General features: G+C 64.2%; 89 protein-coding genes and 2 tRNA genes. 55 read left to right on the top strand and 36 right to left on the bottom strand.

Annotated features, from left to right (window positions below; genetic code table 11):
• Positions 1 to 403: 403 nt before the first annotated feature.
• From JNM03_RS03230 to JNM03_RS03265, 8 genes are all read right to left on the bottom strand, one after another.
• Positions 404 to 478, bottom strand: a tRNA-Thr gene (locus JNM03_RS03230).
• Between the two features lie 407 nt (positions 479 to 885).
• The gene (locus tag JNM03_RS03235; protein WP_294034309.1) at positions 886 to 1,482 is read right to left on the bottom strand and encodes a PEPxxWA-CTERM sorting domain-containing protein; all 597 of its coding nucleotides are present in this window, start codon (positions 1,480 to 1,482) and stop codon (positions 886 to 888) included.
• Between the two features lie 168 nt (positions 1,483 to 1,650).
• Entirely contained in the window at positions 1,651 to 2,517 is an 867-nt protein-coding gene (locus JNM03_RS03240) for a MaoC family dehydratase N-terminal domain-containing protein (protein WP_294034311.1), read from the bottom strand.
• Positions 2,517 to 4,112, bottom strand: coding sequence for an acyl-CoA dehydrogenase family protein (locus JNM03_RS03245; RefSeq protein WP_294034312.1), 1,596 nt, complete (start codon positions 4,110 to 4,112; stop codon positions 2,517 to 2,519). Before JNM03_RS03245 ends, JNM03_RS03240 begins: the two co-directional genes overlap by 1 nt.
• Positions 4,113 to 4,221: 109 nt before the next feature.
• Entirely contained in the window at positions 4,222 to 5,436 is a 1,215-nt protein-coding gene (locus JNM03_RS03250) for an acetyl-CoA C-acetyltransferase (RefSeq protein ID WP_294034314.1), read from the bottom strand.
• 126 nt (positions 5,437 to 5,562) lie between these two features.
• Positions 5,563 to 6,759: a CoA transferase gene (locus tag JNM03_RS03255; protein WP_294034316.1), complete on the bottom strand. Its 1,197-nt coding sequence runs from the start codon at positions 6,757 to 6,759 to the stop codon at positions 5,563 to 5,565.
• A gap of 130 nt (positions 6,760 to 6,889) precedes the next feature.
• Positions 6,890 to 8,059: an acyl-CoA dehydrogenase family protein gene (locus tag JNM03_RS03260; RefSeq protein WP_294034318.1), complete on the bottom strand. Its 1,170-nt coding sequence runs from the start codon at positions 8,057 to 8,059 to the stop codon at positions 6,890 to 6,892.
• A gap of 10 nt (positions 8,060 to 8,069) precedes the next feature.
• Entirely contained in the window at positions 8,070 to 8,987 is a 918-nt protein-coding gene (locus JNM03_RS03265; RefSeq protein WP_294034320.1) for an SDR family NAD(P)-dependent oxidoreductase, read from the bottom strand.
• Positions 8,988 to 9,093: 106 nt separating this feature from the next.
• Between JNM03_RS03265 and JNM03_RS03270 the strand changes: the two genes are divergently transcribed.
• Together JNM03_RS03270 and JNM03_RS03275 are read left to right on the top strand one after the other, a co-directional pair.
• Positions 9,094 to 9,834: a helix-turn-helix domain-containing protein gene (locus tag JNM03_RS03270; protein ID WP_294034322.1), complete on the top strand. Its 741-nt coding sequence runs from the start codon at positions 9,094 to 9,096 to the stop codon at positions 9,832 to 9,834.
• Positions 9,835 to 9,909: 75 nt separating this feature from the next.
• Positions 9,910 to 11,133: an FAD-dependent oxidoreductase gene (locus JNM03_RS03275; protein ID WP_294034324.1), complete on the top strand. Its 1,224-nt coding sequence runs from the start codon at positions 9,910 to 9,912 to the stop codon at positions 11,131 to 11,133.
• Here the strand turns inward: JNM03_RS03275 and JNM03_RS03280 are convergent.
• Positions 11,130 to 11,765 carry a DUF4126 domain-containing protein gene (locus tag JNM03_RS03280; protein ID WP_294034326.1) on the bottom strand — a complete coding sequence of 212 codons (636 nt, stop codon included), beginning with the start codon at positions 11,763 to 11,765 and terminating at the stop codon, positions 11,130 to 11,132. The genes JNM03_RS03275 and JNM03_RS03280 overlap by 4 nt on opposite strands.
• Positions 11,766 to 11,887: 122 nt before the next feature.
• Between JNM03_RS03280 and JNM03_RS03285 the strand changes: the two genes are divergently transcribed.
• Both JNM03_RS03285 and JNM03_RS03290 read left to right on the top strand, forming a co-directional pair.
• A complete protein-coding gene (locus tag JNM03_RS03285) occupies positions 11,888 to 12,673 on the top strand; it encodes an NUDIX domain-containing protein (protein ID WP_294034327.1) in 786 nt (261 codons plus the stop codon).
• Between the two features lie 177 nt (positions 12,674 to 12,850).
• Entirely contained in the window at positions 12,851 to 13,075 is a 225-nt protein-coding gene (locus JNM03_RS03290; RefSeq protein ID WP_294034329.1) for a hypothetical protein, read from the top strand.
• 190 nt (positions 13,076 to 13,265) lie between these two features.
• Here the strand turns inward: JNM03_RS03290 and JNM03_RS03295 are convergent, their stop codons facing one another.
• On the bottom strand, positions 13,266 to 14,126 hold the full coding sequence (locus JNM03_RS03295) for a carbon-nitrogen hydrolase family protein (protein WP_294034331.1): 861 nt from the start codon (positions 14,124 to 14,126) through the stop codon (positions 13,266 to 13,268).
• An 89-nt stretch (positions 14,127 to 14,215) separates the two neighbouring features.
• Between JNM03_RS03295 and JNM03_RS03300 the strand changes: the two genes are divergently transcribed.
• On the top strand, positions 14,216 to 17,152 hold the full coding sequence (locus JNM03_RS03300; protein WP_294034333.1) for a pitrilysin family protein: 2,937 nt from the start codon (positions 14,216 to 14,218) through the stop codon (positions 17,150 to 17,152).
• A gap of 1 nt (position 17,153) precedes the next feature.
• Here the strand turns inward: JNM03_RS03300 and JNM03_RS03305 are convergent, their stop codons facing one another.
• Positions 17,154 to 18,938 (bottom strand): cation:proton antiporter, encoded by a 1,785-nt coding sequence (locus JNM03_RS03305; RefSeq protein ID WP_294034335.1) that lies wholly within the window; start codon positions 18,936 to 18,938, stop codon positions 17,154 to 17,156.
• Between the two features lie 79 nt (positions 18,939 to 19,017).
• Complete coding sequence (locus JNM03_RS03310) at positions 19,018 to 20,232, bottom strand: NADP-dependent isocitrate dehydrogenase (protein WP_294034337.1); 1,215 nt, start codon at positions 20,230 to 20,232, stop codon at positions 19,018 to 19,020.
• Between the two features lie 149 nt (positions 20,233 to 20,381).
• Between JNM03_RS03310 and JNM03_RS03315 the strand changes: the two genes are divergently transcribed.
• Entirely contained in the window at positions 20,382 to 21,116 is a 735-nt protein-coding gene (locus JNM03_RS03315; protein ID WP_294034339.1) for a phosphatidylserine decarboxylase, read from the top strand.
• Positions 21,117 to 21,162: 46 nt separating this feature from the next.
• On the top strand, positions 21,163 to 21,891 hold the full coding sequence (locus tag JNM03_RS03320) for a phosphatidylcholine/phosphatidylserine synthase (RefSeq protein ID WP_294034468.1): 729 nt from the start codon (positions 21,163 to 21,165) through the stop codon (positions 21,889 to 21,891).
• On the opposite strand, the gene JNM03_RS03325 is transcribed toward JNM03_RS03320, so the two are convergent.
• The gene (locus JNM03_RS03325; protein ID WP_294034341.1) at positions 21,875 to 22,120 is read right to left on the bottom strand and encodes a hypothetical protein; all 246 of its coding nucleotides are present in this window, start codon (positions 22,118 to 22,120) and stop codon (positions 21,875 to 21,877) included. The two genes, JNM03_RS03320 and JNM03_RS03325, sit on opposite strands and share 17 nt — an antisense overlap.
• A 375-nt stretch (positions 22,121 to 22,495) precedes the next feature.
• Here JNM03_RS03325 and rpsB point away from each other — a divergent pair, with 375 nt between their 5' ends.
• From rpsB to rpmE, 12 genes are all read left to right on the top strand, one after another.
• A complete protein-coding gene (gene rpsB / locus JNM03_RS03330) occupies positions 22,496 to 23,347 on the top strand; it encodes a 30S ribosomal protein S2 (protein ID WP_294034343.1) in 852 nt (283 codons plus the stop codon).
• Positions 23,348 to 23,481: 134 nt separating this feature from the next.
• The gene (tsf, locus tag JNM03_RS03335; protein ID WP_294034345.1) at positions 23,482 to 24,408 is read left to right on the top strand and encodes a translation elongation factor Ts; all 927 of its coding nucleotides are present in this window, start codon (positions 23,482 to 23,484) and stop codon (positions 24,406 to 24,408) included.
• Between the two features lie 113 nt (positions 24,409 to 24,521).
• On the top strand, positions 24,522 to 25,244 hold the full coding sequence (gene pyrH / locus JNM03_RS03340; RefSeq protein ID WP_294034347.1) for a UMP kinase: 723 nt from the start codon (positions 24,522 to 24,524) through the stop codon (positions 25,242 to 25,244).
• A 23-nt stretch (positions 25,245 to 25,267) separates the two neighbouring features.
• A complete protein-coding gene (frr, locus tag JNM03_RS03345) occupies positions 25,268 to 25,822 on the top strand; it encodes a ribosome recycling factor (protein WP_294034349.1) in 555 nt (184 codons plus the stop codon).
• Positions 25,823 to 25,987: 165 nt separating this feature from the next.
• On the top strand, positions 25,988 to 26,674 hold the full coding sequence (gene uppS, locus JNM03_RS03350; protein WP_294034351.1) for a polyprenyl diphosphate synthase: 687 nt from the start codon (positions 25,988 to 25,990) through the stop codon (positions 26,672 to 26,674).
• Between the two features lie 3 nt (positions 26,675 to 26,677).
• Positions 26,678 to 27,364, top strand: coding sequence for a phosphatidate cytidylyltransferase (locus JNM03_RS03355; RefSeq protein ID WP_294034353.1), 687 nt, complete (start codon positions 26,678 to 26,680; stop codon positions 27,362 to 27,364).
• Positions 27,365 to 27,368: 4 nt separating this feature from the next.
• Complete coding sequence (locus JNM03_RS03360) at positions 27,369 to 28,529, top strand: 1-deoxy-D-xylulose-5-phosphate reductoisomerase (RefSeq protein ID WP_294034469.1); 1,161 nt, start codon at positions 27,369 to 27,371, stop codon at positions 28,527 to 28,529.
• Entirely contained in the window at positions 28,522 to 29,652 is a 1,131-nt protein-coding gene (rseP, locus tag JNM03_RS03365) for an RIP metalloprotease RseP (RefSeq protein ID WP_294034355.1), read from the top strand. Before JNM03_RS03360 ends, rseP begins: the two co-directional genes overlap by 8 nt.
• 71 nt (positions 29,653 to 29,723) lie before the next feature.
• On the top strand, positions 29,724 to 32,402 hold the full coding sequence (gene bamA, locus JNM03_RS03370; protein WP_294034357.1) for an outer membrane protein assembly factor BamA: 2,679 nt from the start codon (positions 29,724 to 29,726) through the stop codon (positions 32,400 to 32,402).
• Positions 32,402 to 33,088 (top strand): OmpH family outer membrane protein, encoded by a 687-nt coding sequence (locus JNM03_RS03375; protein ID WP_294034359.1) that lies wholly within the window; start codon positions 32,402 to 32,404, stop codon positions 33,086 to 33,088. Before bamA ends, JNM03_RS03375 begins: the two co-directional genes overlap by 1 nt.
• Positions 33,089 to 33,093: 5 nt before the next feature.
• Positions 33,094 to 33,573: a 3-hydroxyacyl-ACP dehydratase FabZ gene (gene fabZ, locus JNM03_RS03380; protein ID WP_294034361.1), complete on the top strand. Its 480-nt coding sequence runs from the start codon at positions 33,094 to 33,096 to the stop codon at positions 33,571 to 33,573.
• A 166-nt stretch (positions 33,574 to 33,739) separates the two neighbouring features.
• Positions 33,740 to 33,967 (top strand): 50S ribosomal protein L31, encoded by a 228-nt coding sequence (rpmE, locus tag JNM03_RS03385; RefSeq protein WP_294034362.1) that lies wholly within the window; start codon positions 33,740 to 33,742, stop codon positions 33,965 to 33,967.
• A 39-nt stretch (positions 33,968 to 34,006) separates the two neighbouring features.
• On the opposite strand, the gene JNM03_RS03390 is transcribed toward rpmE, so the two are convergent.
• Positions 34,007 to 35,479: a glycerol kinase gene (locus JNM03_RS03390; RefSeq protein ID WP_294034364.1), complete on the bottom strand. Its 1,473-nt coding sequence runs from the start codon at positions 35,477 to 35,479 to the stop codon at positions 34,007 to 34,009.
• Positions 35,480 to 35,788: 309 nt separating this feature from the next.
• On the opposite strand from JNM03_RS03390, the gene JNM03_RS03395 reads away from it, so the two are divergent.
• The 3 genes from JNM03_RS03395 to JNM03_RS03405 all read left to right on the top strand — a co-directional run bounded on the left by JNM03_RS03395 (position 35,789) and on the right by JNM03_RS03405 (position 40,060).
• The gene (locus JNM03_RS03395) at positions 35,789 to 37,171 is read left to right on the top strand and encodes a DEAD/DEAH box helicase (protein WP_294034365.1); all 1,383 of its coding nucleotides are present in this window, start codon (positions 35,789 to 35,791) and stop codon (positions 37,169 to 37,171) included.
• Between the two features lie 119 nt (positions 37,172 to 37,290).
• Positions 37,291 to 38,949, top strand: coding sequence for an MFS transporter (locus JNM03_RS03400; protein WP_294034367.1), 1,659 nt, complete (start codon positions 37,291 to 37,293; stop codon positions 38,947 to 38,949).
• Positions 38,950 to 39,004: 55 nt separating this feature from the next.
• The gene (locus JNM03_RS03405; protein WP_294034370.1) at positions 39,005 to 40,060 is read left to right on the top strand and encodes an alpha/beta hydrolase; all 1,056 of its coding nucleotides are present in this window, start codon (positions 39,005 to 39,007) and stop codon (positions 40,058 to 40,060) included.
• On the opposite strand, the gene JNM03_RS03410 is transcribed toward JNM03_RS03405, so the two are convergent.
• The 7 genes from JNM03_RS03410 to JNM03_RS03440 all read right to left on the bottom strand — a co-directional run bounded on the left by JNM03_RS03410 (position 39,999) and on the right by JNM03_RS03440 (position 45,995).
• Positions 39,999 to 40,766 carry an alpha/beta fold hydrolase gene (locus JNM03_RS03410; RefSeq protein ID WP_294034372.1) on the bottom strand — a complete coding sequence of 256 codons (768 nt, stop codon included), beginning with the start codon at positions 40,764 to 40,766 and terminating at the stop codon, positions 39,999 to 40,001. The two genes, JNM03_RS03405 and JNM03_RS03410, sit on opposite strands and share 62 nt — an antisense overlap.
• Before the next feature lie 46 nt (positions 40,767 to 40,812).
• A complete protein-coding gene (locus JNM03_RS03415) occupies positions 40,813 to 41,055 on the bottom strand; it encodes a hypothetical protein (protein WP_294034374.1) in 243 nt (80 codons plus the stop codon).
• Positions 41,056 to 41,198: 143 nt separating this feature from the next.
• Positions 41,199 to 41,708 (bottom strand): hypothetical protein, encoded by a 510-nt coding sequence (locus tag JNM03_RS03420; protein WP_294034376.1) that lies wholly within the window; start codon positions 41,706 to 41,708, stop codon positions 41,199 to 41,201.
• A 102-nt stretch (positions 41,709 to 41,810) separates the two neighbouring features.
• Positions 41,811 to 43,061, bottom strand: a complete 1,251-nt coding sequence (locus JNM03_RS03425) for an N-succinylarginine dihydrolase (RefSeq protein ID WP_294034378.1) — start codon at positions 43,059 to 43,061, stop codon at positions 41,811 to 41,813.
• Positions 43,062 to 43,064: 3 nt separating this feature from the next.
• A complete protein-coding gene (locus tag JNM03_RS03430) occupies positions 43,065 to 44,066 on the bottom strand; it encodes an arginine N-succinyltransferase (protein WP_294034380.1) in 1,002 nt (333 codons plus the stop codon).
• Positions 44,063 to 45,271, bottom strand: a complete 1,209-nt coding sequence (locus tag JNM03_RS03435; protein ID WP_294034382.1) for a hydrolase — start codon at positions 45,269 to 45,271, stop codon at positions 44,063 to 44,065. The genes JNM03_RS03430 and JNM03_RS03435 overlap by 4 nt, the downstream gene beginning before the upstream one ends.
• Positions 45,272 to 45,323: 52 nt before the next feature.
• The gene (locus JNM03_RS03440) at positions 45,324 to 45,995 is read right to left on the bottom strand and encodes a spermidine synthase (RefSeq protein ID WP_294034384.1); all 672 of its coding nucleotides are present in this window, start codon (positions 45,993 to 45,995) and stop codon (positions 45,324 to 45,326) included.
• Positions 45,996 to 46,124: 129 nt separating this feature from the next.
• Between JNM03_RS03440 and JNM03_RS03445 the strand changes: the two genes are divergently transcribed.
• The 4 genes from JNM03_RS03445 (at position 46,125) to JNM03_RS03460 (ending at position 51,584) form a co-directional block, all read left to right on the top strand.
• The gene (locus JNM03_RS03445) at positions 46,125 to 48,221 is read left to right on the top strand and encodes a malate synthase G (RefSeq protein ID WP_294034386.1); all 2,097 of its coding nucleotides are present in this window, start codon (positions 46,125 to 46,127) and stop codon (positions 48,219 to 48,221) included.
• 62 nt (positions 48,222 to 48,283) lie between these two features.
• Complete coding sequence (locus JNM03_RS03450) at positions 48,284 to 48,664, top strand: Rap1a/Tai family immunity protein (protein ID WP_294034388.1); 381 nt, start codon at positions 48,284 to 48,286, stop codon at positions 48,662 to 48,664.
• A 67-nt stretch (positions 48,665 to 48,731) separates the two neighbouring features.
• Entirely contained in the window at positions 48,732 to 50,744 is a 2,013-nt protein-coding gene (locus tag JNM03_RS03455) for a GMC family oxidoreductase N-terminal domain-containing protein (protein ID WP_294034390.1), read from the top strand.
• A 111-nt stretch (positions 50,745 to 50,855) separates the two neighbouring features.
• Positions 50,856 to 51,584 (top strand): rhodanese-related sulfurtransferase, encoded by a 729-nt coding sequence (locus tag JNM03_RS03460; RefSeq protein WP_367235632.1) that lies wholly within the window; start codon positions 50,856 to 50,858, stop codon positions 51,582 to 51,584.
• Positions 51,585 to 51,656: 72 nt separating this feature from the next.
• Here the strand turns inward: JNM03_RS03460 and JNM03_RS03465 are convergent, their stop codons facing one another.
• Entirely contained in the window at positions 51,657 to 52,967 is a 1,311-nt protein-coding gene (locus JNM03_RS03465) for a caspase family protein (RefSeq protein ID WP_294034392.1), read from the bottom strand.
• Positions 52,968 to 52,982: 15 nt separating this feature from the next.
• Positions 52,983 to 53,609 carry a class I SAM-dependent methyltransferase gene (locus tag JNM03_RS03470; protein WP_294034394.1) on the bottom strand — a complete coding sequence of 209 codons (627 nt, stop codon included), beginning with the start codon at positions 53,607 to 53,609 and terminating at the stop codon, positions 52,983 to 52,985.
• A gap of 93 nt (positions 53,610 to 53,702) precedes the next feature.
• Between JNM03_RS03470 and trxB the strand changes: the two genes are divergently transcribed.
• The gene (gene trxB, locus JNM03_RS03475; RefSeq protein ID WP_294034396.1) at positions 53,703 to 54,668 is read left to right on the top strand and encodes a thioredoxin-disulfide reductase; all 966 of its coding nucleotides are present in this window, start codon (positions 53,703 to 53,705) and stop codon (positions 54,666 to 54,668) included.
• Between the two features lie 182 nt (positions 54,669 to 54,850).
• Here the strand turns inward: trxB and JNM03_RS03480 are convergent, their stop codons facing one another.
• The 4 genes from JNM03_RS03480 to JNM03_RS03495 form a co-directional block, all read right to left on the bottom strand.
• A complete protein-coding gene (locus tag JNM03_RS03480; RefSeq protein WP_294034398.1) occupies positions 54,851 to 55,639 on the bottom strand; it encodes a hydrolase 1, exosortase A system-associated in 789 nt (262 codons plus the stop codon).
• Entirely contained in the window at positions 55,624 to 56,304 is a 681-nt protein-coding gene (locus tag JNM03_RS03485; protein ID WP_294034400.1) for a hypothetical protein, read from the bottom strand. The genes JNM03_RS03480 and JNM03_RS03485 overlap by 16 nt, the downstream gene beginning before the upstream one ends.
• Before the next feature lie 122 nt (positions 56,305 to 56,426).
• On the bottom strand, positions 56,427 to 56,693 hold the full coding sequence (locus JNM03_RS03490; protein ID WP_294034402.1) for a phosphopantetheine-binding protein: 267 nt from the start codon (positions 56,691 to 56,693) through the stop codon (positions 56,427 to 56,429).
• Positions 56,690 to 57,679 (bottom strand): GNAT family N-acetyltransferase, encoded by a 990-nt coding sequence (locus tag JNM03_RS03495; protein WP_294034404.1) that lies wholly within the window; start codon positions 57,677 to 57,679, stop codon positions 56,690 to 56,692. Before JNM03_RS03495 ends, JNM03_RS03490 begins: the two co-directional genes overlap by 4 nt.
• 35 nt (positions 57,680 to 57,714) lie before the next feature.
• Here JNM03_RS03495 and JNM03_RS03500 point away from each other — a divergent pair, with 35 nt between their 5' ends.
• The 19 genes from JNM03_RS03500 to JNM03_RS03590 all read left to right on the top strand — a co-directional run bounded on the left by JNM03_RS03500 (position 57,715) and on the right by JNM03_RS03590 (position 77,912).
• Complete coding sequence (locus JNM03_RS03500) at positions 57,715 to 59,247, top strand: acyl-CoA ligase (AMP-forming), exosortase A system-associated (RefSeq protein WP_294034406.1); 1,533 nt, start codon at positions 57,715 to 57,717, stop codon at positions 59,245 to 59,247.
• The gene (locus tag JNM03_RS03505) at positions 59,244 to 60,473 is read left to right on the top strand and encodes a pyridoxal-dependent decarboxylase, exosortase A system-associated (protein WP_294034408.1); all 1,230 of its coding nucleotides are present in this window, start codon (positions 59,244 to 59,246) and stop codon (positions 60,471 to 60,473) included. Before JNM03_RS03500 ends, JNM03_RS03505 begins: the two co-directional genes overlap by 4 nt.
• Positions 60,474 to 60,655: 182 nt before the next feature.
• Positions 60,656 to 61,318 carry an XrtA/PEP-CTERM system exopolysaccharide export protein gene (locus JNM03_RS03510; RefSeq protein ID WP_294034410.1) on the top strand — a complete coding sequence of 221 codons (663 nt, stop codon included), beginning with the start codon at positions 60,656 to 60,658 and terminating at the stop codon, positions 61,316 to 61,318.
• A gap of 61 nt (positions 61,319 to 61,379) precedes the next feature.
• The gene (locus JNM03_RS03515; protein WP_294034412.1) at positions 61,380 to 62,912 is read left to right on the top strand and encodes an XrtA system polysaccharide chain length determinant; all 1,533 of its coding nucleotides are present in this window, start codon (positions 61,380 to 61,382) and stop codon (positions 62,910 to 62,912) included.
• A gap of 14 nt (positions 62,913 to 62,926) precedes the next feature.
• Complete coding sequence (locus JNM03_RS03520) at positions 62,927 to 63,958, top strand: P-loop NTPase (RefSeq protein WP_294034414.1); 1,032 nt, start codon at positions 62,927 to 62,929, stop codon at positions 63,956 to 63,958.
• A complete protein-coding gene (locus JNM03_RS03525) occupies positions 63,955 to 65,670 on the top strand; it encodes a hypothetical protein (RefSeq protein WP_294034416.1) in 1,716 nt (571 codons plus the stop codon). The genes JNM03_RS03520 and JNM03_RS03525 overlap by 4 nt, the downstream gene beginning before the upstream one ends.
• A 15-nt stretch (positions 65,671 to 65,685) precedes the next feature.
• On the top strand, positions 65,686 to 66,858 hold the full coding sequence (locus tag JNM03_RS03530; protein WP_294034418.1) for an XrtA/PEP-CTERM system-associated ATPase: 1,173 nt from the start codon (positions 65,686 to 65,688) through the stop codon (positions 66,856 to 66,858).
• 45 nt (positions 66,859 to 66,903) lie between these two features.
• The gene (locus JNM03_RS03535) at positions 66,904 to 67,764 is read left to right on the top strand and encodes an XrtA system polysaccharide deacetylase (RefSeq protein ID WP_294034419.1); all 861 of its coding nucleotides are present in this window, start codon (positions 66,904 to 66,906) and stop codon (positions 67,762 to 67,764) included.
• Complete coding sequence (locus JNM03_RS03540; RefSeq protein ID WP_294034421.1) at positions 67,746 to 68,828, top strand: FemAB family XrtA/PEP-CTERM system-associated protein; 1,083 nt, start codon at positions 67,746 to 67,748, stop codon at positions 68,826 to 68,828. The genes JNM03_RS03535 and JNM03_RS03540 overlap by 19 nt, the downstream gene beginning before the upstream one ends.
• Before the next feature lie 6 nt (positions 68,829 to 68,834).
• On the top strand, positions 68,835 to 70,040 hold the full coding sequence (locus tag JNM03_RS03545) for a TIGR03087 family PEP-CTERM/XrtA system glycosyltransferase (protein WP_294034423.1): 1,206 nt from the start codon (positions 68,835 to 68,837) through the stop codon (positions 70,038 to 70,040).
• Positions 70,037 to 71,551 carry an exosortase A gene (gene xrtA / locus JNM03_RS03550; RefSeq protein ID WP_294034425.1) on the top strand — a complete coding sequence of 505 codons (1,515 nt, stop codon included), beginning with the start codon at positions 70,037 to 70,039 and terminating at the stop codon, positions 71,549 to 71,551. The genes JNM03_RS03545 and xrtA overlap by 4 nt, the downstream gene beginning before the upstream one ends.
• Before the next feature lie 11 nt (positions 71,552 to 71,562).
• Positions 71,563 to 73,458 (top strand): XrtA/PEP-CTERM system amidotransferase, encoded by a 1,896-nt coding sequence (locus tag JNM03_RS03555; protein ID WP_294034426.1) that lies wholly within the window; start codon positions 71,563 to 71,565, stop codon positions 73,456 to 73,458.
• Between the two features lie 184 nt (positions 73,459 to 73,642).
• Positions 73,643 to 74,839: a GNAT family N-acetyltransferase gene (locus tag JNM03_RS03560; protein ID WP_294034428.1), complete on the top strand. Its 1,197-nt coding sequence runs from the start codon at positions 73,643 to 73,645 to the stop codon at positions 74,837 to 74,839.
• Complete coding sequence (locus tag JNM03_RS03565; protein ID WP_294034430.1) at positions 74,836 to 75,702, top strand: cupin-like domain-containing protein; 867 nt, start codon at positions 74,836 to 74,838, stop codon at positions 75,700 to 75,702. Before JNM03_RS03560 ends, JNM03_RS03565 begins: the two co-directional genes overlap by 4 nt.
• Positions 75,703 to 75,785: 83 nt before the next feature.
• Positions 75,786 to 76,004 carry a translation initiation factor IF-1 gene (gene infA / locus JNM03_RS03570; RefSeq protein WP_010162480.1) on the top strand — a complete coding sequence of 73 codons (219 nt, stop codon included), beginning with the start codon at positions 75,786 to 75,788 and terminating at the stop codon, positions 76,002 to 76,004.
• The gene (locus tag JNM03_RS03575) at positions 76,001 to 76,591 is read left to right on the top strand and encodes a nucleoside triphosphate pyrophosphatase (RefSeq protein WP_294034431.1); all 591 of its coding nucleotides are present in this window, start codon (positions 76,001 to 76,003) and stop codon (positions 76,589 to 76,591) included. Before infA ends, JNM03_RS03575 begins: the two co-directional genes overlap by 4 nt.
• Before the next feature lie 152 nt (positions 76,592 to 76,743).
• Positions 76,744 to 77,556 carry a ribonuclease gene (locus tag JNM03_RS03580; protein ID WP_294034432.1) on the top strand — a complete coding sequence of 271 codons (813 nt, stop codon included), beginning with the start codon at positions 76,744 to 76,746 and terminating at the stop codon, positions 77,554 to 77,556.
• Positions 77,546 to 77,740, top strand: coding sequence for a DNA gyrase inhibitor YacG (locus JNM03_RS03585; protein ID WP_294034434.1), 195 nt, complete (start codon positions 77,546 to 77,548; stop codon positions 77,738 to 77,740). The genes JNM03_RS03580 and JNM03_RS03585 overlap by 11 nt, the downstream gene beginning before the upstream one ends.
• A 96-nt stretch (positions 77,741 to 77,836) precedes the next feature.
• A tRNA-Phe gene (locus JNM03_RS03590) sits at positions 77,837 to 77,912 on the top strand.
• Between the two features lie 260 nt (positions 77,913 to 78,172).
• On the opposite strand, the gene JNM03_RS03595 is transcribed toward JNM03_RS03590, so the two are convergent.
• Positions 78,173 to 79,099: a LysR substrate-binding domain-containing protein gene (locus JNM03_RS03595; protein ID WP_367235633.1), complete on the bottom strand. Its 927-nt coding sequence runs from the start codon at positions 79,097 to 79,099 to the stop codon at positions 78,173 to 78,175.
• On the opposite strand from JNM03_RS03595, the gene JNM03_RS03600 reads away from it, so the two are divergent.
• From JNM03_RS03600 to JNM03_RS03620, 5 genes are read left to right on the top strand one after another with little or no spacing between them, the layout of a single operon-like run.
• A complete protein-coding gene (locus tag JNM03_RS03600) occupies positions 79,088 to 80,116 on the top strand; it encodes an acetoacetate decarboxylase family protein (RefSeq protein WP_294034438.1) in 1,029 nt (342 codons plus the stop codon). The two genes, JNM03_RS03595 and JNM03_RS03600, sit on opposite strands and share 12 nt — an antisense overlap.
• A complete protein-coding gene (locus tag JNM03_RS03605; RefSeq protein WP_294034440.1) occupies positions 80,113 to 80,622 on the top strand; it encodes a GNAT family N-acetyltransferase in 510 nt (169 codons plus the stop codon). Before JNM03_RS03600 ends, JNM03_RS03605 begins: the two co-directional genes overlap by 4 nt.
• Before the next feature lie 28 nt (positions 80,623 to 80,650).
• Positions 80,651 to 82,072, top strand: coding sequence for an aldehyde dehydrogenase (locus JNM03_RS03610; protein WP_294034441.1), 1,422 nt, complete (start codon positions 80,651 to 80,653; stop codon positions 82,070 to 82,072).
• On the top strand, positions 82,069 to 83,250 hold the full coding sequence (locus tag JNM03_RS03615) for a M20 aminoacylase family protein (RefSeq protein WP_294034443.1): 1,182 nt from the start codon (positions 82,069 to 82,071) through the stop codon (positions 83,248 to 83,250). Before JNM03_RS03610 ends, JNM03_RS03615 begins: the two co-directional genes overlap by 4 nt.
• Positions 83,247 to 84,551 carry a peptide MFS transporter gene (locus JNM03_RS03620; RefSeq protein ID WP_294034445.1) on the top strand — a complete coding sequence of 435 codons (1,305 nt, stop codon included), beginning with the start codon at positions 83,247 to 83,249 and terminating at the stop codon, positions 84,549 to 84,551. Before JNM03_RS03615 ends, JNM03_RS03620 begins: the two co-directional genes overlap by 4 nt.
• A 10-nt stretch (positions 84,552 to 84,561) precedes the next feature.
• Here the strand turns inward: JNM03_RS03620 and JNM03_RS03625 are convergent, their stop codons facing one another.
• From JNM03_RS03625 to JNM03_RS03640, 4 genes are all read right to left on the bottom strand, one after another.
• Positions 84,562 to 85,410, bottom strand: coding sequence for an SDR family oxidoreductase (locus JNM03_RS03625; RefSeq protein WP_294034447.1), 849 nt, complete (start codon positions 85,408 to 85,410; stop codon positions 84,562 to 84,564).
• Positions 85,407 to 86,678 carry an MFS transporter gene (locus JNM03_RS03630; RefSeq protein ID WP_294034449.1) on the bottom strand — a complete coding sequence of 424 codons (1,272 nt, stop codon included), beginning with the start codon at positions 86,676 to 86,678 and terminating at the stop codon, positions 85,407 to 85,409. The genes JNM03_RS03625 and JNM03_RS03630 overlap by 4 nt, the downstream gene beginning before the upstream one ends.
• Before the next feature lie 21 nt (positions 86,679 to 86,699).
• The gene (locus tag JNM03_RS03635) at positions 86,700 to 88,835 is read right to left on the bottom strand and encodes a TonB-dependent receptor (RefSeq protein WP_294034451.1); all 2,136 of its coding nucleotides are present in this window, start codon (positions 88,833 to 88,835) and stop codon (positions 86,700 to 86,702) included.
• A 196-nt stretch (positions 88,836 to 89,031) separates the two neighbouring features.
• Positions 89,032 to 89,469 carry an Lrp/AsnC family transcriptional regulator gene (locus tag JNM03_RS03640; protein ID WP_294034453.1) on the bottom strand — a complete coding sequence of 146 codons (438 nt, stop codon included), beginning with the start codon at positions 89,467 to 89,469 and terminating at the stop codon, positions 89,032 to 89,034.
• A gap of 154 nt (positions 89,470 to 89,623) precedes the next feature.
• Between JNM03_RS03640 and JNM03_RS03645 the strand changes: the two genes are divergently transcribed.
• The 3 genes from JNM03_RS03645 (at position 89,624) to JNM03_RS03655 (ending at position 95,175) form a co-directional block, all read left to right on the top strand.
• Entirely contained in the window at positions 89,624 to 90,670 is a 1,047-nt protein-coding gene (locus JNM03_RS03645; RefSeq protein WP_294034455.1) for an ornithine cyclodeaminase, read from the top strand.
• A gap of 86 nt (positions 90,671 to 90,756) precedes the next feature.
• Positions 90,757 to 91,704 carry an arginase gene (gene rocF, locus JNM03_RS03650; RefSeq protein ID WP_294034457.1) on the top strand — a complete coding sequence of 316 codons (948 nt, stop codon included), beginning with the start codon at positions 90,757 to 90,759 and terminating at the stop codon, positions 91,702 to 91,704.
• An 819-nt stretch (positions 91,705 to 92,523) separates the two neighbouring features.
• Positions 92,524 to 95,175, top strand: a complete 2,652-nt coding sequence (locus JNM03_RS03655; protein WP_294034459.1) for a TonB-dependent receptor — start codon at positions 92,524 to 92,526, stop codon at positions 95,173 to 95,175.
• Between the two features lie 94 nt (positions 95,176 to 95,269).
• On the opposite strand, the gene JNM03_RS03660 is transcribed toward JNM03_RS03655, so the two are convergent.
• Positions 95,270 to 98,221, bottom strand: coding sequence for a TonB-dependent receptor (locus JNM03_RS03660; protein ID WP_294034461.1), 2,952 nt, complete (start codon positions 98,219 to 98,221; stop codon positions 95,270 to 95,272).
• A 442-nt stretch (positions 98,222 to 98,663) separates the two neighbouring features.
• On the opposite strand from JNM03_RS03660, the gene folE reads away from it, so the two are divergent.
• Positions 98,664 to 99,257, top strand: a complete 594-nt coding sequence (gene folE, locus JNM03_RS03665) for a GTP cyclohydrolase I FolE (protein WP_294034462.1) — start codon at positions 98,664 to 98,666, stop codon at positions 99,255 to 99,257.
• A 12-nt stretch (positions 99,258 to 99,269) separates the two neighbouring features.
• Here the strand turns inward: folE and JNM03_RS03670 are convergent, their stop codons facing one another.
• From JNM03_RS03670 to JNM03_RS03680, 3 genes are all read right to left on the bottom strand, one after another.
• Positions 99,270 to 99,926 carry a Fe2+-dependent dioxygenase gene (locus JNM03_RS03670; protein ID WP_294034463.1) on the bottom strand — a complete coding sequence of 219 codons (657 nt, stop codon included), beginning with the start codon at positions 99,924 to 99,926 and terminating at the stop codon, positions 99,270 to 99,272.
• A gap of 8 nt (positions 99,927 to 99,934) precedes the next feature.
• Entirely contained in the window at positions 99,935 to 100,963 is a 1,029-nt protein-coding gene (locus JNM03_RS03675) for a hypothetical protein (RefSeq protein WP_294034464.1), read from the bottom strand.
• An 859-nt stretch (positions 100,964 to 101,822) separates the two neighbouring features.
• The gene (locus JNM03_RS03680; protein WP_294034466.1) at positions 101,823 to 103,196 is read right to left on the bottom strand and encodes an IS1182 family transposase; all 1,374 of its coding nucleotides are present in this window, start codon (positions 103,194 to 103,196) and stop codon (positions 101,823 to 101,825) included.
• Positions 103,197 to 103,271: the final 75 nt, after the last annotated feature.

Raw genomic sequence — 103,271 nt, forward strand, 5'->3', positions numbered from 1 at the left:
GCGCGCCTCCGGTCGGGCTACGCCCGCCCTCCGCCGCACGCAGCGCAAGGCCATCTTCAACAAACCAGCATCATATTATCCGAAAAGGGGGTCCCTCTTCGACGCCGATCGGGGGTCCCTTTTGAACGCCGTTTGACAATCATAACGGAAGTGGGGGTGGCGAACGGGCCACCAATAAGTCCGTTCCGGATAAATAAAAATATTATCAGAAACATAGCCTTAGCATTGGCTTCCTCTTCTGGGCACCATTTCTTCACATTGTCGAGTGCGCGTGGAAATCGTCGGTAAGACGGTCTCCGACGCGCGTTGGTCCTACGACTGCCGATCGACATAGCGGAACGGGCAAAGCGGGCCGAGGATCGCATTCGGGCGTCCGCTGCGCAGGTCACTGGGATATGTGGAATGGTGCCGCTTCAGGACTCGAACCTGTGGCCCCATCATTACGAATGATGTGCTCTACCAACTGAGCTAAAGCGGCAACGAGGGGCGCCTCTATCAGCGAGCCGCGGCGAAGACAAGCATAGTCGCGCAGAATCTGGTCCCGGTCGGTATTTGACAATTCGCCTGGCGATTCGCGCATGCCGGCGGCCAGCGGCTGACGGAGTTTCCAGGGAAAAATCGGGCTTCTGACATGGGCCCCGACTGTGTGGCGGATGGTAAGAAGCTTCGAACGGGAATGACCGCCCGTAGATTCACTCACCGCGTGCGGAGCAGCGGAGGCGCAGCCGCAGTCGTCGCTCGCCTGTCGGACGGACCACAGGGGCTTGCGCCGCGAAGCGACGAGGCAAGAATTTGGTGCCTGCTATCCACGATAGCAGAGCCGGTCATATTCGAGAATCGCGCAGCATGTCGGGCGGCCGCTGGCCGCCCCCGAAACCGATCAAATTATGCGTAGCGAACCGATGCCGTCGTGCGCTTGCGGCGCATCAGGCCGCCGATCGCGCCGATCCCGACGATCATCATCATCCATGCGGCGGGTTCGGGCACAGCGGCAACCGAAAGCGACACGCCGCCCGAATTGTCGCTCAGGTTGTCGTCATAGATGAAGAAGGTCACTTCGCTGGCGGTGTCCAGCTTGAACGAGCCCTGGTATATGCCCGAGTTCGCGAACGACAGTGCGGCAGAGCTGTAATAGCCGTCGCCAACGCCAAGCGGACCAAGCCCGCCGGACCCGGCGCCGTCACCGAAGAGGTAAGTCGTGCCGTCGATGATATAGCGCGCGCTGTTTTCCCAGCCCTGAACGCAGTTCTTGCCAGCGCCGTCGCAGCCCGCGACCGAGCTGAAGCGGGTGAAAGCGAGGTTGGGACTGTTAAGGAACGACAGGTTGTAGGTTCCGGCGTCGAGGGTGACCTTCACGCCATTCGTGCCGGTCAGCGAAGCGTTGGCGACGCCGTTCAGATTGACGATAGTCGCCGCCTGAGCCGGCAAAGCAGTCATGGTCGCAAGCGCTGCAGCGGCGAACGCGGTCAATGCGAACTTCATCGATAAACCCCCTATAAACCCCACCTCGGGAATGATTCGTCTCCGTTAGCAAATCGTTGAGATCGCGTTAATCTTTTTTTTGTCTCATATTGAGACGGAATGCCATTCGTGCCGCGAAAGGCACATGGCGAAGCCGGGTTTACCGGTCGCAGCGGCGTCTGCCTGACGCTAGACGGCGGCGAGTGCTGCCATCACCTGCCGCCCATCGCGAGCGAAAGCGCCGATCTCGACCGCATCGTCGCCGCCGCGTAGCACGAGGTGCAGTTCCTCGCCGCAGATCGCGGGCGATGTGCCGCGAAAATCGAAGCGCCGGACGGCATTGTCGCCAAACCGCCGCTGCGCCAGGTCGAGGAGCAGGGTCGCGGTAAGCGGTCCGTGGACGACGAGGCCGCGGTAGCCTTCTTCCTGCGTCGCATAGGGCAGGTCGTAGTGGATGCGGTGGCTGTTGAAGGTCAGCGCCGAGTAGCGGAACAGCAGCGCCTCCGACGGCACGAGCGTCCGGTGCACATCCCAGCTCGACGGGTCGAAGTCGCCAGCGCCGGGCGGCGGCGGGGCGGCGGGGGCTCCGGCGGGCGCAGGCTCGCGGAAGACGATCGACTGGATTTCACGGACGGCGAGGGTGCCGTCTCCATGCGTTTCATGCGCGATCTCGGCGAAGACCAGCTTGCCGGTACCGCCCTGCTTTTCGGTGATCGAGACAACGCGCGAGCTGCGCATCACCGACTGACCGGGGCGCAGCGGGGCGATAAATTCGACCTTGCTCGCCGCCCACATCCGGCGCGGCAGGGGGATCGGCGGTAGGAAGCTGTCGTCGCTGTCCTCGCGTACCGGATGGCCGTCGGCACCGAGGATCGCCGTCGGCGCGTCGGGCAGGCACAGGCACCAGTGATAGGCCTGCGGGACACTGCCGTCGGCGGGCGCCGCGCGGTCGAGCGTCGCGAGCCAGCGCTTCACCGCCGACGCCTCGACGTGATCGTGGCGGACATCCTCGCGGCCGATCCATGCATGCCAGTCGTTCGTAATTTGGGCGCCCATCAATTGCGTCCTCCGGTCAGCCCGCGCGCGATCACCTGCGCCTGAATCTCCGCTGCGCCCTCGAAGATATTGAGAATGCGCGCATCACAGAGGATGCGACTGATCTCATATTCGAGCGCATAGCCGTTGCCGCCATGGATTTGCAGCGCGGCGTCGGCGTTCGACCATGCGGCGCGCGCGCCGAGCAGCTTCGCCATGCCCGCCTCGATATCGCAGCGCTTGCCCGAATCCTTGGCGCGCGCGGCGGCGTAACTCAGCTCGCGCGCCATGACGAAATCGACGAGGCTCATCGCGAGCTTGTCCGACACGCGCGGGAAAGCGATGATGGCCTTGCCGAATTGCTTGCGGGTCAGGGCATAATCGAGACCCAGCTCCAGCGCCCGGCGTGCGACGCCGACTGCGCGCGCCGCGGTCTGGATGCGGGCGCCCTCGAAGGTGCGCATGAGCTGCTTGAAGCCTTGCCCCTCCTCACCGCCGAGCAGGGCGTCGGCGGGTGCCGCGATCCCGTCGAACTGCAGCGCATATTCGCGCATCCCGCGATAGCCGAGCACCTCGATCTCGCTGCCGGTCATGCCGGCGGCAGGGAAGGGATCGGCCTCGGTCCCGCGCGGCTTGGGGACGAGCAGCATCGACAGCCCGGAATAGCCTTTGGCGTCGGGCAGGGTGCGTGCAAGCAAAGTCATCAGGTCCGAGCGCGCGGCGTGGGTGATCCAGGTCTTGGCGCCATCGATGACCCAATGATGGCCGTCGCGCCGGGCTTTGGTTTGCAGCGAACCGAGGTCGGAGCCCACATCGGGTTCGGTGAACACGGCCGTTGGAAGGATTTCGCCGCTTGCGATTTTCGGCAGCCATTTGGCTTTCTGCGCGTCGGTGCCGCCCATCGCGATCAGTTCGCCGGCAATCTCGGATCGCGTTCCAAGCGAGCCGGCGCCGATCCAGCCGCGCGACAATTCTTCGGTGACGATGCACATGACGAGCTTGCCGAGGCCCAGCCCGCCATATTCCTCAGGAATGCAGACGCCGAAGGTGCCGAGTTCGGCCATCGCCGCGACCGTTGTATCGGGGATCAGGTCGTTGGCGAGGTGCCAGCCGTGCGCGTGGGGCAGGATCGCGGTGTCGGTGAAGCGGCGATACTGGTCGCGGATCGCGTCGAGGTCGGCGTCGTGCAGCGTCTCGCTGGGCCAATGACCTTCCGCGAGCGCGGCGGCGATCCCGGCGCGGGTTCTGGCATGGTCGGTGTCGAGCAGGTCAGCGTACGCTTCGGCGAGTGTTCGCGCGGCGGCACCGAGACCGAGGTCGGCGGGACGGAAAATCTCATTCTGCCCCATCGGAAGGCCGCCGGCGAGCTGACCGATGCTTTCGGCAAAGGCGAGGGTGGCGACCTTTGCGTCGAGCGGGTTCGAGTCCTGGCCGGACTCGAGCCAGTCGAGCGTCGCCTCCAGCGCCGCGACGGTCGTCGCGACCCATGCGAAGCCATGCGCCGCGCGTTGCTCGCTATCGATCGGGCTGGCGGCCAGCCGTTCTGCGAGTGCGGCCTGCGTGGCGCTCCGATAGGCTTGAGCGGCGGTCAGCGCGTTGTTCAGATCGGCCCGCATCGTTATTTCCTATCGTCACCCCGGACTTGATCCGGGGCCCCGCTCAGCGACGGTGAAAAGCGGGGCCCCGGATCAAGTCCGGGGTGACGAGGAAGGAGGTCGTTCACGCTCAGGCGGCACGTTCAAAGATCGCGGCGATGCCCTGACCGCCGCCGATGCACATGGTTTCAAGGCCATAGCGACCCTCGCGGCGAACCAGCTCGCGCGTCAGATTGGCGAGGATGCGCCCGCCGGTCGCGCCGATCGGATGGCCGAGCGAGATGCCCGATCCGTTGACGTTGAGGATTTCGTTCCGGCTGTCGTCGTCGGACCAGCCCCAGCCTTTGAGCACTGCGAGCACCTGCGGCGCGAAGGCTTCGTTGAGCTCGACGAGGTCTATGTCGCCCCAGCCGAGGCCGTTGCGTGCGAAGAGGCGTTCGACGGCAGGGACGGGGCCGATTCCCATGCGGCTGGGGTCGCAGCCCGCCGCCGCCGAGCTGTGATACCAGGCGATGGGTTCGAGACCGAGTTCGTCGAGCTTGTCCTCGGCGACGACAAGGCACGCGGCGGCGGCGTCATTCTGCTGGCTCGCATTGCCCGCCGTGACCACGCCGCCTTCCAGCGCGCGCAGCTTGCCAAGCGTTTCCATGCTCGCGTCGGCGCGATAGCCCTCGTCGTGCGCGAAGACGACCGGATCGCCCTTTTTCTGGGGGACCGACACCGGCACCAGCTCGTCGTCGAACAGGCCGTTCGCCCACGCGGCGGCGGCGCGCTGGTGGCTGCGGACGGCATAGGCGTCGCACGCCTCGCGGCTGATATCGTAATCCTTGGCGAGATTTTCGGCGGTCTCGATCATGCCGGTGATGACGCCGAAGCGCTCGACGGGCTGCGACATGACGCGTCCGCGCGTCAGGCGGTCGTGGAGGGTGAGGTTGCCCGCGCGCACGCCCTTGCGGATATCGGTGCTGTAATGCTCGACGTTGGACATCGATTCGACGCCGCCCGCGACGACGACGTCGGACATGCCGGTCTGGACCATCATCGCGGCGTTGACGACCGCCTGAAGCCCCGAGCCGCAGCGGCGGTCGAGTTGGTATCCCGGTACCTCGAGCGGCAGGCCGGCGGCGAGCCACGACCAATGGCCGATGCTGGGCGCCTCGGCGTTGCCATAGCCCTGCGAAAAGACGACGTCATCGACGCGCGCCGGGTCGATCTTGGTCCGCTCCATGAGCGCCTTCAGGATGACCGCGCCGAGGTCGCCCGCGGTGATCGACGAGAGCGACCCGCCGAACTTGCCAACGGCGGTACGGATGGGGGCGACGATGGCGGCGCGGCGCAGGGTCATATTATGTCTCCGTTGAATATCGAAGGGTAAGCTGGTTCGTCACCCCGGACTTGATCCGGGGTCCATTCAAAGCAACGTTGAGAGAATGGACCCCGGATCAAGTCCGGGGTGACGAGGGGAAGGGATTCAACCGACACCGACAATCCCCGCGTCGATCAGGCGGGCGATTTCGCCCGAAGACAACGACAATCGCTCGGCCAGCACCGCTTCGCTATGCTCGCCATTGCGCGGCGCCGGACGCGGCGGCTCGCGCTCCGCTTGCGGGATCGTCGCGAAGGCGCCCGCGGCAGGATAGGCGAAACCGCTGGGGTTGGCGGCGCTTCCGAAGATCGGATTGTCCGCGACCAACGCCGGGTCGTTCGCGGCGTCGAGCATCGTGCGATAGGGCGAATGGACGATCCCGCCCGCGTCGAAGGCGGCGGCGAGGTCGGCATGGTCGCGCGCCGCGATCGCCCGCTCGAACAGCGGATAGAGCGCGTCGCGGTGGGTGAAGCGAAGACCGTCGTCCTTCGCGAAGGAGACGCCGCGCGCCGCCTCGACGGCCGCGACCGCCTCGCCGAGATTCAATGCGGCGATCAGATTCGCCCATTGGCGCGGAGTGACGACGACGATCATCGTCCGCTGTCCGTCGCGGGTGGTGAAATCGCGCCCGAACAGGCCGTAGACCGCATTGCCGAGCCGCGGGCGGTTCTCCCCCGTGTAAAGCACCTCGGCTAGGCCGCCCATATTGGCGACGGTGCCGATCGCGACATCGGAAAGCGGCAGGCGTACCTCGCCGCCTTCGCCGGTCGCGGCGCGGCGCTGGATCGCGGCGAGCAGCGCGAAGGCGGCATAGGCGCCGGTGAGCAGATCCCAGGCGGGCAGGACGTGATTGACCGGCTCCGACCCCGCCCCGGTGAGCATCGGATAGCCGACGCTGTTGTTGACCGTATAGTCGAGCGCGGGCGAGCCGTCGGCCCAGCCCATCACGCGCACGGTGATCAGGTCGGGACGCCCCTCGGCGAGCAATTCGTGCGACAGGAAGCCGCCGGCGGGGAAGTTGGTGACGAACTGTCCGGTCGCGCGCACCAGCTCCTGCAACAACTCGCGTCCTTCGGGTCGGCCAAGGTCGAGCGCGACCGATTTCTTCGCGCGGTTGAGGTTTTCCCAATAGAGCGAATTATTCTCCGCCGTCACCGGCCATCGCCGAAAATCGGGGCCGCCGCCGATCTGGTCGACGCGGATCACCTCGGCGCCGAACTGCGCGAGGTAAAGGCCGGCGGTGGGGGAGGCGACGAAGGACGACGCCTCGATGACCGGGAGGGCGGAGAGGAGATTATACATCCCAATCGCTCCCCAGCCCGGTCATCCCGGCGAAGGCCGGGATCTCACCGTCGCATTTGGATGCACCGGCGAGACCCCGGCTTGCGCCGGGGTGACGGATATCGGAGAGGTGGGCTGGGCTATCCAAGTCTCAGTTCGCCGCCGCGAATTCGCGCAGCATATGCTTGGCGATCTGAAGCTGGAGAATCTGCGTCGTCCCTTCGTAGATGCGATAGATGCGCGCATCGCGGAAAAACCGTTCGGCGTCATATTCGGCGAGATAGCCGGCGCCGCCATAAACCTGCACACAGGCGTCGACGACGCGGCCGCACATTTCGGATGCGAACACCTTGAACGCCGCAGCCTTGCGCAGGACATTCTCGCCCGCGTCGGCGCGGCGTGTGACGTCCTCTATCATGCATTCGGCGGCATAGATGTCGATTTCGCTCTGCGCGAGCATCTGCTGGATAAGCTGGAAGTTCGCGATCGGTTCGCCGAAGGCCTTGCGCTCGGTCGCATAGCGGACCGCACTGTCGAGCGCGCGGCGGGCATAAGCCGTGGCGGCGGCGCCGACCGACATGCGGCCGTTGTCGAGGCTCATCATTGCGAAAGCGAAGCCCCTGCCAAGCTCGCCGCCGAGCAGCGCCTCGCCGCCGACGCGGACATCGTCCATGACGACGTCGGCGATATGGCTGCCCGACTGGCCCATTTTCTTGTCCGACTTGCCGATCGTGACGCCGGGGGCGTCGAAGGGCACGACGAACGCCGAGACATGGGCGTTCTTGGGCAGATTCTCCTTGCTCGTCCGCGCCATGATCAGGCCGACCTTCGCGAAGGGCGAGTTGGTGATGTAGCGCTTGGTGCCGTTCAGCACCCAGCCGTTGTCGGTCTGCGTCGCCGTCGTCTGAAGCCCCGCCGAGTCCGATCCCGATCCGGGTTCGGTGAGGCCGAAGCAGGCGATCTCGCCCGCCGCGACGCGCGGTAGCCATTCGGCTTTCTGCGCCTCGGTCCCGCCATTCTTGAGGGCCGAGGCGAACATGCCGATGTTGATCGAGATGATCGAGCGGAACGCCGGCATCGCATAGCTGATCGTGTGGATCGTCTTGACATATTGGCTGACGTTCATCCCCGCGCCGCCATAGTCTTCGGGAATGGTCAGGCCGAAGAGGCCCATGTCGCGCATTTCGGACAGGATGTCGTCGGGGATGCGGTCGGTTTCGACGATCTCCTTCTCGGCAGGGAGAAGGCGGTCGCGCACATAGCGTTCGAGCTGTTCGATGAATTGTTCGAAGACGTCCGCGTCCATGCCGGGGTTGCTCATGGGTGGCTCCTCAGATGGGGTCATAGGGGAAGACATGCGCCGACACCTCGTCGGCGCGGGCAAACGCGGGGCGGAAGGCGGGAATCAACTCGTCGGCGATCGCCGCGGCGGTCCAGCCCTCGAGCCTGGTCATCGACCGCACCGGGCGGGGTTTCGAAAAGAGCAATATCTCGTTCTTGCGCACGCTGAAAATCTGATTCGTCACATCCTTCGACAGGTCGGAGGCAAGATAAGCAACGAGCGGCGCAATCTTGTCGGCCGACATCGACTGGAGGCGCTTGACGCGCTCCTGCTCGGCAGGGGTTGTCGCGGGAATCGACGAGGTCATGCGGCTCCACGCGAACGGTGCGATGCAGTTCGAGCGGACGCCGACGCGCGCCATGTCGAGCGCGATCGACTGCGACAGCGCGACGACGCCCAGTTTCGCTGCAGAATAATTGGCCTGACCCACGTTGCCGATGAGGCCGCTGGTCGAGGTGAAGTGGATGAAGCTGCCCGACTGCTGTTCGCGGAAATACGGCGTCGCGGCCTTCGAGACGTTGAAGACGCCGGTCAGATTGACCTCGAGGACGCTCTTCCAGTCCTCATAGCTCATCTTGTGCCAGATGGTATCGCGCAGGATACCCGCGTTGTTCACGACAGCGTCGATGCGGCCAAATTTTGCGACCGCATCCTCAACGATGCTGGCTGCTTCCTTGGGGTCGGCCACGCTACCGAAATTGGCGGCCGCCCTGCCGCCTGCGGCGATGATATCGTTCGCGGTGGTTTCGGCCGGGGTGGCGTCGCCGCCGTCGCCGGCCTGTGCGACACCCGGATCGTTGACGACGACCGCTGCGCCCTCTGCGGCGCAATGCAGGGCGAGTTCGCGGCCGATACCGCGGCCCGCTCCGGTTATGGCTACGACCTTTCCATCAAGGCATCCGCTCATCGCCGTTCTCCCGTCCGACTCGTGTCGATAGCGCGATATGAGCTTGGCTGCATCATTTCAACATTCAGAATTGATTTTTCATTATACTGAAAATAGGCAGGCGGACATGACCGGCCCCGTGCGCTCCGTCTCGCAAGCCTTTGCGATCCTCCGTCTGCTGGCCGATTCGAGCGCGCTGACGCTGTCGGATATCGGCCGCTTCGTCGGCCTCAGCCCGTCGAGCTGTCTCAACCTGCTGAAAACGCTGGTTGCGGAGGGGGTGGTCGAGCGGGATTCGCGAACGAAACTTTATCGCCTGTCGCCTCCATGGTGTGCGGCCGACGCTCTGCGTGACAGCCGTCCGGCGCGCCTCGTCGATCGGGCGCGGCCGCTCATGGCTGCCTTTGCCCAGCGCAGCGAAGCGGCCGTCGGGCTGTGGAAGATCGTCTCGCGCGACCGCATGCAGCTTGCGGTCCATGCCGAAAGCGACGCGGGGATGCGCCTCAGCCTCGCGGACGATCAGCGCCAGCCGCTGGGCAGCGGCGCGGCGGGGCGAGCGATTGCGGCGGTGCAGGATGTCGGTGAGGTCGAACTCGCGCGTCGCTATGCGCCCGTGCGCTGGCAGGCGGACCTGCCGTTCGCACGCTATGCGCGACAGGTGCGCGAAGCCTCCGCGCGCGGCTTTGCCCTTGATCAGGGTTTTACCCACCGGGGCGTGTGGACGGTGGCCGCTGGCATTGCCGATGTCGCGCCAGGATATTGCCTGTCCGCTTCGGTGGTCGCAGGTTCGCGCAGCGAGGCTGAAACCGAGGCGCTCGGCGCGGCCTTGATCGGGCTGCGCGAGGAGCTAATCCTGCAGACGGGGTAGCCGATCTTTGTTGTGCGGACATTCGGGTCGTGCAAGGGACGCGCCTGAAATCGAGCGTGCCGTAGCGGAGGAAATATGAAGTTCGACGTGGTGATCGTGGGGGCCGGACATGGCGGCGCTCAGGTGGCGGTTATGCTGCGCACGCAAAAGTTCGAAGGCAGTATCGCGATGATCGGCGACGAGCCCGAGCTTCCCTATGAGCGACCGCCGCTGTCAAAGGAATATTTCGCGGGGGAGAAGGAGTTCGAGCGCATCCAGCTCCGCCCGGCAAAATATTGGGACGAGCGCGCGGTAACGATGCTGCTCGGCAAGCGTGTCGTGTCGGTCGATCCCGCGGCGCATACGGTGACCACCGACGGCGGCGAGACCATCGGTTATGGCAAGCTCGTCTGGGCGACCGGCGGTAGCCCGCGGATGCTGCCGATTCCCGGCGGCGACCTGCCCGGCGTGCAGGGGGTGCGAACTCGCGCCGATGCCGATGCGATGAAGGCGGCGTCGGAAACCGCGAAGCAGATCGTCGTGATCGGCGGCGGCTATATCGGGCTGGAAGCGGCGGCGGTGCTGACCAAGGCGGGCAAGAAGGTCGTGCTGCTCGAAGCGCTGGATCGCGTCCTCGCGCGGGTCGCGGGAGTCGAGCTTTCGCGCTTCTATGAAAAGGAACATCGCGATCACGGTGTCGACTTGCGCCTGGGCGTGTCGGTCGCGGCGATCGAAGGCGAGGACCATGTGACGGGCGTGCGTCTGGCTGATGGTGAACTGATCCCCGCCGATCTGGTCATCGTCGGCATCGGTATTGTTCCTGCCGTCGAACCGCTGATCGCGGCGGGGGCCGAGGGTGGCAATGGGGTGCTTGTCGACCGGCACTGCAAGACGAGCCTTCCGGACATCTATGCGATCGGCGACTGTGCGGCACACGAAAATCATTTTGCCGAAGGGGCGACCATTCGTCTTGAATCGGTCCAAAATGCCAACGACCAGGCGAATGTCGTCGCCAAGGGCATCGTCGGCGATGAAGCGCCCTATCATGCGATTCCCTGGTTCTGGTCCAACCAGTACGACCTGAAGCTCCAAACGGCGGGGCTGTCGACCGGTCACGACCATGCGGTGCTTCGCGGTGATGTCGCGAGCCGCAGCTTTTCGATCGTCTATCTGAAAGCCGGCAAGGTCATCGCGCTGGACTGCGTCAATGCCACCAGAGATTATGTCCAGGGCCGGATGATCGTCACCGCGGGGCTCGCTGCCACCCCCGAACAGCTTGCCGATGTCGATAAGCCGCTCAAGGAATTGCTGCCTTCCTAGGCGGGTGGGAGCGTGGCGCTTTCGGCCGGTTCGTCGCCTAGCGCCCTTTTCAACGTCGCCTTGATATTACGGAGCAGGCGGCGGAGCGCGATGGTCACGACGATCGCTGCGACCAGCATGACGATAGCGATTACGATGGCAAGCGGCGGATAGGCGATCGCCAGCGCAAGAAGGCCACCGGTCGCGACATCCTCGCCCGTCGATACCGCGGCATTGCTGAACGGTTCGGGGCTGATATTGACGACCGCGCGTGTCGTTGCTTTTGCGCCGTGGCTTAGCAGAGCACCGCCGCCGCCCAGCAGGAAAGCGACGACCTGCCACGCGGGATCCGACGTATCGACGAGGGCGAGCGCAAGCAGTGCGCCGCCGAGCGGTCGGATGATGCTGTGGATTGTATCCCACGCCGAATCGACCCATGCTATCTTGTCGGCGAAGAATTCCGCGAGCGTGCCTACCGTTGCGACGCCGAGAACCCATGGGTTGGCGAGGATCTGGAGCGCTTTCAAATGTTCCGGAAGCGGCAGCCAGCCGAAATGCATCGCGATTCCGGTCGCGAGAATGGTCAGGTAGAGGCGCCAGCCCGCCAACAGGCTGAGGCTGCCGGCAACACCCAGAATCTCCAATATTCCCATGGCCCTGCTCCCCACATCGGCCGCTTGACGGTGTGTCATCTTGCACCGCCGAGCGCGTTGGAGCAATGGTTCGTCAACCTCGTCGGATGACAAGCCGGCGAAGCCCGTTTATCGATTCGCGCATGACAGATACTGTACCGTCCGCCCCCGTGCTGCCCGAAGGAGCCATCCCTGCCGCGACGCTCGTCATCATGCGACCTGCGGCGCACGGCGGGCCTGACGAGATATTGATGGTGAAGCGATCGACCACCATGGCGTTTGCTGCGGGCGCGGTGGTCTTTCCCGGGGGACGGGTCGATCCCGACGACCATGTCGTCGCGCGCCGGCACGGCTTCGCCGACGAAGCCGAGGGCGCGTCGCGCGTCGCGGCGCTGCGCGAGACGCTGGAGGAGACGGGGCTTGCGGTCGGTTGGCCGGCGCTGGCCGAGCGCGATCTGGCGGGCGTCCGGCAGGCGTTGCTTGCCGGTACGCTGTTGTCGGACATCCTCGAATCACGCGGCGAACGAATCGCACTGGATTCGCTCGTTCCTTTCGCGCGCTGGTGCCCCAATTTCAAAGAAGCCCGAACCTTCGACACGAGATTTTATGCCGTCATGGCGCCACCGCACGGACATGAACTGACGGTCGAGGAGGCCGAACATAGCCATATCTTCTGGTCTTCCGCACCCGACACGCTGGCGATGGCCGACCGGGGCGAAGTGTCGGTGATCTTCCCGACCCGGCGGAATCTGGAGCGCCTCGCAAGCCACCCGGATTTTCCCAGCTTTTCCCAGCATGCGGGTCAATTTCCTGTCGATCTGGTCACGCCATGGATCGAGGATCGCGATGGCCAGCCGCACCTGTGTATCCCCGCCGATCTTGGCTACCCTGTCACCAGCGAACCCTTCGATCGTATCCGGCGTGGATGAATTGTCGCCGATTTGGCCGGATTATGTAGGTTTAGCAAATTCATAACAATTGGCGGGTAGGGCAAATCGTCGTTGCAATTACCAGCGACACTGCCTACACAGGCAACGCAGATTCACGGCGATAGCGAAAAACTGCGGCGTGTTTCGAGAAGACTAGTTTTCCAGTGGACGGAGAATATGATGAACCTGTTTAAGAAAGCTGCTGTCTCCCTCGCAGCAGTGTCGATGCTTGCGGCTCCGGTCGTTGCTTCGGCTCAAACCCGTGCGACGTCGGACGTTGCCGGCGAAAGCGAACTCGAAGGCAGCACTGCCTGGATCGTCGCGATTGTCGCGCTCGCTGCCATCATCGGCGGCATTGTCCTGGCTTCGGACAACAACAGCGACACCCCGACCAGCCCGTAATCACGGCTGTTTCGCGTGAAATACCGAAAGGCTCCGCGCTCCGGCTCGGGGCCTTTCGTGCGTCTGGAGATGGCGTGGGCGCAGAACCTTCGGGAAATCCGCTTCCAGCGGCCGGGAAAAATAGCCTTCCCGGGAAGCGCATTGTCGCGATAGGGCTAAGGCCGTGGTACTGTCACGAAATGTGCGGGCGTCATAATTTGATAGCGCGGACGCTGCGTGACCGTGCAAGCGGTATCGCCTGACGTGCGCGGGTCAGCGCGCCGGCATCGACTGCGGCGAGCAGCAGATCATACCCCATATCACCTGCATGATTCGTCGCGGCGGCTTCGGCGATGACCGTGCCCCAGGGATCGATGATCACACTGTGTGCATAGGTCGCGCGGCCATCGGCATGCGTTCCGGCTTGCGCTGCCGCAAGGATGTGACAACCGGTTTCGATCGCGCGGGCGCGTAGCAGGACGTGCCAGTGGGCTTCGCCGGTCGAAACGGTAAAGGCCGCGGGAACCGCAACCAGTTCGGCACCCTGATCGACAAGCGCGCGATACAGTTCGGGAAAGCGCAGATCGTAGCAGATGCTGAGGCCGAGGCGGCCGAGCGGCGTATCGACCACCTCGATGGCTGTGCCGCCTGCATAGGCTGCCGATTCGGTCCAGTTCTCACCCGACGGCAGCGCCACGTCGAACATATGGATCTTGTCATAACGCGCCATGATCCGTCCGTCGGCGGCGATCACATGGCTGCGATTGACGCGCCGGTCGCCATCGTCGGAAAGCAGCGGCATCGACCCCGAATGGAGCCAGATCGCGTGGCGCCGGGCTATGTCCTGCAGCGCCGCAGGCCATGTGCTGTCGGCTTCACGGAGGATGTGCGCGGCCGAACGCTGGCGGTCGCGGTCGAGCAATAGCGACATTTCGGGCAGGAACACCATGGACGCGCCACGGCCGGCGGCATCGGCGACCGCGCGATCGATGGTCGCGAGATTGACGGCGGGGTCGATGCCGCTGGTCATCTGGACCAGCGCGGCGAGCGGTGCGGACGAGGGCGTTTCCATCCCGTCTGGCTAAGCCCCCAGGCGGGCAGGGGCAAGGCGTCCGTCGAAGTTCAGTGGCCAGCAAGGTTTGAAGACGATAAGGTTTGCCTATGTCCTATTCTCCCGCGTCGACGCCGCGTCGCCTTGCCCGATCCGCCCTCCTTTCCTGCGCTGCTGCCTTTGCGATCCTGCTCACGCCCGCCACGACGGCCCAGAATGTCTCGTCGCCGGTCGCCGCCCAGTCGGACGTCAAGAACGACTGGCTTTATGCGGGCAGCGACATTCCGCGCGACGCGGCGTGGCAATTTGGTGTGCTCCCCAATGGCGTGCGCTATGCCGTGCGCAACAACGGCGTGCCGCCGGGGCAGGTGTCGATCCGCGTTCGCATGGATGTCGGATCGATATTCGAAACCGATCGGGAACGGGGCTTCGCGCATTTGCTCGAGCATCTGACGTTTCGGGGTTCGGAGCATATTCCCGACGGCGAAGCCAAGCGCATCTGGCAGCGTTTCGGCGTGACATTCGGCAGCGATTCTAATGCGCAGACGACGCCGACGCAGACCGTGTATCAACTCGATCTGCCCAGCGTCACGCCGACCACCCTCGACGAAAGCATGAAGCTGCTTTCGGGCATGGTGCGCGAGCCGCTGATTTCCGAAACCGCGGTTGCGGCCGAGCGCGGGGTTGTCATGTCGGAACTTCGCGAATCCGATGGTCCGCAAAAACGCATCGCCGATGCGACCACCGCACACCTGTTCGCGGGGCAGCTGCTGGGCGACCGGTCGCCGATCGGGACCAATGAGTCGCTTGCAGCGGCTCAGGCCCAGTCCGTGCGTGCTTTCCACGATCGCTGGTACCGCCCCGACCGCGCGGTGGTGGTGATCGTCGGCGATGGCGACCCGGCCGAATTCGCGCGGCTCATCGCGAAATATTATGGTGACTGGAAGCCCGACGGTCCGGCGCCGAGGCAGCCCGACTTCGGCAAACCAAACCCCAAGGCGCCGGTCGCGAAGGCGATCGTAGAGGCGAACCAGCCGCTGGCGCTGACGCTGGCGATGGTCCGCCCCTGGCGAAAGCGGGTCGATACGGTCGAAAATACCCGGCGGCTCTATCTTGAATATATCGCCCAGGCGCTCGTCAACCGGCGGCTCGAAAATCGGGCGCGCAGCGGCGGCAGCTACCTCGTCGCAACGGTGGAACAACAATATGTCAGCCGCAGCGCCGACGTCACCATGGCACAGATCGTCCCCTTGTCAGACTGGAAGGCAGCGCTGGCCGACGTGCGCGGCGTCATCGCCGATGCGGTGACGACACCGCCGTCACAGGCCGATATCGACCGTGAAGCGAACGAGATCGAGGCGTTTCTCGCCAAGGAACTGGAGAATGCCCGCAACGAGCCGGGCGCCCGGCTGGCCGATGACATGGTGCGTGCGGTCGATATCAACGAAACGGTTACTAGCCCGCAAGGCCAGGTCGACATGTTCCGCGCGATTCGGGCCGCGGCGACGCCCGCCGCAATGCTCGATATCAGTCGCGCCATCTTCAAGGCACCGGTGACGCGCGTCGTTTTGACGACCCCGACCCCGACCCCAGGTGGGGACAAGGCGCTACTCGCCGCGCTTGCGGCGCCGGCGAAGATACGCGACGACCGGCTTGCGGCGCTCCAGGCCGACTGGAGCCAGCTTCCGGCGTTCGGTCCACCGGGAACCATCGTCTCGACGGCCCGGCTGGGTGGGCTGCGCGCCGAGCGGATCGAATTCGCCAATGGCGTCACCGCGCTGGTGTCGGACAACAAGGTCGAACCCGGCAAGGTTCGGGTCAATGTCCGTTTCGGAACCGGAAACCGCAGCGTTGCGGCCGATGCACCGAACTTGCTGTGGACCGGCGACTATGCGTTGACCGCGAGCGGGATCGGACCGTGGGGACAGAATGAACTGGACCAGCTCACCAACGGGCGCCAGATTCAGATGAGCTTCTCGGTCGAGGATGACGCCTTCGAACTGAGTGCCGAAAGCAAGCCCGCCGATCTTGCCGACCAGATGAAGCTGATCGCAGGCAAGCTGGCGTTCCCGCGGTGGGATGCCGCGCCGGTCGAGCGACTGCGGGTCGGGTATCTCACCGGTTACGAACTGAACGATGCTACACCCAACTCCGTTCTCGACCGCAATCTCAAGGGCTGGCTGACCGACAATGATGCGCGTTGGGCGGCCCCCGACAAGGCCGAGATTTCGGCGCTGACGCCCGCCGCCTTCCGTGCCTTTTGGGAACCACGCCTCGCGAGCGGTCCGATCGAGGTGCAGTTGTTTGGCGATCTGTCGTCGGTCGATTATCGGAAAATCCTAGCCGAAACGGTAGGCGCTCTTGCTCCGCGCAGTCCGCTTGCACCGCCTTCGGGGCAATCGGTCGCCTTTGCAAAGCATAGTGCGGCGCCCGCGCTCGCGTATCACAATGGGGACAAGGGGCAGGCGGCGGCGATGACGGCGTGGCCGACGGGCGGCGGTCTTGCCAACCCGCACGACGCACGCGCGATGGAAGTGCTCGCCGCCATTTTCAACGACCGGCTCTTCGATCGCCTTCGCGCCGAACAGGGTGCGAGCTATGGGCCGGTCGTCGACAGCCACTGGCCGACGGGATTTGAAAACAGCGGCGGCTATCTGCTCGTCGGCAGCCTGCTTGCCCCCAAGGACATCGATCGCTTCTATGGCATTGCAAAGGACATCGCGGCGGATCTGGTGGTGACGCCGGTCGGCGCCGATGAACTGGCCCGCAACGCCGTTCCGATCCGGGAGCAGGTATCCCGCGCCTCGACCGGAAATGTCTTCTGGATGTTCCAGTTGGAGGGTGCGACGCGCGATCCGCGGGTGGCGCAGGCCGCATTGTCCATGGAGGCGGATATCAACGGGGTGACGCCGGCCGATATCCAACGGCTTGCGCGGCAATATCTGTTGCCCGCGCGCCAGTGGTCGCTCGCGATCCTGCCAAAGGGGATGACGCTGGCCGACGCTTCTGCGCAGAACATGCCTGCCGCAGCGGGAGGTGGACGCTAACTCAGGCGGTTCCGCCGGGTTCGCTCCGCCGCGTCCGGCGGATTCGTGGCTCGCGGTCGAGCTGGCCCTTGGTCATGATGTCTTGGCGCATCTTGGCGCGGACGTCATGGATCGATGCGATCACCGGTCCCATCGCGACGCCCAGGTCGATCAGCACCGCCTCGGCAAGCTGCAGCGAGCTTTCGAGCGTTTCGGGCACCGCGTCGCTTGCGCCCGCCTGATACAGCGCCGCTGCATGATCGGCGCCGCGCGCGCGCGAAATGATCGGCAGATCGGGGTGCTTGGTGCGCAGATGGCGCGTCATGCGGAGTTGTTGCACGGGGTCGTCCATGGTCAGGACGACCGCTTCGACATTCTCGATGACCAGCTTGTCGAGGCTTCCCGGGCGTGCGACGTCAGTGAAACGGACAACGAAGCCGTCGCGTCGGGCCGCCGCCACCGTGTCGATGTCGGCATCGACCGCGATATAGGACCGGCCATGTTCGCGGAGCAGTTCGGCGACAATCCGTCCGACGCGGCCAAAACCGACGATCACGGTCCTTCGCGGCGAGCTTTCTTCCTCGGTCTCCGTCTCGGCGTTTCGCATTTCAATGCGCCGCGCGATGTCATGACCTATCCGCGCCAGCAGCGGGGTGATCGTCAGGCCGATCGCGGTGACGAGCTGCCAGAATTCGGCCGTGTCGCGGCTGATGAGCTGTGCCTGCAAGGCGGTTGCGAGGACGATCAAGGTGGTCTCGGACGGGCTCGCCATCAGCAGTCCGACCTCGGCGGCGGTCCCGCGCCGTGCCGCGCCGGAAAAACGCAGCAGCGCGGCAGTGACGCCCGCCTTGACGATCACTACGCCGACAACTGCCGCGATCAGTTGCGGCCAAAGCGCGACGATGCTCTTGAGATTGAGCCCCATGCCGACGCTGATCAGGAAAACCCCCAGCGCCAGTCCCTTGAACGGCGCGGTGATCGCTTCGACCTCTTCGTGATATTCGGTCTCGGCGATCATCAGCCCCGACAAAAGCGCGCCGACTATAGGCGACAGACCGACCGCTGCGGTCGCGAGCGCCGCGACGATCACGACCAGAAGGCTCGCCGCGAGGAAAAGCTCCGGATCCTTGGCGCGTGCCGCCTGCGCGAAAATCCTGGGGAGCAGGAACCAGCCGCCGATTGCCAGTGCGGCGACGACAACGGCGCCTTGCCACAGGGTGGTCAGCAGCAGTTCGGCGCTATTGCCGGACGTGGCAGGCGAAAAGGCCGCGAGGATGAAGATGATCGGGACGAGTGCCAGATCCTCGAACAGCAGCATCGAGAAGGCCGAGCGGCCAACCGCAGACCGGGTTCCCGCGATGGGAAGGACGAGCGCGGTCGACGACAGCGCGAGCGCGATGCCCAGGCCGTAAGCGGCGGTCGTCGAATAGTCGCCGATCAGGAACAGCGCGCTGCCAAGTATCAGGCCGCACAGGCCCAGTTCCCCGGCCCCGATACCGAACACCAGCTTGCGAAGTTGCCACAGGCGACGGAACGACAGTTCGAGGCCGATCGAAAAAAGCAGCAGCACGATACCCAGTTCGGCGAACAGCGCGATCTCGTCGGCCGATCCGATCGTGACGTGGCGCAACCAGGGATAGTCGGTGGTCAGCGACCCGAGGCCCGACGGGCCGACGAGCAAGCCGACGAGAATGAAGCCGATGACGGGCGAGATCCTGAAGCGCGCGAAGGCAGGAATGATGATCCCTGCGGCGCCCAACACCACCAGCGCGTCGCCGATGAGGGATGTTTCGGTTTCCGATACCATATGGGGCCGACCTTATGCAGGCCGGCCCCAATTGGCTAGATAGCTATCCCAACCTTTTTGGTTGCTAAGCGGCGTGGCTTCAGCCGCCCATCTTCTTGTCGAGATTCTCGACGATCGCCTCGAAGAAGCCTTCGGTCGTCAGCCAGTTCTGATCGGGACCGATCAGCAGCGCGAGATCCTTCGTCATCTTGCCGCTTTCGACGGTCGCAACGCAGACCTTTTCCAGGTCGTCGGCGAATTGCGTCACCGCGGGCGTGCCGTCGAGCTTGCCGCGATGCTTGAGCCCGCCGGTCCAGGCGAAGATCGACGCGATCGGGTTGGTCGAGGTCGCCTTGCCCTGCTGGTGCATGCGATAGTGACGGGTGACGGTGCCGTGCGCGGCCTCCGATTCGACCGTCTTGCCGTCGGGGGTCATCAACACGCTGGTCATCAGGCCGAGCGAGCCGAAGCCCTGTGCGACGGTATCCGACTGGACGTCGCCGTCATAATTCTTGCAAGCCCAGACGAACTTGCCAGACCATTTGAGGGCCGATGCGACCATGTCGTCGATCAGGCGATGTTCGTAGACGATGCCAAGCTCGTCGAACCTGGACTTGAACTCGTCGATGAAGACTTCTTCGAACAGATCCTTGAAGCGGCCATCATAGGCCTTGAGGATCGTGTTCTTGGTCGAAAGATAGACGGGCCACTGGCGTGCGAGGCCATAGTTCAGGCTGGCGCGCGCAAAGTCGCGGATCGAATCGTCGAGGTTGTACATCCCCATCGCAACGCCCGACGACGGAAACTGGAACACTTCCTCGTCGATCAATGTGCCGTCCTCGCCCTCGAACACCAGGCGCAGCTTGCCGGGACCCGGGACGCGGAAATCGGTCGCCTTGTACTGGTCGCCAAACGCATGGCGTCCGACGACGATCGGGTCGGTCCAGCCGGGGACGAGGCGCGGGACGTTCTTCATCACGATAGGTTCGCGGAAAACGACGCCGCCCAGAATGTTGCGGATCGTGCCGTTCGGCGACTTCCACATCTTCTTGAGACCAAATTCCTCGACGCGCGCTTCGTCGGGCGTGATCGTCGCGCACTTCACGCCGACCCCATGCTTCTTGATCGCGTTCGCGGCTTCGACGGTGATCTTGTCATCGGTGCGGTCGCGTTCCTCGATGCCGAGGTCGTAATAATGAAGGTCCACGTCAAGGTAAGGGAGGATCAGCCGTTCGCGGATCCACTGCCAGATGATCCGGGTCATTTCGTCGCCGTCGAGTTCGACGACCGGGTTGGCTACCTTGATCTTGCCCATGCGTTCAGCCTTTTTCCTTGGGGAGTCGGAGTTGCACGGGGCCTTAGGCAAAGCGGGCCGATTGATCAATGGCCCCGTCGCGCGTCGCTTCACGGCCTGTCGGCGCTTATGCATTGTCAGTACGGAACCTGCCCCCTAGAAAGACCGCCATGTCCACAACCATCTCTTCGAACCGCCCCGGCGGCGGCATCAAATGGCGCTGGCCCTCGGTCCATCCCGAAGGGCGCAAATTCCTGTTGATCGCCGGCGTCGTGACGCTCTGCTTCTGGCTGCTCGGCTGGGAAATCGCCGGCTGGCTGGCGTTCGGCATCACGATCTGGGTCGCCGCCTTTTTCCGTGACCCGGCGCGTGTTACGCCGACGGGCAACGACGTGGTGATCGCACCGGCCGATGGTCTGGTGACCCAGATCGCCGAGGTCGCTCCGCCGCCCGAGATTGCTGGGGCTGATGGATTGAACGATGCGTCGATGCTGCGCGTTTCGATTTTCATGAGTGTATTCGACGTCCACATCAATCGTACGCCTATCGCCGGGACGCTACGCAAGCTCGTCTATATTCCGGGCAAGTTCCTCAACGCCGACCTCGACAAGGCGAGCGAGGAGAATGAGCGGCAGCATTTCGTCGTCGAGCGCGCCGACGGCATTCGCATAGGTTTCACTCAGATCGCGGGGCTCGTTGCGCGGCGGATCCTGCCCTTCGTCAGCATGGGGACCGAGCTGGCGACCGGCCAGCGCGTCGGCCTCATCCGCTTTGGTAGCCGGGTCGATGTCTATTTGCCCGCAGGGACGACGCCGCAGGTGCTGCTCGGCCAGCGGACGCTGGCGGGAGAGACCGTCATTGCCCGTATCGGCACGTCCGAAATTCTCGACGGTATCGGGCAATAGCGTGGCGGACGAGCCGCAGACGGGCGTCGGCCGCGACACGCGCCGGCTGGGCGGAATTCCGCTTCGCGCGTTCGCGCCCAACGCGATCACGGCCCTCGCGCTCTGCTTTGGGTTGACCGGCGTCCGCTTCGCGATCGGCGAGGAATGGGAGAAGGCGCTGGCCGCGATCATCTTCGCGGGCGTGCTCGACGGGATGGACGGACGCATCGCGCGCCTGCTCCGCGCGCAAAGCAAGTTCGGTGCCGAGCTTGATTCGCTTTCGGACGTCATTGCCTTTGGCGTCGCGCCGGCGATGATCCTGTTCCTCTGGTCGCTGCAATATGCGCCGAAGTTCGGCTGGACCGCAGCGCTCGCGCTTGCCGTTTGCTGCGCGCTCAGGCTTGCCCGCTTCAACTCGCGGATGGATGCCGATGTACAACCGCACAAGTCGGCAGGCTTCATGACGGGCATTCCAGCGCCTGCGGGAGCCGGTCTCTCGTTCGTACCCGCCTATCTCTGGCTGACCACCGGCAACGATCTGTTTCGCGAATGGTATGTCGTCATGCCGTGGGCACTTGGTGTTGCGATGCTGATGATCTCCGCGCTGCCGACCTATAGCTGGTCTTCGATCCGCCTTCGCCGCTCGTGGCGGCTGTTCGCTCTTGCGGGCGTCGGGTTGCTCGGCGCGGCGCTTGTGACCGCTCCGTGGCATACGCTACTCGCGGTCAGCGTCCTTTATGTGGTGATGATCCCGTTCGGACTCGCGAGCTATGCGCGGGTCAGGCAGCGCGGCTGAGCTGCGGCCGGGTCGTGACCGAACGTGCGACATCGCGGCGGACGGCGTGGCGCAGCGTGATCACCGTAGCGGCGGGGCCGGGGTGCGGCGCCGCCTCGACCGGAAAGGCGCCTTCGCCGACAAGCGCCGACAAGATGGCATCGGCATTGGTCTTGAGCATCGCGAGGATCACCATCAGGCCAAGCCCGGCGGCGAGAGCGAAGAGGAGAGCGGCAGCGACCTGAACCATGACATGTCCTTTCGGCTTCGTTTCCCGCGAAACCGATAAATGCTACGGTTTCGTTAACCAGTTCGTTCCATGTTCTTGTTTTGTTCTCAAGCAAAATGCGACGAGTTGAGTCACTTTGTCGCCGGGGCGAGTTTTTCCGTTTGTCCTATTCGGTGGTCGGTACGGCCCGAAACGCCAGCGTCCGGAGCGGAGAGATCGGCCAGTTCGCCATGCAAGGCGTTCCAGTTCGGCGAAGCAAAGCCTTGCCTTTTGTGCTTCGTCCGTCTAACGGCCCGCCCATTCCACATGGAAGGCGCACATAAACCGGTGCCGGGACCATCCGCTTGCGGAACCCGGTTCTTGCTTTCCAGAGGACCAACCGGAAGGAGAAAGACCATGGCGGCACCTGTCGTCACGATGCAGAATCTTATCGAAGCTGGCGCCCACTTCGGCCACCAGACCCACCGTTGGAACCCGCGCATGAAGCCGTATATCTTCGGCGCGCGCAACGGCATCCACATTCTCGACCTGTCGCAGACCGTGCCGCTCTTCGCGCGCGCGCTCGACTTCATTTCGTCGACCTCGGCCGCTGGCGGCAAGGTGCTGTTCGTCGGCACCAAGCGCCAGGCGCAGGGCCCGATCGCCGACGCGGCTCGCGCTTCGGGTCAGCATTTCGTCAACCATCGCTGGCTGGGCGGCATGCTCACCAACTGGAAGACGATCTCGAACTCGATCAAGCGTTTGAAGACGCTCGAAGAGCAGCTTTCGGGCGACACCTCGGGCCTCACCAAGAAGGAAGTCCTGAATCGCACTCGCGAGCGTGACAAGCTGGAAATGTCGCTTGGCGGCATTCGCGACATGGGCGGCATTCCCGACGTGATGTTCGTGATCGACGCGAACAAGGAAGAACTCGCGATCAAGGAAGCCAACGTCCTTGGCATCCCCGTCGTCGCGATCCTCGATTCGAACGTCTCGCCCGATGGCATTGCGTTCCCGGTTCCGGCGAACGACGACGCGGCGCGCGCCATCCGCCTCTATTGTGACGCGGTGGCCCAGGCGGCGACCCGTGGCGGTCAGCAGGCCCGCGCGAACCGCGGCGAGGATCTGGGCGCAGCGGTCGAACCCGTTGCCGAACCGGCGCTGGTCGAAGAGACCGTCGCTCCTGTCGTCGAAGCCGCTCCGGTGACTGAGGACGAACAGGTCCCGGCTGAAGCCGCTGCCGAAACCGAACGTCAGGGCGACGCATAAGCGTTCGTTCGCATGACGGGACGGCGCGGCGACAGCCCGCGCCGTCCCGGTCATCACTTTGACTTATCCCGCCGCCATGCGCGCGGCGGACCGCAGGCCGTAATCGCGTCTGCCCTTATTGAAAGGATTATCCCATGGCTGAAATTACGGCCGCTCTCGTCAAGGAACTGCGCGACCGCACTGGCGCAGGCATGATGGATTGCAAAAAGGCGCTCGCCGAAAATAACGGTGACATCGAAGCATCGATCGACTGGCTGCGGACCAAGGGCCTGGCCGCCGCCGCCAAGAAGGCTGGCCGCGTGGCGGCCGAGGGCCTCGTCGGCGTTGCGACCGACGGCAACCGCGGGGCGATGGTCGAAGTGAACAGCGAAACGGATTTCGTTGCGAAGAACGAGCAGTTCCAGGGCTTCGTTCGCGACGTGACCCAGGTCGCGCTTGCCGGCAGCATCACCGACATCGACGCTCTCGCTTCGGCCGCTTATCCGACCGGTGGCAGCGTCGCCGAGCAGCTGACGCAGAATATCGCGACGATCGGTGAGAACCAGTCGCTGCGCCGCACCGCGATCGTCGCGGTGAACTCCGGCGTCGTCACCGGCTATGTCCACAACGCCGCGGCACCGGGCATGGGCAAGATCGGCGTGCTCGTCGCGCTCGAATCGACCGCTGGCGCCGACGTTCTGGAACCGCTCGGCAAGCAGCTGGCGATGCACGTCGCCGCCGCGAACCCGCTGGCGCTGAACGGCGACGACCTCGACGCCGACCTCGTCGCCCGCGAACGCGCGATCGCCGAGGAGAAGGCCGCGCATTCGGGCAAGCCCGCCGAGATCGTTTCGAAGATGGTCGATGGCGCTATCGCAAAGTTCCGCAAGGAAAACGCGCTGCTGTCGCAGCTCTTCGTGATGGACGGCAAGACCCCCGTTGCCGAAGTCGTCGCAGCTGCCGGCAAGGATGTCGGCGCGACGATCACGCTCAAGAGCTTCGTCCGCTTCCAGCTCGGTGAAGGCATCGAGAAGGAAGAAAGCGACTTCGCGGCGGAAGTCGCGGCGGCCGCCGGCGCCTGAAAATTGGATCGGATTGCTGCGTTTCGGCGCGGCAGTCCGCTTGGCAATGGCGCGTACTCTCTCTAGGGTGCGCGCCATTCGCATTTATCGAGTTTGCAAGAGGTTCCCCCGACATGGCATTGCCCGGCATGAAACGCATTTTGCTGAAGCTGTCGGGTGAGGCGCTGATGGGTGCGACCCCTTTTGGCATCGACCCCGAAACCGTTGCCAGCATGGCCGCCGAGGTGAAGGCGGCAAAGGAACGCGGGCTTGAAATCTGCCTCGTGATCGGTGGCGGCAACATCTTTCGCGGCATGGCGGGCGCCGCCAAGGGCATGGACCGGGCGCAGGCCGACTATATGGGCATGCTGGCGACGGTCATGAACGCGTTGGCAATGCAGAATGCGCTCGAACAGCTTGGTGTGCAGACGCGCGTGCAGTCGGCGATCGAGATGGACAAGGTGTGCGAACCGGTGATCCGCCGCCGGGCCGAACGCCACCTGGAAAAGGGTCGCGTCGTGATCTTCGCCGCCGGCGTCGGCGCGCCCTATTTCACCACGGACAGCGGCGCGGCACTCCGCGCGGCCGAAATGAAGTGCGATGCGCTGCTCAAAGGCACCAGCGTCGATGGCGTCTATAACGCCGACCCCAAGAAGGATGCATCGGCGGTCCGTTATGACACGCTCAGCTATGATCGCGTCCTTGCGGACAATCTGAAGGTGATGGACGCAAGCGCGGTGGCGCTGTGCCGCGACAATAATATTCCGATCGTCGTATTCAACATCCGCGAGGCCGGCAATCTGGCGCGCGTGCTGACGGGCGAGGGCGTTGCGACCGTCGTCGGCCGGGGCGACTGACAAGATCAAGAGAGGAAAGACTGATGGCAAAATATGACAAGGCCGACCTCGAACGCCGCATGCACGGCGCGGTCGAATCGCTGAAGAGCGACCTCGCTGGGCTGCGCACCGGACGCGCGCATACCGCGTTGCTCGATCCGGTGACGGTCGAGGTTTATGGCAGTCATATGCCGCTCAACCAGGTCGCTTCGGTCAGTGCGCCCGAACCGCGCATGCTGTCGGTGCAGGTGTGGGACAAATCGAACGTCGGCCCGGTCGACAAGGCGATCCGTTCGGCGGGTCTTGGTCTCAATCCGATCGTCGATGGCCAGACGCTGCGCCTGCCGATCCCCGAAATGACGCAGGAGCGCCGCAAGGAATTGTCGAAGCTGGCAGGCCAATACGCCGAAAAGGCCCGCGTCGCGGTCCGCAACGTTCGCCGCGACGGCATGGACAATCTGAAGACCGACGAGAACAAGAAGGAAATCAGCGAGGACGAACGCAAGCGCCACGAAACCGAGGTGCAGAAGCTGACCGACGCGACGATCGCCGAACTCGACGCCGCCGCGAGTGCCAAGGAAAAGGAAATCCTGGGCTAAGTCGATGCGTGACGCTGCGGCCATTGTAATCCTCCCCGGCAAGGGGAGGGGGACCATGCAAAGCATGGTGGAGGGGGTTCGCGTTTCGACGCGAGGCTGCTCGATCACGCCGCCCCCCTCCGCCAGCCCTGTGGGCTGTCACCTCCCCGCGAGCGGGGAGGATTTGTGACTGCAACCGGTCACGGAGCCCGCCATGTCGCCATCATCATGGATGGCAATGGTCGTTGGGCCAAAAAGCGTTTTCTTCCGCGCGTCGCCGGTCACAAGGCCGGGGTCGAGGCGGTGCGCGCGATCGTGCGCGCCGCCGGGGATCTCGGTATCGAGGCGATGACGCTCTATGCCTTTTCGTCCGAAAACTGGAAACGGCCCCAGGAAGAGGTCAGCGATCTCATGGGGCTGATGAAGCGCTTCATCATCAGCGACCTCGACGAATTCGCCGCCAACGACGTACGCCTGAAAGTGATCGGTGACTGGCGGGGGCTGGCTCCCGATGTCGTCGCGCTGATCGAAAACGCGCTGGAACGGACGGCCGGCAACAAGCGCACGACGCTGGCCGTTGCGCTTAACTATGGCGCGCAGGACGAACTGGTCCGCGCGGCGAAGGCGGCAGCGGCGGCGGGGGAGATCACCGCGGAGGCGATCGAGGCGAACCTCGATACCGCCGATATGCCTCCGCTCGACCTGCTGATCCGCACCTCAGGCGAAGTACGGCTGTCGAACTTTCTGCTCTGGCAATCGGCTTATGCCGAACTCTATTTCACCGACCGGTTGTGGCCGGATTTCACGCCCGCCGATCTGCAGGCGGCGCTCGATCATTTTGCACGGCGCGAGCGCCGTTACGGGGGACTCTAGGATATGGCGTCAGGCACGACCAAGGCCGGATCGGACCTGTGGACGCGCGTCGGATCGGCGATCGTGCTGTTCGCGATCGCGGGCACGGCATTGTGGTTCGGGGGCATTGCGTTCGGTCTGTTGCTGCTCGTTGGCGGGGCGCTGGTGGTGGTCGAATGGCTCGCGCTCGTTCGCGCCATGGGTCTTGGCGGCGGGTCGAGAGCGGCGCTGATGCTGCTCGGACCGGTCGCGATCCTCGGCGCGATGGCGGGGCTGTGGTTCCTTCGCGACTATCTGGGCATGACCGCCGCGCTCTGGGTCTTCGGCATGGTCTGGGCGACCGATATCGGCGCCTATTTCGCGGGCCGCGCGTTCGGGGGCGCGCGCCTGGCGCCGCGGATCAGCCCGTCGAAAACCTGGTCGGGTCTGTTCGGCGGCATGGTCGCAGCGCTTGTCGTCGGCTCGACGGTCGCCGATCGCGGCGGAATCGTGGGGGTGCCGCTGTGGATCGGGCTGGTAATGGGCTTGGTCGCCCAGCTCGGTGACCTCGGGGAAAGCTGGATGAAACGTCGCGCGGGAGTCAAGGATTCGGGAAAGCTGATCCCCGGACACGGCGGCCTGTTCGACCGCGTCGATGGCTTGTTGCCCGTTGCGCTGTTGCTGGGTGGGCTGGCGTTCGCGGGTCAGATCGCCGTACGGGCAGCGGGTTGATATGATGCGCCGCCTCTCGCTGTTCGGTGCAACGGGATCGGTCGGGCAGTCGACCCTCGACCTCGTCCGCCGCGACCGCGAGAGCCTTCGGGTCAGCGTGCTGACAGCGAACAGCGATGTCGCCGAACTGGCGCGACTGGCGCTGGAATTTCGTCCCGATCTGGTCGTGATTGCCGATGAGAAGCGCTATGACGACCTCAAGCAGGCGCTTGCCGGCACGAATATCGGCGTCGCCGCAGGGGCAGATGCGCTGATCGAGGCCGCTCAATATCCCACCGACCTGGTGATGGCGGCGATCGTCGGCATCGCCGGCCTTGCGCCAACGATGGCGGCGCTGGAGGCAGGGGTCGATGTCGCGCTGGCCAACAAGGAGGCGCTGGTGTCGGCAGGCGAACTGATGACCGCCGCGGCGCGCAAATCGGGCGCGACGATCCTGCCGGTCGACAGCGAACATAACGCCATTTTCCAGTGTCTCGCGGGTGGGCGGATCGATCAGGTGCGCCGCATCATCCTGACCGCGAGCGGTGGACCGTTCCGGACGATGAGCGCGGACGACATGGCGCGCGCCACGCCCGCGCAGGCGGTCGCGCATCCGAACTGGTCGATGGGCGCGAAGATCAGCGTCGATTCGGCGACCATGATGAACAAGGGCCTCGAACTGATCGAGGCGCACCACCTGTTCCCCGTCGGGCTCGATCGCATCGAAATCCTTGTGCACCCGCAGTCGGTGATTCACAGTCTGGTCGAGTTTGTCGACTGTTCGACGCTGGCGCAGCTCGGCTCGCCCGACATGCGCATTCCGATCAGCAGTGCACTCGCCTGGCCGCAGCGGATGGTGACGCCGTGCGCGCCGCTCGACCTCGCCAGCATCGCGCGGCTGGATTTCGAGGCGCCCGACGAAGTGCGCTTTCCAGCGACCGCGCTATGTCGCGCCGCGATTGCGGAGGGCGGGGCGCGCCCGGCCCAGCTCAACGCCGCGAACGAGGTGGCCGTCGCCGCATTTCTCGCTGGCCGTATTTCCTTTCCGGCGATCGTCGAAACCGTGCGTCGCGTGATCGATGCGGACGCGCCCGCGACGCCTGCCTCGCTTCAGGACATATTCAGCGTGGATGTCGCATCGCGCGCGGCGGCCCAGTATCTTGTGGATCATTTCGAACATGCATAGCGTGCCGGTCTGGCTCTATTTCGTCGGCTTCCTGCTCGTCCTGGGGCCGCTGGTCTTCGTTCACGAATATGGACATTATATTGTCGGCCGCTGGTGCGGGGTGAAGGCGGATACCTTCTCGATCGGCTTCGGGCGCAAGATCCTCGGCTGGACCGACAAGCGCGGCACCGAATGGAAGATCGGCTGGTTGCCGCTTGGCGGCTATGTCCAGTTCGCGGGAGACCGCGACGCGGTGAGCCAGCCCGACGCCAACTGGCAGGCACTGCCCGCCGAGGAACGTTCGCATACCTTTCCCGCGCAGGCCGTGTGGAAGCGGGCGCTGATCGTTGCCGCGGGTCCGGTGACCAATTTCCTCTTCGCGGTGCTGATCCTCGCCGGTTTCGCCGCCTTCGTCGGCACGGCGACGACTCCGGCTGTTGTCGGCGCGGTCCAGGCGGGGTCGGCCGCGGAGATCGCGGGACTCCGTCCCGGCGACCGGATCCTGTCGATCGACGGCCGTCAGACCGACGTCTTCATGGATATCCCAATGACCATTGCGCATCGTCCCGGCGAGGAGGTGAGCGTTCGCATCCGGCGCGGGGGTGCCGAACGGGTGGTTCAGGTGACGCCGCGGCTCGTCAAGGACAAGGACCAGTTCGGCAAGGAGTATGAGCGGGCGATCCTGGGTGTTGCGCCCGGGAAGGTCGTTTTCGAGCGGGTTTCGCTGACGCAGGCGCCGTTTGTCGCGGTCAAGCAGACGGGCCAGATCATTCGCCAGACCGGCGAGGTGCTTGGTCAATTGCTCTCGGGCAACCGGTCGGTGAAGGATTTGAGCGGCCCCCTCAAGATCGCGCAGGTTTCGGGCGAAGCGGCGAGTGTGGGTCCGGAAGCACTGATCTTCCTCGCTGCGATGATTTCCATCAATCTGGGGTTCATCAATCTGTTGCCATTGCCCATGCTCGATGGCGGCCACCTGCTTTTCTATGCCTACGAGGCGATCCGGCGCCGTCCAGCGCCGCTTCAGGCGCAGGAATGGGCCTTCCGATTCGGTTTTGCGGCGGTCGTAACGTTGATGCTGGTCGTGACTTTCAATGATTTGGGCTCATTCGGCCTTTGGGACCGGATCGCGCGCTTGATTGGATAGGCGGACTGGTGCAGGAGTGCGCGCCAACCCGCAGGGAAGCGGGCTTGTCGCTTTTGAGTTATTTTTGCGGGATGAACAGCGTGGCTTCACAGAAATTCAAGGGCCGGACCCAGCTCTCTGCGTTCCTTTTGGCGGGAACGATGCTGGCCTGGCCCGTGGCGTCGGTTCAGGCGCAGACCGCTACGCCGCCCGCGGCTCCCGCTTCCGCCGCTCCGGTTCCCGCGACCGAGGCTGCGCCCCGGGCTGCCACGATCCAGTCGATCACCGTCGTTGGCAACCAGCGCCTCGAGGCGCAGACGATCCTGTCCTATCTGCGCCTGCGCGTCGGACAATCCTATGACCGCGCGGTATTGGATCAGGCACTCAAGGACCTGGCGGCGACCGAGCTGTTCAAGGACTATCAGATCAGCGACGACAATGGCGCGCTGACGATCCAGGTCGTCGAAAATCCCGTCATCAATCGCGTCATCCTGGAAGGCAACAAGCGCCTGAAGGAAGAAAAAATCCGGCCGGAGATCAAGCTGGCGCCGCGCCAGATCTTCACGCGCTCGAAGGTGCGTGCCGACGTCGCGCGCATCATCGAACTCTACAAGCGGCAGGGCCGCTTCGCCGCGACGGTCGAACCGAAAATGGTATCGCTCGACCAGAACCGTGTCGATGTGGTGTTCGAGATCAACGAAGGACCGAAGTCGAAGGTTCGCCAGATCAACATCATCGGCAACGAGAAATTCAGCGACGGCGACCTCAAGGACGAAATGGCGACCAAGCAGTCGAGCCTGATGACGATCCTGTCGTCGAACACCAGCTACGACCCCGACCGTCTGGCCTATGACCAGCAGAAGCTGCGCCTTTTCTACCTGCAGAACGGCTATGCCGACTTCCGCGTCATCTCGGCGGTCGCGGAACTGACGAGCAACAAGCAGGACTTCATCATCACCTATGTCGTCGAGGAGGGCGAGCGCTACAAGTTCGGCGATATCAACGTGAAGAGCGAACTGCGCGACTTCAAGCCGGAGATGCTGCAAAAACTGCTGCCGATGAAGAAGGACGACTGGTACGACGCGAAGCTGGTCGAAGACACCGTTGAAAGCCTCAGCGAGACCGCCGGCCTGTTCGGTTATGCCTTTGCCGACATCAACCCGGAATTCCACCGTAACGCCGACACGCGGACGATGGATATCACCTTCGATGTTGGCGAAAGCCCGCGAACCTATGTCGAACGCATCGACGTCAACGGCAACACGCTGACCCACGACAAGGTGGTTCGCCGCGAATTCCGCCTGAACGAAGGCGACGCCTTCAACAGCTTCGGCGTCAAGCGTACCGAGAACCGCCTCAACAGCCTCGGCTATTTCCAGGAGAATCTCGAGATCGAGCGCAAGGAGGGCAGCGCCCCCGACCGCATCATCCTCGAAACCAACGTCGAGGAAAAGCCGACGGGCGAGCTTTCGCTATCGGCCGGCTTCTCGTCGATCGAGAATTTCCTGCTGCAGGCATCGGTGCGCCAGCGCAATTTCCGCGGCCTCGGCCAGCAGCTTCAGGCGTCGGTCAACTATTCGAGCTATTCCAAATCGGTCGAACTCGGCTTTACCGAACCCTATCTGTTCGATCGCAACATCTCGATCGGCGGCAGCGTCTATCGCCGCGACCTCAATTCGTTCAACTTCATCAACAATGATCGCCGGACGACCTTCGAGCAGAGCACGACGGGTTTCCAGATCAACGTCGGCGTCCCGCTGACCGAGTTCATGTCGATGTTCGGGCGCTACAGCCTCAACTATGACGATGTATCGCTCGACAAGTCGCTCTATTATTTCGGTAATGCCTGCGACCCGCTCATCGCGGGCCGTTATCTTTGCGACGCGATCGGCAAGCGGACGACCTCGCTGGTCGGCTATACCTTCGCCTATGATGATCGCGACAACCGCCTGCGCCCAACGCGCGGCCAATCCTTCTCGTTCAGCCAGGACTTCGCTGGCCTCGGCGGGAGCGTCAAATATGTCCGGACCCGTGCAAATGCGTCGAAGCATTTCAACCTCGGCAGCCGCTTCATCCTGAATATTTCGGCTGAAGGCGGTTATATCTATCCTTTTGGCAGCCGACCCACTCCGACGAGCGACAAGGTTCGCCTGACCGACCGCTTCTTCCTGGGCGAACCGCAGATGCGCGGTTTCGACATCCGCGGCGTCGGTCCGCGCGTCATTCGCTATGCCGATGTCGACCTGACCGATCCCGCCAATCCGATCCTCAACACCGATCTTAGCCAGCGCAGCGGCCGGGTCGATGACGCGCTCGGCGGCCGGGCCTATTATCAGGGCCGGCTGGAGGTCGATATTCCGCTTGGCACGGGTGCCAAAGAACTGGGGCTGCGGCCGTCGGTCTTCCTCGACGTCGGGTCGGTGTTCGGCGTGCGTCGTCCGACGCTCACCACGCTCGCGGATTTCCGCGACCCGGCGGATAACCTCACGAAATATCTGTGCCGCAACGCCACGACCGGCACCAGCCAGTTCGCGACGCTGACAACCGGCACCACCGCCCAATATACCACTTGCCCGGATGGCTTCACGCCACTCGCGCCGTTCGAGGAACGCTATTTCGGCGACACCTGGAAGCCGCGTGTTTCGGTCGGTGCCGGCGTGAACTGGAATTCGCCCTTTGGTCCGTTCCGGATCGACTTCGCTTACGCCCTTCGCAAAGAAGAGGGCGATGACACCAAACGCTTCTCATTCAACGTAGGAACCCAATTCTGATGAAGAAAATTCTCACTGCATCGGCGCTCGCCATTGCCGCGCTGTCGGTTTCGCCCATGGTCGCCGTGCCGGCCGCCGCGCAGGCGAAGTCCGTCGCGCTTGCCGACGTTCGCGCCGCGGCCGCCAAGTCGAACGCCTTCACGGTCGCAACCCAGCAGATCGAGACCACCTACAAGGCGCAGATCGACCAGCAGAACACGCGCGGCCAGACGCTGCAGGCGGAAATGAACGTGTTGATCGCGAAGTATAACGAAGAGTCGAAGAAGACTCCGCAGAATCAGGCCGCCTTGCAGGCTGCGGCCAAGGCTGTTCAGGACAAGCGCCAGGCGGCCAACGCCGAAATCGCGCAGATCGGCGCGCCTGTCGAACTGGCCATCGCCTATGTCGAAGATCAGATCAGCGTTCGCATGAACGAGGCGATCAAGGCGGCGATGACGGCGAAGAAGGTCGACCTGCTGCTCAACCCCGATGCCATTCTGGCGCGCGAACCCAGCGTCGATATCACCGATGCCGTAGTCGCCGAACTCAATCGTATTCTGCCGAACGTGTCGATCGCGGTTCCGGCCGGATATCAGCCCGGCCAGCTCGTCCAGCAGCGCAACCAGCAACTGATGGACGCAGCGCGTAGTGCGCAGCCCGCTACGGCTCCCGCCGCTCCGACCGGCAGCGCACCGACGACCCGCTAAGCATCATGGCGGACGGGGAAAGCGCGGGCGAAACCCTGGGTCCGGTGGATATCCGCCGGATACTGGGATTGCTGCCGCATCGTTATCCGATGCTGCTCGTCGATCGGGTGGAATCGATGGTGAAGGACACCTCGATCCACGCGGTCAAGGCGGTGACGATGAACGAGCCCTTCTTTCAGGGGCATTTCCCCGGCCGGCCGATTATGCCTGGCGTCCTGATCGTCGAAGCGCTCGCGCAGGCGGGCGGCGTGTTGGCGATCGAATCGCTCGGGCTCGCGGGCACGGGCAAGCTCGTCTACTTCATGGGGATCGACGGGGTGAAGTTCCGCAAACCGGTGGAACCGGGCCATCTGCTCGATCTGCATGTCACGATTCTTCAGGCGAAACGGAACATCTGCCGGTTCGAGGGCAAGGCAATGCTGGGCGGTCAGTTGGCGACCGAGTGCCAGTTCACCGCGATGATCGCCGATCCGCCAGCCGATTGACCACCAAACCCGCCACCGTCATTCCGGATCTGTTCGGGTGCGACGAGGGGGAGGTGTTGCATTTTCCACCATTCAACGTTAGGGGCAGCCGCTTCGCGGGCCCCGTGACGGGGACAGCATCGACTCAGCTTCCGGTCGGTAACCGGCGGCGCAGGAGCCAAGAGACATGAAAAAAGACACGCACCCCGACTATCACATGATCACGGTCAAGATGACCGATGGTACCGAATATCAGACGCGCTCGACCTGGGGCAAAGAGGGCGACACGATGACGCTCGAAATCGACCCGACCGCGCATCCGGCGTGGACCGGCGGTACCGGCCGTATGCTGGACGCGGCGGGCCAGGTCGCGAAGTTCAACAAGCGCTTCGGCGGTCTTACGCTCAAGCGTTGATCGATCGTTTCCTCCCCGTCGCCAAGCGATGGGGGCGGATCAGCCCAGAACCTTTGCAAGCGCGCTTTGCCATCCGGCAAGGCGCGTTTTGCGTTTGTCGGCGTCGAGCGACGGCGTAAAGCGAGTGGCGGTTCCGCGCATCGCGGCGGCGGCGCTAGCAAGGTCGGGGTAGAGCCCGGCGCCCGTCGCGGCGAGCATCGCAGCGCCGAGCGCGGTGCTTTCGACAAAGTCGGGGCGCTCGACGGCGATCGCCAGCATGTCGGCCAGATCCTGTGCCATCCAGTCGTTCGCCGCCATGCCGCCGTCGATGCGCACCTCGGCCCAATCGACGCCATCGGCTGCGAAAGCCGACTTCAGGTCATGTGCCTGATAGGCTTGTGCCTCGAGCGCGGCGCGAGCGACGTGCGCCTTGCCGCTTGCAAAGCTCAGCCCCGATAGCGCCGCGAGCGCGTCGGGCCGCCAATGTGGCGCGCCGAGGCCGGCGAGCGCGGGTACGAGATAGACACCGCCGTTGTCGGCGACCGAGCGGGCGAGTCCTTCGCTCTCGCTCGCGCTTGCGAGCAGGCCGAGCCCGTCGCGCAGCCATTTGATCAGGCTGCCCGCGACGAACACCGACCCTTCGAGCGCATAGCTTCGGCTATCGCCTTCCTGCACGAGGATGGTGGCGAGCAGGCGGTTGGTCGACACGGGGCGCGAGGCGCCGCTTGCGGAGAGGATGAAGGCGCCGGTGCCGAAGGTTGCCTTGGTTTGCCCCGGCGACAGACAGGCCTGCCCGATCGTTGCCGCTTGCTGGTCGCCCGCCATGCCGGAAATGGGTATTGCGCTGCCGAACAGCGTCGGATCGGTCATGCCGACGGTCGTGGTGCAGCCGGTGATTTCGGGCAGCAGGCCCATGGGGACACCCAGCAGGTCACATAGCTCGCGATCCCAGCCGCCGCGCCCGTTGATGTCCATGAGCAGCGTGCGCGAAGCGTTGCTTGCATCGGTGACATGGACCCCGCCGGTCAGGCGATAGACAAGATAGGACTCGACCGTTCCGACCGCGAGCCGGTCGCCCGCTTCGGTCAACTGCGGCCAATGCTTCAGTGCCCAGCCGATCTTGGTGCCTGAAAAATAGGGGTCGAGCAGCAGGCCGCTCCTCGCCTGCGCCATCGGCTCGTGCCCCGCCTCCTTGAGTGCCGCGCAGTCGGGCGCCGAGCGGCGGTCCTGCCAGACGATGGCGGGCGCCAGGGGTTCGCCGGTCTCCCGGTCCCAGAAAACGACGGTCTCGCGCTGGTTGGTGATGCCGATCGCCGCGACCGCATCCGCGCCGCCGGCCTGGGCGATCATCTCGCGCGTGCAGGCGAGGGTCGCGTCCCAGATTTCCGCGGCGTCATGTTCGACAAGGCCGGGGCCGGGATAATATTGCCGGAACTCGCGCTGCGCACTGCCAAGCGGCGTGCCGTCCGCGGCAAAGAGCATGGTGCGGGTCGAGGTGGTGCCTTCGTCGATGACGATGATTTTCTCGGCCATGATCCTCTCCCTCTTTCGTATTTGATGACGAAAGAAAGGCGCCGCGACAAGATGCGCGACACTTACATTCGTAACCGACTTGCAAAATTGCGCCGGCCATGCCATATATTGTGCAGCGCAGCATGGCGGGATTATCCGTCGCAACACCCGGCAGCGTGATTTTCCCGCCCGTTTCAGGCGCGGGACGAGCCGGATTCGCGCTTTGTCCCCAGAGGCACCCTTTCACGCGGGTCGTTTCGAACCCGCGGCCGTGCGCCGTCCGTTCGATGCGAACGGATGCGCCTGCGCGTCGCCCTATGTGAGTATATTATGACGACTTTCAATGACTTTGGTCTGCACGCCGACATTAATCGCGCGCTTGCCGCCAAGGATTACACCACCCCGACACCGATTCAGACGCAGGCGATCCCGCCGCTGATGAAGGGTCGCGACCTGTGTGGTATTGCGCAGACCGGTACCGGCAAGACCGCCGGTTTTTCGCTGCCGTCGATTCACCACCTGCTGACCTATCCGCACCGCACCAACCCGCGTAGCTGCCGGATGCTCGTGCTGGCGCCGACGCGGGAACTCGCCGCGCAGATCGCGCAGAGCTGCCGCGATTATGGCCGCTTTACCAAGCTGCGGGTATCGACCGTGTTCGGCGGCGTGCCGATCAACAAGCAGATCCGCGACCTCAGTCAGGGTGTCGACATCCTTGTCGCAACGCCGGGCCGTTTGCTCGACCTGATCGACCAGCGGGCGCTGCGTCTCGACGACGTCGAGGTCTTTGTCCTCGATGAAGCAGACCAGATGATGGACATGGGCTTCATCCATTCGCTGCGCCGCATCGCCAAGCTGCTGCCGTCGCGCCGCCAGAACCTGTTCTTTTCGGCCACCATGCCCAAGGAGATCGCGCATCTGGCCGAGCAGTTCCTGAACGATCCGGTTACCGTCTCGGTCACGCCGCAGGCGACGACGGTGGAAAAGATCCGCCAGTTCTCGACCTTCGTTGAACAGAAGGAAAAGCAGGCCCTGCTCCATGCCGTCATTGCGCGTGAGGCGATCGACCGCGCCCTGATCTTCACCCGTACCAAGCATGGCGCGGACCGCGTCGTGCGCCATCTGGCAGGCGCGGGGATCAAGGCGATGGCGATCCATGGCAACAAGAGCCAGTCGCAGCGCACCCATGCGTTGCAGGCGTTCCGTTCGGGCGACATCAAACTGCTCGTCGCGACCGACATCGCCGCGCGCGGTATCGACGTCTCGGGGGTCAGCCATGTGATCAATTTCGAGATTCCAAATGTTCCCGAACAATATGTCCACCGCATCGGGCGCACCGCGCGCGCCGGCGCGGAAGGCGTGGCGATCAGCTTCATCGCACCTGACGAACGGCCCTATATGAGGGATATCGAGCGCGTCACCCGGTCCAAATCCGAACCGATGCCGCTGCCCGACAATTTCAGCGAGATGGTGCGCAACCTGCCCAAGCCGGCGCAGCCGCCGCGCGATACCGGCAGCAAGGGGCGCAACCCGCAGCGCCAGCGCGAAGACGCGCTGCGCGGCCGCGACGCGGGCAAACCGCGCGGCGACCGTGGTCCGCGCCGGGATGGCGCCGCCGCCGTCGAAGGTGGCGAGGGCCAGCGCAAGCGTCGTTTCCGTCCCCGCAACAAGAGCGTGGGCGCGCACAAGGGCGCGGTAAAGCGGGTCGGCTGAATCCCGCACATTCTGGCGCGTGTTCGCGCCGAGCTTGTCGAAGTACCGATCTTTCCTCTAGCGTCCGACGCAGAGGGACGACGGTGCCTTGACGGGCTCGGTGCGAACGGGGGCAGAGGATGATCGGACAGGCTGCTGGGGAAACCGCCGAAACGTCACAAAGCCAGCGCAAGGTCATCCTGGCGTCGTCGCTCGGCACCGTGTTCGAATGGTATGATTTCTACCTCTATGGCCTGCTTGCGACGATCATTTCGGCGCAGTTCTTTTCGGGCGTCGACGAGACCACGGGCTTCATCTTCGCGCTGGCGGCTTTTGCTGCGGGCTTTGCGGTACGACCGTTCGGTGCGCTGGTTTTCGGGCGCATCGGTGACCTCGTGGGGCGCAAGAACACCTTTCTGGTGACCATGGGCCTTATGGGCCTTTCGACCTTTCTGGTCGGCGTGCTGCCAGGCTATGCATCGATCGGCGTCGCGGCGCCGGTGTTGCTTGTCCTTCTTCGCCTTGTGCAGGGGTTGGCGCTGGGCGGCGAATATGGCGGCGCGGCAACCTATGTCGCCGAACATGCGCCGGAAGGAAAACGGGGGCTCTTCACCAGCTTCATCCAGACCACGGCGACGCTCGGGCTGTTCGCGGCGCTCGGTGTGGTGATCATCATCCGCTCGCTGATCGGTGAGGAAGCCTTTGCCGACTGGGGCTGGCGCCTGCCGTTTCTCATTTCGGTGATCCTGCTCGGAGTGTCGCTCTGGATCCGTCTCCAGCTCGAAGAGAGCCCGGTCTTTCAGCAAATGAAAGCGGAAGGCACGACCTCGAAGGCCCCTCTCACCGAAGCCTTCGGGCGCTGGGCGAACCTGAAATGGGTTGTCATCGCACTCTTCGGCGCGGTCGCGGGGCAGGCGGTCGTCTGGTATTCGGGTCAATTCTATGCGCTGTTCTTTCTCGAAAAAACGCTGAAGGTCGATGGCGCGACGGCCAATATCATGATCGCCATCGCGCTGGCACTCGGCACGCCCTTCTTCATTTTCTTTGGCTGGCTCAGCGACAAGATCGGACGCAAGCCGATCATCCTCGCGGGCTGCACGCTCGCCGCGCTGACCTATTTTCCGGCGTTCCAGATGCTGACCAGTGCCGCCAATCCGGCACTGGCAGAGGCGCAGGCGCGCGCACCGGTCACGGTCCTGACGTCGCATGGGAAATGCTCGTTCCAGTTCGATCCGATCGGTAAGAACAAGTTCAACGGCAGCGGCTGCGACATCGCCAAATCCTACCTCGCCAAGGCCGGCATTCCGTATGAGCATGTCGTACAGAACTCTCGGCGCTGGGACAGATCCATCACCATCGTTCGGGTTGGCGACACCGGCGTCGATATCCCCGAACCCGGACAATATGATGGCGCCGAAGGTGGGATGACGAAGCCGCTGGAAACGGCGCTGAAGGCTGCCGGTTATCCCGCCAGGGCCGACCCGGCGCGGATCGACAAGCCGATGGTCGTCGCGATCCTCTTCTATCTCGTCCTGCTCGTGACGATGGTTTACGGGCCGATCGCGGCGCTGCTGGTCGAACTGTTCCCCAGCCGCATTCGCTACACCGCAATGTCGCTACCTTATCATATCGGCAACGGCTGGTTCGGAGGTTTTCTACCGACAACGGCGTTCGCGATGGTCGCGGCCACCGGTAATATCTATTATGGCCTATGGTACCCGGTGGTGGTCGCGGCGGCCACGGTCGTCGTCGGGCTGCTGTTCCTGCCCGAGACATTCCGCAGACCGATCCACGCATAGGACGGATTGACGGAGCCGGCCGGCAAGCTAGGGTTCGCCGGCTCGGAGGGGGCGTATGCAGACGATCGATGAGGACGACTTCGAACCGCCGGTAGCGCGGCGTCCGTTATTTCGCCGCAAGCGGGTTCTGGTCCCGCTCGGTTTTCTTCTGGCCATTCTCGCCGCATTCCTGATGCTCCGCACCGCGGACACCGATCCGGATGCGATGATTGCCAAATATGGCGGCCCCAATGCAGCCTTCGCGGCCGGACCCGCGGGCCAGCGGATTCATTACCGCGACGAGGGAAAGCGTGACGGCACGCCGATCGTCCTGATTCACGGTGCGAACAGCAGCCTCCAGACGTGGGAACCGCTCGTGCAGCGGCTTGGCGCCGACTACCGCATCGTCACGCTCGACCTGCCGGGTCACGGGCTGACCGGCGCTACCCCCGACACCGACTATTCGGCGGACGGCATGATGGCCGCGGTCGACGTCGTCGCGGCGAAGCTCGGACTCGACCACTTCGTCATTGGCGGCAATTCCATGGGTGGCTGGGTTGCCTGGCGCTATGCGCTGGAGCGCCCGGATCATGTCGACGCCCTGCTGCTGATCGACGCGGCGGGGATGCCGCTGCGCAAGGGCGAGAAGGCGCCGCAATCGAACGTGGGATTTCGTGTTCTTCAATATCCTCTCGGCCGCTGGCTTGCGACGCAGATCACGCCGCGTATGCTGGTCGAGGAATCGCTGCGCGGCTCGGTCGAAAATCAGGCGATCGTCAATGACGCTATGATCGACCGTTATTGGGAATTGCTGCGCTTTCCGGGGAATCGCGAGGCGACGGTGATGCGCGCGCGGATGGACCGCGAACCCGCGATGGCGGCACGCGTCGGCGAAATCCAGGCGCCGACGCTGATCCTGTTCGGCAAGCAGGACAGGCTGATCAACGCCAGCGCGGCGCAGACCTTTCACGAGCGGATAGCGGGGTCTGAGGTCGTGCTGTTCGATGGCGTCGGGCACCTGCCGATGGAAGAATCACCCGATCGGACTGCGGCGGTCATCGCCGATTTCCTCAAGCGGCGGCTTGTCCCGCGCCCGACCGTTCCATCGGCATCGGATCCAGAAACGCGCTGATCCGTTCCGCGACCTGCGTGGCGTGAGTAAAGGGAAAGAGGTGCGATCCCGGCACCACTTCCAGTACGGCGCCATCGATCAGATCGGCGATCGCCTGTCCGTGGCAGGCTGGAACGACGCCGTCGCGCTCGCCCATCAGGATCAGGACTGGAAGTCCTTTTAGATGCGGCAGCATCGCGGTGCTGGTCCAGCCGGCCATCGCCATCGTCTGGTAGGTGAGGCCGAGCGGCGTCGCCGTGGGCAGCTTCAATCCGCTCGCCAGCATGTCGTCGTCCAGCATTGCGGCCCAACCGATCCCCGGCGCCGTGACGGCAGGCGTCGTTGCCATCAGCACCAGCCGCCGGATGCGGCCTGGAAACTGAATTGCGATCTGCTGTGCCATCGCGCCGCCCCAACTGAACCCGGCAAGGTCGATCTGCACATGGCCTAGGCGGTCGGCGATTTCCATAACCACCGCTGCCATCGTCGGGGCGCCATAGGGCAGCAGGGCATCGGGCGACCCGCCGACGCCGGGCATGTCCAGCGTCCACACTTCGCGGCCATGAAGCTGGGCAAGCAGCGGTGCCGCTGCGGTAATATCGGCGCCGATGCCGTTGAGGAACAGGAGCGGTGTTCCCCCCGCGTCGGCACGCCAGCGTGCGACGCGCAGCGTCAGGCCATAGACATGTTCGGTGGTGAGGGACGGGTTCCCGCTGATCCTGCTCATGCGCCCAGCCTTGGCACAGGTTGGAAGCGGACGAAAGGCCGCCGCGTCAACTCGCCTGCTTCGCCGCTTCCGCCGCCGCCTGCTCGTAGCGCAGACAGTCGAAGATCTTGGCCCCCGCGAGGAAGACCGAGCCGCTGCAGGCGACGAGCAGCAGCTTTCCGCCGATGCCGGGATAATGGTCGAGATAGGCCATGCCGCGCGCCATCGCCCCGACGCCGAGGGCATAAATGATCAGACACGCTTCGAGGCGAGTCTTGATGACGAACAGGCGTCCGATTTTTTTCAACATTACCATACCCTAGGCAAGCGCCGTGCCAGTGGCGCAAATCGGGGATTCGACGCGACCGGCTTATGGTAAACTGTAAATTAACTCGACAGACGATCAAGCGCGTCGATCATGCCGCCCTTCTGAATCGGGTTCCGTGCGGGAAATCAGATGGCGTTTCGTTCGACTTCGGCCACGGCGAGCAGTTTGACCATCAGTATGAACTTTTCGAGCGTTTCCTTGCTGGCACCCTTCAGTGCGTCACCGATTTCGGGGTCGGCGTGCAACATGTGGGTGAGCACAAGCTCGAATTCTGCATCTCCCGAGCCGGTCTTCGCCAGATTGCGGATTTGTCCCAGCGGCCTCGTGCGCAATACTGCAAGCGCAGTATGGCTCCACGTCGGATGACCGAGCTGGCGGGCCAGCGTGTCGGCTGCAAACCGCATGGCGGCCGAACCGTTGGCGTGCAGTGCGCTATCGACGGACCAGCGTTCGGGACGGGCGCACCGATCGACGGCAATTGTCAGCGCGTCGATATCCGCGGCGCTGCGGGGACGCCTGGCGATTATCGCGTCGCCTATCGACGCGCGGACGTCGGGCGTGACGGCTTCATAGACGCAATCGCCGGGCGCCGCAGATTGCAGCATCAATGCCAACGCCGACATCAGGAACGACATGGGGAGTATCCTCTGATCATTGCCCAGACGGGATATGTACCGCGGATGCCGTGGCGGCAAAGCGAGTTTGGTTGCCCCGGCAGGTTTCGCCGTTCGCTCCAGCTATTCGAGTTCGCCCAGATCCAGTGCGTGCAACAAGGCCGCGCGAGCGCGCCGAACATCGCGGACGAGCGCGGCGGAGGCGAGGTCTCCGGGCGCGATCGCTTCGGGCCAGTACGCCGCAACGACCTCCGCAATTCGGTCGAGTGTCGCCGGATCCGCCATGAAGCGCGGATCGATGGCCGCCGGCTCCGCGACGACGCGCAAGCGCAGGCAGGCAGGGCCGCCCCCGTTCGCCATCGACTGGCGAACATCGACCGGCAGCAGCCGGCGAATCGGACCGTTGCCCGCGACATGCGCCTCCAGCCAGCGCCAGACCGGCTCGATCGCGCGGGCCTCGGTCGGCAAAACCAGCCCCATACCGCCATCCTCCGGCAGGCTGACGAGCTGGGCATTGAAGAGATAGGATTGGATCGCCTCGGGCAGGCTCACCGCACTGGCCGGCACCTCGACGATCTCGACCTCGGGGAAGGCGGCGCGGATCTGCGCATGCGCGCCGACGCGATCCTCGAACGCGGTCTCGTGTGTAAAGAGCACGCGCTCGTTTGCGACCGCGACCACGTCGTTGTGGAAGGCGCCGCCCTGAATGGCAACGTCCGACTGCTGAATGAACAGCGTGCGCGCCGGATCGAGCCGATGCTTGCGGGCGATCGCCTTCGACGCATCGAGGTGCTGGCGCGCGGGGAAGCGACCGCCACCGACTCCGTAAACGAAGATTTCGACACCGGGCGACCCGTGCCCCGCACAGAGCCGCATATGGTTCGCGGCCCCTTCGTCGCCGAAGGGGGCGGGAACGGGGCCATGAACGGCGAACGCCGGATTGGCGAAGGCCAGGCGAAGCTGCGCCAGCGTGCCCTGCCATTCGTGGCTGCGATGCGGCATGGTGACGAGGTTCGCGACCGTCAGATGGCATTTGCCGTCGCCGCTGTCGGGAGCAGGAGAGACCGTTGCGGCGTTGGCGGCCCACATCGACGACGCCGACCAGGCTTGCGCGCGCAAGTGCGGTTCGGCGGCATCGATCGATGTGGATAGCGTTTCGAGCCAGGGTGCATCGGGCCGGTTGAGCGGCATGAAAAACCCCTGAGGCAGGCCGAGCGCTAAATTGTGGCGCATCTTCTCGATGCCCTGCAGCGCCGCGGCGCGCGGCTGCGAAACATCGCCGGCATTGTTCGCCGACGCGATGTTGCCGCGGCTCAGCCCGGCGTAGTTGTGGCTGGGACCGATGATCCCGTCGAAGTTGATTTCGGTGAGCATGGCCTAGCGTCCGATCCAGCTGATCTGGTCGCCGGCGCCGATACGGAGCATGCGCGCGGCTTCGGCGTCGATGGTGCTGCCTGCGCCGACCTTTCCGAAACAGCAGCGAAAGTCCGACAGATTGCCGGTCGCGATCAACGCATCTTCGCCGCCCTCGGCGACGCCGGCAATCGCGACATGCTTCGCATCGCGGACGCTCGCGACCTGGTCGGTGCGTGCGGTCATCGTCGGTCCGCCATCGAAGATATCGACGTAGTTTTCAAAGGCGAACCCTTCGTTTTCAAGCATCCGCATCGCCGCGCGTCCGGTCGGGTGCGGAATGCCGATGACGCTGCGCGCCTGCTCGCTGAGCATCGCGATATAGACGGGGTGCTTGGGCATCAGGTCGGCGATGAACTGGTTGCCGTGCACGGCGTTGAACTGATCGGCTTCCTGAAAATTCATGCCGAAGAACTTGCCCGCGACGCCGTCCCAAAAGGGCGATCCACCCGCTTCGTCGATGACGCCGCGCAGTTCGGCAAGAATGCGATCGCCGAAACGCGCGCGGTGGCGCGCGATGAACAGATAACGCGACCGCGCGAGCAACAGTCCAAGTCCCCCCGCGCGCGCCGCGGGATGCAGGAACAGCCCGCCAACTTCGCTCGCGCCGTTCAGGTCGTTGCTGAGCATGAGCACCTGCGCGTGGAAGGTGCGGTCGAGCTGTTCGCTATGCTTGCTGTCGGTGCCGATGCGATAGGAATAGAAGGGCCAGCGCTGCCCGACTTGCCCAAAGATCTGGCAGGTGCCGCGCACTTCGCCGCTGTCGAGATCCTCGAGCACCATCAGGTACAGTTCGTCGGCCGGATATTCCTTCTCCGAGTTGAAACCTGCCTCGGCGCGCTCCAGCTTCGCGCGCAGTGCCTGCCGGTCGGGAGGCAGGTTGGTGAAGCCGCCTCCCGTCAGTTTCGCCATTTCGTAAATGCTTTGAAGGTCGCCCGGCTTGGCTGCCCGGATCACATAATTCACACCGTCCCCCGTTCCGCTATTCTTGTCATGGTAAGGGCCGAGAGCTGCGCGCGCTCGGCAAGGCTGTCGACGATCAGAAACTCGTCCGATGAATGGATCGCGCCGCCGCGTGGGCCCATCGTGTCGACCACGGGTACGCCGCAAGCCGCGATATTGTTGCCGTCGCACACCCCTCCGGTGGCGTTCCAGCCGATGGTCAGGCCAAGCGCGGCGCCGCAGCTTCGCACCAGTTCGAACAATCGGGTCGCGGCGGGGTCGAGCGGCTTTGGCGGGCGGTTGAAATTGCCGTGGAGGTGACAGTGCACGTCATGGTCGCGCGAAATCGCGGCGATCGCATCACGCAGCGCGGCTTCGGCCGCCGCCATCGCGTCCGGGGTCGATGGGCGCATGTTGACCCGCAGGATCGCCTGGTCGGGGACGATATTGTTGGGGCCGCCGCCGTCGATCTTGGCCGGGTTGACTTTCAGCGTGTCCGATTTGAGCGCGCCGAGGCGCAGCGCCAGATCAGCCGCGGCGAGCAGGGCGTTCCGGCCGTCCTGCGGGTTGCGTCCGGCATGGGCAGCGCGGCCGTGAACGACGACCGAGAAATTGCCGCTCCCCGGCCGCGCGCCCGCGAGCGTTCCGTCGGGCAGCGCCGGTTCATAGGTCAGCGCGGCGGTCTTGCCCTTAGCCAGTTTGGCGATGAGAGCGGCCGAGGCGTGGCTTCCCGTTTCCTCGTCGCTGTTGATCATCACGTCATAGCCGACGCGCGGCGCGACAGGAGAAGCCTCGAGCGCATGCAACGCCGCCAGGATCACCGCGATCCCGCCCTTCATGTCGGCGGTTCCCGGGCCGTTGAGCACGCCGTCCTCCAGCCACCGGAGCGACTGGAATGGATGGTCGGCCGCAAAGACCGTGTCCATATGGCCGGTCAGCAGTAACTGTACAGGAGCCTCTGGCCGCACGCGGACGTGCAGGTGGTCACCGCGCTGGACGATATTCACCTGGCCGGCAGTATCGACGCTCTCGACCGGATCGGCCGGTACCAGCCGAACGTCGCCGGGCAGCGAGGCAAAGGCATCAGCAAGCCGGCCCGCGACATCTTTCAGTCCAGCCAGATTGCCGGTGCCGCTGTTGACGGCCGCCCATTGTTCGACCTGCGACAGCATCGGGGCATCGGCTGCGCGTTCGAGCGCGGCAGTTTCGGTTGCGCTGAGGGTGGTCATGGCACGGCTATAGCCAGCCGGGCGGGGCTTTGCGACCCCTTGTCGCCATAGATCAGCCGGCGCGTGCAAACCAGATCAGATGCCGCGCGCCCTTGCCGTTGCTGCGCGCCCGCACGCTGATCTCTTCGACTTGAAAACCCGCATCTTTCAGGCGCCGCGAGAATCGCGGATCGGGCGCCGCCGACCAGATCGCCAATATCCCGCCGGGCCGAAGCGCCGCCTTCGCGCGGGCCAGCCCGCCGGCCGAATAGAGGCGGTCGTTGCCGACGCGGGTCAGGCCATCGGGGCCATTGTCGACGTCGAGCAGGATGGCGTCGTAGCGCCGTGTCGCGGTCGATATGACTTGCGCGACGTCGGTCAGCTGAATTTCCACGCGCGGGTCGTCGAGGCAGCCCACGGTCATCGATGTCATTGGCCCGCGGGCCCAGTCGATGATGGCAGGGACCAGCTCCGCTACCGTTATCCGCGCGTCGGCACCCAGCCGTGCCAGCGCCGTGCGCAGGGTAAATCCCATGCCATAGCCGCCAATCAAAAGGTGAGGGATGGCGTCATGGTGCAGCCGGTCGCAGCTCATCTCGGCCAGCGCTTCCTCGGAGCCGCTCATCCTGCTGCTCATCAATTCGTTGCCGCCCATGGCGATGGTGAATTCGTCGCCGCGCCGGAACAGGCGGAGCGGGTCGCCGTCGGGTACGGCCGCCGTGCCGACAAGTTCGCGTGCTATCATGGGGTCTCTATAGGCGGCGAGATCCGGCTTTGGCACCCCATTGCCAACCGCGGCCATTCGCGGCATAGGGCGGCGGCCCTTTCCTCCCCGGGTCCACAGGCGCCAAGCGCCGACCAACAAGGGTGCTTCATGACTGATTTTCTCGACCGCCGCGGCCTGTCCGTCGATTCGCGCATCGTTCGGTTCATCGAGGATCGCGCCATTCCCGGCACCGGACTGGATGCCGACCGTTTCTGGACCGATTTCGCGGCGCTCCTTGGAACGCTGGCGCCCCAAAATGCCGCCCTGCTGGCAACGCGCGAGGATCTGCAGAGCGCGATCGACGCCTGGCATCAGGCGCGCGAAGGGCAGCCGCACGATCCCGCCGCCTATCAGGCGTTCCTTCGCGAGATCGGCTATCTCGTCCCCGAACCGTCGCCGTTCCAGATCGGCACCGCGAACGTCGACCCTGAAATCGCGACGATGGCGGGACCGCAACTCGTCGTCCCCGCATTGAACGCCCGCTTCGCACTCAATGCCGCCAACGCACGCTGGGGTAGCCTGTATGATGCCTTCTACGGCACCGATGCGCTCGATGCACCGCCGGCACGCCCCGGCGGCTACGATGCCGAACGGGGGACGGCGGTTATCGCCCGTGCGAAGGCGTTCCTCGACGAAACGGTCCCTCTCGCGTCGGGGAGCTGGGCCGACTGGCAAGGTGGACAATTGACGCTCGCCGACCCGTCGCAATGGGCAGGCAGCAAGCCCGGCGCCATCCTGCTCCGCCACAATGGCCTGCACATCGAGCTGGTGATCGATCCCGACAGCGCGATCGGCAAGACCGATCCGGCGGGCATCGCCGATGTCGTGCTCGAAGCCGCGTTGACGACGATCATCGACCTTGAGGACAGCGTCGCGGCGGTCGATGGCGAGGACAAGGCGCTCGGCTATACGAACTGGCTGGGCCTGATGCGCGGCGACCTCTCCGAAAGTTTCGACAAGGGGGGCAGGACGATCACCCGCGCGATGGAACCCGACCGGCAGTGGACGGCGCCCGATGGCACGCCCTTCGCGCTGCCGGGTCGTAGCGTGATGTTCGTGCGCAACGTCGGTCATCTGATGACGACGCCGATGATCAGGCTACCGAACGGCGCCGAAGCGCCCGAGGGCATCTGCGACGCGGTCATCACCAGCCTCTGCGCGCTCCACGACCTCAAGGGGCGTGGCAATCTGCGCAACAGCCGCGCCGGCAGCATCTATATCGTGAAGCCCAAGCAACACGGTCCCGAGGAGTGCGCCTTCACCGACCGCCTGTTCGACGCAGTCGAGGATGTGCTGGGCCTGCCGCGGCACACGATCAAGGTCGGCGTGATGGACGAAGAGCGCCGGACCAGTGCCAATCTGGGTGCGTGCATTCACGCAGTGAAGGACCGCATCGTCTTCATCAACACCGGATTCCTCGATCGCACGGGCGACGAGATACATACGTCGATGCGCGCCGGTCCGATGATTCCCAAGGGCGAGATGAAGGCAAGCGACTGGATCGCCGCCTACGAGGACCGCAACGTGCGCATCGGCCTTGCCTGCGGACTGTCGGGCAAGGCGCAGATCGGCAAGGGCATGTGGGCGATGCCCGATCTGATGAAGGCGATGATCGAGGCAAAGATCGGCCATCCACGGTCGGGCGCGAATACCGCATGGGTGCCGTCGCCAACCGCGGCGACGCTGCACGCGCTGCACTATCACCAGGTCGACGTCTTTGCGCGGCAGAGCGAGATTGCGGGCGAGGCGGTGCCGGCGATCGACCGTCTGCTTGCCATTCCCGTCGCGACCGGTCGCAACTGGAGTGAAGCCGAGGTGGCGCGCGAGCTCGACAATAATTGCCAGGGCATCCTGGGCTATGTCGTGCGTTGGATCGATCAGGGCGTGGGCTGTTCGAAGGTTCCCGACATCGACGACGTCGGCCTGATGGAGGATCGCGCGACGCTGCGTATCTCCAGCCAGGCGCTTGCCAACTGGCTGCTCCATGGCGTCTGCACCGAAGCGCAGGTCGATGCTGCTCTGGCGCGTATGGCGGCGAAGGTCGATGCGCAGAACGCGGGCGACGCGCTCTACGAAAAGCTTACGCCCGAAGGTGTCGCCTGGCAGGCCGCCCGCGCGCTGATCTTCGAGGGCGTGACACAGCCGTCGGGTTATACCGAGCCGCTGCTGCACAAATATCGGCAGGAAAAAAAGGCAGCCGCCTGAACTGGCGTTCGGGCGGGGCACGGGCTATGGCAATCGCCGAGGGCTGATCTGGGGGGATTGCCATGCTTCGTCGCGTTTTTCGCCAATCGGTTGTTCCGGCTGCGCTCATCATGGCGGCCGTGTCCGTCGCGCCCGTGGCCGCGCAGGACAGCACGCCGTCGAGCGGGGTCTTCAAGACGGGTCAGCAGGTCTATGACCTTTGCACGTCGAAGGCCGGAACCGATCAGGACAATTGCGACTATTTCATCATGGCCGCGCACGACATGGTCAAACTCTATGGCGATACCAAGATGGCGGAAGGAAATATCTGCCTGCCGCAGGGGATCAAGGCGATCGAAGTTCGCGCGGTCGTTCTGGACTATTGGCGCGGCAAGATGGCTGGTTTAAAATATTCGGCAGTAAGTTCGATCCGGAACGCGCTCTTCCAGAAATATCCCTGCTGACGTTCGGCGGGCGCGCTGCGGAATTTCCCGTGCGTTCGGTTGCGGCGGGACAAGGGGGAGAGGGGCGATGGCGGCGCCGTTCAATTTCGGGCAGCTCAAATTCCTGAAAGCGTTGACCGAAGCGCTGTTCCACGGGGCGTCGATGGCGATCACGCCCGATCAGGTCGTCGCCAACGTGACCGATCTGTTCGCGAAGGTTGGCGGGACCAAACTCGACGAAATACGTCTGTCGTTGACCGCGACCGAGATCGTGTTGGGCCCGATGTTCGCCGAAGCCGATGTCCAGACGCGCGCGCGGCGGATCGAACGGCGCCTCCAGAACAGCCAGATCGACCTGTTTCAGGACATGGCGCGGCTGCGTGGGATCATCTATGGCTGCTATTATGGCCATTGGCAGCCGGGCCTTGAACCCGGTGACGAGGATGCCAACGCAGCCAATCCAGTGCATGCGCAGATCGGCTTTACCTTGCCAAAACATCGCACACGCGGGGCAGGGGAAATGCCGCTCACCCGTATCGACGGGCGCGAGATCGAGGCGGCGCACATCCTCGACGCCGCGACACTCGGCGACGAATATGATGTCATCGTCATTGGTTCGGGCGCGGGCGGCGCCGTTGCGGCGTTCCATGTCGCGGCGCGCGGCTACAAAGTCCTGATCGTCGAAGCCGGTCCCTTTTATCCGTCGCCGAGGATCAACCACCATGAACTCGACATGGTCGCCAACCTCTTCAAGCATGGCGCGCTCCAGACCTCGACCAATCGCGATTTCGTCGTGTTTCAGGGGCGCTGCGTCGGGGGGTCGTCGACGATCAACAACGGGATATGCCTGCGCGTCAACGAGGCGGGGCGCACGCATCCCGATGCGGTCGATGTCCTTGCCAAATGGGCCAGCGTCGGCGCGCCGGTCGATGCCGCCGCCTTCCATCAGAGCTACGACGCGATACAGCGGCGCCTTGGCATCGCACCCATCGAGCCACGGAGCGGAAGGCATAATGGCCCGCACCTGATGAACGGCTGGCACGCCTATGCCGCGACGTCGAACGATCCCAGGGACCAGCGTGCGGTGACCGACTGGTTCGCCAAGAATTTCGGACCGCCGAACACACCGGCTGCCTGCGCCTATTGCGGCTATTGCAACGCGGGTTGTTCGTACGGGCGGCGGATGGGAATGGCGCAGACCTATCTTCCGGACGCTTGCCGCGATCATGGCGCGCGCATTCTGCCCGGCACCAAGGCGGATCATATCGTCTGGCAGACAGCGATCGACGGACGGCGCGAGGCGGAGGCGGTGAAGCTGATCCTGCCCGACGGATCGAAAATACTCGTCCGCGCGCGAGTCGGCGTCATCGTGGCTGGCGGGACCATCGCTTCGTCGAAACTGCTCGCGCGCAGCGACATCGACCGCACCGGCTATCAGGTGTCGCTCAATATCGCGTCGCCCGTGGTCGCGCTGATGCCGCCGGGCGTCGGCGGCAACGCATGGGACGAGGACCAGATGGCAAGCTACGTCGATTGCGGCGACTTCCTCCTCGAAAGCCATTTCCAGCCGCCAATGGCGATGGCGTCGCTGATGCCCGGCTGGTTCGGCGAACATGCGGCGCGGATGCGGAATTTCGGCCGGGTCCATTCGGCAGGCATCCTCTTTCCCGCCGATCGTCGTGGTCGGGTGAAGGACGGCAAGCTGGAATTCAAGCTCGATCCCGACGACGACCTGCCGGTGCTGCGCCGCGCAATGGCGACACTGACCAAGGTGCATTTCGCCGCCGGCGCGCTCGAATGCTATCCAGCGCTGAGCAAGGGTCAGACGATCACGCCGGGTATGGATATTGACGCTTTCTTCGCGGATGCGATCGAGGAAGCCGACGACGTGACCCTGTCGAGCAGCCATCCGCACGGTGGCAACGCGATCAATGAAGATCCGCAATATGGCGTCGTCGATCCCGAGTGCCGCGTCCACGGAACCACGAACGTGCTGGTCACCGACGCCAGTGTCTTCCCCACCTGTATCCGCGTCAATGCGCAATGGACGACAATGGCGATGGCACATTATGCGACCGCGCGGAGCGATCCGTTTCGCTAGCCTGACCGCCGAAGACGTTCGCATCGAGCGAAGTCGGGATACCCGTCGGATTGGCGCAGTTTCGACTGTGTCTCGACTTCGCTTGACGCGAGCGGCTATGGGGCGGCGGAAATGACCTTCACTGTTGCCGCCCTCTATCGTTTTGCGCCATTCGACCATCCCGCCGCGCTGCGCCAGCCTTTGCTCGACATCTGCGCGGTGCATGGCGTCAAGGGTACGCTGCTGCTTGCGCGCGAAGGCGTCAACGGCACGATCGCGGGCGCGGACGACGGTATTGCCTCGGTCATCGCGCATATTCGCGCGCTCCCCGATTGCGCCGGCCTCGACGTGAAATATTCGACCGCCGCGGCGATGCCCTTCCAGCGCCTCAAGGTGCGGCTCAAGAAAGAGATCGTCACCATGAAGGTGCCGGGACTGGACCCGGCGCGCGATGCCGCACCCTATGTAGACCCGGCGGACTGGAATGCCATCGTCGATGATCCAGACACCGTGCTGATCGATACGCGCAACGGTTTCGAGGTCGGCTATGGCAGCTTTACGGGCGCGATCGATCCGCGAACGGAGCGTTTCGGCGATTTCCCGGACTGGTGGCGCGACCATGCTGCCGAGTTCGCGGGAAAGCGCATTGCGATGTTCTGCACCGGCGGCATCCGCTGCGAAAAATCGACCGCCTTCCTGCGCAGCGAGGGTGTCGCGGATGTCGTCCACCTGAAGGGCGGGATCCTTGCCTATCTGGAACAGGTGCCCGCAACGCAGACGCGGTGGCATGGCAGTTGCTTCGTCTTCGACGAGCGCGTCAGCGTGGGGCACGGCCTCGTCGAGGTTGGCGAGAAGGACTAGCCTCTCAATTCGCCAAATCCGTCATCGCGGACCGAACCTCGTTTGACGATGGCGAGAGTGTCGTTCGAAAGGTCACCCCACGGTCAGCGTATAGGTGACCCGATAATCGCTCGCGTCGCCGTTCAGCGTCCTGGTGAAGGTTCCCGGCACATTGCCGATATCGACCGTCCCGATATTGTCGCTGCCGCCGATATCGTCGAATTCGCGAAGCTGAAAGCTCACCGGCTGCTCAAAAGCGAAATTCCGGTCGACCACCCAGCTTTCTCCGCGTTTGATAGAGAAGATTTCGCGCGACCCCTCGGGGAAGCGTTCGCCGGTGTTGAAACGCAGGAATAGCTGGTCGGGAAGCCCCAGGCCGAGCCGGCCGGTCAGCTTCACCGCTTCGACATGGATGTTCGACAACATATATTTCTTTGCAGTCGGCGCAGCCGCGACCATCACTGGCTTGGCCGCCGGCGGCGCGGCCTTCGGGTTCTTGCCGAGCCGTGTGACGCTTTCGTTCGCCTGGGTGGCATATTTTCCGGCAGGGAATTCGGCGAGATAGGCCTTGAACGCGCTGGCGCTGTTTTCGGCGACCGCGCCTTTCCACATCAAATCTTCCAGCGCGGCGCGGTTGCCCGTTGCGGCCTGCCCGGCGCGCGGGACCAGATAGACGGGGGTACCGGTGATGCTGGCGCTGACGAAGGGCCGTTGCAGCCCGCCCGTCGCCGCCAGCACGTCATCGCGAATGGCGCCGCCGAGGAGCTGGACCGGCAAGTCGGGCTGCGGCAGGCGCTTGGCGAGCGAGGTCGCGAAGGGCGAGTTCACACCGGTTCCATCGGCCGCGGTCTGTCCCGGCGCGGCCGCGAAGATTACCAGGACGTCGTCGGCCTCCACCCCCGCAAGCCCGTTCACGACGGCGCGGGTGCCCGATCGCCAGGATCGGCCAAAGGGATTGTTGCGGCACGAATCGAGAATGACGACGCGGATCCGCGCGCCCGACACCGCCTCCATCATCCGGTCGAGATTGATCGCTTCATACGGCAGGTCGAGGTCGGATTTCAGTTGCGCGTCGGTCGGGATCAACCAGTTCTTCCCCTGCGCCTCGATCCCGTGGCCAGCGTAATAGACCATCGCGACTTCGGCGCCGTCGGCCTTGGCGCGAAAGTCGCGCATCGTCTTCTGGAAGTCGTTGACCGACAGGTTGGCTGCGATCGTAACATCGTCGAACCCCGCGCTGCGCGCCGATGCCGCGACGATCTTGATATCGTTGGCGGGGTTGGTGAGGCGGCTGGTGTTCGCATAATTGCTGTTGCCGACGATCAGCGCGACCTTGCGGGCCTCGGCGCTTGTCGGGACGAGCAGGAAGATGGCGGTGATCAGGGCGAGCCAGGTGCGCATCATCTTGCTATCCTCTCGTCACGATGCGGCGTGGGCGGCGCCATATTCGACCCAGCCAAAGGGGCGTGGGGTCTTCGGCATATAGGCGGCGCCCTGTCGATCGACTGCAAATCCGGCTTTTTCATAAGCATCGGCGATCGGCCGCGTGAGATGGCAATTGCCTCCGATGCGCTTCCATACAGGCTCGATGCGCCGCTGCCATTTGGCGACGCCCGCGTCGGGAGCGCCGCCATGTTCGAGGAACAGCGCGGTGCCGCCGGGTTTCAGCACGCGACGGATTTCGCCGAGCACCGCTGCCTGATCGGCGACCGAGCAGAGCGTGAAGGTCGTGACCACCGTGTCGAAGCGTCCGCTCTCGAACGGCATCGCTTCGCCGATGCCGCCCTGAATGTCGGCTGGCATCCCGCGTGCCGCAGCGGCAGCTCGGCTCATCGCGAGCAGTTCGGGTGAGGGGTCGAGCCCGGTGAAATGCGTCACGCGCGTCGGGTCATAGAATTCCATGTTGATGCCCCCGCCGCAGCCGAGTTCCAGAACGTCGCCCGCGGCATGCGGTACGACCCGGCTTCGCGCTTTCATGATCTGCCCTTGCGAGCAGGCGCATTTGATCAGCCGCGGCACCCCATGACGTTCCCACCAACTCGCCATTTTTCCGACTCCCCTTGGCGCGGAAGGTGACCCTTGCTAGCGCGGTTGGCAACACCCATCTGTGCGGTCCCGCACAGGATTCGAAAGACTGTCATGCCTGCTACGCACCACACCAAAATGCTCATTCTGGGTTCCGGCCCGGCCGGTCTGTCGGCCGCCATCTATGCCGCGCGCGCGGGAATGAAGCCGATCGTCGTGCAAGGGCTGCAGCCGGGCGGCCAGCTGACCATCACCACCGACGTCGAAAACTATCCCGGCTTTGCCGAAGTCATCCAGGGGCCTTGGCTGATGGAACAGATGACCGCGCAGGCGACGCATGTCGGCACGAGCATGATCTGGGACACGATTGTCGATGTCGACCTGTCGGTGCGGCCGTTCAAGCTGACCGGCGACGGCGGCGACGTCTATCTCGCTGAAACGCTGGTGATCGCGACCGGCGCACAGGCGAAATGGCTGGGGGTTTCGGGTGAGCAGGAACTGGGCGGCAAGGGGGTTTCGGCCTGCGCGACCTGCGATGGTTTCTTCTATCGCAGCAAGAAGGTGGTCGTGATCGGTGGCGGCAACACCGCGGTCGAGGAGGCGCTGTATCTGACCAACCACAGCGACGATGTGACGCTGATTCATCGCCGCGACCATCTGCGCGCCGAAAAGATCCTGCAGGATCGCCTCCACGCGAACCCCAAGATCAAGGTGCTCTGGAACAAGCGCGTCGACCGGTTCGTTGCCGGCGAGGGTGCGGCGGGACTCGTTGGCGTCGATCTGATCGATACCGTCACCGGCGAGGCCAGCCACGAGCCGACCGACGGCGGCTTCGTTGCGATCGGCCACAGCCCGTCGACCGAATTGTTCAAGGGTAAACTGCCGCTCGACGACGACGGCTATCTTCATGTGACGCCGGGCACGTCGCTGACGTCGATCCCGGGCGTGTTCGCCGCCGGCGACGTGACGGACAAGGTATATCGGCAGGCGGTGACCGCGGCGGGCATGGGGTGCATGGCCGCGCTTGACGCCGAGCGCTTTCTGGCCGAGGCGGAGTATAAGGCGCTGGTGGAGGCGTAGGCCGGGTCGGAAGGAAGGGTGCGACCGGGGGACGACATCGCCTTTTCGTCACCCTGACCTTGTTTCAGGGTCCGTGACCTGCCGTTTCCTTCTATGCGGCGCCAGTTGAGAGCTCAGGCCATGGGGGCTGAGGCAAGTTCGGCACGACGATTTTGGAGGGCAGCTCTACGCCCGCAACATCGTCAGCCCAATCTCTCCAATATCCGCGCCGCCAGCCATTCGGCGTCTCGCCCGGCAAAGCTGTGGGACGGGCTGTCGAGCCGCTCGACCGCGACAGGCGGCTGCTTGCAGCTTTCCACAAACGCCTGCGCGGTACGGTCGCCGGTCGCGAGCAGGATCGTCGCGGGACAGACGAGAGTCGCCATCGCGCGGTCGAGCCGGGCCGGCAAGCTGCCGGGTAAAGAGACAGGCTTAGCTTTGCCGAGCGCGGACAGGCCGCGCAGCAGTTTGCGGATATCGATCTCGCCCCTGAGCAGGCGGAGCAGGCTTTTGGGGTCTTTCAGCCGCGAAAGATAGCGCGCGCGGATCGCCGCAGCGGGGGGCAGGACAGGTTCATCCGCTTCCGCCCCGCTCTCGTCATAGGTCCAGGGATTGGCGAGGAGCAGCGCATCGATCGGCAACGGCTGGTGCAGCAGCAGTGCGCTCGCCGCATCGCAATTGCCGAAGGCGACGATGCGCGTGACGTGCGGCGCGGCCGCGCGGAAGGCGGCGATGGCGGCTGCGACGTCGGGGCCGCTGTTCGCATAGCCGCCGTTCTCGCCGGTGCTGTCCCCGACCCCGCGCCGGTCGAACCGGAACACCGGATAGCCTTCGCCGGCGATCCGCTGTGCGAGCATAGCCATGCCGCGATGCGCGCCGCTGCGAACTTCGTTGCCGCCGGAGACGATCAGCAGGCCCGTCGCGCCCGGCGCCTCGTCGAGACTTGCGGCGAGCGTCGCGCCTTCGCACCCAAAGCTCAGCTGATGCCGCATGTCTTGCTCCAGGCGGCGATGTCCGAGGCGATCGCGCCGGCCATGGCGGCGTCCTCGCCCGGCTCCGCGCGCAGCCACAGCGGGGTTCCCGCGATGCCGTCGGCCCCGAGGCCGACGCTGCGAAGCGGCGCGACCGGTTGCGGTTCGGCGCTGCCAAGCTGAGCGACCATTGCTGGCGACAGCGCATTGCCGGCCAGCAGCAACGTCGCGGTTTGCGCATCGGCTTGCAGGCTGTCCAGCGACGATTCGATACCGGCTTCGCGATCCGCCGTCACCCGCCCGCGCAGCATCGTCCGGAGCAGCGGGGCGCCGCCGACAGGGGCGAGGCGCCACCATGCCGACGCCGCTGGCCGATGATCGATCAACGCACCTCCACGAACCGAGGCGACAAGGATCGGGCCGTCGATTCCGTCCGCATTCTTGGCGAGCGCATCCTGCCAGCGGTCGAGATCGACGAGGTCAAGCGGTACGAGGCTTTCATTCTGCCCCGGAAGATCGGGTAGCACCGCCGCAAACCCGTCCGCCGCCAGCTCCCGCATCGCCAGCACCAGCGTGCGGCGCAGCCGGTTCGCTTCATCGAACAGCGGCGGGACGATCAGGACGGTTGCGCGTGGCGCGCCTGCGGGGTCGATCCGCAATTGATGCTCGGTAGCATCCGCCGCCATGATAAGCAGCCCTCTCTTCTATCGTCATCCCGGCGAAGGCCGGGATCTCGCCGTGGCTGGAAACTCCACGGCGAGATCCCGGCCTTCGCCGGGATGACGGGATAGAAGGGAAGCGATGGCCGTCACCCCGCTACCTTGCGCTCGGAAAAGGCGAGAAGATTGCCATAGGTTTCAAATATTTCGCCATCGATCTCATCATCGTCGATGATGATGCCGAGGCGATCCTCTATTTCGGTCAGCACCGTCGCGACCGCCATCGAATCGAATTCGGGCAGGGCGCCGAACAGGCCGCTGTCGTCGGTCAGAGCAGCGGCGCGACGTTCGCCGAGGCCGAGGACGTCGGCGAGCAGTGCGCGAAGAATGGCATCGACGGTGGCGTTATCGGTCATATGTCTTTCCTGAGCAGGGAACGCGCAAAGGCCTTGGATGCCGGTCCCCATGCCGCGAGCCGCGTCGGATTGAAAGCCTCGATCCGCCACAACGGTTCGTGCCGGTTCATCCAGTCCCGTTTATAAGCGTCGTTTCCTGTTCCGAAGTCGATGCGCTTCACACCATCGATCTCGATCGTGTGGCGAAACAGCGCGGCCGACAACAGGGTTCCGGGGGACGCCTTCAGGCTGTCTTCGACATGAGCGAGCTTGTGGATGAAAGCGGTGCCATCCTCGACGGTCCAGAATTGCGCGGCGACCGGGGCGCCGTCGATGCGGGCGAGACCCATGCGAAAGGTGCCGCGCGCGCTTTCGGCCTCCGCAAAGGCACGAAGCAGTGCCGGATGGCCTTCCTCGGGCTTCCAGCTCGCGGCATAGATTTGTTCGTAGGCGATCCAGCTTTCGGGATCGAAGCGGGTGAGCAGTGCGATATCGACGATGGCCTTCTTCGCCTTACGCTGGACGGTGCTGCGCAGCGCGCCCGGTCGGCTCGCCCACCAGCTGTCATGGTCCATTCCGGACAGGTCGAGCCAATGGCGGTCGCCGGCGCGGGTTGCATCGATCCACCAGCCGGCCGCGCGCAGCCCGGCTACGATCGTTTGCCGCTCGTCGTCGCGCACCGGAAACAGCGACAGGCGCGCGCCTCGGCGGCGCAGCTTGCGGAACAGATCCGTCAGTGCCGCTTCGTGGTCGCGCGGGCCGGTGTACAGCGGCCGGATCGCAAAACTGTACCAGTTGGCAAGACCGGCAAGATGATCCGGCTTGTCGATGCGGAGCGCCAGCCATGCCGTCGCGGCGCCGGCGCTGCCGCGCGCATCGAACCGTCCTTCACCTGCAAATCCATGGGCGGTGAGCAGGTCGAACCATGCGGGCTGGTCAAAGGGCGTCGCAAAGCCTGCGGCTTTTGCCGCATCATCATTAGCGTGATCTTCACCGTTCCCTTGCATGGTCGCGCGCTCTATCACGAAGCTCCTAACAGCCGATGACCACTTTAGAAAATCCGCCGTCGCGTCCGATCGACCATCTCGTCCATTTTGGCGCGCCGGATGCGGCTGCGCTGCTCATCGGCGACGCCGTCACCACGTTCGCCGACCTCGATGCGGGCGTCGGCCGGCTGGCGTCGTGGCTGCTCGATCAGGTTGGCGGTCCCGGCGAGCGCGTCGCAAGCTGGAGCGCAAAGACGCGCGCCGCCTGCCTGATGCCGCTTGCCGCCGCGCGCGCGGGTTTGATCCATGTTCCCGTCAACCCGCTGCTGAAGGGGCCGCAAGTTGCGCACATCCTGTCCGACAGCGGCGCGAAACTGCTCGTCACCAATGCTGCGCGCGCAGACATGCTCGGCGCGGAACGCCCCGAAGACTGCGCATATCAGGATCTGAAGATCGCCGAAGACGTCATCGATTCGGGTGGACAGGCGCTGCCGCCTTCGACCGCCCGGCCGGACGACCTGGCCGCGATCCTCTACACCAGCGGTTCGACCGGCCGCCCCAAGGGGGTGATGCTGAGCCATGCCAATCTGTGGCTCGGCGCCGAGAGCGTGGCGTCCTATCTGAACCTCGTGCCCGATGATCGCGTGCTTGCGGTCCTGCCCTTCAGCTTCGATTATGGACAGAGCCAGTTGCTTTCAAGCTGGTACGCGGGGGCGGCGGTCGCACCGCTCGATTATCTGACCCCGCGCGACGTTGTGAAGACGGCCGCGCGGCATCGCATCACGACCCTTGCCGGCGTGCCGCCGCTGTGGGTGCAACTCGTCGAGAGCGAATGGCCTGCCGATACTGCCGCGCTGCTGAGGCGGCTGACGAACAGCGGCGGTGCGCTGACGCCCTCGCTCATCGACGCGATGCGTGCGACTTTCCCTCGCGCCGATATCTACCCGATGTATGGGCTGACGGAGGCGTTTCGGTCGACCTGGCTCGATCCGGCGCTCGTCGCCGACCATCCGACGTCGATGGGCCGCGCGATTCCACACGCCGAAATCCTCGTTTGCCGCGCCGACGGCAGCATCACGAACGACGACGAGGCGGGCGAACTGGTCCATGCGGGTCCGCTGGTTGCCAAGGGCTATTGGCGCGACGAGGAGCGGACGGCGCAGCGCTTCCGGCCGGCGCCTGCCGCATCGCGTTATGGGGGAACGGCGGTCTGGTCGGGCGATACCGTGCGCCGCGATGGCGATGGACTGCTCTATTTCGTGGGCCGCGACGATGCGATGATCAAAACGGCGGGCAATCGCGTCAGCCCGACGGAGATCGAGGATGTCGCGGTCGCTTCGGGCCTCATTTACGAAGCGGTGGCATTCGGCGTTCCCGACCCGCGGCTGGGCGCCGCGATCGTGCTGATCGTACGCGGCAGAAACGGCCGTGACGATGCCGACGGGCTTGCCGCCTATCTGCGACAGAATCTGCCGAATTTCATGCAGCCGCAAGTGGTCGAATGGCGCGATGCGTTGCCGCGCAATCCCAACGGCAAGCTCGACCGTGTCGCGATCGCGGCCGAGTGGGCGCCGAAGGTGGCGGCATGAAGCCGCACGGCCCGATACCATCCGGCTTTTCCGCCGATGCCGATGGCATGCTGCTGATCGGCGGCCGGCGGGCCGACGACCTTGCTAAGGCTGCGGGCGATACGCCGCTCTTCGTCTATGACGGCGCGATGCTGGCCGCGCGGGTTGCCGAATGGCGCCGGGCGATGCCTGCCGAGGTGCAATTGCATTATGCGATGAAGGCCAACCCTTACGCCCCATTGCTGGGGCGAATGGCTGGCCTTGTCGATGGGTTCGATGTCGCATCGGGCGGGGAACTCGCCGCCGCACTCGCTAGCGGCATGTCCGCGGACCACATCAGTTTCGCCGGCCCCGGCAAGCGCGATCGCGAGCTGGAGGCCGCCATATCGGCGGGTGCGACGATCAATCTGGAATCGGCGGGTGAGGCCGATCGGGCGCTTGCGATCGGCGCGCGGCTTGGCGTCGTGCCCCGGCTCGCGGTCCGGGTGAACCCCGATTTCGACCTCAAGGGGTCGGGGATGAAGATGGGCGGCGGCGCAAAGCCGTTCGGCGTCGATGCCGTCGCGGTTCCCGCGCTGGTCGGGCGCCTGCTCGAAGCCGGCGCCGATTGGCGGGGTTTTCATATTTTTGCCGGATCGCAGGCCCTTGATGCAGGGGCCATCGCCGATACGCAGGCGCAAACGCTCGCGCTCGCGGCACGCCTTGCGGCGGAGATCGGCCGCACGCCACCTCTCGTCAACCTGGGCGGCGGAATGGGCGTGCCCTATTTCCCGGGCGATACCGCCGTCGATGCCGTCGCGGTCGGTCGGGCGCTCGGCGATGCTCTTGCGGCGCGCGATCGGCGTCTTGCCGACAGTCGCTTCGCGATGGAACTCGGGCGCTGGCTGGTCGCCGAGGCGGGCGTATATCTGACGCGCGTCGTCGACAGGAAAACCAGCCATGGCGAGACCTTTCTGGTGACCGATGGCGGCCTCCACCATCAGCTTGCCGCGAGCGGCAATTTCGGGACCGTCATTCGCCGCAACTATCCGATCGCGGTGGCGAACCGCTTTGGCGCCGAACCTTCCGAAACGGTGTCGGTTGTCGGCTGTCTTTGCACGCCGCTCGATCGGCTCGGCGATCAGGTCGCACTTCCATATGCCGATGTTCATGATCTTGTTGTGATTTTTCAGGCGGGCGCCTATGGCGCAACCGCGAGTCCGTCGGCCTTTCTGGGGCAGGGGCGAGCGCAAGAGATGCTGGTCTGACGGGATCCGATAAAGGTTAACTTCTGTGCCGGATTGGCACAGAGTTCTGCGACGACGGTGTGAACTTATCCCAATACTAACGGTATGTTCACCCTTTTCGAGCAATGGCTGACCCTGACGCAATGGCTGTCTTCGCGAGGTTCCGGGACTTGCGGGCATCCGGCCGTTCGAAAGGTGACTAGATGAAAACGTCCTTCCCCTCGCTTCGCGCTGCCAAGGCCGCACTGGTTTCGGGCATCGCCGCGACCGCGCTCACGGGCTGCATCGGCACCAGCGGGGGCCCCGCGCCGCAGTTGCCGAGCGCGAACTTCGTCGCCAATCAGGAAGGACCGGGCGAAGAATATATCATCGGGCCGCTCGACGAACTCCAGATCTTCGTCTGGCGCAATCCGGAGCTTGGCGGCAAGGTGCAGGTGCGCCCCGACGGCCGCATCACGACGCCACTGATCACTGATATGCCCGCCGTCGGCAAGACGCCCACGATGCTGCAACAGGACATCAAGCTGCAACTCAGCCAGTATATCACCGATCCGATCGTCAGCGTGATCGTTACCAGTTTCAACAGCACCTTCTCGCAGCAGGTGCGCGTTGTCGGCGCGACCGAAAAGCCGGCGTCGATCCCGTTCCGTGCCAACATGACGGTGCTGGATGCGATGATCGCGGTCGGCGGCCTTGGCGAATATGCCGCAGGCAACAAGGCGCGGCTGGTACGATTCGACAAGGGTACGGGCAAGCAGGAGGAGTTTGGCCTGCGCCTCAATGACCTGATCAAGCGCGGCGACATCAAAGCGAATGTCCGGTTGCAGCCGGGCGACGTGATCATCATTCCCGAAAGCATGTTCTGACCAAAACCGACCGCTGAATCGCAGCTTTTGCCCCAGAGGCTTTGAGGACTGACCAGAGACGATGAACGGCCTTTACGACGAATTCCGGGTGGCGCTGCACAGCGTCTGGACACGCCGTTGGCTCGTGCTCGCCGTGGCGTGGGCAATCTGCATCCTCGGCTGGCTCGCGGTCGCCTCGATTCCGAACCGCTATGACAGCCGCGCTCGCTTGCTGGTCGATATCAATCAGATTTTGCCCGACGACGCGGCGGGTGCCAGCGGGCAGCAGATCGACCAGATCCGCGAAACGCTGACCAGTGCGCGCAATCTGGAAAAAGTGGCGGCAACGACCGGCTTGATCGGTCCCGATGCGGGCGAACGCGACAAGGCGGGCGCCGTCGCGATGCTGCAAAACAACATCAAGGTCGTCCCGCAGCAACAGAATATCTTCGAAATCACGTCGTCCGTAGCGGTCGGCAGCCTGTCGGACGCCGACAATGCCAAGCTGGCATCGGGCGTGCTCGACAGCCTGATCACCGTGTTTCGTGACGATCAACTCCGCGGTGGCCGCACGGACGCGCGCGAAGGGTTGAAGTTTCTCGACGCCCAGATCGCCGATCGCGAAACCGCGCTGCGCGAGATCGAGGCGCGGCGCGCGACCTTCGAGGCGCAGAATATTGGCTTGATCCCCGGCGGCTCGGGTTCGCCGGCGCAGCGCGTCGATGCGGCGCGCGCCGAACTCAGCCAGATCGATTCGCAGCTCATATCGGCGCAGGCCCAGCTTTCGGCTGCGAGCGGTCAGCTTGCTTCAACGCCTGCCACGGTAGCGGGCGGCAATGGCGGCGTCGGTGGCAGCGTTGCGCGCCAGCAGCTTGCCGGCGCACAGGGCGAATTGTCGGCGATGCATGCACGCGGCCTGACCGATGCGCATCCCGACGTGATCGCGCTCAAGAGCCAGATCGCTTCGTTGAAGGCGATCGCCGACCGCGAAGGCACCGGCGGCGGCGGTGGTGGGGTGCAGAACCCAGCGTATGCCTCGCTGGCAGCGATGCGTGCCGAGCGTCAGGCGACGGTGAGCGCGTTGAATGCTCGCAAGGCGCAGCTCATGGGCGATATCGCCCGGATCACCTCGCAGCAGATCCAGAACCCCGGCATCGCGGCCGAATATGACCGCATCAACGGCGAATACACCGCGCTGAAGGCGCAATATGACAAGCTTCTCGGCCAGCGCGAACAAGTCCGGATGCGCGGGCAGGTGCAGACGGAAACCGATGCGATCAAGGTTGAACTGCTCGACCCGCCTTCGAAGCCGACAAGCCCTGCGGCGCCAAACCGACCACTGTTTCTGACGCTCGTGCTCATTGCCGGGCTGGGCGGCGGCGTCGCCGCGGCGTTCGGCCTCAGCCAGGTACGCACGAGCTATGCGACCGCGGCGAAGCTCGAACGCGCGAGCGGACTGCCGGTGATTGGTTCGATTACCGAGGTGGTAACCCCCGAGCGCCATGTCGAACGCAAGAAAAGGCTGGTGTGGCTCGCCGGCGGAGCGGGGGCGCTCGTCGGCCTCTATGCGCTGCTGCTGATCGCCGAGTTCGTCCAGCGCGGCATGGTCGCGTGAGCGGGGAAGAAGACATGAACGATCAACGCCCCGTCAAGCGCCCGCCTTCGCTGCTCGAACGCGCGGCCGACATGTTCGGTCTCGACCCCGCGAAGGACGCGGCGACCATCGACGTTTCGAAGCTGCCGCCGGAGCCCGAGAAAAGGGTTCGCAAGAGCAAGGCGCAGACCGAATCCGTCGTCGAGGTTCGGCAGGCCGAAGTCCTGCCGCCGATCGTCGAAACTGCGCCCGCGGTCGAAGCGGCGCCAGCGCCGACACCCTCGGCGCGCAAGGACGTCGCCAGGGCCGCCCCTGCCGTCGTTCCAACGCGGCAAGGAAGCATCGATCGCGCGCGTCTCGCCGCCAACAGCATGATCGTACCGGGCGCGCCTGTCACGGGCATTTCCGAAGAATATCGCATCGTGAAGCGCGAGATCATCCGGAACTTTTCGGGCACCGCGAACCGGCCGGTCGTGCCGCGCGGACATCGCGTCCTGATCGCGTCCGCCAACCCCGGCGAAGGCAAGACCTTTTCCGCTGTCAACCTCGCACTCAGCCTCGCGGTCGAAGCCGACCACGATGTGCTGCTGATCGACGCCGATATCGCGAAGCCGAGCGTGCTCGATACGCTGGGCCTCGAAAACGGCCCGGGTCTGATGGATGCGCTGGCGGATCCGCACCTGCCGCTCGGCGATTGCCTGATCCAGACCGATATTCCGGGGCTGAAGGTCATGCCTGCGGGGACGCAGCGCCTGAACGATACCGAATTGCTCGCATCGGCGCGGACCGAGGCCTTGCTTGCCCAGCTTGAGGCGGGCGCGCCCGGGCGCATTCTGATCCTCGATTCGCCTCCGGTTCTTGCGGCGTCGCCCGCTGCGGTGCTTGCGGGGCACGTCGGCCAGCTGATCATGGTCGTGCGCGCCGACCAGACGATGGAAAGCGCATTGCGCGATGCGATCGGACTGATGGGCGCGTGCCCGCATATCCAGCTTCTCCTCAACGGAGTGAAATTCTCGCCGGGCGGCCGCCGCTTCGGCACCTATTATGGACAGGGAGGCGCGTCATGATGCGCACCAATGCCAGTATGCGCCGTGGGGCGGCGCTTGCGGCGCTGTTGCTCGCCGGAACCGCGACGAGCGCGCAGGCGCAGTTTTCGGGTGATCCGGGCGCGAGCGATGCGTCGCCCCGGGGAGCATCCGCTGCCGACGGTGCCGCGGACAAGAAGGGCAAGCGTGGCGAACGCCAGCGCAAGGAACGCCGCGTCGATGTCAGCCCCTATCTCGAAGTCGGGCAGGTGCTCAGCGCCGACCTCAAGAATGGCGGCGATGTTCTGACCTATACGACCGCGGCGATCGGCGTCGACGTTGCGGTGGCGACGCGCCGGGCGGAGGTCGCGGCGGGTGTCCGGTACGAGCATCAGTTCGGCTGGGGCAAACAGAACGATCAGGATGTGATCAGCGGTATCGCGCGCGGGCGGGTCGATGTCGCGCAGGGGCTCAGTCTCGAAGGCGGCGCGCTTGCCACGCGCACGCGCGCCGACGGTGGCGGCAGCGACAGCAGCCTGTTCGTCGGCAACCGGAACAATGTTGCGAACACCTATTCCTTTTATGCCGGCCCGACCTTCGCGCGCCGTATCGGCGGACTGGATGTCGGGGCGGGGTATCGCTTCGGCTACACCAAGGTCGACGTGGACGCGCCGACATTGCTGCCGTCCGGCGCGCTCGTGCAAAATGTCTTCGACAGCTCGACAAACCATGTCGCCTGGGCAAGCGTCGGCCAGCGGCCGGGTGATCTGCCGTTCGGCTGGCAGGTTTCCGGCGGCTATGAACGCGAGGACGCGAGCCAGCTGGACCAACGCTATGAAGGCAAATTCGCGCGCGCCGACGTGACCGTGCCGGTCGGCCCGACCTTGGCGCTGCTTGGCGGTGTCGGCTATGAGAATATCGAGATCGGCCAGCGCGATCCGGTGCTCGACGTCAACGGCGTGCCGGTCCGCGACGCCAGCGGTCGCTTCGTCACCGACACGTCGACGCCGCGCAAGCTTGCGTTCGATACCGACGGGTTGATCTGGGATGCGGGCGTCATGTGGCAGCCAAGCCGTCGCACGTCGCTTACTGCAAAGGTCGGCCGCCGTTATGGCGACATGATCTACACCGGCAGTTTCGTTTATCGCCCCGACCACGCGACGACGTTTCAGGTCGGCGTTTATGACGGGCTTTCCAGCTTCGGGCGCGGGCTGTCGACCGGGCTAGCGGCGCTTCCGACGCAGTTCGACCCCTTGCGCAACCCGATAACCGGCGATTTCAACAATTGCGTCTTCGGCGAACAGGGTGGGGGTTGCCTGGGCAATCAGCTCGGCACGCCGACCGCGGCGCAGTTCCGCAATAGCGGCGTCCAGGCCGTCATGAGTTCGCGCACCTATGGCTGGAGCTATGGCGTCGGCGTCGGCTATGATCGCCGCCGCCTGCTGGTGCCGCGTACGTCGCCGATCGCGTCGCTCAACGGCATCACGGACGAGAATTATTATCTGTTCCTGACCGCTGGCCATCCGATCGACCGCGATTCCGACATTACCTTGTCGGGCTATCTCAATTATTTCGACAATGGTTCGCCGGGGGGCAGTGATGTCCAGTCCGCCGGTCTGACGGCATCCTATGGACGGCGTTTCTGGCGCGGCCTGACGGGAACGGCGGCCGCCAGCCTGACCGCTTTCGATCAGGACGGCTTCAACAGCCAGTTGATCGGATCCGCTCTGGTGGGCCTGCGTTACAATTTCTGATTCGGGGAACAGGCGATGTACGATCAATATTATGGTTTCACCGGCCGTCCCTTCCAGCTGACGCCGGACCCCGCTTTCTATTTCGAGAGCGGCACGCACCGGAAGGCCATGTCCTACCTTGGCTACGGCCTCGCGCAGGGAGAGGGCTTCATCGTCATCACCGGCGATGTCGGTGCGGGCAAGACGACCCTCGTCGGGCACCTCATGAACACGATCGACCCCAATCGGCTGACCGCGGTCAAGCTGGTGTCGACGCAGGTCGAGGGCGACGACCTTCTCCGCCTTGTCGCGGAGCAGTTCGGCCTTGAATGGGAAGGGCAAAGCAAGGCCGAATTGCTGCGTTCGATGGAGGAATATCTGCGCGACCAGGCGCGCGCCGGCCGCCGCACCCTTCTGATCGTCGACGAGGGACAAAATCTCGCCATCTCGGCGCTCGAAGAGCTGCGGATGCTGTCGAACTTCCAGCTCGGCGGTCATTCGCTGCTGCAGATCTTCCTGCTGGGGCAGCCCGAATTCCGCCAGACGCTGTTCCACACGCCGACGCTCGAACAACTTCGCCAGCGTGTGATCGCGACGCACCACCTCGATCCGATGGAGCCCGAGGAAGTCGAACCCTATATCCTCCACCGCCTGAAGAAGGTTGGCTGGACCGGAAATCCCAGTTTCGCGCCCGAGGCGTACGAACTGATCTTCGATTATAGCGACGGCGTGCCGCGCAAGTTGAACGTGCTGGTCAGCCGTCTGCTGCTGTTCGGCGCGGTCGAGGAACTGCATCGCATCTCGGCGCAGCATGTCCGCAATGTCATCGCCGAGGTCGAAGCCGATCGCGGCGTCGACGAGGCGAGCCTCGCGCCGCTGCCGGTCGAGGAGGTCGTCGCGCATGCCGCGGCCGCTGTTGCGCCGGCCGAGGATCGCGCGCTCGATTGGCCTGCGGCGGCGCCGGACGGGCGAGCGCCGTTCGCTGCGCCGATCGAAGTCGGCGAGACAGCGGATAATTCTGCGCCCGTGGCGCCCGCCATCGACGAGGCACAGATCGCCGAGCTTCAGCGGCATATCGCGAGCCTCGAGGAACGGCTGGTCGAACAGGACGCGGCGCTGCGTCGCGTACTCGACCTGCTGATCGAATGGGTCGAACGTGATCCCGAGAACGCACCCAACCCGGCGAAATCCGAGGTCTGGGCCGCGTGACGCGCTGAGCATCATCCGCTACGAGGTTGATGAAGGTGAGGAAAAATGCAGAACGGCCTGTCGGTCGATGTCGAGGACTGGTTTCAGGTCGGCGCATTTGAGCGCACGATCGACCGTGCCGACTGGCCGGCGCTGGAATGCCGCGTCGAGGCGAATGGCGATGCCGTGCTGCAAATATTCTCCGACGCGGGGGTTCGGGGCACGTTCTTCACGCTCGGCTGGGTTGCCGAACGCTATCCTGCATTGATCAAGCGCATTGTCGATGCGGGGCACGAACTCGCGAGCCACGGCTATGACCACAAACGGGTGTTCCACATGACGGCCGACGAGTTCGCGGCGGACCTGAAGAAGACGCAGGCGATTCTCGAAGATATCGGAGGCACCCCAATTCGCGGGTATCGCGCGCCCAGCTTTTCGGTCGACGCGCGCACACCGTGGGCTCACCCGGTTCTCGCCGAACAGGGCTATGCCTATTCGTCGAGCGTCGCGCCGGTGGTGCACGATCATTATGGCTGGTCGGAAAGTCCGCGCCATGTCTGGCAGCCGCTTGATGACAGCGCGCTCGTCGAATGGCCGGTGGCGACCGCCCGGATCGCCGGGCGCACGCTCGCGGCGGGCGGCGGAGGGTTCATGCGGATGCTGCCATATGGCTTCACACGCTGGGCCGTCGCGCGAATGAATGCCGAAGGCCATCCGGCCATCCTCTATTTCCACCCGTGGGAGATCGATCCCGGGCAGCCGCGGGTCGCGAACGCGCCGATCAGGTCGAAAGTTCGTCATTACACCGGCTTGGCGGCCATGGCTGGCAAGCTGAAGAAGCTGCTTGCCGATTTCGAATGGACGCGGGCCGATGCTCTGCTTCCGGCCCAACAGGAGCGCGCCCGGCCATGGCGCGCCGCTGCGTGAACGCACCCGTGCATCCGGTAATGGACGCGATCACGGTGTTGCCGCTGGACGACCCGGCGGCATGGGATGCCTATGTCGTCGCCCACCGGGACGCTACGCCGTTCCACAGCAGCGCCTGGTGCCGCGCGGTGACGAAAGCGACTGGCCATCGGTGCCATGCGCTGGCGGCGTATGATGCGAAAGGCGCGATGGCGGGTTTGTTGCCGCTCCACCACATCCGCTCGCCGCTGTTCGGGCAGGCGCTGGTTGCCACGGGCTTCGCCGTCGATGGGGGGATGCTCGTCGGCAGCAAGTCGGTTGCCGCCGCGCTTTCAGAAGCGGCGGCCGGGCTGGCCCGGACGCTCGGCATTTCATCGGTCGAGTTGCGCGGCGGTCCCCTGCCGGACGGCGAAGGCTGGCGCCGCGAAGACGGGACCTATGCGGGTTTCATCCGCGATCTTGCAACCGACGATGAGGCCGAACTGCTCGCCATTCCCCGCAAACAGCGGGCCGAAGTGCGCAAGGCGCTGGAAAGCGACCTGACCGTGACGACGGGGCACGGCGCGGCCGAGCGGCGCGATCATTATCGCATCTATGCGACGAGCGTCCGCAACCTCGGCACGCCGGTCTTTCCGAAACGGCTCTTTGATGCGGTGCTCGATGCCTTCGGTGACGATGCCGATATCCTGACCATTCGCGAGAAGGGCCAGCCGGTCGCCAGTGTGCTGAGCCTGTACTGGCGTGGTGCGGTCATGCCCTATTGGGGCGGCGGCACGGCCGCCGCGCGCAAGTTGCGCGCCAACGAACTGATGTATTTCGCGCTGATGCGGCACGCTCGTGCAAAGCGATGCGCCCGGTTCGATTTCGGCCGGTCCAAGGTTGGAACCGGCCCCTGGTCGTACAAGAAGAACTGGGGTTTCGAACCGCGCCCGCTCGTCTATTCGCGTTGGCTCGCGCCGGGTGAGGCGGCGCGCGACACGAATCCGAACAGCGCCAAATACCGGTTGCAGGTCGATCTTTGGAAAAAGCTGCCGCTCTGGGCGGCGAACCGCATCGGGCCGTTGATCGCGCGCGGACTGGGTTAGCCGGAGATGCCCGAAATCCTGTTTCTCGTCCATCGCGCGCCTTGGCCGCCCGACCGCGGTGACCGGATCCGTAGCTGGCACATGTTCGAAGCGCTTGCAAAGCTGGCGCCGGTGCATGTCGTGGCGCTGGCCGACAACGAGGCCGGCGCGGATATGGCGCGCCGAAAAATGGCACCGCTTTGCAAAAGCTTGTTGATTGAGGTGCGCAAGGCATCTCGTCCGATCGCACTTGCGCAGGCGGTATGGCGCGGCGAACCGGTATCGAACCGGCTGTTCAGGAGCGCGGCTGTCATACGGCATGTCGACGGGTTGCTGCGCGGGCGCGACATCACGCATATCGTCGCCTTCTCGGGCCAGATGGCGCAATATCTGCCGGACGCATTCGACGGTCCCGTCATCATGGATTTCGTCGATGTCGACTCCGCGAAATTCGCAACTTACGCGGCGCAGGATGCTCGGCAGCCGCTGCACTGGATTCATGCGCGCGAGGCGCGCGAACTGGGCGCGTTCGAGGTCGCCGTCGCGCGCGCCGTCGATACCAGCCTCTTCGTCAGCGAAGCCGAAGCCGCGCTCTTTCGCGACCAAAGCGGTCTCGGCGTCGACAAGGTTCGCGCGGTCGAGAATGGCATCGACACCGATGTTTTCGATCCATCGCTGCCCTTCGAAGCGATCGACCGACCTGCGGGACCGCTGGCGGTCTTTACCGGGCAGATGGACTATCGTCCGAACATCGACGCCGTGCGCTGGTTCGCGACCGACGTGCTTCCGATCATCCGTCGCCGCCATGCTGCTGCGGGCTTCGCCATCGTCGGCCGCGCCCCGACCGAAGAGGTGCGCGCACTGGCGGCGCTGCCCGGCGTGACCGTCACCGGCGAGGTACCCGACATGCGCCCCTGGCTCGCAGCGGCCGATGCGGTCGTGGCGCCATTGCTGCTCGCGCGCGGGGTGCAGAACAAGTTGCTCGAAGCCATGGCGATGGCGCGGCCGGTGGTTGCGAGCGCCGCTGCCGCAACGGGGATCGACGCCCAGCCCGGGACGCACCTGCTTGTCGCCGAGGGTGCGGGCGCAATGGCAGCCGCGACCGTGAAGCTTTTCGACGATCCCGATGCGGCCACGAAAATGGGCCAGGCAGCGCGCGCGCAGATGATTGCCCGCTACGGTTGGGGCGCGCGGTTGGCTCCGCTCGCGGGCCTGTTGGGGCTGGCGGCATGACGGCGGCGGAGACGATGGCTTCGGCAAAGGGCTGGACGCACTGGCAGCGGCATCTGACAGCACTTGCGGCGCTGTCGGCTGCGATCATTGCCATTTTCCATCGCGATGCCGCGGACATGGTTGGGATCTGGTGGCACAGCTCCACCTTCACCCATTGTCTGTTGATGGTGCCGATGATCGGCTGGCTCGTTTCGCAGCGCACGGCGCTGCTGAAGCCGCTGATGCCGGCCTGCTGGTGGCGGGCGCTTGTCTGGATCGCGGGAGCCGGGGTGGTCTGGCTGGTCGGCGAAGCGGCCGGCGTCGCTTTGTTTCGCCAACTCGGGCTGGTGTTGATGTTGCAGGGTGCGGTCGCCGTTACCCTGGGTGAAAAGCTGACGAGAGGCCTGCTCTTTCCGCTCGCCTATGCGCTGCTGCTCGTGCCGTTCGGTGAGGAGCTCGTCCCGCTTCTCCAGACGCTGACGGCGCAGATTTCGATGCTGCTGCTCCATCTCTCGGGCTTGCCGGCCGAGCTGGAAGGCGTCTTCATCACGACGCGCGCCGGCTTCTTCGAAGTGGCGGAGGCCTGCTCGGGGGTCAATTTCCTGATCGCGATGCTCGCCTATTCGGTGTTCGCCGCGCATCTGTGTTTCAAAAGCTGGACGCGGCGGATCGTGTTCGTCGCGCTGGCACTCGCAACGACGATCCTTGCCAACGCCCTGCGCGCCTATGGCACGATGGTCGCCGCCGAAATCTGGGGGATAGAGGCGGCGGGCGGGATCGATCATGTCTTTTACGGGTGGGTCTTCTTCGGGCTGGTCGTGCTGGTCGTGATGCTCGTCGCACGGCGTTCGTTCGACCGGCCGGCGAACGATATCGCCGTCGATGTAACGCGGCTGGGCGGTGTGCCGCGTCACGTCGGTTCGGCGAAAATGGTGCTTCCCGCCGCGCTTGCCATTCCCTTGCTGTTCGTGGGCTGGGCAATGCTGATCGGTGGCCGATCGGCGCCGCTTCCAGGGAGCATGCCGGTTGCGACGCCTCCCGGCTGGATGGCTGCTTCGCCTGGACAAGTGGCGTGGCTCCCGCGTTTCGACGGCGCCGATCAGCAGGTCGTCCGTCATTTCGAAGATGCCGCCGGTCGCCGCGTTACCGTCGCGATCGGCGGATACCGGCGGCAAGCCGAGGGGCGCGAAGTCGTCGGATTCGGACAGGGCGCGATCGACCCGGACAGCAGATGGGCGTGGAGCGCGGCGTTGGCCCCCATTGACGGCGGCAAGGCCGAACGGTTGCTTCATCCCGGCCCCGTGCTGCGCGATGCCGTGACTTGGTATGTCGTCGACGGTCGGGTTTCCGGAAGCGGGCGCGCCGCCAAGCTGGCGGGTCTGGAAGCGCGTTTATTTGGTGGCGATCCGCGTGCGCTGTCGCTGATCGTGTCGTCTGAAGAGGTAAAAGGCGGCCACGATGCGATCGCCGATTTCGTTTCCGCGTCGGGCGGAGCGCAGGCGATGGCTGACCGCGCGCTGAAACTGCGCTAAGCGATACGGACATGTGTGGGATCGCGGGCATTTATCATCTGGAGACGGCAAAGCCCGTCGATCCGTCGCGCGTTCGCGCCATGTTGCATCCGATGGCGCATCGTGGGCCCGACGGTTCGGGCGAGTGGACCGCACCGGGGGTGGGTCTTGGGCACCTCCGCCTCTCGATCATCGATATCGAGGGTAGCCCCCAGCCGATGGCGAGCGACGACGAGGCAGTCATGCTCACCTATAACGGCGAGATCTATAATTTTCGCGAGCTGCGTGCCGAGCTCGAGGATCGCGGCCATCGCTTCCGGACCAGTGGCGATACCGAGGTGATCATCGCCGCCTGGCGGCAATGGGGGCCCGATTGCCTGTCGCGGTTGAATGGCATGTTCGCATTCGCGATCCACGATCATCGGCGTGCTTGCCTGTTTCTCGCGCGCGACCGGCTGGGCGTGAAGCCGCTCCACGTTGCGCGCCTGTCGGACGGTTCGATCGCCTTTGCGTCGGAACTGAAAGGCCTGCTTCGCCATCCGTTGCTGCGGCAGGAGGCCAATCTGACGGCGGTCGAGGATTTCCTCGCGCTGGGTTATGTACCCGATGACAATTGCATCGTCGCAGGGGTCGAGAAATTGCCCGCCGGGCATTTCCTCCTTCTCGAACGCGGCAAGCCTGTGCCGGCGCCGACGCGCTGGTGGGCGCCCGACTTTTCCCGGCGTGTCCGGGCGAGCGAGGGGGAGGCGGCCGAACATCTTCTTCACCTGATGCGCGCCGCCGTTACCGATCGCATGGTCGCCGACGTGCCGCTCGGCGCGTTCCTGTCGGGCGGCGTCGACAGCAGCGCGGTTGTCGCGTTGATGGCAGAGGGGAGCGCGAAGGCGGTCAAGACGTGCACGATCGGATTCGATCAGGCATCGCTCGACGAGACCGTCTATGCGCAGCAGATCGCCGCGAGGTTCGCGACCGACCATCGCACGCGCACCGTTGCCGCCTCCGATTTCGCGATCGTCGACAGGATCGCCGACATGTTCGACGAGCCGTTCGCCGACGCCAGCGCCTTGCCGACCTATCGCGTCTGCGAACTCGCCCGCGAGGACGTGACCGTGGCGCTTTCCGGCGATGGCGCGGACGAGGCGTTCGCCGGGTATCGCCGCCTCGTTTTTCAACATCAGGAGGAACGGCTACGCGGGTTGATCCCGCGTGTCCTGCGCAAGGGGCTGTTCGGACCATTGTCGCGCATATGGCCGCAAATGGACTGGGCACCCCGGCCGCTGCGCGCCCGCGCCACGCTGGCGAGCCTGGCAAAGAGCGGGGCGGAGGGATATTCGGAGGCGGTCGGGGTTACGGGGCCCGCACAGCGTGCGCGGTTGTTCAACGATGCGGCGGTGACCGCGCTTGGCGATCATATTGCCGAAGCGCGCTACTGGAAGGCGATGCATGAGGCGCCAGCGCGCGAACCGCTCGATCGGGCGCAATATGCCGACCTTCAGATATGGCTCCCCGGTGACATCCTGACCAAGACCGACCGGATGAGTATGGCGGTCAGCCTCGAAGCCCGCGAACCGCTGCTCGATTATCGCCTGATCGAATTTGCCGCGAGCCTGCCCGCGTCGATGCGCGTCAAGGGCGGGACGGGAAAGGCGATCATGAAGCAGGCGCTGGAACGCTATTTGCCGCACGATATTCTGTACCGTCCCAAGATGGGGTTCGTGACCCCTGTCTCGCAATGGTTCCGGGGGCCGCTGGTCGAGCAGGCAAGGGCGCTCGCGACCTCGTCGACGCTGGCGCGCGCGGGCTGGTTCGACATGGCGGAAATCGAACGGGTCGTCGCCGCGCATCAGTCGGGGCGGCGCGACCATGGGCGACTGATCTGGCAATTCTTCATGCTGGAGAAGTCGTTGGCGAAGCTGTTCGGGATATAGCGCTTCCGCCCGAGCGGTGTTGATGGTCGTTACGAGGACGTGCCAGACGTCGACCGACCATTCTCGTCATCGCCGGGACGACCGTGTCTGGACCGCTAGCTGTCATTTCGTCCTGCGGAAGAAGATCGAAGGGCGTAGATGAATCGCCACGCCCTTTTAACGACTTGCTGCTAGGCTGCGCGCGATGACGGTTCATCCCGCCTTTCCCATCAGCGGTACGCCAGTGCCTTCCGACGCGGCGCCCTTGACGGTGCGCGTCGTCGATCCGCTCGCGTTGTCGGACGACCTTGCCGCGGCTTGGGACCGACTTGCCGACGGGGCCAGCGAGCCCAATCCTTTCGCCGAACGCTGGTGTCTGCAATCGGCGCTGCATCTGCTCGATCCCGACCGGCGGGCGCGGCTGGTGTTCGTCCGGGAGGGGAGTGACGGCGCGCTCATCGGGGTGATGCCGCTTGCGCCGGCGTCCAGATATGGACGTTTGCCGTTGCGGCACGTGACGGGTTGGGCTCACCCCAACCAGTTCCATGGCGCGCCACTCGTCCGGGCCGGAATGGAGCATCTCTTCTGGTCGATCCTGCTGGGTTGGTGCGATGCCTCGGATTGGGCGCACACGCTGCTTCATGTGCCGCGACTGACCGAAGATGGGCCTTTGCACCTCGCGCTTGTCGATGCTGTGCGGGCGCGCGGCGCCGAGGCCGAGGTCGTACATCGCGAGGAGCGCGCGTTGCTGGAAAGCAGCCTGTCGCCCGAAGCCTATTGGGATGAAGCCGTACGCGCAAAAAAGCGCAAGGAACTCCGCCGTCAGGCCAATCGGCTTGCCGAGCAGGGGCTCCCCTCCTTCCGCCATTGGCGGGCCGGGGATGGGCTCAACGTCTGGATCGACGATTTCCTCCATCTCGAGGTGCGCGGCTGGAAAGGCAAAGCGGAATCGGCGCTGGCCAGCCATGGCGAGACCGAAGCCTGGTTTCGGGCGATCCTTGCGGGTGCGGCCGAAGCGGGCAAGCTGGACATGCGTTCACTCGATCTCGACGGGCGGCCGCTCGCGATCCTGATCAATTTCCTGTGCCCGCCGGGCGGCTTTTCTTTCAAGACGGCGTTCGATGAGGAATATGCGCGTTTTTCGCCCGGCGTGCTGTTGCAGCAAGCGAACCTCGATCTGCTGAACGATGGCCGTCTCGGGTGGGTGGACAGCTGCGCGGCGCCCGGACATCCGATGATCGACAGTGTGTGGCGCGAGCGCCGTCATCTCGTGTGGATCAATGCGCCCTTGTCGGGCGGTTCCGACCGGCTGCGCTTTCGCGCGCTGGCCAAGGTAGAGAGGGTCTGGCGGCGCTGGAAAGACGGGCCATCGGTCGCCAGTTCTGTGCAGGATGCGACATGAAAACCGTGCAAGCTGACCTCGAACATGTCTTCCCCGACGAAACGATCGCCCGGATGGAGGCTCTCTATCCCGCGCAGGCGGGGCTGCTGCATCATCTTCTGCCCGATCATCCGCTTCTTTCGCTCGAGGCGTTGGCACAGCTTGGCGAAGGCCTGCCTGGCGCGCAGGTCGAATATAATCCCGGCGATGTGCCGATCGGCATCAAGCCCGCGGACATCCCCACGAATGGCCTTTCGATCGGCGAGACAATCCGCACGATCGATACCAACCGCAGCTGGGCCGTGCTCAAGAATATCGAGACCGTCGCCGAATATCGCGCGCTCCTCATGGATCTTCTCGGCGAACTGAAGTCCGTAGTCGAGCCGCGGACCGGCGCCATGCTGACGCCGCAGGGCTTTGTCTTCATCTCTTCGCCCGGATCGATCACGCCGTTCCATTTCGATCCCGAGCATAACATCCTGCTGCAACTGCGCGGACGGAAAGTGATGAATGTCTGGCCGGCGGGCGATGAGCGCTTTGCGCATCGTGTCGAGCATGAACGCTATCACACGGGCGGCCACCGCAACCTGCCGTGGCAAGAGGCGTATCGGGACGGGGCGCAGCAGGTGCCGCTCGGTCCGGGTGACGCCGTGCTGATGCCGGTGATGGCGCCGCATTTCGTTGCCAATGGAGACGCGCCGTCGGTGTCGCTTTCGATCACCTGGCGCAGCGAGTGGAGCTATCGCGAGTCGGAGGCGCATGCTGCCAACGCCGCGCTTCGGCGTATGGGGCTCGACCCCGCCATGCCGCCGCGCTGGCCAAGCTATGCCTGGGTAAAGACCGTCGGCTGGCGTATCGCGCGCAAGCTTGGGTTGGTGTCCTGAACCGCCCGTTACAGATTGCTTTCAATTCAGAACATTTGGCGTTATGGGCGCGCATCCCGATATTTCGAGGTCCTAGAGGATAGATGGCGAAAGAAGAACTTCTGGAAATGCGCGGCCAGGTGGTCGAACTGCTCCCCAACGCGATGTTCCGCGTTAAGCTGGAAAACGATCACGAGATTCTGGGCCACACGGCCGGGAAAATGCGCAAGAACCGCATTCGCGTGTTGGTCGGCGACGAAGTTCTCGTTGAACTCACTCCCTATGACCTGACCAAGGGTCGGATCACCTATCGCTTCAAGTGAGCGGCGCGGCGACACCTCCCGCGCTGGTTCTCGCTTCGACTTCGCCCCGGCGTCTCGAACTGCTCGCGCGGATCGGCCTGACGCCGTCGCGCATTGCGGCGCCCGAGATCGATGAAACGCCGCTGAAGGGAGAGCTTCCGCGCGCCTATGTAGCGCGGCTTGCGCAGAGCAAGGCGCTTGCGGTCGATCGCGCGGCGGAAGAGGCCGTGCTGGCGGGCGATACGACGGTCGCGGTCGGACGCCGTATTCTCGAAAAGCCGACCGACGAAGCCGATCTTCGCCGCATGCTCCTGCTGCTCTCGGGGCGGCGGCACCATGTCTATTCGGGCGTTTGCGTCGTCGGTATCGACGGCAGGCCGCGCGTTCGCGTTGCCGATACGATCGTCGCCTTCAAGAGGCTGAGCGCCGCCGAGATCGACTGGTATGTCGAAAGCGGTGAGGGAATGGGCAAGGCGGGCGGCTACGCGATCCAGGGCCGGGCCGAGATATTCGTCCGGTTCCTGTCGGGCAGCCATTCGAACGTCGTCGGCCTGCCGCTTCTGGAAACGCGCGGCTTGCTGAGCAGCGCTGGCATTCCGCTTGGCTGAGTGGTTTTATGAAGCCGGCATTGGCGAATGTCGCGCCGCGCTGGTCGAGGACGATCGGATCATCGAGGCGCGGATCGAGCGCGATGACGAGCGCCCGCGCGTCGGCGCGGTGATCGGGGCGCGGCTGGTCGAAACGGGGAAGGCAGCGCGTTGTGCTAGACCTGCCTGGCGAGCCGCTGGCCACGCTGACGCCGCCGCAGGGCCTTTCGATCGGTGCGAGGTTGACTGTCGAGATCGTCCGCATGGCTTTGCGCGAGCGTGGGCGCGAAAAGCCGGCGCGCGCGCGCATGACCGATGCGCCGCTCACCGATGGACCCGACTTGCGGGCGCGCATCGTCGCAACGGGCTTTCCCGTGATGGATATGGTGCCGACAGGAAGCGACCGGCTGGAGCAGGTGGGCTGGTCCGAACTGATCGATCACGTGCGCACCGGGCATTGGCCCTTTGTCGGCGGTGCCCTGTGGATCGACGCGACGCCGGCGATGACTCTGATCGACATCGACGGTGAGGGAGATGCCCCGACGCTCGCCAGGGCTGGCGGCAGGGCTGCGATAAATGCGATCCGTTGCTGCGACATCGGCGGATCGATCGGTATCGATTTTCCGTCGCTTCCCGGACGAGGGGAACGGCAGGCGATCGACGCGCTGATCGACGAGCTTTTGCCGCAACCGTTCGAACGCACGGCGATCAATGGCTTCGGCCTGATGCAGATCATCCGCCGCCGCCAGCGGCCGTCGCTGATAGAGCAGGTCCGCCTCGATCCTGTCGGCACCGATGCTGCAATGCTGCTGCGCCAGGCCGAGCGGACGATCGGAACGGGCGTGTTGCACCTGACCACGCGGCCCGCGGTTGTGGACCATATCGCACGGCATCCCGACTGGACGGCCGAATTGCAAAGGCGCACGGGGCGTCCGGTCGAGATTATCGCCGATGCGCAAGGGAAGGGATCGGGCCATGCCCAGTGAAGCGGCCGCAAGACAGGCGAAATGCCCGCGCTGCGGCAAACCGCGCGTGCAGGAGTTCCGCCCTTTCTGCAGCCGCGGCTGCCGCGACCGGGACCTCAACCAGTGGTTCGACGAAGGCTATCGCCTGCCTGCGCACGAGGGCCCTGATGGCGGCACCGACGACGATCGATTGGGCGACGCCTGAGGTCGGAAATTAGCGCAACAAAGGCTCTGGACAGGACGAAAGGCCCTGCCTATAGCCGCCGCTCGCCAGCAGGCCGACCGGTCTTGCGAAGCCCGTGCCCGGGTAGCTCAGTTGGTAGAGCATGCGACTGAAAATCGCAGTGTCGGCGGTTCGACCCCGTCCCCGGGCACCACTGCTCTTCGTAATAGTCTCGCAAGCCAAGGTTGTTCAGACGGGACATGTGACGCCAAGGTCATCGGATCGGTTCCATTCTCACTGAATTACGGGCGTCATTTACGGGGGGGTCGCGCTTGCTCGGGAATCCCGTTTGTAAGCGAAGTCTGAGGCGAGTGCAGGCAGGCATCGCATCGACTTGTTTCCGTCAGTGCGGGTCCGATGGCTTCCGGCGCAACCCGCCACCGAAAATTTCAGAAATCCGGTTGCCAAACAGGTTCAGGATCGCAGACGCTGATTGATCTCCCGAGCGAAATCGTCGCAAAGGGCCAGGGCAGCTTTCAAAACGGTATCGGTGACTGCGGTATGCGGGCGAGCGGGCGACAGGATGACGTCGTATGTGATCTCGACCGCGGGTAGAAACGGGCGGATTACGACCTTTTCCTGAGGATAGGCGAGCGCCGTTAGTGGTTCGACCAGCGAAACGCCGATGCCGTCCGCGACAAGGCTGTATACCGTGTGTGTTCGCTGCGTTTCGACAACGGTCAACGGCTCGACTTTTTCGCGCTGCAGCAATTTGGCGGTTGCCACGATCGGGGTCACTTCCTGTGCAAGCGCGATGAATGGCACGTCCTTCAAGGCCGACACCTCTATCACGCGCCGGTCGGCGAGCGGATGGCCGGCCGGGATGGCGCAGACGAGTTCGGCCGACAGCAATTTGCGCACGTCGAGCGTCTGGCTCGCGGTCGCGATCCCGCAAAGCCCGATGTCGGCTTCTCCCGCGGCGACCATCTGTGTGACGATCGTCGGGTCCCTCACGATAACGGCAAAAGAAGCTTTGGGATGCTGCGCGCGCACGCGCTGCAACAGTCGCGAGATGGCTATCGTCGAAAAAAGGGGCGCACAGGCGATGCGCAGTGGCGCCTCGCGCTTGTTTGGAAGCTCGCGCGCTCGATCGAGGAACAGTTCCACGTTGGCCAACGCAACCTTGGCCTGCTGATACAGCGCCAATGCGTCCGCAGTCGGGACCAGTCGCTTGCGACTGCGATCGAAGAGGGCCACGCGAAGCTCGCTCTCCAAATCCTTTATATGCCGGCTCACCGCAGGCTGCGCCAGCCGCAAGAGCTTGGCGGCAGCGCTGACACTCCCCGTATCAATCACGGCCCGAAAGACGACATATCGACGAAGATTCATATGCTCTACCATTATATCTTATGCGCATTTATCACGCTTTTTTATATCATGGAGCCGGCCTACAATCCAGTCACACAATGGGAGGGCCATCATTTTGCATTTTCGTACCAGCCTTGCACACAGACGGAACCGCGCCGCAAAGATCGGTCGAACGTGCATGGATCTCACCGTGCGGTTGGCGCGGCGGCAGGCTTGGCAATGAGTTACCGCTTCGAGCCGGGCCGCATCTACCGAATGCCAACTCACTTTGGCCCCTCGGTCAGTCCGCGCCAGCCGCCCACAGCGAAAGAATATGACTGGTCCGCTTCCGAATGTCTTTCGGTCAGTGTGACCTTGCCGGTCGACCGTGATGGCCTCGAAGGCCTTTTGCCGCCGGGATTTGCGTTGCTTGGCGCCCCGGAGCTTTGCCTGACCTTTTCGTATCTTACCAATCTGCCATGGCTCGCCGGGCGTGGGTACAACACTCTCGGCGTGACCGTGCCCGTGCGCTATTGCGACGCGCACGTCGGCTCACTGATGCTGGTGCTGTGGGAAAATATGGCCGATCCCATTCTTACCGGGCGCGAAGAGCTCGGCATGCCGAAGATATTTTGCGACTTGCCGGCTGCGCGTCGCACCGGTGCGACCATCGACTGCACCGCCGAATGGCATGGCTTCCGCTTCCTGAATCTGACCGTTTCCAGTCTGCATGAGAGTCTGGATACAGCCTTGCCCGATCCCGCGACCTTGCCGACCCGCGGGCAACTTCTGCATTATCGCCATCTCCCTGCGGTGGGCGATTGGGGCCGGGTCAGCGTGGCGGAAGTCACGCTGACCCCGCCCGCGCGGGGGGATGCGGTCCTGGCCGTGGAAACCGGCATGGCGCGGATCGACTGGCACGTTCCGCGCTGGGAGGACATGCCGACGCAAAGCGAGATCGTGAACCGGCTTGCCAGCATCTGCGTTGCCGACAACGGCTGCGGCGAGATTCTCGTCACGCGCGGCGGGGCCTATGAGCACCGCGACCAGCAAGTGGTGGCAAGGCTATGACGGCCGGAGCCATGATCGTCGACCTCGCAGCACATCCTGAATATGCGGAGATCGTCGCATTCTGGGTCGATCGCGAATGGGCGATTTTTTCCAAGCGGTCGTTCGCGGAGACGCTGGCGCGATATCGCGACACACCGGGACCGGGAAGACTGCCGATCACGCTCGTTGCACTCGTGGGCGGTAATCCGTGCGGCGTCGCCAGTCTGCGCGAGAAGGACAGTTTCGACTGGCTGCCGGATATTTGTCACTGGGTTTGCGGAGTCTATGTGTCGCCGGACAGGCGCGGCATGGGGGTCGCCGGTCACCTCTGCCGCGCACTGGAGGTCCGTGCCGTGCAATTGGGCATCCATCAACTCCATCTCGCTACCGAGACAGAACGGGACTCGCTCTATCATCGGCTGGGCTATGCCGAGGTCGGGCAAACCGAACATCACGGTATGAATTATTTGCTGCGTAAATCGCTGCTATCCAACAAGGCTTATGGTGGAGGCGATGATGCACGCTAATCCTGCCCCCTCCTTCATATCGGGTAGGATGCGGATCGGCCATGCATGGATTGCGGCCGATCCGCATCCTACCATCAGCCCGGCGACCGGGCAGTTGATCGGTTCAGCCTCTCTGGGAACAGCGGGACATATCGACGATGCGGTTGTCGCCGCGCGGTGCGCGGCTCAACGGCTGGCGCGGCTGAGCGTATGGGACCGCGCCGCGCTTTGCCGCCGCGTGGGGCAGGCGATAGCCGCCCGGGCGGATGAGCTGGCAATGCTCCTTGCCAACGAGCAGGGCAAGCCATTCGAAAGCGAAGCAAAGGACGAGTTGGCCTTTGCCGTCGAAGCCTTCGAAGTGGCTGCCGAGGCAGTGAAGCATGTCAACGGCACGAGCTTTCCGCTGCGCGAGGCGGGTCGTCTGGGGATCACCGCCCTGCGTCCGCGCGGCGTTTACGGTGTGATCACCCCCTGGAATTACCCGATAGCCATTTCCTGCGCCTATTATCTGGCCCCGGGACTGGCGGCCGGGAACGCGCTGGTGTGGGTGCCCGCGCTCACGACATCGCTGGTCGCCTCGTTGTTGATGGAATGCCTGGAAGCGGCGGACTTGCCCGATGGCGCCGTGAATCTCGTCACCGGGCATGGCGCCGTCGTCGGCGATGCGCTCGCCGGCCATCGCGATGTCGATGCCGTCGGCTTTACCGGCAGCACGGCGACGGGACGGAGCGTCGCCATGCGCGCTGCGGGCAAACCCGTTTCACTGGAACTCGGCGGCAACGGCCCGACCATCGTCTTCGCCGACGCCGATCTAGACCTTGCTGCCGCACGGATCTGCGAGGGCGCATTCACGAACGCCGGGCAGACCTGCACCGCGACGGAGCGCGTGCTCGTCGAACGATCTGTTCATGATGAGTTGCGCGAACGACTTGTTGCCCGCGCCTCTGCGGTGGTTCTTGGCGATCCGTTCGATCCGGCGACCATGATGGGGCCACTGCACAATCAGGACACCGTCGACAAGGTTCTGGCGCATCTGGACGATGCGTGCGCGGCGGGCGCGACCATCGATTGCGGCGGTGCGGTCGCGACGGGTTTCGCCACGCCGCTCTATTTTCCGGCGACGGTCGTCTCGGGCGTCGGGGTTGGGACGCTGCTCAACAGGGAGGAGACATTCGGCCCGGTCGTGCCGCTGCTCTCCTTCGCGGACGAGGAGGAGCTTCAGGCGATCACGCGCGCCAGCCGTTATGGTCTTTTCGCGTCGGTGTTCACGCGCTCCGTCAATACGGCGATGCGCCAGGCCGGGCGGCTGCGCGCCGGGGTGGTCCACATCAACGAAATGTCCGCCTATTGGGACCTGACCGTGCCCGGTGGCGGCGCGTCCGGCAGCGACAGCGGCACCGGGCGCATCGGGATCGCCCAGTCGATCCGGGCGATGTCCGACGAGGTGACGGTCACCCTGGGGTTCGGATGACGGCGCCCGCCTGGCGCCGTCGTCTTGGCGCCTGGGCGGACGAGCTCCGCGCCCTCCGCCACGACCTTCACCGCTACCCCGAAACCGCATTCGAAGAGGTTCGCACCGCGGCGACGGTCGCGCGGCTGCTCCGCCGCTGGGGTGTCGAAACGCACGAAGGCATCGCCGGAACCGGCGTGGTCGGCGTCATTCGGGGCGGCGATGGGCCGATGATCGGGCTTCGCGCCGACATGGATGCGCTCAACATGGAGGAAGCGAATGCGTTCGCTCACCGCTCCGAAGTGCCGGGCAAGATGCACGGTTGCGGGCATGACGGCCACACGGTGATGCTGCTGGCGGCCGCTCGGCTGCTGGCGGAGAGGCCGCACTTCGGCGGCACGGCGATCCTGATCTTTCAGCCCGCCGAAGAGGCCGAAGGCGGTGCCCAGGCGATGATCGATGCAGGACTTTTCGACCGCTGGCCGGTCGATGCCGTGTTCGCGCTGCACAATCTGCCCGGGCTGCCGATCGGCCATTTCGCGTTGCGGCCAGGACCCATCATGGCGGGTGTCGAGGATTTCACGATCAGGATCGAAGGCAAGGGCGGCCATGGCGGCATTCCCCACAGGACGATCGATCCGATTCCGGCGATCGCCGAGATCGTGCTGGCCTGCCAGACCATCGTGGCCCGGGCGATCGACCCGCTCGCCGCCGCGGTCGTGAGCGTCACGCGCCTGTCCGCCGGAGCCAGCAACAATGTCGTGCCCGACTCCGCACAGATTGGCGGCACGTTTCGCTATCTGGACGGCGCGACAGGGGACGTGATCAGGAGCAGGCTCACGGCGCTGACCCGCGGCGTGGCCGCCGCCCACGGCGTGACGGGGCATTTCGATTGCTTCGACGCCTATCCGCCCACCGTCAATAGCGATGCTGAAACCGCATTCTGCGCAGCGACACTGCGTACGTTCGTTGGCGCGGAACGGCTGGATGAGAGCACCCCGCCGCTGATGGGCGCTGAGGATTTTTCCTTCATGCTCAACCGTCGGCCGGGCTGTTACGCCTTCATCGGCAACGGCGACGGAGCGGGTTCGTGCATGATCCACAACCCGCGCTATGATTTCAACGATGCCAGCATCCCTATCGGCGCGGAGTATTTCGTGCGGCTGGTCCACGCCTTCTGTGCAAGGTCCGGCCGATGAAGGCGCCCGAACGCGCCACCCTGGTGCTGGCCGAGGCGTGTGAGCGCTTCGCGCACTTCGGTCTCCTCTCCATCCTCGCTCTTTATCTCACCGCAAGCACGGCAACGGGCGGATCGGGGTGGGCGACCGGCGACGCGCTGAAGCTGGTCGGCACCTACAGCGCAGGAATCTATGCCGTTTCGGTCGTAGGGGGGTGGCTGGCCGATCGCGTCATCGGCACCTGGCGCGGCGTGAAGGCAGGGTCGATCGCCATGGTGGCCGGTCATGCCATATTGGTCTCGTCGCAGTTCTTCCACGCCTTTGGCCGCTGGATCGACCCGCAGACGATGCTCTATGTCGGCCTGTCGCTGATCGTCCTGGGCACAGGGTTGTTCAAGCCCAACGTGACGGTCCTCTTCGGTCAGGCCTTTCCGGCCGAAGGAGTGGCACGCGAACGTGGCTTCCTGCTCTTTTACGTCGGGATCAACTTTGGTTCGATGCTGGGGCCGATACTGGCAGGTGGACTGGGCGAGCGGGTCGCGTGGGGGTGGGGCTTCGTTGCTGCGGGTTCGGCGTCGCTGATCGCCTGCCTGGCGTTGGCGATACCTGGTCGGCGCGCGATCCCGGTTTCGTCCGCGACGATCGCCCCGGAAGCGGGTGGCGGGAGCTGGCGGGACGTCGCGTCACGCTATCGCGTGCTGCTGGCCATGGCGCTCGCGTCCGTGCTGTTCTGGACCGCGCTGGAGCAAAGCGCCGGGCTGCTGTCGCTCTATGCCTATCATCATACCGATCGCTTTCTGCTGGGTTTCGAGGTTCCGGCGACATGGATGCAATCGCTCGAGCCCTTGCTCGTCCTGGCGGTTGCGCCGGCCGTGGCCGGCTTGTGGCTGTATCTTGACCGAACAGGCCGCGTTCCGGGCGTCGGAACCCGGGCGGCGATAGGGCTATTTTCGCTGACCTTTGCCTTTGTCCTGTTCGTCGGCGCGACGATGGAACGCGACGCGGTGGGCAAAAGCAGCCTTGCGTGGCTGGTCGCCGGCTATCTTTCGATCGCCACGGCCGAGGTGCTTATCTGGACGATGAGCCTGTCGATGGTGACGAAAATCGCGCCGCCTGCCCGGTCCGGACAGGTGATGGGAGCCTGGTATCTTACCTATGCCCTGGGTGCGTTTCTGGCCGGTCGGATCGGCGCGGAAGTCGATTCATGGGGTGATCGCGTCGTGTTCGGCGTGATTGCGGCGCTGACCGGCGGAGCCGCGCTGCTCTATCTGCTCGCGCGGCGGCGAATGGCGGTCTGGGAACGGCGGGCGCTGTCGCTTTAGGGTCCCGATCCTAGCGCCCCGACGCCATGGGATCCTGGTCCTGGCTGCGGTGACCTTCGAAGCCCGCGCAAACCGCGATGCTCTGGCTGGTGATCAGGCGGCCCAGGTCGGACAGGAGAAAGATGACCAGGGCGGCGACATCGACGGCTTCGACCGCGACGCGCAGGGAGTTGGCGGCGATTGTGTCGCCCCACAGGTCCTCGGCGGACACGCCGCTCGCCTCCGCCGCGGCGGCAATGACCGTGCGGACGCGATCTCCCTCGACGGTGCCGGGGAGGACGGTGTTGACCCGGATCGCATGGCGTCCGAGATCCATCGCCAGCGTCTCCGTGAAACCAATCACCGCCTTTTTCGACGTGGCATAGGCCAGCCGCATGGGAAAACCGCCCCGCGCGATCGCTGCCGACGACAGGTTGACGATCGAGCCGCCGTTCCTCTTGAGCCAGGGAATGGCGGCTCTCGTGCAATAGAACATCCCGTCGAGGTTGACGGCAAGCGTTCGTCGCCAGGCTTCGACCGAAATCCCGTCCGGCGACATGGTGGGTCCGGCGATGCCCACGCCATTGACGAGGCCGGTCACCCCCCCCATCATCGTTGCGGCATTGTTGACGGCTTCGTTCGCCGCATCGGCGTCGGCGACGTCGCAATGAATCGCGCAAAGCTGGCCGGTAGCAGGTAGTCGACCGATGGCATCGACATCGGCGTCGAGGATCACCACCGATGCGCCGGACGCGACGGCCATCTCGGCGATCGCGCGCCCTATCCCGCTGCCGCCGCCCGTGATGACGACCCGCTGCTCCGAAAGGTCCAGCGTCAGGGCTTGCGACAAGGTCATCGTTGCGAAACTTTCATCGATCATCCTACCTCGATCATGGCCGCGCGCTTTGCAGCGACCCCGAAAAGCAGGAATGCGAGCGCCGAAGACATCGTCGCCATCAGCGCCAGTATGACACCCAGACTGAGCGCGCCCGCAAAAACCTGTTGATTGAGCAGGGCGACGGTGGGCGGCCCCGCGCCCAACCCTGCGATCGCGATCGTCGCCGTCATCGCGGCCGTCGTGATTCCGATCCTGCTGGCCGGGATTACCTGTGTCAGCACCGCGTACGCCGCGACCGGCGCGGCCGTGACCGCCCCAACCCACAGCGCCAGCGCGAGGAGAACGGACGGTGTCATCGTCGCGGCGAAGATCAGGCTGCCGAACAAGCCCAACAGGGCTATGCGGCCCGCCGTCCGCAATTGGGCGGGCACGCCGCCGCGGCGCAGGGCACGATCGGCCAGGGCCCCACCCAGCAAGGTTCCGCCGATCGAGGCGGTGATCGTGATTGCGCCGATCGTCTTGGCGGCCGCTGCCGTCGCCATGCCGTGTTCGCGGGTCAGCAGCGCCGCTGTCCAGGCGAAGATGCCGCTATCGGCGAAAGCCATCAGGGCAATGGCGCCGCAGATGAGAGCTGCGATGACTGCTCCTGGTCGAAAGGACGACACGGCTTCGACGACCCGCTGTGCCGATCCCTGCCTTTGCGGTTCGGGAAAGGCGAGCAGCAACAGCGCAACAAGCGGCCCCGGCACGGAAAGGATCAGAATCGTCTGCCGCCAGGGCGCGCCGGCATATTCGAACAGGGTGTTGTGAAACATGTTCGTTAGAACCAGGTCATACACGACGCCGCTTGCCGCGAACGCTGTTCCATACCCTACGGTGACGCCGGTCATGAAGATGCCGATCGCCATGCCGCGCCGTTCGGTCGTGAAGCTGTCGGTGATGATCGAAACGGCAATCGGGATGAGTGCCGCCTCGCCAACGCCGACGGCAATCCGCGCCGCGAAAAGTGCGCCATAGGTCGGGGCGAGGCTGCACGCCGCCGTCGCCCCGCTCCACAGCACGAGCATCGCCGCTGCGAGTCTGATGCGGGGAATCCTGTCGGTCGCCATGCCAAGGGGCAGCGCCGCGATCCCATAAGATAGCGCGAACGCCGGTCCGAGCAGCAAACTGACCGCCGTGTCATCGATCAGGAACTGCGTCTTCAACTGATCGATGAACGGGTGCAGCACCAGCCGGTGGGAGAAGGCGATGACGGCTGTCGCGGTCAGCAACGAGAGCAGCAGCCAGGATTGCCAGCGATCGCGTGTCATCGTGCCGACCGCGCCAGGAGATCAGAAACGGACGCCGAGACGGGCCTCGAAGGTTCGCGGAGCCCCATAACGCTCGACGACGCCGAAGATATCATAGTCGTTCCTGGTGACCGCATAGAGCTTGTCCGTGATATTGAGGACGGCCATAGAAAAATAGATCGCGTCATTCACGTCGTATCGGGCGGTCGCTGACCACAGCGCATACCCCTTTTGTCGCTCGATAGCCGGATTGTTGAATCCTGGCAGCAGCGTGTTCGATTGATATTTGACGTCGGTTCTGAGCTGCAATGCGTTGTGATCGCCGAGCGGCAGATCATACGCGATTCCGCCGGTCAACGTCCACTTCGGGGTCAATGGCAACTCGATCCCCGACAGATCGTCTCCGCGCGGGTTGACGAAGTTGCGGATCGTTGAATCAACGTAGAGAATATGCGCGTCCAATGTGAGCCGGTCGGTGGCTCGTGCGTTCGCGCTTGCCTCTATGCCGTAGACTTTGGCGTTCGCATCGTTGGTCACCCGCGTGACGTTGCCGATCGGGTCGAGCGTGCGGAGCTGGACCTTCGAATAGTCATAATAGAAGCCCGCGATCTCGTAACCGATGACTCCGGTCCGGCCCTTGGCGCCGATTTCGTACGCGTTCAGCGCCTCCGGCCCGTAAAGCCCCAGATCGCCTCCGACGTTGAACCCGCCCGCCTTCAGACCCCGCGAGTAATTCGCATAGAACATCGACGAAGCCGACGGGCGCCAGCGGAGTTGAAGCGACGGAGTGAAGCTTTTCGAGCGCGTGATCCCGGACTCATCGGGCGACCCCGCGCGGCTGCTGTAGGCCGCGCGCTTTCGATCGGACGTGTAACGCCCGCCGCCGATCAGGGTCAGATCGTCGGACAGATCGACTTCGGCGTTTATGAAGGCGGCGAACGACGTCGACCTGAACCTTGTTTCCTCATCAAAGATCACGAAGTCGCCCGAGCTGGGGAGCCGATAGTCGAGGCCTACCTTGCCCGTTTCGCGAAACGCATAGAGACCGGCGACGACGCGCGTGTGTGCCGCGCTGTCCGTCCTGATCTGAAGTTCTTGCGACACGGCGCGCGACGATTGGTCGTGGGTTTCGATTTCATCGATAATACCGGCCGGATTGCCGGCCGCATCGGTGTCGAGCACATACTTCATCTTGAAATGCGTGAAGCCGGTGATCGATTGCAATTCGACCGCGCCAAGGGGCACCGAGACGTTGAGGGCGCCCACCAGCGCACTGGTGCGACGTGTGGTCGGCAGGTCGGTCGATATCAAACGCGGGCCACGCCGTTGAATGCTGCCAGCATACACGCCGCCGGGCGCGCTCAATTCCGGGCTGTACTGAAAGCCCGTACCCAGGCCGCCATCGTCGTCGACATACTGGACCGCCAGCCGGATTTTCGCATCACCCGCCTTGAAAACGCCAATCCCGCGCAAGGCCACGATATACTGATTGTCCAGCGGCGCGTCGTGCAGGAAGCTTTTGGTATAGCCGTCGTCTTTCGCAACGGCTCCCGACAGGCGAATGCCGCTTTCCTCGGCGATCGGCACGCCCACGGCGAAACGGACGCGATACAGATCGAAACTGCCCAGCCCGAGCGAGACCTCGCCGCCCCGCGCCACGCTGCTGTCGGGGATCAGGTTGATGGCACCGCCCGTGGCGTTGCGACCATAGAGGGTGCCCTGCGGACCTTTCAGAATTTCGATACGATCGATGTCGAACAGCTCGGTGAGCGCCATGTCGGGCTGCGGCAGATAGACGCCGTCGAAATGGACCGCGACCGAAGGGTTCGCGCCAAAGCTGGCGGCGTTGCTGCTGACGCCGCGGAGCGCGATGTTGGTGCCATCCACACGCGGAGCGAAGTTCAGTCCCGGCGTAAGGCGCGTCAGCTCGGCGGTGGAGTTGATGCCGGCCCCGGCCAGCGTATCGGCGCTGAAGACGTCGAGTGTCGACGGGACGTCGAGGGTGGTTTCGGCCTTCTTGCGAGCCGTAACGACGATTTCGTCGGAGGATACGGCTCCGCTGCCGGTTTGGGCTTCGGACGGAGCGGGCATCAGAATGATGCCGGCCACGCCTACCTGCAGCGTTGCGGCCAGTTGGCGGATACGCTTCCGTGATCGACCCGAGATTGCACTTTTCATGACGGTTCCCCCCTTGTGTTTTGGGGAGCATAGGTCGCGGCGATGATATACAAAAAGACACAAACTGGGCAATTGGTTATAACGATGCAGCATGAACTCGAGCCTCATCCTGCGGCTCGATACGGCGATCTCGGGCGTCGCCGGGTGAACGCTCAGTCGCGGTCGGTGGCGGCCGCCTCAGGTGATGCAGCCGATATCATATGGTGCTGAGCAACAGGCTGGTTTCGCTATTCTCCACGCCGTCGATCGTCCGCACTTCGCGAAGGACACGGTCGAAATCGGAGAGGCTTTGCGCGCTGATGTCGGCGATCAGGTCCCAGTTGCCGTTCGTGGTGTGCAGCGCGCGGATTTCGGTTATCCCGCGCAGTTTCTGGATGACCTGGGTGGTCGATCGGCCGTTGACCTCGATCAGCATGACCGCACGCACAGTGAGGTCGTCATAATCCTCTCGTACGCGCACGGTGAAACCCAGCAGCGCGCCGGTGTCGAGCAGTCGGTCGAGCCGGTTCTGGATGGTGCCTCGCGCAACCCCCAGCGCGCCCGCCAGCTTCGACAAGGAGGCGCGCCCATCCACCCTGAGGAGGGCGATGATACGGCGATCGAGGTCGTCAGGGATGAATTTCGCGATTCCCATATGATCTGCCTTGTCAAGTGCGTTGCTGACGGTTTGTATAACGAAACTATAAAAACTCTCCAGATCTGATCAATTTTCAGGGCGAGATGGTGATTTCGACAGACGATAGGGGCAATTAGACTTGGCGGGCCCCTGCCATTGTCAAGGATCCACCATGCCACCCGCACCTTCCCAACTCGCCTATATCCCGTTCGTGAGCGTCGAAAACATGATGCGCTTCATCCACCATTTCGGTGTCGAGCAGGTGCTTATCGAACTCACCGATGCGATCGAGGCCGACTATCGGCGATGGGATGTCTTTGAGAAGATCCCGCGCCTCGCGTCGCACTCGCGCGATGGGGTTATCGAATTGATGCCGACATCCGACGGCGAGGCGTTCAGCTTCAAATATGTCAACGGCCATCCGAGCAATATGGCGAAGGGTTTTCAAACGGTGGCGGCGTTCGGCCTGCTTGCGCGGGTCGATACCGGCTATCCGCTGATGCTTGCCGAAATGACCCTGCTGACGGCTTTTCGCACAGCCGCGACGTCGGCCATGGTCGCGCGCCACCTGGCCCCGCGCGAGGCCGGAGTGATGGCAATGATCGGGAATGGCGCGCAGGCTGAATTTCAGGCTCTGGCGATGAAAGCCGTGGTCGGGGTCAAAGAGGTGCGGCTGTACGATATCGATGCGAAGGCAACCGAAAAGACCGTCCGCAATCTTCAGGGAAGCGGCTTGCGGGTCGTCTCGTGCAGCAGCGCCCAGGATGCGATCGAGGGTGCGCATATCATCACGACCTGCACCGCCGACAAGGCCTATGGAACGATCCTGACCGACAATATGGTGGGTTCGGGAATCCATATCAATGCGATCGGCGGCGATTGCCCGGGCAAGACCGAGCTTCACCGGGACATCTTGTCGAGGGCGGACACTTTCGTCGAGTTCGAGCCTCAAACGCGGATCGAGGGCGAAATTCAGCAGATGGACCCAAGCTATCAGGTGACCGAATTCTGGAGGGTCCTGACCGGCGAGGCCGAAGGGCGGCGCGATGCCCGGCAGATTACGCTGTTCGACAGTGTAGGGTTCGCGACCGAGGATTTCTCGGCGCTTCGCTATATCCATTCGAAGTTGCAGGGGACCGATTTCTTCCAGCAGATCGATATCCTCGCCGACCCCGACGAGCCACGCGACCTTTTCGGGATGCTGCAACGCGCCGCCTGATATCGGCGCACAAGGATCAGCGTTCGCCCTGGCCGGCCGCCGGTTTTCATGGCGCGAGACTGGTCGCGGGGAATGGGGACGGAATAATGGAAAAAAGAAAAATCACGCTGATCGGTGCGCCCGTGGAATTGGGCGCCGGCCTGCGCGGCTGCGCAATGGGACCAAGCGCGATGCGTATTTCGGACCTTGCGGCCACCCTTGCCGCCCTTGGACATGATGTGGCCGATGACGGCGATGCCGAGCCCGTGGCAGTGTCCGACATCGGCTTGCGCGGCAACGCGCGGAACGCGGAAAATATCGTCGGCTGGGCACGCGCGCTTGAAGACGCCGCGTACAGGACGTTGAAGGCCGGGCGCCTGCCCCTGTTCATGGGTGGCGATCATGCGCTCGCGATCGGAAGCGTCTCCGGCGCTGCCCGGCATGCGCGCGAGTTAGGGCGTCCGCTTTGCGTTGTCTGGCTCGATGCGCATGCGGATTTCAACACGCCGGCCACCTCCGAATCGGGGAACATGCACGGTATGCCTGTCGCCTTTTATTGCGGTGAACCGGGTTTTGACGGCATTCTGGGCCACGATCGGGCGACTGTCGATCCCGGCAATGTTTTCATGCTCGGCATCCGGTCGGTCGATGAGCGCGAGCGCCAGCTGATCGCGGAGCGCGGCGTGCAGGTTTTCGACATGCGCGCGATCGACGAATTCGGCGTGGCGCCGATCGTCCGCCGTATCCTTGCCCATGTCGAGCGACTGGGCGCACTGCTTCACGTCAGTCTCGATGTTGACTTCCTCGATCCGTTCATTGCACCGGGCGTCGGGACAACGGTCAGTGGCGGCGCCAATCTTCGCGAGGCGCACTTGATCATGGAGATGCTCTGCGAATCGGGCCTCACGACTTCCATGGATCTCGCCGAACTCAACCCCTATCTCGACAATCGCGGAAAAAGTGCGCGCCTGCTGACTGATCTCACCGCCAGTCTTTTCGGACGCAAGGTGCTCGACAAGGCTGCCATCCACTCGTCGCTGGTGCACCATTTTTGACGAACAAGGCCTCGGTCGATCCGGGATCGATACGCCAAGTGCCACGCGGAGCCGCCAAATACGCTTTCGGCTCGTCCAGAGACGGGTTCGAGACCTTCTGCGGCGATTATCCATGCCATATCGGCGGTTCTTCGACCCGAAACGGGGGCGGGTCTGGCTCGGCCGTCGATTGTCACGATCGGCGGGGCAATCCGGATTTCATCGGGCCGCGACATAGCGCGCCGCGTTTGATCGCCAGATGGATTTGGCAGCTCCGGCGTCGAGCTTTTCGAATCCGCGGCACGGGCAGGGGCAGGGTCGGGTCGACGGGCGACAAGCCGGTCATTCTGCGCGCCGCGCGACCGAAATCGACCAGATCATATGAAAATACTATGCGAGGCGGCATTTCATTCTCTCGAATTCAAACGCGCCCCGCTCCTATTCGGTAGCCCGCAGACGACTCGTGCCACGTCCCGTGGCCAGCGCCTTGCTGGAGCAACACCATGCAGGATCTCATCTGGGTCGGCATCACCCTCACTCTCCTCGCCGCGAGCCTCGGTTATGCGCGGCTGCGCGCATCTGGGTGGTGACCGCGAATAGCCCGGCATCACCGCGACAGGCACCATCTTTGCGTCCACTGCATTCTGGTGCCCATGACCGAGCAACCGATACCGTAGCGTAAACTGTTGCTTTTTGGTCACTAATACAGGGAAAATTGGTCGTTTTCTCGCGCGCGCGTTGACGCGGGAAGGCGGTTGGCTACAGCGGCCGCCACCGTCGGCATCTCCCACCTAGGTCCTATTGGACCTGCGCTTGGCGGTTTTGGAGAGAGAAACCATCATGAATTTGCGCAACATCTTGTTGGGCGCCACCATGCTGTGCGCCGCGACCACCCCCGTTTTCGCCTTTGCGCAGGACGCCACTCCCGCCGACGATGCGGCGGCGGCCGACACGACCGACTATGGCAACGAGATCATCGTGACCGCGTCGAAGCGTTCGCAGACGCTGCAGGATACGCCGATCGCGGTCTCGGTCACCTCCGCCGCCGATCTTCAGAACGCCCAGATCCGCGACCTCATCGACCTCCAGTCGGCGGTCCCCAGTCTGCGCGTCTCGCAGCTTCAGTCGAGCGCGAACACCAACTTCATCATCCGCGGTTTCGGCAATGGCGCGAACAACGCGGGCATCGAGCCTTCGGTCGGTGTTTTCATCGACGGCGTCTATCGTTCGCGCTCGGCCGCCCAGATCGGCGACCTTCCGAACGTCGAACGGATCGAAGTGTTGCGGGGCCCGCAGTCGACGCTGTTCGGCAAGAACGCATCGGCAGGCGTGATCAGCATTGTCACGCAAAAGCCGCAGTATGAATTCGGCGGTTCGGTCGAGGCGAGCTATGGCAATTACGACGCCATCGTCCTCAAGGGCAACATCACCGGCCCGATCAGCGACACCGTCGCCTTTTCGCTCGGCGCCAACTTCAACCGTCGCGACGGTTATGCGCAGGACTTGAAGCTGAACACCGATGTCAACGACCGCAACCGCTGGGGCGTTCGTGGACAGTTGCTGTTCGAACCGACCGACGCGCTGTCGATCCGCCTGATCGGCGACTATGACAAGATCGACGAGAATTGCTGCATCGCGGGCAACGTCATCGCCGGCCCGACGGTCGCGATCACCAACGCGCTTGCTGGCGGCGCCAGCGTCGATGCCAACAACCCGTTCTCGTACAAGGTTTACAACAACTTCCTGTCGTCGAACGAGATCGAGAACTACGGCGGATCGGCCCAGATCGACTATGAAATGGGCAGCCTTGGGCTGACCTCGATCACCGCCTATCGTCAGGTGCGTGCGCTCACCAACCAGGATTCGGATTTCACCGGTGCGGACCTGATCGGGGAGAACAGCCAGAATCTGGGCATCGATACCTTCACCCAGGAGTTCCGGGTCACTTCGGACTTCGACGGTCCGCTCAACTTCCTGCTCGGCGGCTATTATTTCAACGAGAAGATCAAGCAGAAGAACGATATCCGCTTCGGCGCGGATTTCCGTCCCTATGCCGGCGCGCTGATCAATCCGGCTGCGGTTCTGACGTCGCCGAATCCGCGCGCTGCCGGAAATGCGGTGGTCGCGGGCCTCGAGCAGCAGATCGGCGGGATCCTCGGCAATCCGGCACTTTATGCCGGCCAGTTCTTCCGGCAGGGGGACGGTCTCGACGAATCTTACCGCATGAAGGACGAAGCCTTCTCGATCTTCGGAACGGTCGATTTCGAGGTCACTGACCGACTGACCCTCACGATCGGCGCGAACTATACGAAGGACCGCAAGCGTTTCTCGACCAATGTGATCAGCAGCGACGTCTTCTCGGGCCTCGATCTGGTCGGCATCGGGCGGACCGCCATCACTCAGCAGGGCATCGCCACGACGGTGGGCAACGCCCTGGGTCTGGGGCGTCTTGCAACCGCGGCCGAGATCGGAGCCTTTGCCCAGGCGCAGCCCGCCGCCTTCGGTCAGATCAACGCCGGGGCAGCGGCTTTCGCCGCGGCGAACCAGAATAATGCGGCGGTTAATCCGCTGCTGGCGCTCCGGCCGCTGCAGTTCCTGCCGCCGTTCCTCAACGTTCCGAACGCTGTCGAGCCCGGCAAGACGAATGACGGCGATCTGTCGTACAGCGTGCGTGCCGCGTATGAGCTGACCGATACGGTCAATGTCTATGCGACCTATGCGACGGGCTTCAAGGCAAGCTCGGTCAACCTTTCGCGCGACAGCCGGCCGACGGCGGCCGACCTGTCGGGGATCATCGCGGGCGGCCTCGGCGTTCCGAACCTGGTTTCGGGCTCGCGCTTCGCCGCTCCTGAGGAATCGACGGTCTATGAGTTCGGGCTGAAGGGCCAGTGGTCGGTCGCGGCGGTGAACATCGCGGTGTTCAAGCAGTCGATCAAGGGCTTCCAGTCGAACGTCTTCACCGGGACGGGCTTTGCGCTCGCCAATGCCGGCAAGCAGTCGACCTTCGGTATCGAGTTCGACGGTTCGGTGCGCCCGGTGGACGGCCTCAACCTGACGCTGGCCGCGACGTATCTCGATGCCAAGTACGACAGCTTCGTGAACTCGGCATTCGGCGATATCTCGGGCACCACGCCCGCCGGTATTCCCGAACTGTCGCTGTCGGTCGGCGGAACCTACACCTACGAATTCGCAGGCGGGACCAAGGCGATCGCGCATGTCGATTATGCTTATGAAAGCCCGGTCCAGATCGTCGAAGGCCTGACCGGCTTCCCCGCCAGCGTCGCGAAGAATCTGAAGCGTGAAGTGAACCAGCTCAATGCCTCGTTCACCGTTGCGCTGACGAACGGTTTCGAGCTGGGCGTGTGGGGCCGTAACCTCACCAATGCGCAGTATCTGACGACGATCTTCCCCGCGGTTGCCCAGTCGGGCAGCGTATCGGGCTACCCCAGCCAGCCGCGCACCTACGGCGTGACTGGTCGCTTCAAATTCTGATCGCGTCCGGGGCGGCACGCACCCCGGCGCTTTCGGACAAAAAGAAGCCCGGCCTCTCGTTCGAGAGGCCGGGCTATTTTCGTTTTGGATGTGATTAGAATTTGATGCCGGCACCGATGCCATAGCGGCGCGGTTCCAGCGTGAAGATGTTGGTGAACAGGCCCGACGACTGATCGGTCAGATACAGACCCGTCGTCGCGTTGCTGTCGAAGATGTTCTGAATAAAGCCGCGGACGTACCAGCGATCGCTGTCGCCGTTGAGCTGGATCTGGGCGTTTGCCTGCGCATAACCCTTCACCTTGTTCACCCGGCCGTTGAAGATGTTGCCATAGCTGTCGCCCGTGTAGGTCAGATCCATGCGTGGGACGAGTGACATGCCGCTGCTGAAGTGGATCGTATGCTGAACGCCGGCCGAGAATTTGACATTCGGTGCCTGCGGCAGCTTGTTCCCCTTGATGCTGATCGGCACGCCGCCGCCATAAGCAGTGATGGCGCCGTTGGTCCCCGCCGCGGCCGCAACCAGCGCGTCGCAGCTCGAGAACGCACCGCTGCCTGCGCCGAGACCCGAGTCCGACGGGAACGGCGTCGGACCGCGCAGCCCGGTAGCCGCCGTCAGCCCCTTGCTCGCGTTGATGCCGTTGTTGACCGCCGTGACGAAAGCATCCGCCGCCGCCTGGCCGCCGACATTGGCGACGATCGCGCAGTTGAATGCCTGGCCGATGTCCTTGATGATCACCGAGTTCGGCAGGCCGCCCGAGGGATCACGCTGGTTGATGAACAGCGTATCGTCCGTCACCTTGGTGTTCAGATAGCTGAAGCCGAGGTTGATCAGCCAATCCGGATCGGGGCGGATGATGCCTTCCGCTTCGAAGCCCCAGATGTCGGCGTCGACGTTATCGTTGAGCGACGTACGCGCGACGATACGGCTGAGCTGCAGGCCTTTGTACTTGTAGTAGAAGCCGGTCAGGTTCAGCTGAAGCGCCCCGTTGCCGAAGGTGTTCTTTGACCCGATTTCGAATGCATCGACGATTTCCGAATCGAAGGATTCGGTCACACCCGGGATGATCACCTGCAAGGCCGGATTGATACCGCCCGATTTGTAGCCGCGCGAATAGGACGCATAGAGCAGATTGTCGTCGGTGATCTTGAAATCGACGACGGCGCGGCCAGTCACTTCGTCGAACTTGAACGTCCGGTCGCGGAACATCTGGGCGCCGGGGAGCCCCGTTGCACCGGTGTCGGCGTCGAACGTCCCCGCATAGGGCGAGTTGAAGATCGAGCCGGTGGTGCCATAGGGCACAAGGAAGTTCGCGAGCGTCGAGTTCGATATGTCGTGCTTCTTGTCGTTGTTATACCGGACGCCAACGGTGAACTTCAGTCGGTCGCTCGCTTCGAAATAGGCTTCGCCAAAAATCCCGTAGGATGTGAGCTTGAACACCTCGTCGTGGTTCTTGAAGTAGGGCGATCCCAGATAGGATGGCGGAAGGCCCCGCGACAGGGCGGTGAAGGTGCCGAACAGCGAAGCGAAATAGTCGATCGCGAAGGCGTTGATGTAATAATCGCCGTTCGTCGTCTTCGACTGCGAATAGATACCGCCGAGAAGGAAGTTGAACGGTCCGTCGAAGTCGCTGGTGATGATGGATTCCGCCGCCCAGCTTTCGTTCTTCGCCACCGAGCGGTCGAACGCGAGGGGACCTGCGCCGCAGACGCCGTCGCCGCCGAAAACGCCAAGACCGTTCGGATTGGTGTTCGACGTGCAGAGTTGACCGGCCGGTCCATCGGGAATCAGCGCGGCCGCGATCGGTGCGAAATAGGCGTTGGTGCCGGGCAGCCCCGGAATGCCGTTCGCAGCAAGGAAGGCCAGCGAATTCAGGCCCTGCTGAAGCGGCGCGCGGCTGGCGACGTCGAGGTTATAGTCCTGCCGCGAATCGATGCGGGTACGCTGGTAGATGCCCGTCAAGCCGACGTTGATCGTGCCGAAGCTGTGATCAAGATGCGCTTGTGCCTGAATTTCGTCGGTGAAATACTCGGGCGTGAAATCGGTGTTGACCGTCCGGACGTCTTCGGGCTCGACCGTGCCGGCGTTTGCGTCGGGGCCATAGAGGCTACCCACGCCAAGACCAAGCAGCGGTGAAATGCCGTTGAGGCCGAACACTTCGCGCGAACCCAGCACGCTGGGGAAGGTGGAGTTGCCGTTCACCTTGCCATATTCACGGCGGTTGTTGAGGCAGCCGAGCACGCCTGTCGGATCGCGCTGACAGAGCTGCTTCTGGATGCGCAGACGGTCATCCTTTTCGCGGAAATAATAACCCATCAGGTCGATCGTCGTGTCGGGGCCGGGTTCCCACCGCAGCGATCCGCGGATCGCGTACATATCGCGGCCGTCGATATGGCTGTTGTCGAACAGGTTCTTCGTATAGCCGCCCCGCTTCAGATAGAAGCCCGCGACACGAGCGGCAAAGGTATCTCCCAGCGGGATGTTGACCATCCCTTTGACCTTATAGGCGTCGAAGTTGCCATATTCGCCATCGACGGCCGCCTGGAACTGGCCGGGCTTGGGCTTGGCCGTGACGAAGTTGACCACGCCCGAGGTGGCATTGCGTCCGAACAGGGTGCCTTGCGGTCCGCGCAGGACCTCGATGCGCTCAAGATCGAAATACTCCGTTTCGAAGAGGCGCGTGCCGAAAAGCGGCGAGCCGTTCACATGGATCGCGGTCGCACTGTCGCAACTGAAGCCGACGCAAAGGTCGCCGATACCGCGAATGGTAAAGCTGGATCCCGTGAAGTTCCCCTTGGAGAAGGTGACGTTCGGCAAGGTCAGCTGAAGATCGGAGGCGTTCTCGATCTGCTGCGCTTCCAGCGCTTCGGCCGAAAAGGCGCTGACGGCGATCGGAACGTCCTGCAGACGTTCGGCCTGACGCTGTGCCGTCACGACGATTTCGCCGCCGAAGGCATCTCGCTCCGTTTGGGGCGCGTCCTGCGCATAGGCCGGCGTTGCCACCGCCATCGCCAAGATCGACGATCCGATCAGTCCTTTGAACCTCATCTACATCCTCCCTTTTTCGAACCCGCCTCTACGGGGCCGCCCAAACTTGAATTTGTGTTTTAAAGGGGAGGGGCCGTAACCAGACACGGCGAGGGACGCCGGGCCGCGCAAGGCAGGCGCCTGTATCCATCCCTCAGTCCAGCGCCGCTGGTCATCGTCCTCTCCCACCGGCGTCGGGGAAGAACGCCGGCATCTCCGGATCACGGTTCGCTTTTGCGAACTCTGTAATGTCAGGAAGGTGCGCCGAGTTGACGAAAGCGTCAAGTGACTTGTTATCGGTGAAAAAGCCCGGATTCCGGCGCCCGTACCAAATCAGGAAAAGTACAGATTCCGCAACGTAAACTTGGCGGAGGGACCGAAAATCTTTGATCGCCGGGGTTGCACGCGCCGCATTTCGCGTCGAAATGTGCGACATGATAGCAACAGTGAAGGCAGGGCGACGATGACGGTGGAACTAGGTCCCGACGGCAAGCCGGTGGTCCCGGATCATGTGCTGAGCGCGGTCCGTACGCTCATCGAATGGACGGGCGACGACCCGACGCGCGAAGGGCTTTTGGACACGCCGAAGCGCGTTGCCCGGGCGTGGCTCGAATATTGCCAGGGCTATCATGAGGATCCGGCGATCCATCTGTCGCGGACTTTCGAAGAGGTCGGTGGCTATGACGAAATCGTCATGCTGCGCGACATTCCGTTCCAGTCGCATTGCGAGCATCATATGGCGCCGATCACGGGCAAGGCGTCGATCGCCTATCTTCCGCGCGACCGCGTCGTCGGCATCTCCAAGCTGGCGCGGGTCCTGAACGGTTTTGCGCGGCGACTGCAGGTGCAGGAACGGCTCACCGCCGAAGTCGCCAAATGTATCTGGGACAATCTCCACCCGCATGGCGTCGCGGTGGTGATCGATGCGCAACATGGCTGCATGACCGGCCGCGGCGTGAAGACGCCGGGTGTCGGCATGGTGACAAGCCGCCTGCTCGGCAGTTTTCTGGATGATGAGCGCAGTCGCAAGGAAGTGCTTGCGCTGATGGGATATTAGCGCGCCGCGATTCTATTTTCGCCACATCCGCAGCAGTTGATACTGGACCGCCTGCAAGCGGGTGAAGGTTTCTGCAGCCATGTTGCCGCCCTCGATCGCCGCGACCTCGTTCAGTTCGTACATCAGGTTGCGCTTCTGAACGTCGGGGATCAGGCTCTGGATGAAGGTGATGGCGACAAGGCGTTCGCCGCGTGTCACGGGTTCGACTTCATGCAATGTGTGCGAGGGGTAGATGATCGCGGCGCCTGGTGCTTCCTTGAAGCGCAGGTCGGCATTGCCAAGCTGAACGCGCAGCGCGCCGCCGTCATAGTCGGCCGGATCGTTGATGAAGACCGTGCAACTGACGTCGGTGCGAAGTTGCCCGTCGGGTAGCGGGATATAGGCGGCATCGGGGTGCAACCCATATTGCATGCCCGGTGTATAGCGGGTGAGCAGCGGCGGCGCGATTCGCGCCGGGAACGAGAATTCCATGAATTCGGGATTCTGCACCATCGCGTCGAGCAGGATTTTGGACGAGCGTTCGTAGGCACCGGCATCGTGAAGCTGCAGGTTGTTTTTCACCTTCGAATGCGGATTGCTGATTCGTCCGTCGACGAATTTTCCCGCCGCCGCGATATCGCGCAAAGCGCGCACCTGCGCGTCGTCGAGAAGCTGGACTAGCTTGAACATTCGTCTTCCTATCGGATCGGCAGATCGGCGAGCTTTGTATAGCGTGCAGCGAGCGCTTCAACCCACGCGGTCGCCTCGGCGATCGCGGCGTGATGGTCGGTCGCCGCTTGCGCCTGCAACGAACGGCGCAGATCGGGGCTATAGCCATGTTCGGGCGCCTTCGAATATTGCCGCATGATGGGCCCCGCGAGCACGGCCTCGATCCGCGCCCGGTCGGCCGGCAGGCCGAAATGGCGGCATTGGGCATCGAGCGCGGCCGCCGGGTCGGCCAGCATCACCTCGAAGTCGGCCCACAGGATATGCGGCGCGCCTTGCGGCAGGCGATGCTGCGCGGTCGTCATTTCGCAAAGCCAGCTCATCGCGACGCGGGTTACGGGCGGCAACTGCCACAGGGCGTGTGGAAAGTTGGGCAGCAGGGTGGCGAGCCGCGCCATGCGCGCGGGCGCCTGGGCCAGCGTCTCGGCCATCGAGGCTTCGCCGGCGAGGATCGTTTCGAGATAGCGCGGCAGGGATGTGTAGAGGAACAGGGCCTGGCCGCGCGGCCCGGTCAGGTCGTTCGCGATCGCGGTAATGACGCTCGATGCCTTGACCATCGTGCGCTGGCCGGCATGAAACCCTCGGCTCAGCCAGCCAAGCGCCTGCGCCAACCGCGTGCGGTAGAGGTCGGGAGACCAGACCGATTCGGGACGGTCGATCCGCTCCGCGATCTGCGCAAAGCTGCGGAGCAGCATCGGTTCGCGCAGAGGCAGGCAGCCGCTCGCTTCGGCGAGCAGGCGCGAGGCGAGCGTCGAGCCGACATGACCGATGTGGAAGATGAAGTCGGGCCGCGACGCTCCGCCCACGTCGGGGAGGGCGTCCCACGGCTTCCATTCGCGCCCGATGCGATCGGTCAGGAGCCGCTGGTCGAGAAAACTCGCCGCCCGATAATCGCCTTCGCCGAGCAGCGCGATCAGCACGCGGTCATTTGTGAGATCCGCCATATGCGGCAGTAAGCTCGCGTCGGCGGCGAAGCGGTGCTGAAAGGGATCGTCTGCCATCGCCTGTTGCATAGAAAAGGCGGCGCGGCTTGGCCAGACAGGAAGGGGTCTTCGGCTATGGTCGGCTTTGGGGTGGGAGGTGGACATTCGACAATGCGCTAGACTCCCCTCCCGCAGGCGGGAGGGGCAGCGAGACTTGCGAACTTGTTCGGTAGTCGCAGCGGGGTGGGCACCTGAGACGGTGCTGCCCCACCCCCAACCCCTCCCGCCTGCGGGAGGGGAGAAGAACGTTCACAAACGGTCGCTTGCCGTCATTGCTTCCCAATCGTGAGCAGATGGCGGGAACGGGGTGGATTCCTGACGTAACCTCATTCCTCGCACCATGCGCCTTCTGCCGTTACCTTACCGCCTTCGATCGTGGCAAAGCACCCCGGATTATATTGCGTTGCGTCGCAAACCCCATTTGCTGTCTGCCCCGGCTTAGGGAGTTGAGTCTGCGGCGCTCCATCAATGCTCAAGAGGCACCGCCCCTGACAATCAGCCTTCCCAGTGCACACCTTTCCGCCATCGGCATAGCGGAACTGACAGATCGGAAAGCCGAAAGCGCTCCGACTTTCATAGCCACCTTTCGCTTTGCAGGTGCGGCTTTCCGAGGCACCCAAGTACTTGGCGGGAGTGGTGCAACTTCCGATGACCACCACAGCTAGTAAGGCCGCTGCAGTCCCAGCGAAACGAGGTGAGCGGATTAACATCGCCCCATGATCCCATAGGGTATGATCGTCCGCAATCGGTCGTTTCCTGCCATTTAATCCAGTTCGGCAGCGAATGGCCGGAATGGGGTGTATTCTGTTGAAGAAGTCGCCCGGCGGACTGCGGAGGGTGGGATGCGGACGGGAGGCGAACGGCCTCCCCACCGTGATCAGGCGGTGGCGAGGTGCTGGATCGGGAAGATCTTTGCCATTTTCCGGAGGTTTTGGGCTGCGGCGGCGAGGTGGAACTCGTCACGGGCACCATTGGGACCGCGCAGGCGCAAGCGGTCCAGTTTCAGGATGCGCTTGAGGTGGGCGAACAGCATTTCGACCTTCTTTCGCTCTCTGCTCGACACAAGATAGGCGTCGGTTGTCGCGATATCGCGGGCCATGTCGCGCGCGCCTTCGTGGATCGAACGCGTAATCTTGCGGGCGAGCGCATTGGGCGTGCATTGCGGCTTTAGGGCACACCCTTCGCAGTCGTGCTGACGCGCGCGGTAGCGGATGGAGCCATCCTTATCGATCCCGGTTCGCGGCGTGCTGAAGTTGCGATTGGACCGCCGCAAGCGGTTACCACCCGGGCAGGTATAGCTGTCGTCGTCATGGTCATAGATGAAGTCGGCCCGCTCGAAGCTACCATCATCGCGACCGGATTTTTCGAACACCGGGATATGCGGCTCGATGCCTTTCTCTTCCACCAGCCACGCCAGGTTCGCCGCGGAGCCATAGGCTGCGTCCGCTACAAGCCGATGCGGCCAGATGCCGAAGCGCTCCTGTGTCCGGTCAATCATTCGTCGCTGTGCTGTCACTTCGGCCTGCCGAACCGACGTTGTCGCCTCGACATCGACGATCACCGCATGATCGAGGTCGATCAGATAATTGGTGCTGTAGGCGTAAAAGGCCCGCTCACGCGTGGCCGCCGTCCAGCGCGAAGCTGGATCGGTGAGCGCGATCCGCTTCGGCTGCACAGGCGTCGAACCGCCGAACGCCGCATCGTCCAGCACCTCCAGATATTCGCGAACGGCGCGGCCCGTCACATCGGGCGGCAGGCCTTCGTCCCCGGGCACAGATCGACGACGATATACATCGGCCCGGATCAGGCTCGCATCGACGGCAAAGCCTTCGCCGCCGACCAACCCTTCCGCCATGCAGCGCGACACCGTCATCTCGAACAGCTCGCGAAGCAGATCGCTGTCACGGAAGCGGCCATGCCGGTTCTTCGAGAAGGTCGAGTGATCGGGAACAGCTCCCTCTAGCCCCAGCCGACAGAACCAGCGATACGCGAGGTTTAAATGGACCTCCTCGCACAGCCGCCGCTCCGACCGGATCCCCATGCAATAGCCGACGATCAGCATCCGGATCATCAGTTCCGGATCGATCGAGGGCCGACCCGTCTCGCTGTAATAGGGGCGTAGATGCTCGCGCAGATCGCCCAGATCAACAAATCGGTCGATCGACCGCAGCAAGTGGTCCGTCGGCACATGATCCTCTAGGCTGAAGCTGTAGAACAGCGCCTCCTGCATCACCGTTCGCTCGCCCATCATCAGCTGTCTCCCGATAACACGACAACTGAATCATTCCTCGCGCCTAACTGCAAGCGGGAGTTTTTCAACAGAATA

It is taken from the genome of Sphingopyxis sp. (assembly GCF_016793825.1).
Classification (GTDB): Bacteria; Pseudomonadota; Alphaproteobacteria; order Sphingomonadales; family Sphingomonadaceae; genus Sphingopyxis.

Excerpts from the sequence above, each read along its gene's own strand:
- JNM03_RS03235 (WP_294034309.1), bottom strand. The coding sequence starts at position 1,482 with ATGAAGTTCGCATTGACCGCGTTCGCCGCTGCAGCGCTTGCGACCATG.
- JNM03_RS03240 (WP_294034311.1), bottom strand. The coding sequence starts at position 2,517 with ATGGGCGCCCAAATTACGAACGACTGGCATGCATGGATCGGCCGCGAG.
- JNM03_RS03245 (WP_294034312.1), bottom strand. The coding sequence starts at position 4,112 with ATGCGGGCCGATCTGAACAACGCGCTGACCGCCGCTCAAGCCTATCGG.
- JNM03_RS03250 (WP_294034314.1), bottom strand. The coding sequence starts at position 5,436 with ATGACCCTGCGCCGCGCCGCCATCGTCGCCCCCATCCGTACCGCCGTT.
- JNM03_RS03255 (WP_294034316.1), bottom strand. The coding sequence starts at position 6,759 with ATGTATAATCTCCTCTCCGCCCTCCCGGTCATCGAGGCGTCGTCCTTC.
- JNM03_RS03260 (WP_294034318.1), bottom strand. The coding sequence starts at position 8,059 with ATGAGCAACCCCGGCATGGACGCGGACGTCTTCGAACAATTCATCGAA.
- JNM03_RS03265 (WP_294034320.1), bottom strand. The coding sequence starts at position 8,987 with ATGAGCGGATGCCTTGATGGAAAGGTCGTAGCCATAACCGGAGCGGGC.
- JNM03_RS03270 (WP_294034322.1), top strand. The coding sequence starts at position 9,094 with ATGACCGGCCCCGTGCGCTCCGTCTCGCAAGCCTTTGCGATCCTCCGT.
- JNM03_RS03275 (WP_294034324.1), top strand. The coding sequence starts at position 9,910 with ATGAAGTTCGACGTGGTGATCGTGGGGGCCGGACATGGCGGCGCTCAG.
- JNM03_RS03280 (WP_294034326.1), bottom strand. The coding sequence starts at position 11,765 with ATGGGAATATTGGAGATTCTGGGTGTTGCCGGCAGCCTCAGCCTGTTG.
- JNM03_RS03285 (WP_294034327.1), top strand. The coding sequence starts at position 11,888 with ATGACAGATACTGTACCGTCCGCCCCCGTGCTGCCCGAAGGAGCCATC.
- JNM03_RS03290 (WP_294034329.1), top strand. The coding sequence starts at position 12,851 with ATGATGAACCTGTTTAAGAAAGCTGCTGTCTCCCTCGCAGCAGTGTCG.
- JNM03_RS03295 (WP_294034331.1), bottom strand. The coding sequence starts at position 14,126 with ATGGAAACGCCCTCGTCCGCACCGCTCGCCGCGCTGGTCCAGATGACC.
- JNM03_RS03300 (WP_294034333.1), top strand. The coding sequence starts at position 14,216 with ATGTCCTATTCTCCCGCGTCGACGCCGCGTCGCCTTGCCCGATCCGCC.
- JNM03_RS03305 (WP_294034335.1), bottom strand. The coding sequence starts at position 18,938 with ATGGTATCGGAAACCGAAACATCCCTCATCGGCGACGCGCTGGTGGTG.
- JNM03_RS03310 (WP_294034337.1), bottom strand. The coding sequence starts at position 20,232 with ATGGGCAAGATCAAGGTAGCCAACCCGGTCGTCGAACTCGACGGCGAC.
- JNM03_RS03315 (WP_294034339.1), top strand. The coding sequence starts at position 20,382 with ATGTCCACAACCATCTCTTCGAACCGCCCCGGCGGCGGCATCAAATGG.
- JNM03_RS03325 (WP_294034341.1), bottom strand. The coding sequence starts at position 22,120 with ATGGTTCAGGTCGCTGCCGCTCTCCTCTTCGCTCTCGCCGCCGGGCTT.
- rpsB (WP_294034343.1), top strand. The coding sequence starts at position 22,496 with ATGGCGGCACCTGTCGTCACGATGCAGAATCTTATCGAAGCTGGCGCC.
- tsf (WP_294034345.1), top strand. The coding sequence starts at position 23,482 with ATGGCTGAAATTACGGCCGCTCTCGTCAAGGAACTGCGCGACCGCACT.
- pyrH (WP_294034347.1), top strand. The coding sequence starts at position 24,522 with ATGGCATTGCCCGGCATGAAACGCATTTTGCTGAAGCTGTCGGGTGAG.
- frr (WP_294034349.1), top strand. The coding sequence starts at position 25,268 with ATGGCAAAATATGACAAGGCCGACCTCGAACGCCGCATGCACGGCGCG.
- JNM03_RS03355 (WP_294034353.1), top strand. The coding sequence starts at position 26,678 with ATGGCGTCAGGCACGACCAAGGCCGGATCGGACCTGTGGACGCGCGTC.
- JNM03_RS03360 (WP_294034469.1), top strand. The coding sequence starts at position 27,369 with ATGCGCCGCCTCTCGCTGTTCGGTGCAACGGGATCGGTCGGGCAGTCG.
- rseP (WP_294034355.1), top strand. The coding sequence starts at position 28,522 with ATGCATAGCGTGCCGGTCTGGCTCTATTTCGTCGGCTTCCTGCTCGTC.
- bamA (WP_294034357.1), top strand. The coding sequence starts at position 29,724 with ATGAACAGCGTGGCTTCACAGAAATTCAAGGGCCGGACCCAGCTCTCT.
- JNM03_RS03375 (WP_294034359.1), top strand. The coding sequence starts at position 32,402 with ATGAAGAAAATTCTCACTGCATCGGCGCTCGCCATTGCCGCGCTGTCG.
- fabZ (WP_294034361.1), top strand. The coding sequence starts at position 33,094 with ATGGCGGACGGGGAAAGCGCGGGCGAAACCCTGGGTCCGGTGGATATC.
- rpmE (WP_294034362.1), top strand. The coding sequence starts at position 33,740 with ATGAAAAAAGACACGCACCCCGACTATCACATGATCACGGTCAAGATG.
- JNM03_RS03390 (WP_294034364.1), bottom strand. The coding sequence starts at position 35,479 with ATGGCCGAGAAAATCATCGTCATCGACGAAGGCACCACCTCGACCCGC.
- JNM03_RS03395 (WP_294034365.1), top strand. The coding sequence starts at position 35,789 with ATGACGACTTTCAATGACTTTGGTCTGCACGCCGACATTAATCGCGCG.
- JNM03_RS03400 (WP_294034367.1), top strand. The coding sequence starts at position 37,291 with ATGATCGGACAGGCTGCTGGGGAAACCGCCGAAACGTCACAAAGCCAG.
- JNM03_RS03405 (WP_294034370.1), top strand. The coding sequence starts at position 39,005 with ATGCAGACGATCGATGAGGACGACTTCGAACCGCCGGTAGCGCGGCGT.
- JNM03_RS03410 (WP_294034372.1), bottom strand. The coding sequence starts at position 40,766 with ATGAGCAGGATCAGCGGGAACCCGTCCCTCACCACCGAACATGTCTAT.
- JNM03_RS03415 (WP_294034374.1), bottom strand. The coding sequence starts at position 41,055 with ATGTTGAAAAAAATCGGACGCCTGTTCGTCATCAAGACTCGCCTCGAA.
- JNM03_RS03420 (WP_294034376.1), bottom strand. The coding sequence starts at position 41,708 with ATGTCGTTCCTGATGTCGGCGTTGGCATTGATGCTGCAATCTGCGGCG.
- JNM03_RS03425 (WP_294034378.1), bottom strand. The coding sequence starts at position 43,061 with ATGCTCACCGAAATCAACTTCGACGGGATCATCGGTCCCAGCCACAAC.
- JNM03_RS03435 (WP_294034382.1), bottom strand. The coding sequence starts at position 45,271 with ATGACCACCCTCAGCGCAACCGAAACTGCCGCGCTCGAACGCGCAGCC.
- JNM03_RS03440 (WP_294034384.1), bottom strand. The coding sequence starts at position 45,995 with ATGATAGCACGCGAACTTGTCGGCACGGCGGCCGTACCCGACGGCGAC.
- JNM03_RS03445 (WP_294034386.1), top strand. The coding sequence starts at position 46,125 with ATGACTGATTTTCTCGACCGCCGCGGCCTGTCCGTCGATTCGCGCATC.
- JNM03_RS03450 (WP_294034388.1), top strand. The coding sequence starts at position 48,284 with ATGCTTCGTCGCGTTTTTCGCCAATCGGTTGTTCCGGCTGCGCTCATC.
- JNM03_RS03455 (WP_294034390.1), top strand. The coding sequence starts at position 48,732 with ATGGCGGCGCCGTTCAATTTCGGGCAGCTCAAATTCCTGAAAGCGTTG.
- JNM03_RS03460 (WP_367235632.1), top strand. The coding sequence starts at position 50,856 with ATGACCTTCACTGTTGCCGCCCTCTATCGTTTTGCGCCATTCGACCAT.
- JNM03_RS03465 (WP_294034392.1), bottom strand. The coding sequence starts at position 52,967 with ATGATGCGCACCTGGCTCGCCCTGATCACCGCCATCTTCCTGCTCGTC.
- JNM03_RS03470 (WP_294034394.1), bottom strand. The coding sequence starts at position 53,609 with ATGGCGAGTTGGTGGGAACGTCATGGGGTGCCGCGGCTGATCAAATGC.
- trxB (WP_294034396.1), top strand. The coding sequence starts at position 53,703 with ATGCCTGCTACGCACCACACCAAAATGCTCATTCTGGGTTCCGGCCCG.
- JNM03_RS03480 (WP_294034398.1), bottom strand. The coding sequence starts at position 55,639 with ATGCGGCATCAGCTGAGCTTTGGGTGCGAAGGCGCGACGCTCGCCGCA.
- JNM03_RS03485 (WP_294034400.1), bottom strand. The coding sequence starts at position 56,304 with ATGGCGGCGGATGCTACCGAGCATCAATTGCGGATCGACCCCGCAGGC.
- JNM03_RS03490 (WP_294034402.1), bottom strand. The coding sequence starts at position 56,693 with ATGACCGATAACGCCACCGTCGATGCCATTCTTCGCGCACTGCTCGCC.
- JNM03_RS03495 (WP_294034404.1), bottom strand. The coding sequence starts at position 57,679 with ATGCAAGGGAACGGTGAAGATCACGCTAATGATGATGCGGCAAAAGCC.
- JNM03_RS03500 (WP_294034406.1), top strand. The coding sequence starts at position 57,715 with ATGACCACTTTAGAAAATCCGCCGTCGCGTCCGATCGACCATCTCGTC.
- JNM03_RS03505 (WP_294034408.1), top strand. The coding sequence starts at position 59,244 with ATGAAGCCGCACGGCCCGATACCATCCGGCTTTTCCGCCGATGCCGAT.
- JNM03_RS03510 (WP_294034410.1), top strand. The coding sequence starts at position 60,656 with ATGAAAACGTCCTTCCCCTCGCTTCGCGCTGCCAAGGCCGCACTGGTT.
- JNM03_RS03515 (WP_294034412.1), top strand. The coding sequence starts at position 61,380 with ATGAACGGCCTTTACGACGAATTCCGGGTGGCGCTGCACAGCGTCTGG.
- JNM03_RS03520 (WP_294034414.1), top strand. The coding sequence starts at position 62,927 with ATGAACGATCAACGCCCCGTCAAGCGCCCGCCTTCGCTGCTCGAACGC.
- JNM03_RS03525 (WP_294034416.1), top strand. The coding sequence starts at position 63,955 with ATGATGCGCACCAATGCCAGTATGCGCCGTGGGGCGGCGCTTGCGGCG.
- JNM03_RS03530 (WP_294034418.1), top strand. The coding sequence starts at position 65,686 with ATGTACGATCAATATTATGGTTTCACCGGCCGTCCCTTCCAGCTGACG.
- JNM03_RS03535 (WP_294034419.1), top strand. The coding sequence starts at position 66,904 with ATGCAGAACGGCCTGTCGGTCGATGTCGAGGACTGGTTTCAGGTCGGC.
- JNM03_RS03540 (WP_294034421.1), top strand. The coding sequence starts at position 67,746 with ATGGCGCGCCGCTGCGTGAACGCACCCGTGCATCCGGTAATGGACGCG.
- JNM03_RS03545 (WP_294034423.1), top strand. The coding sequence starts at position 68,835 with ATGCCCGAAATCCTGTTTCTCGTCCATCGCGCGCCTTGGCCGCCCGAC.
- xrtA (WP_294034425.1), top strand. The coding sequence starts at position 70,037 with ATGACGGCGGCGGAGACGATGGCTTCGGCAAAGGGCTGGACGCACTGG.
- JNM03_RS03555 (WP_294034426.1), top strand. The coding sequence starts at position 71,563 with ATGTGTGGGATCGCGGGCATTTATCATCTGGAGACGGCAAAGCCCGTC.
- JNM03_RS03560 (WP_294034428.1), top strand. The coding sequence starts at position 73,643 with ATGACGGTTCATCCCGCCTTTCCCATCAGCGGTACGCCAGTGCCTTCC.
- JNM03_RS03565 (WP_294034430.1), top strand. The coding sequence starts at position 74,836 with ATGAAAACCGTGCAAGCTGACCTCGAACATGTCTTCCCCGACGAAACG.
- infA (WP_010162480.1), top strand. The coding sequence starts at position 75,786 with ATGGCGAAAGAAGAACTTCTGGAAATGCGCGGCCAGGTGGTCGAACTG.
- JNM03_RS03585 (WP_294034434.1), top strand. The coding sequence starts at position 77,546 with ATGCCCAGTGAAGCGGCCGCAAGACAGGCGAAATGCCCGCGCTGCGGC.
- JNM03_RS03600 (WP_294034438.1), top strand. The coding sequence starts at position 79,088 with ATGCTCTACCATTATATCTTATGCGCATTTATCACGCTTTTTTATATC.
- JNM03_RS03595 (WP_367235633.1), bottom strand. The coding sequence starts at position 79,099 with ATGGTAGAGCATATGAATCTTCGTCGATATGTCGTCTTTCGGGCCGTG.
- JNM03_RS03605 (WP_294034440.1), top strand. The coding sequence starts at position 80,113 with ATGACGGCCGGAGCCATGATCGTCGACCTCGCAGCACATCCTGAATAT.
- JNM03_RS03610 (WP_294034441.1), top strand. The coding sequence starts at position 80,651 with ATGCGGATCGGCCATGCATGGATTGCGGCCGATCCGCATCCTACCATC.
- JNM03_RS03615 (WP_294034443.1), top strand. The coding sequence starts at position 82,069 with ATGACGGCGCCCGCCTGGCGCCGTCGTCTTGGCGCCTGGGCGGACGAG.
- JNM03_RS03620 (WP_294034445.1), top strand. The coding sequence starts at position 83,247 with ATGAAGGCGCCCGAACGCGCCACCCTGGTGCTGGCCGAGGCGTGTGAG.
- JNM03_RS03625 (WP_294034447.1), bottom strand. The coding sequence starts at position 85,410 with ATGATCGATGAAAGTTTCGCAACGATGACCTTGTCGCAAGCCCTGACG.
- JNM03_RS03630 (WP_294034449.1), bottom strand. The coding sequence starts at position 86,678 with ATGACACGCGATCGCTGGCAATCCTGGCTGCTGCTCTCGTTGCTGACC.
- JNM03_RS03635 (WP_294034451.1), bottom strand. The coding sequence starts at position 88,835 with ATGAAAAGTGCAATCTCGGGTCGATCACGGAAGCGTATCCGCCAACTG.
- JNM03_RS03640 (WP_294034453.1), bottom strand. The coding sequence starts at position 89,469 with ATGGGAATCGCGAAATTCATCCCTGACGACCTCGATCGCCGTATCATC.
- JNM03_RS03645 (WP_294034455.1), top strand. The coding sequence starts at position 89,624 with ATGCCACCCGCACCTTCCCAACTCGCCTATATCCCGTTCGTGAGCGTC.
- rocF (WP_294034457.1), top strand. The coding sequence starts at position 90,757 with ATGGAAAAAAGAAAAATCACGCTGATCGGTGCGCCCGTGGAATTGGGC.
- JNM03_RS03655 (WP_294034459.1), top strand. The coding sequence starts at position 92,524 with ATGAATTTGCGCAACATCTTGTTGGGCGCCACCATGCTGTGCGCCGCG.
- JNM03_RS03660 (WP_294034461.1), bottom strand. The coding sequence starts at position 98,221 with ATGAGGTTCAAAGGACTGATCGGATCGTCGATCTTGGCGATGGCGGTG.
- folE (WP_294034462.1), top strand. The coding sequence starts at position 98,664 with ATGACGGTGGAACTAGGTCCCGACGGCAAGCCGGTGGTCCCGGATCAT.
- JNM03_RS03670 (WP_294034463.1), bottom strand. The coding sequence starts at position 99,926 with ATGTTCAAGCTAGTCCAGCTTCTCGACGACGCGCAGGTGCGCGCTTTG.
- JNM03_RS03675 (WP_294034464.1), bottom strand. The coding sequence starts at position 100,963 with ATGGCAGACGATCCCTTTCAGCACCGCTTCGCCGCCGACGCGAGCTTA.
- JNM03_RS03680 (WP_294034466.1), bottom strand. The coding sequence starts at position 103,196 with ATGATGGGCGAGCGAACGGTGATGCAGGAGGCGCTGTTCTACAGCTTC.